General features: G+C 70.7%; 104 protein-coding genes, 2 tRNA genes and 1 riboswitch (2 of these 107 only partly in view). Of the genes, 61 read left to right on the top strand and 45 right to left on the bottom strand.

Features of this window, described 5'->3' with window-relative positions; all coding sequences use genetic code 11:
* From pelF to moeZ, 5 genes are all read left to right on the top strand, one after another.
* Positions 1-732 carry the end of a GT4 family glycosyltransferase PelF gene (pelF, locus tag ACIBKX_RS19850; RefSeq protein WP_363271581.1) on the top strand. 1038 nt of this gene lie to the left of the window's left edge, so 732 of the gene's 1770 nt are visible here — the last part of the coding sequence; the start codon falls outside the window, past its left edge; its stop codon occupies positions 730-732.
* A complete protein-coding gene (locus ACIBKX_RS19845) occupies positions 729-2024 on the top strand; it encodes a hypothetical protein (protein WP_363271580.1) in 1296 nt (431 codons plus the stop codon). Before pelF ends, ACIBKX_RS19845 begins: the two co-directional genes overlap by 4 nt.
* 145 nt (positions 2025-2169) lie before the next feature.
* Positions 2170-3123, top strand: coding sequence for an NAD-dependent epimerase/dehydratase family protein (locus tag ACIBKX_RS19840; RefSeq protein ID WP_363271579.1), 954 nt, complete (start codon positions 2170-2172; stop codon positions 3121-3123).
* Positions 3111-3860, top strand: coding sequence for a spherulation-specific family 4 protein (locus ACIBKX_RS19835; protein ID WP_363271578.1), 750 nt, complete (start codon positions 3111-3113; stop codon positions 3858-3860). Before ACIBKX_RS19840 ends, ACIBKX_RS19835 begins: the two co-directional genes overlap by 13 nt.
* A 63-nt stretch (positions 3861-3923) precedes the next feature.
* Positions 3924-5102, top strand: a complete 1179-nt coding sequence (gene moeZ, locus ACIBKX_RS19830) for an adenylyltransferase/sulfurtransferase MoeZ (protein WP_363271577.1) — start codon at positions 3924-3926, stop codon at positions 5100-5102.
* A 114-nt stretch (positions 5103-5216) separates the two neighbouring features.
* Here moeZ and ACIBKX_RS19825 read toward each other — a convergent pair whose 3' ends face one another.
* The 3 genes from ACIBKX_RS19825 to ACIBKX_RS19815 form a co-directional block, all read right to left on the bottom strand.
* Entirely contained in the window at positions 5217-6788 is a 1572-nt protein-coding gene (locus ACIBKX_RS19825; RefSeq protein WP_363271576.1) for an alpha/beta hydrolase, read from the bottom strand.
* Between the two features lie 111 nt (positions 6789-6899).
* Positions 6900-8444, bottom strand: coding sequence for an alpha/beta hydrolase (locus ACIBKX_RS19820; protein WP_363271575.1), 1545 nt, complete (start codon positions 8442-8444; stop codon positions 6900-6902).
* Between the two features lie 90 nt (positions 8445-8534).
* Positions 8535-11372 (bottom strand): lysylphosphatidylglycerol synthase transmembrane domain-containing protein, encoded by a 2838-nt coding sequence (locus tag ACIBKX_RS19815; RefSeq protein ID WP_363271574.1) that lies wholly within the window; start codon positions 11370-11372, stop codon positions 8535-8537.
* Between the two features lie 161 nt (positions 11373-11533).
* Between ACIBKX_RS19815 and ACIBKX_RS19810 the strand changes: the two genes are divergently transcribed.
* From ACIBKX_RS19810 to nudC, 6 genes are all read left to right on the top strand, one after another.
* Positions 11534-11917 (top strand): MGMT family protein, encoded by a 384-nt coding sequence (locus tag ACIBKX_RS19810; protein WP_363271573.1) that lies wholly within the window; start codon positions 11534-11536, stop codon positions 11915-11917.
* Positions 11918-12168: 251 nt separating this feature from the next.
* Complete coding sequence (locus tag ACIBKX_RS19805; RefSeq protein WP_399375854.1) at positions 12169-15426, top strand: ATP-dependent helicase; 3258 nt, start codon at positions 12169-12171, stop codon at positions 15424-15426.
* 218 nt (positions 15427-15644) lie between these two features.
* Complete coding sequence (locus ACIBKX_RS19800) at positions 15645-16355, top strand: hypothetical protein (protein ID WP_363271571.1); 711 nt, start codon at positions 15645-15647, stop codon at positions 16353-16355.
* A gap of 116 nt (positions 16356-16471) precedes the next feature.
* Positions 16472-20101: an ATP-dependent DNA helicase gene (locus ACIBKX_RS19795; RefSeq protein ID WP_363271570.1), complete on the top strand. Its 3630-nt coding sequence runs from the start codon at positions 16472-16474 to the stop codon at positions 20099-20101.
* A gap of 10 nt (positions 20102-20111) precedes the next feature.
* Complete coding sequence (locus tag ACIBKX_RS19790) at positions 20112-21536, top strand: dipeptidase (RefSeq protein WP_363271569.1); 1425 nt, start codon at positions 20112-20114, stop codon at positions 21534-21536.
* 51 nt (positions 21537-21587) lie between these two features.
* Positions 21588-22538, top strand: a complete 951-nt coding sequence (gene nudC / locus ACIBKX_RS19785; protein WP_363271568.1) for an NAD(+) diphosphatase — start codon at positions 21588-21590, stop codon at positions 22536-22538.
* Between the two features lie 75 nt (positions 22539-22613).
* Here nudC and ACIBKX_RS19780 read toward each other — a convergent pair whose 3' ends face one another.
* Positions 22614-22856 carry a mycoredoxin gene (locus tag ACIBKX_RS19780; RefSeq protein ID WP_363271567.1) on the bottom strand — a complete coding sequence of 81 codons (243 nt, stop codon included), beginning with the start codon at positions 22854-22856 and terminating at the stop codon, positions 22614-22616.
* 69 nt (positions 22857-22925) lie between these two features.
* On the opposite strand from ACIBKX_RS19780, the gene ACIBKX_RS19775 reads away from it, so the two are divergent.
* The 5 genes from ACIBKX_RS19775 (at position 22926) to ACIBKX_RS19755 (ending at position 26949) form a co-directional block, all read left to right on the top strand.
* A complete protein-coding gene (locus tag ACIBKX_RS19775) occupies positions 22926-25214 on the top strand; it encodes an ATP-dependent DNA helicase UvrD2 (RefSeq protein ID WP_363271766.1) in 2289 nt (762 codons plus the stop codon).
* Positions 25215-25377: 163 nt separating this feature from the next.
* Positions 25378-25770: a hypothetical protein gene (locus tag ACIBKX_RS19770; protein WP_363271566.1), complete on the top strand. Its 393-nt coding sequence runs from the start codon at positions 25378-25380 to the stop codon at positions 25768-25770.
* A gap of 169 nt (positions 25771-25939) precedes the next feature.
* A complete protein-coding gene (locus ACIBKX_RS19765; protein ID WP_363271565.1) occupies positions 25940-26308 on the top strand; it encodes a WhiB family transcriptional regulator in 369 nt (122 codons plus the stop codon).
* Positions 26305-26631 (top strand): hypothetical protein, encoded by a 327-nt coding sequence (locus ACIBKX_RS19760; protein WP_363271564.1) that lies wholly within the window; start codon positions 26305-26307, stop codon positions 26629-26631. Before ACIBKX_RS19765 ends, ACIBKX_RS19760 begins: the two co-directional genes overlap by 4 nt.
* A 126-nt stretch (positions 26632-26757) precedes the next feature.
* Positions 26758-26949, top strand: a complete 192-nt coding sequence (locus ACIBKX_RS19755; RefSeq protein WP_363271563.1) for a hypothetical protein — start codon at positions 26758-26760, stop codon at positions 26947-26949.
* Positions 26950-26973: 24 nt separating this feature from the next.
* On the opposite strand, the gene ACIBKX_RS19750 is transcribed toward ACIBKX_RS19755, so the two are convergent.
* Both ACIBKX_RS19750 and ACIBKX_RS19745 read right to left on the bottom strand, forming a co-directional pair.
* A complete protein-coding gene (locus tag ACIBKX_RS19750) occupies positions 26974-28353 on the bottom strand; it encodes an AarF/ABC1/UbiB kinase family protein (protein WP_363271562.1) in 1380 nt (459 codons plus the stop codon).
* Positions 28354-28394: 41 nt separating this feature from the next.
* Entirely contained in the window at positions 28395-29528 is a 1134-nt protein-coding gene (locus tag ACIBKX_RS19745) for a ThiF family adenylyltransferase (protein WP_363271561.1), read from the bottom strand.
* Between the two features lie 251 nt (positions 29529-29779).
* Here ACIBKX_RS19745 and ACIBKX_RS19740 point away from each other — a divergent pair, with 251 nt between their 5' ends.
* The 4 genes from ACIBKX_RS19740 (at position 29780) to ACIBKX_RS19725 (ending at position 33685) form a co-directional block, all read left to right on the top strand.
* Complete coding sequence (locus tag ACIBKX_RS19740) at positions 29780-30376, top strand: M48 family metallopeptidase (RefSeq protein WP_363271560.1); 597 nt, start codon at positions 29780-29782, stop codon at positions 30374-30376.
* A gap of 117 nt (positions 30377-30493) precedes the next feature.
* Positions 30494-32221, top strand: coding sequence for a TerD family protein (locus tag ACIBKX_RS19735; protein WP_363271559.1), 1728 nt, complete (start codon positions 30494-30496; stop codon positions 32219-32221).
* 11 nt (positions 32222-32232) lie between these two features.
* Positions 32233-32913, top strand: a complete 681-nt coding sequence (locus ACIBKX_RS19730) for an AIM24 family protein (protein ID WP_363271558.1) — start codon at positions 32233-32235, stop codon at positions 32911-32913.
* A gap of 16 nt (positions 32914-32929) precedes the next feature.
* Entirely contained in the window at positions 32930-33685 is a 756-nt protein-coding gene (locus ACIBKX_RS19725; RefSeq protein WP_363271557.1) for an AIM24 family protein, read from the top strand.
* A 48-nt stretch (positions 33686-33733) separates the two neighbouring features.
* Here the strand turns inward: ACIBKX_RS19725 and ACIBKX_RS19720 are convergent, their stop codons facing one another.
* Positions 33734-34258, bottom strand: a complete 525-nt coding sequence (locus ACIBKX_RS19720) for an NUDIX hydrolase (RefSeq protein WP_363271556.1) — start codon at positions 34256-34258, stop codon at positions 33734-33736.
* Positions 34255-35673, bottom strand: coding sequence for a zinc-dependent metalloprotease (locus tag ACIBKX_RS19715; protein ID WP_363271555.1), 1419 nt, complete (start codon positions 35671-35673; stop codon positions 34255-34257). The genes ACIBKX_RS19720 and ACIBKX_RS19715 overlap by 4 nt, the downstream gene beginning before the upstream one ends.
* Before the next feature lie 191 nt (positions 35674-35864).
* Between ACIBKX_RS19715 and ACIBKX_RS19710 the strand changes: the two genes are divergently transcribed.
* From ACIBKX_RS19710 to ACIBKX_RS19695, 4 genes are all read left to right on the top strand, one after another.
* Positions 35865-36977, top strand: a complete 1113-nt coding sequence (locus tag ACIBKX_RS19710; protein WP_363271554.1) for an SDR family oxidoreductase — start codon at positions 35865-35867, stop codon at positions 36975-36977.
* A 731-nt stretch (positions 36978-37708) separates the two neighbouring features.
* Positions 37709-38173 carry a molybdenum cofactor biosynthesis protein MoaE gene (locus ACIBKX_RS19705; RefSeq protein ID WP_363271553.1) on the top strand — a complete coding sequence of 155 codons (465 nt, stop codon included), beginning with the start codon at positions 37709-37711 and terminating at the stop codon, positions 38171-38173.
* A 280-nt stretch (positions 38174-38453) separates the two neighbouring features.
* Complete coding sequence (locus ACIBKX_RS19700) at positions 38454-38624, top strand: hypothetical protein (RefSeq protein WP_363271552.1); 171 nt, start codon at positions 38454-38456, stop codon at positions 38622-38624.
* A gap of 80 nt (positions 38625-38704) precedes the next feature.
* A complete protein-coding gene (locus tag ACIBKX_RS19695; protein ID WP_363271551.1) occupies positions 38705-39793 on the top strand; it encodes a PDZ domain-containing protein in 1089 nt (362 codons plus the stop codon).
* A 52-nt stretch (positions 39794-39845) separates the two neighbouring features.
* Here the strand turns inward: ACIBKX_RS19695 and ACIBKX_RS19690 are convergent, their stop codons facing one another.
* On the bottom strand, positions 39846-40388 hold the full coding sequence (locus tag ACIBKX_RS19690; RefSeq protein WP_363271550.1) for a PPA1309 family protein: 543 nt from the start codon (positions 40386-40388) through the stop codon (positions 39846-39848).
* Between the two features lie 180 nt (positions 40389-40568).
* Between ACIBKX_RS19690 and ACIBKX_RS19685 the strand changes: the two genes are divergently transcribed.
* The 4 genes from ACIBKX_RS19685 to ACIBKX_RS19670 all read left to right on the top strand — a co-directional run bounded on the left by ACIBKX_RS19685 (position 40569) and on the right by ACIBKX_RS19670 (position 46007).
* Positions 40569-43520 (top strand): UPF0182 family protein, encoded by a 2952-nt coding sequence (locus ACIBKX_RS19685; RefSeq protein ID WP_363271765.1) that lies wholly within the window; start codon positions 40569-40571, stop codon positions 43518-43520.
* Positions 43521-43570: 50 nt separating this feature from the next.
* Positions 43571-43644, top strand: a tRNA-Met gene (locus ACIBKX_RS19680).
* A 220-nt stretch (positions 43645-43864) separates the two neighbouring features.
* A complete protein-coding gene (locus tag ACIBKX_RS19675) occupies positions 43865-45670 on the top strand; it encodes a sel1 repeat family protein (RefSeq protein ID WP_363271549.1) in 1806 nt (601 codons plus the stop codon).
* Positions 45671-45933: 263 nt separating this feature from the next.
* Positions 45934-46007: transfer RNA gene (locus tag ACIBKX_RS19670), tRNA-Met, on the top strand.
* A 61-nt stretch (positions 46008-46068) separates the two neighbouring features.
* Here ACIBKX_RS19670 and ACIBKX_RS19665 read toward each other — a convergent pair.
* The 4 genes from ACIBKX_RS19665 to ACIBKX_RS19650 form a co-directional block, all read right to left on the bottom strand.
* Entirely contained in the window at positions 46069-47217 is a 1149-nt protein-coding gene (locus ACIBKX_RS19665; RefSeq protein ID WP_363271764.1) for an ABC transporter substrate-binding protein, read from the bottom strand.
* A gap of 29 nt (positions 47218-47246) precedes the next feature.
* Positions 47247-48122: an ABC transporter permease gene (locus ACIBKX_RS19660; RefSeq protein ID WP_363271548.1), complete on the bottom strand. Its 876-nt coding sequence runs from the start codon at positions 48120-48122 to the stop codon at positions 47247-47249.
* Entirely contained in the window at positions 48119-48907 is a 789-nt protein-coding gene (locus tag ACIBKX_RS19655; RefSeq protein WP_363271547.1) for an ABC transporter ATP-binding protein, read from the bottom strand. The genes ACIBKX_RS19660 and ACIBKX_RS19655 overlap by 4 nt, the downstream gene beginning before the upstream one ends.
* Positions 48908-49127: 220 nt before the next feature.
* Positions 49128-49547 (bottom strand): Fur family transcriptional regulator, encoded by a 420-nt coding sequence (locus ACIBKX_RS19650; protein WP_363271546.1) that lies wholly within the window; start codon positions 49545-49547, stop codon positions 49128-49130.
* A gap of 153 nt (positions 49548-49700) precedes the next feature.
* On the opposite strand from ACIBKX_RS19650, the gene ACIBKX_RS19645 reads away from it, so the two are divergent.
* Positions 49701-51152: a catalase gene (locus tag ACIBKX_RS19645; protein WP_363271545.1), complete on the top strand. Its 1452-nt coding sequence runs from the start codon at positions 49701-49703 to the stop codon at positions 51150-51152.
* A gap of 64 nt (positions 51153-51216) precedes the next feature.
* Here the strand turns inward: ACIBKX_RS19645 and ACIBKX_RS19640 are convergent, their stop codons facing one another.
* Positions 51217-51618, bottom strand: coding sequence for a CBS domain-containing protein (locus ACIBKX_RS19640; RefSeq protein ID WP_363271544.1), 402 nt, complete (start codon positions 51616-51618; stop codon positions 51217-51219).
* Between the two features lie 181 nt (positions 51619-51799).
* Positions 51800-52600, bottom strand: coding sequence for a histidinol-phosphatase (gene hisN / locus ACIBKX_RS19635; RefSeq protein ID WP_363271543.1), 801 nt, complete (start codon positions 52598-52600; stop codon positions 51800-51802).
* A gap of 189 nt (positions 52601-52789) precedes the next feature.
* Here hisN and ACIBKX_RS19630 point away from each other — a divergent pair, with 189 nt between their 5' ends.
* On the top strand, positions 52790-53404 hold the full coding sequence (locus ACIBKX_RS19630; RefSeq protein WP_363271542.1) for a TetR/AcrR family transcriptional regulator: 615 nt from the start codon (positions 52790-52792) through the stop codon (positions 53402-53404).
* A gap of 13 nt (positions 53405-53417) precedes the next feature.
* Here ACIBKX_RS19630 and ACIBKX_RS19625 read toward each other — a convergent pair whose 3' ends face one another.
* The 4 genes from ACIBKX_RS19625 to ACIBKX_RS19610 all read right to left on the bottom strand — a co-directional run bounded on the left by ACIBKX_RS19625 (position 53418) and on the right by ACIBKX_RS19610 (position 56978).
* Positions 53418-53741, bottom strand: a complete 324-nt coding sequence (locus ACIBKX_RS19625) for a multidrug efflux SMR transporter (protein ID WP_363271541.1) — start codon at positions 53739-53741, stop codon at positions 53418-53420.
* Between the two features lie 109 nt (positions 53742-53850).
* On the bottom strand, positions 53851-54861 hold the full coding sequence (gene rsgA, locus ACIBKX_RS19620; protein ID WP_363271540.1) for a ribosome small subunit-dependent GTPase A: 1011 nt from the start codon (positions 54859-54861) through the stop codon (positions 53851-53853).
* 15 nt (positions 54862-54876) lie between these two features.
* Positions 54877-56214: a 3-phosphoshikimate 1-carboxyvinyltransferase gene (gene aroA, locus ACIBKX_RS19615; RefSeq protein ID WP_363271539.1), complete on the bottom strand. Its 1338-nt coding sequence runs from the start codon at positions 56212-56214 to the stop codon at positions 54877-54879.
* 41 nt (positions 56215-56255) lie between these two features.
* Positions 56256-56978 carry a M50 family metallopeptidase gene (locus ACIBKX_RS19610; RefSeq protein WP_363271538.1) on the bottom strand — a complete coding sequence of 241 codons (723 nt, stop codon included), beginning with the start codon at positions 56976-56978 and terminating at the stop codon, positions 56256-56258.
* Positions 56979-57027: 49 nt separating this feature from the next.
* Between ACIBKX_RS19610 and ACIBKX_RS19605 the strand changes: the two genes are divergently transcribed.
* From ACIBKX_RS19605 to ACIBKX_RS19560, 10 genes are all read left to right on the top strand, one after another.
* A complete protein-coding gene (locus ACIBKX_RS19605) occupies positions 57028-57843 on the top strand; it encodes an SOS response-associated peptidase (RefSeq protein ID WP_363271537.1) in 816 nt (271 codons plus the stop codon).
* 1 nt (position 57844) lies between these two features.
* The gene (locus tag ACIBKX_RS19600) at positions 57845-58498 is read left to right on the top strand and encodes an alpha/beta family hydrolase (RefSeq protein ID WP_399375840.1); all 654 of its coding nucleotides are present in this window, start codon (positions 57845-57847) and stop codon (positions 58496-58498) included.
* Positions 58499-58719: 221 nt separating this feature from the next.
* Positions 58720-59382, top strand: coding sequence for a sigma-70 family RNA polymerase sigma factor (locus ACIBKX_RS19595; protein WP_363271536.1), 663 nt, complete (start codon positions 58720-58722; stop codon positions 59380-59382).
* Positions 59379-59669, top strand: a complete 291-nt coding sequence (gene rsrA, locus ACIBKX_RS19590) for a mycothiol system anti-sigma-R factor (protein WP_363271535.1) — start codon at positions 59379-59381, stop codon at positions 59667-59669. Before ACIBKX_RS19595 ends, rsrA begins: the two co-directional genes overlap by 4 nt.
* Before the next feature lie 217 nt (positions 59670-59886).
* Entirely contained in the window at positions 59887-61227 is a 1341-nt protein-coding gene (locus ACIBKX_RS19585; protein WP_363271534.1) for an HD-GYP domain-containing protein, read from the top strand.
* Positions 61224-62456: an HD-GYP domain-containing protein gene (locus ACIBKX_RS19580; RefSeq protein ID WP_399375839.1), complete on the top strand. Its 1233-nt coding sequence runs from the start codon at positions 61224-61226 to the stop codon at positions 62454-62456. Before ACIBKX_RS19585 ends, ACIBKX_RS19580 begins: the two co-directional genes overlap by 4 nt.
* 205 nt (positions 62457-62661) lie before the next feature.
* A complete protein-coding gene (locus tag ACIBKX_RS19575; RefSeq protein ID WP_135335416.1) occupies positions 62662-63642 on the top strand; it encodes a hypothetical protein in 981 nt (326 codons plus the stop codon).
* 97 nt (positions 63643-63739) lie between these two features.
* Positions 63740-64390: a peptide deformylase gene (gene def / locus ACIBKX_RS19570; protein WP_363271533.1), complete on the top strand. Its 651-nt coding sequence runs from the start codon at positions 63740-63742 to the stop codon at positions 64388-64390.
* Positions 64391-64767: 377 nt separating this feature from the next.
* Positions 64768-65865, top strand: coding sequence for a multidrug MFS transporter (locus tag ACIBKX_RS19565; protein WP_363271532.1), 1098 nt, complete (start codon positions 64768-64770; stop codon positions 65863-65865).
* Complete coding sequence (locus ACIBKX_RS19560; protein ID WP_363271531.1) at positions 65862-67235, top strand: cytochrome P450; 1374 nt, start codon at positions 65862-65864, stop codon at positions 67233-67235. Before ACIBKX_RS19565 ends, ACIBKX_RS19560 begins: the two co-directional genes overlap by 4 nt.
* On the opposite strand, the gene ACIBKX_RS19555 is transcribed toward ACIBKX_RS19560, so the two are convergent.
* From ACIBKX_RS19555 to ACIBKX_RS19545, 3 genes are all read right to left on the bottom strand, one after another.
* The gene (locus ACIBKX_RS19555) at positions 67189-68190 is read right to left on the bottom strand and encodes a helix-turn-helix domain-containing protein (protein WP_363271530.1); all 1002 of its coding nucleotides are present in this window, start codon (positions 68188-68190) and stop codon (positions 67189-67191) included. The two genes, ACIBKX_RS19560 and ACIBKX_RS19555, sit on opposite strands and share 47 nt — an antisense overlap.
* A 243-nt stretch (positions 68191-68433) precedes the next feature.
* Complete coding sequence (locus tag ACIBKX_RS19550) at positions 68434-69456, bottom strand: ribonucleotide-diphosphate reductase subunit beta (RefSeq protein WP_363271529.1); 1023 nt, start codon at positions 69454-69456, stop codon at positions 68434-68436.
* Positions 69456-71840, bottom strand: a complete 2385-nt coding sequence (locus tag ACIBKX_RS19545; RefSeq protein WP_363271528.1) for a ribonucleoside-diphosphate reductase subunit alpha — start codon at positions 71838-71840, stop codon at positions 69456-69458. The genes ACIBKX_RS19550 and ACIBKX_RS19545 overlap by 1 nt, the downstream gene beginning before the upstream one ends.
* 137 nt (positions 71841-71977) lie before the next feature.
* A riboswitch (cobalamin riboswitch) is annotated at positions 71978-72109 on the bottom strand.
* Between the two features lie 93 nt (positions 72110-72202).
* Here ACIBKX_RS19545 and ACIBKX_RS19540 point away from each other — a divergent pair.
* Complete coding sequence (locus tag ACIBKX_RS19540) at positions 72203-72931, top strand: hypothetical protein (protein WP_363271527.1); 729 nt, start codon at positions 72203-72205, stop codon at positions 72929-72931.
* A gap of 143 nt (positions 72932-73074) precedes the next feature.
* Here ACIBKX_RS19540 and mctP read toward each other — a convergent pair whose 3' ends face one another.
* The 5 genes from mctP to ACIBKX_RS19515 all read right to left on the bottom strand — a co-directional run bounded on the left by mctP (position 73075) and on the right by ACIBKX_RS19515 (position 78298).
* Complete coding sequence (gene mctP / locus ACIBKX_RS19535) at positions 73075-74694, bottom strand: monocarboxylate uptake permease MctP (RefSeq protein WP_363271761.1); 1620 nt, start codon at positions 74692-74694, stop codon at positions 73075-73077.
* A gap of 26 nt (positions 74695-74720) precedes the next feature.
* On the bottom strand, positions 74721-74990 hold the full coding sequence (locus tag ACIBKX_RS19530) for a DUF3311 domain-containing protein (RefSeq protein WP_363271526.1): 270 nt from the start codon (positions 74988-74990) through the stop codon (positions 74721-74723).
* Positions 74991-75110: 120 nt separating this feature from the next.
* Entirely contained in the window at positions 75111-75308 is a 198-nt protein-coding gene (locus tag ACIBKX_RS19525; protein ID WP_363271525.1) for a YbdD/YjiX family protein, read from the bottom strand.
* Positions 75305-77443, bottom strand: a complete 2139-nt coding sequence (locus ACIBKX_RS19520; protein WP_363271524.1) for a carbon starvation CstA family protein — start codon at positions 77441-77443, stop codon at positions 75305-75307. Before ACIBKX_RS19520 ends, ACIBKX_RS19525 begins: the two co-directional genes overlap by 4 nt.
* An 81-nt stretch (positions 77444-77524) precedes the next feature.
* Entirely contained in the window at positions 77525-78298 is a 774-nt protein-coding gene (locus tag ACIBKX_RS19515; protein WP_363271760.1) for a GntR family transcriptional regulator, read from the bottom strand.
* A 286-nt stretch (positions 78299-78584) separates the two neighbouring features.
* Between ACIBKX_RS19515 and ACIBKX_RS19510 the strand changes: the two genes are divergently transcribed.
* From ACIBKX_RS19510 to ACIBKX_RS19495, 4 genes are all read left to right on the top strand, one after another.
* Positions 78585-79859: an extracellular solute-binding protein gene (locus ACIBKX_RS19510; RefSeq protein ID WP_363271523.1), complete on the top strand. Its 1275-nt coding sequence runs from the start codon at positions 78585-78587 to the stop codon at positions 79857-79859.
* Positions 79860-79966: 107 nt separating this feature from the next.
* Positions 79967-80947 carry a sugar ABC transporter permease gene (locus ACIBKX_RS19505; RefSeq protein ID WP_363271522.1) on the top strand — a complete coding sequence of 327 codons (981 nt, stop codon included), beginning with the start codon at positions 79967-79969 and terminating at the stop codon, positions 80945-80947.
* Positions 80948-80979: 32 nt separating this feature from the next.
* Entirely contained in the window at positions 80980-81786 is an 807-nt protein-coding gene (locus tag ACIBKX_RS19500) for a carbohydrate ABC transporter permease (protein WP_363271759.1), read from the top strand.
* A gap of 8 nt (positions 81787-81794) precedes the next feature.
* Positions 81795-83288 carry a glycoside hydrolase family 3 protein gene (locus tag ACIBKX_RS19495; RefSeq protein ID WP_363271521.1) on the top strand — a complete coding sequence of 498 codons (1494 nt, stop codon included), beginning with the start codon at positions 81795-81797 and terminating at the stop codon, positions 83286-83288.
* Between the two features lie 33 nt (positions 83289-83321).
* On the opposite strand, the gene ACIBKX_RS19490 is transcribed toward ACIBKX_RS19495, so the two are convergent.
* The 3 genes from ACIBKX_RS19490 to ACIBKX_RS19480 form a co-directional block, all read right to left on the bottom strand.
* The gene (locus ACIBKX_RS19490; protein ID WP_363271520.1) at positions 83322-83885 is read right to left on the bottom strand and encodes a GNAT family N-acetyltransferase; all 564 of its coding nucleotides are present in this window, start codon (positions 83883-83885) and stop codon (positions 83322-83324) included.
* A 66-nt stretch (positions 83886-83951) separates the two neighbouring features.
* Positions 83952-84737, bottom strand: coding sequence for a glucosamine-6-phosphate deaminase (nagB, locus tag ACIBKX_RS19485; RefSeq protein ID WP_363271519.1), 786 nt, complete (start codon positions 84735-84737; stop codon positions 83952-83954).
* Between the two features lie 428 nt (positions 84738-85165).
* The gene (locus tag ACIBKX_RS19480) at positions 85166-85912 is read right to left on the bottom strand and encodes an SDR family oxidoreductase (RefSeq protein ID WP_363271518.1); all 747 of its coding nucleotides are present in this window, start codon (positions 85910-85912) and stop codon (positions 85166-85168) included.
* Between the two features lie 105 nt (positions 85913-86017).
* On the opposite strand from ACIBKX_RS19480, the gene ACIBKX_RS19475 reads away from it, so the two are divergent.
* Both ACIBKX_RS19475 and ACIBKX_RS19470 read left to right on the top strand, forming a co-directional pair.
* On the top strand, positions 86018-86641 hold the full coding sequence (locus ACIBKX_RS19475) for a TetR/AcrR family transcriptional regulator (RefSeq protein WP_363271517.1): 624 nt from the start codon (positions 86018-86020) through the stop codon (positions 86639-86641).
* A 385-nt stretch (positions 86642-87026) separates the two neighbouring features.
* Positions 87027-88493 (top strand): PAS domain-containing sensor histidine kinase, encoded by a 1467-nt coding sequence (locus ACIBKX_RS19470; protein ID WP_363271758.1) that lies wholly within the window; start codon positions 87027-87029, stop codon positions 88491-88493.
* A 190-nt stretch (positions 88494-88683) separates the two neighbouring features.
* Here the strand turns inward: ACIBKX_RS19470 and ACIBKX_RS19465 are convergent, their stop codons facing one another.
* Positions 88684-88941 carry a WhiB family transcriptional regulator gene (locus ACIBKX_RS19465; RefSeq protein WP_016639615.1) on the bottom strand — a complete coding sequence of 86 codons (258 nt, stop codon included), beginning with the start codon at positions 88939-88941 and terminating at the stop codon, positions 88684-88686.
* 320 nt (positions 88942-89261) lie between these two features.
* Positions 89262-90230 carry a diacylglycerol kinase family protein gene (locus ACIBKX_RS19460; protein WP_363271516.1) on the bottom strand — a complete coding sequence of 323 codons (969 nt, stop codon included), beginning with the start codon at positions 90228-90230 and terminating at the stop codon, positions 89262-89264.
* A gap of 92 nt (positions 90231-90322) precedes the next feature.
* On the opposite strand from ACIBKX_RS19460, the gene ACIBKX_RS19455 reads away from it, so the two are divergent.
* The gene (locus tag ACIBKX_RS19455) at positions 90323-90775 is read left to right on the top strand and encodes a hypothetical protein (RefSeq protein WP_363271515.1); all 453 of its coding nucleotides are present in this window, start codon (positions 90323-90325) and stop codon (positions 90773-90775) included.
* A gap of 39 nt (positions 90776-90814) precedes the next feature.
* On the opposite strand, the gene ACIBKX_RS19450 is transcribed toward ACIBKX_RS19455, so the two are convergent.
* The 3 genes from ACIBKX_RS19450 to ACIBKX_RS19440 form a co-directional block, all read right to left on the bottom strand.
* Positions 90815-91855, bottom strand: a complete 1041-nt coding sequence (locus ACIBKX_RS19450; protein ID WP_363271514.1) for an RNA polymerase sigma factor SigF — start codon at positions 91853-91855, stop codon at positions 90815-90817.
* Positions 91852-92265: an anti-sigma regulatory factor gene (locus ACIBKX_RS19445; protein WP_135332116.1), complete on the bottom strand. Its 414-nt coding sequence runs from the start codon at positions 92263-92265 to the stop codon at positions 91852-91854. Before ACIBKX_RS19445 ends, ACIBKX_RS19450 begins: the two co-directional genes overlap by 4 nt.
* 249 nt (positions 92266-92514) lie before the next feature.
* Positions 92515-92775 carry a UBP-type zinc finger domain-containing protein gene (locus ACIBKX_RS19440; RefSeq protein WP_363271513.1) on the bottom strand — a complete coding sequence of 87 codons (261 nt, stop codon included), beginning with the start codon at positions 92773-92775 and terminating at the stop codon, positions 92515-92517.
* Positions 92776-92821: 46 nt separating this feature from the next.
* Here ACIBKX_RS19440 and ACIBKX_RS19435 point away from each other — a divergent pair, with 46 nt between their 5' ends.
* Complete coding sequence (locus ACIBKX_RS19435; RefSeq protein WP_363271512.1) at positions 92822-94417, top strand: Na+/H+ antiporter; 1596 nt, start codon at positions 92822-92824, stop codon at positions 94415-94417.
* Here the strand turns inward: ACIBKX_RS19435 and ACIBKX_RS19430 are convergent.
* The 3 genes from ACIBKX_RS19430 to ACIBKX_RS19420 form a co-directional block, all read right to left on the bottom strand.
* Positions 94396-95307 carry a pyridoxal-phosphate dependent enzyme gene (locus ACIBKX_RS19430; protein WP_363271511.1) on the bottom strand — a complete coding sequence of 304 codons (912 nt, stop codon included), beginning with the start codon at positions 95305-95307 and terminating at the stop codon, positions 94396-94398. The genes ACIBKX_RS19435 and ACIBKX_RS19430 overlap by 22 nt on opposite strands.
* A gap of 34 nt (positions 95308-95341) precedes the next feature.
* Complete coding sequence (locus ACIBKX_RS19425; RefSeq protein WP_363271510.1) at positions 95342-95932, bottom strand: N-acetylmuramoyl-L-alanine amidase; 591 nt, start codon at positions 95930-95932, stop codon at positions 95342-95344.
* A gap of 137 nt (positions 95933-96069) precedes the next feature.
* Positions 96070-96318 carry a hypothetical protein gene (locus ACIBKX_RS19420; RefSeq protein ID WP_363271509.1) on the bottom strand — a complete coding sequence of 83 codons (249 nt, stop codon included), beginning with the start codon at positions 96316-96318 and terminating at the stop codon, positions 96070-96072.
* Positions 96319-96550: 232 nt separating this feature from the next.
* Between ACIBKX_RS19420 and ACIBKX_RS19415 the strand changes: the two genes are divergently transcribed.
* The 6 genes from ACIBKX_RS19415 (at position 96551) to ACIBKX_RS19390 (ending at position 102270) form a co-directional block, all read left to right on the top strand.
* The gene (locus ACIBKX_RS19415; RefSeq protein ID WP_363271508.1) at positions 96551-97957 is read left to right on the top strand and encodes a family 2B encapsulin nanocompartment shell protein; all 1407 of its coding nucleotides are present in this window, start codon (positions 96551-96553) and stop codon (positions 97955-97957) included.
* A gap of 96 nt (positions 97958-98053) precedes the next feature.
* Positions 98054-99145, top strand: coding sequence for a family 2 encapsulin nanocompartment cargo protein polyprenyl transferase (locus tag ACIBKX_RS19410; RefSeq protein WP_399375838.1), 1092 nt, complete (start codon positions 98054-98056; stop codon positions 99143-99145).
* Between the two features lie 278 nt (positions 99146-99423).
* Positions 99424-100050, top strand: a complete 627-nt coding sequence (locus tag ACIBKX_RS19405; RefSeq protein ID WP_363271507.1) for a GNAT family N-acetyltransferase — start codon at positions 99424-99426, stop codon at positions 100048-100050.
* Between the two features lie 52 nt (positions 100051-100102).
* Positions 100103-100945, top strand: coding sequence for a GAF and ANTAR domain-containing protein (locus ACIBKX_RS19400; RefSeq protein ID WP_363271506.1), 843 nt, complete (start codon positions 100103-100105; stop codon positions 100943-100945).
* 61 nt (positions 100946-101006) lie between these two features.
* A complete protein-coding gene (locus tag ACIBKX_RS19395) occupies positions 101007-101240 on the top strand; it encodes a hypothetical protein (RefSeq protein WP_363271505.1) in 234 nt (77 codons plus the stop codon).
* A gap of 58 nt (positions 101241-101298) precedes the next feature.
* The gene (locus tag ACIBKX_RS19390) at positions 101299-102270 is read left to right on the top strand and encodes a hypothetical protein (protein ID WP_363271504.1); all 972 of its coding nucleotides are present in this window, start codon (positions 101299-101301) and stop codon (positions 102268-102270) included.
* Between the two features lie 15 nt (positions 102271-102285).
* Here the strand turns inward: ACIBKX_RS19390 and ACIBKX_RS19385 are convergent, their stop codons facing one another.
* Positions 102286-102756 carry a pyridoxamine 5'-phosphate oxidase family protein gene (locus ACIBKX_RS19385; protein WP_363271503.1) on the bottom strand — a complete coding sequence of 157 codons (471 nt, stop codon included), beginning with the start codon at positions 102754-102756 and terminating at the stop codon, positions 102286-102288.
* Between the two features lie 97 nt (positions 102757-102853).
* Between ACIBKX_RS19385 and ACIBKX_RS19380 the strand changes: the two genes are divergently transcribed.
* Both ACIBKX_RS19380 and ACIBKX_RS19375 read left to right on the top strand, forming a co-directional pair.
* Positions 102854-103750 carry a sigma-70 family RNA polymerase sigma factor gene (locus ACIBKX_RS19380; protein ID WP_363271502.1) on the top strand — a complete coding sequence of 299 codons (897 nt, stop codon included), beginning with the start codon at positions 102854-102856 and terminating at the stop codon, positions 103748-103750.
* 101 nt (positions 103751-103851) lie between these two features.
* A complete protein-coding gene (locus tag ACIBKX_RS19375; protein ID WP_363271501.1) occupies positions 103852-104835 on the top strand; it encodes an NADP-dependent oxidoreductase in 984 nt (327 codons plus the stop codon).
* Between the two features lie 35 nt (positions 104836-104870).
* Here ACIBKX_RS19375 and ACIBKX_RS19370 read toward each other — a convergent pair whose 3' ends face one another.
* On the bottom strand, positions 104871-105875 hold the full coding sequence (locus tag ACIBKX_RS19370; protein ID WP_363271500.1) for an alpha/beta fold hydrolase: 1005 nt from the start codon (positions 105873-105875) through the stop codon (positions 104871-104873).
* Between the two features lie 279 nt (positions 105876-106154).
* Between ACIBKX_RS19370 and ACIBKX_RS19365 the strand changes: the two genes are divergently transcribed.
* Together ACIBKX_RS19365 and ACIBKX_RS19360 are read left to right on the top strand one after the other, a co-directional pair.
* Positions 106155-107420, top strand: a complete 1266-nt coding sequence (locus ACIBKX_RS19365) for a helix-turn-helix domain-containing protein (protein ID WP_363271499.1) — start codon at positions 106155-106157, stop codon at positions 107418-107420.
* 5 nt (positions 107421-107425) lie between these two features.
* Positions 107426-107716 (top strand): hypothetical protein, encoded by a 291-nt coding sequence (locus tag ACIBKX_RS19360; protein WP_363271498.1) that lies wholly within the window; start codon positions 107426-107428, stop codon positions 107714-107716.
* 77 nt (positions 107717-107793) lie between these two features.
* On the opposite strand, the gene sodN is transcribed toward ACIBKX_RS19360, so the two are convergent.
* Complete coding sequence (gene sodN / locus ACIBKX_RS19355) at positions 107794-108189, bottom strand: superoxide dismutase, Ni (RefSeq protein ID WP_363271497.1); 396 nt, start codon at positions 108187-108189, stop codon at positions 107794-107796.
* Positions 108190-108333: 144 nt separating this feature from the next.
* Here sodN and sodX point away from each other — a divergent pair, with 144 nt between their 5' ends.
* Positions 108334-108774 (top strand): nickel-type superoxide dismutase maturation protease, encoded by a 441-nt coding sequence (sodX, locus tag ACIBKX_RS19350; RefSeq protein ID WP_363271496.1) that lies wholly within the window; start codon positions 108334-108336, stop codon positions 108772-108774.
* Here sodX and ACIBKX_RS19345 read toward each other — a convergent pair.
* Positions 108678-109307 (bottom strand): CGNR zinc finger domain-containing protein, encoded by a 630-nt coding sequence (locus ACIBKX_RS19345; RefSeq protein ID WP_363271495.1) that lies wholly within the window; start codon positions 109305-109307, stop codon positions 108678-108680. The genes sodX and ACIBKX_RS19345 overlap by 97 nt on opposite strands.
* A 129-nt stretch (positions 109308-109436) precedes the next feature.
* Between ACIBKX_RS19345 and ACIBKX_RS19340 the strand changes: the two genes are divergently transcribed.
* Positions 109437-110198 carry a class I SAM-dependent methyltransferase gene (locus ACIBKX_RS19340; protein WP_363271494.1) on the top strand — a complete coding sequence of 254 codons (762 nt, stop codon included), beginning with the start codon at positions 109437-109439 and terminating at the stop codon, positions 110196-110198.
* A gap of 89 nt (positions 110199-110287) precedes the next feature.
* Here ACIBKX_RS19340 and ACIBKX_RS19335 read toward each other — a convergent pair whose 3' ends face one another.
* The 3 genes from ACIBKX_RS19335 to ACIBKX_RS19325 all read right to left on the bottom strand — a co-directional run.
* Positions 110288-111046: an AfsR/SARP family transcriptional regulator gene (locus tag ACIBKX_RS19335; protein WP_363271493.1), complete on the bottom strand. Its 759-nt coding sequence runs from the start codon at positions 111044-111046 to the stop codon at positions 110288-110290.
* Between the two features lie 196 nt (positions 111047-111242).
* Complete coding sequence (locus ACIBKX_RS19330) at positions 111243-111911, bottom strand: hypothetical protein (protein WP_363271492.1); 669 nt, start codon at positions 111909-111911, stop codon at positions 111243-111245.
* 163 nt (positions 111912-112074) lie between these two features.
* Positions 112075-112658: the 3' portion of an amino acid ABC transporter ATP-binding protein gene (locus ACIBKX_RS19325; protein WP_363271491.1), read on the bottom strand. Its footprint extends 181 nt past the window's final position; the window shows 584 of its 765 coding nt (coding positions 182-765); its start codon lies beyond the right edge, outside the window — the gene reads right to left on this strand; its stop codon occupies positions 112075-112077.

Here is a 112658-nt window from a genome sequence, read left to right as displayed (position 1 = left end):
GTCGGGGCGCCCGCGGAGGGGCCGGAGGCGGCCGCCTATCTCGCGCACTGCAGGGCGCTGGCCGCGCAGCTCTTCCCCGACGAGGCGGAGGGCGCGCACGAGGTGGGCGACAACCCCGTCTCCTTCGAGGAGATCGGCACGCCGGCCGCCCCCGAACTCCAGGACGCGTATGCCGCAGGGAGCGTCGTCGTCCTCTCCAGCACCGTCGAGGGCTTTCCGATCAGCCTGGTCGAGGCGATGTTCTGCGGCCGGGCGACCGTCTCGACGGACGTCGGCGCGGTGGTCGAGGTCATCGGCGGTACGGGACTCGTGGTGCCGCCGCGCAACCCGCGGGCGCTCGCCGAGGCGTGCGTGGCGCTGCTCAGGGATCCGGGGCGGCGCGAGCGGCTCGGCGCCGCGGCGCGTGCGCGGGCGCTCGAACTCTTCACCGTGGAGCAGAACGTCGAGGCATTTCGCGGCATTTACCTGGATATCGTCTCGCACTGCCCAGTGCGCAGGGACGCGGTCGACGAGGCGGGCGAACCGGTGCCGTTCGGCAATCCGGCGGAGGCGTATGTGCCGGGGCGGTGGGCCGTCGCGGCGGGGGTCGCGGGTGGTGCTGGTCGTGCCGGTGGTGCCGGTGGTGCCGGTCGTGCGGGTGGTGCCGGTCGTGCGGGCAGTGCGGGTGGGGCGCCCAGCTGGGTGGCGCAAGAGGTCGGGGACCAGGGGCAGTTGAGAGGGGCGGGCGTATGACACGGCAGCAGAAGGTGGACGCACCGAGAGCGCCGGAGAGCGCCGTCGGCTGGGACACCCGCTCCGAGGAACTGGTGGCGGAGGCCTTCGGGGAGTCGGAGGCGATCGTGGCGGAGCCCACGGCCTGGCGGGCGGCGGGCGCGCCGCCACGGACCGGCACCGCGGGAAACAGCGGCAGGCCCCAGCGCCGCGGTGCCGTCGACCCCGTGAAGGCGCTCATGCACCGGCACCGGGAGCTGTGCGAGCGCGCCGTCGACCCGCTGGAGATCGCCGCCGGTCTCGAGGCGCACGGAGTGACCGACCGGACCGCGGCGCGGTTCCGGCACCGGGACGTGTTCGCCCTCGCCGAGGAGATGTACGCGCGCGTGCCCCGCGACCCCCGCGACAACGAAGAGCACCCCTTCCCGCAGCCGCCGCCCGCGCGGAGCGCCTCCAAGGCGCGCACGGGCCCGCTGCTGCTCGCGCTGCTGCCGGGATCGGCGTGCGGCGCGGCACTCGTCGGCGCCGAGCTGACGGCGGGCCGGGCGCGGCTCGCGGTGGCCGTCGGCGGCGTGCTCGCCGTGGCGCTCGCGCTGCGGGTGGCCCTCCGGTACGGCACACCCCGGCACGCCCCGCCGCAGCTCGCGCACCACGCCCCGTCGGCCACGCGCGCGTGGGTGTGCTGGCTCGCGGGGTACGCGGTCCTGGGCGACGGGCTCCTGGCGGCCGCCGTCTCCGGTGGGCCCGACGGCCCCTGGGCGGCCTCCACGGCCACCGCCCTGGCGCTCTCGCTCGCCGTCGCGCCCGCCCTGTGGTGCGCCCGACTGTTCGCGGTACGCGCGCGTGGCCGGCTCTCCGCGAGCCGGGGCCTGGCCGATTTCGCCGCGTCCGCACGCCCGTTGCTGCTCGGCGTTGTCGCCCTCTACCTGGGTGCGCTGTGGCTGCTGCTCGCGCTCTGCGTGGCCCTCGTCCCCGCGTCGGGCGCGGCCGTCGACACCGTCGCCTGCTACGGGGCGGGCGCGCTCGGCGTACTGCTGCTGCTCGCCTGGCTGCTCTCCTCGTACGGATTCACGCGTGGGCCCGTGCTGATGCTGGGCGCCGCCGGGGCCGCCGAGGCGGCAGCCGTCGCCTCCGTCTTCGCGGGGCGGCTGCCGGGCGTCTCATGGCTCGGCGAGCCGGTGCGGCGGGCCGTCGACGCCTGGGGGCCCGGCGTGGTCCCCGCACTCGCCTGCGGCACCGCCGCGCTGGTCCTGCTGCTGCACTCCGTACGGACCCTGACCCGCGCCTCCGCGCACTCCGACGGGGCGCCGTGAACGGCTCCGTGCCACTCCCTCCGAAATCTTCCTCTCCCGCGGGGCCGACACCGCGGGCCTTACCCCGTGAACCACGGCAATCCCCCGAAGGAGAACCCCAGATGAGCACCCTCAGCATCCGAGAATCCGACCCGGGAGCCGCCCGATGAGGGTGCTGCTGATCGGAGCCAATGGATATCTCGGCCGTTTCGTCGCCGACCGGCTGCTCGCCGACCCGGCCGTGCAGCTCACCGCGCTCGGGCGGGGCGACGACTCGGACGTACGGTTCGACCTCGCGAGCGGCAGCCCCGGCGCGCTCACCCGTTTCCTGGACGCCGTGCACCCGGGCGTCGTCATCAACTGCGCGGGCGCCACGCGGGGCGGCGCCCGCGAGCTGACCCGGCACAACACGGTCGCCGTCGCCACCATCTGCGAGGCCCTGCGCCGCAGCGGCTGCGGGGCCCGGCTCGTGCAGCTGGGCTGCGGCGCCGAGTACGGGCCGAGCCAGCCGGGCTCCTCGACCGCCGAGGACGCCGTGCCGCGCCCCGGCGGGCCGTACGGGGTGAGCAAGCTCGCCGCCACGGAGCTGGTCCTCGGGTCGGGGCTCGACGCCGTCGTCCTGAGGGTGTTCTCGCCCGCGGGGCCCGGCACCCCCGCCGGATCGCCGCTCGGACGGCTCGCCGAGGCCATGCGGCGCGCCATGCAGTCCGGCGACGGCGAGCTGAAGCTGGGGGGCCTCGGCGTGCAGCGGGACTTCATCGACGTACGCGATGTGGCGCGTGCCGTGCACGCCGCCTCGCTCTCCGCCGCGCAGGGGATCGTGAACATCGGCTCGGGGCGCGCGGTGCGGCTGCGGGACGCGGCCGCCGTGCTTGCGCGGGTCGCCGGGTACGGCGGAGCGCTGCACGAGCTGGACCAGGGGCCCCTGCGGCAATCCATCGGGCACCCCCGGACCGAATCCGACCACGGGAGCCCGGCCGCCTACCCCTACCCGGACGGCTGCGGCAGCTGGCAGCAGGCCGATGTGCGCACCGCGCGCGACCGGCTCGGCTGGCGCCCCCGGATCAACCTCGAAGAATCACTCGCCGACATCTGGATGGAGGCGGCATGCCGCATCTGACCAGCACCGCCGCAGGTACCGCGCACACCGACGTACGACTCGGTTTCGGCATCCCGGGTTTCGCCCACCCGCTGGTCGCCCCCGCCGAATGGTCCGAGCTGACCCGGCCCGGAACGCCCCTGCACTGGGTGGTCCTGAACGTGTCCGACGGGCCGGGCGCCCGGCCCGACCCGCACTGCCTGGAGGCGGCGGGGCGGCTGCGGAACGCGGGCATCCGTGTGCTGGGTCACCTCGACGTGACGTACGGCGCACGCTCCTTCGGAGAGATCGTCTCGGACGCGCACCGCTACCTCGACTGGTACCAGGTCGACGGCTTCTCGCTCGACCGCTGCCCCACCGAGCGGGCCGCGCTCCCGGAGATCCGCCGGACGGTCACGACGCTGCGCGCGCTCTGCGACGACGCCCACATCGTCTTCGGGCACGGCACCCATCCCTATCCCGGATACGCCGAATCCGCCGACCAGTTGGTGACCTTCTCCGGCCCCTGGAGCGACTACCGCTGGTCCCAGGTCGCCGAGTGGACCGCCGACTACCCGCCCGAGCGCTTCTGCCACTTCGTGCACGGGATGCCGGGCGGCCATCTCGACGAGGCCCTGCGCATCGCGCGCTGGCAGGGCGCCGCGACGATCTACTTCACCGACCGCATAGAGCGCGGTGGCCCGAACGACCCGTGGGAGGCCATGCCCGCGTACTGGGACGAAATCGTCTCGCGTATCGGAACGGGTGTCTCGGAATGAAGAAGGCCATGGCAGTGTTACACGCAGAACAACCGTTCCGAAATACCGACCAACGGAGTCCCCGTGTCGCTGCCACCCCTGGTCGAGCCAGCATCTGAGCTCACCGTCGACGAGGTTCGCAGGTACTCCCGCCACCTGATCATCCCCGACGTGGGAATGGACGGGCAGAAGCGGCTGAAGAACGCCAAGGTGCTGTGTGTCGGCGCCGGCGGCCTCGGGTCACCGGCGCTGATGTACCTCGCCGCGGCGGGCGTCGGCACGCTCGGCATCGTGGAGTTCGACGAGGTCGACGAGTCGAACCTGCAGCGCCAGATCATCCACAGCCAGTCGGACATCGGCCGCTCCAAGGCCGCTTCGGCGAAGGACTCGGTCCTCGGCATCAACCCGTACGTGAACGTGATCCTGCACGAAGAGCGGCTTGAGGCCGACAACGTGATGGACATCTTCAGCCAGTACGACCTGATCGTCGACGGCACGGACAACTTCGCGACCCGTTACCTGGTCAACGACGCTTGCGTGCTGCTCAACAAGCCGTATGTATGGGGTTCGATCTACCGCTTCGACGGCCAGGCGTCCGTCTTCTGGAGCGAGCACGGTCCCTGCTACCGCTGCCTCTACCCGGAGCCCCCGCCGCCCGGCATGGTCCCGTCCTGCGCCGAGGGCGGCGTGCTCGGCGTGCTGTGCGCGTCGATCGGCTCCATCCAGGTCACCGAGGCGATCAAGGTCCTGGCCGGCGTGGGCGACCCGCTGGTCGGCCGCCTGATGATCTACGACGCCCTGGAGATGCAGTACCGCCAGGTCAAGGTCCGCAAGGACCCCGACTGCGCGGTCTGCGGCGAGAACCCCACCGTCACGGAGCTCATCGACTACGAGGCCTTCTGCGGCGTCGTGTCGGACGAGGCCCAGGAGGCGGCGCTCGGCTCGACGATCACTCCCAAGCAGCTCAAGGAGTGGATCGACGCGGACGAGAAGATCGAGATCATCGACGTGCGAGAGCAGAACGAGTACGAGATCGTCTCGATCCCCGGCGCCAAGCTGATCCCGAAGAACGAGTTCCTCATGGGCACCGCCCTGGAGAGTCTGCCGCAGGACAAGAAGATCGTCTTGCACTGCAAGACGGGTGTCCGGTCCGCGGAAGTCCTCGCCGTCCTGAAGTCCGCGGGCTTCGCGGACGCGGTGCACGTGGGTGGCGGCGTGATCGGCTGGGTCAACCAGATCGAGCCCGAGAAGCCGGTCTACTAGGCGTAGGGCCTGAACGGAGATGGGGCCGCACCTCTTTTGAGGTGCGGCCCCATCTTTGTGGCCGTTTGATCGCCTTAAGGGCTCGTCCTCAAACGCCGGACGGGCTGGATTGCCTCAGGACTCGCAGACCTTGCCGTCCTTGGGGACCTCGCCGTCCAGGAGATACGCGTTCACCGCGTCGTCGACGCAGTCGCTCCCGCTGCCGTACGCCCCGTGGCCCTCGCCCTTCCAGGTCAGCATCGTGCCGACGCCCTTGCCGAGCTCGTCGGCCATCTTCCGCGCACCCTCGTACGGCGTCGCCGGATCCCCCGTGTTGCCGACCACCAGGATCGGGTCCGCGTCGGGGGCGCTGACCTCGGGGGAGTCGTGCAGGCCCGGCACCGGCCAGTCATGGCACCAGCCGGCCGTGTCCCAGCCCATGAACTCCCCGAAGACCGGCGATATCTCGCGGAACTCGGCGAGCTGCCCCTTCGCCTCGGCGGGTGTCCTGCGCTGCTTGTCGTCGCGGCAGGAGATCGAACGCTGGGAGTGGGCCTGCGTGCTGTAACTGCCCGACGGATCCCGCTCGTTGTAGGCGTCGGCCAGCTGGAGCAGCGCCGAGCCGTCGCCCTTCTCGGCCTGTTCGAGGCCGCGGGTCAGGGCGGGCCAGCTCTGCTGGCTGTAGAGCGTGACCGTGATGCCGGTCATCGCCAGGGACTGGTTGAGCTTCCGGTCGCCCGATGCGGGCAGCGGCTTCTCGTCGAGCCGCTTCAGGAGCCGCACTATCTTCTGCGAGCCCGCCTTCGGGTCCTGGCCCGAGGACTTCAGATAGTTCTCCAGGGCCCGCTGGAAGCCCCGCGCCTGGTTCTTGGCGTGGCCCACCGAGTCCGCGCCCGGGTCGACCACCGCGTCGAGGGTGAGGCGGCCCACCTTCTTCGGGAACAAGTGGGCGTAGGCGCCGCCCAGTTCGGTGCCGTACGAGATGCCCATGTAGTGCAGCTTCTTGTCGCCGAGCACCTGACGCAGCACGTCCATGTCCTTGGCCGCCTCGACCGTCGAGACATGGGCGAGGAGCTTGCCCGCGTTCCGCTCGCAGCCCGCGCCGAAGTCGGCCGCGTCCTTGAAGTACGCCGCCTCCTCGGCCGGGGTGTCCGGAGTGAGGTCGACGGACTCCGCGGCCTGCGTCTCCTTGTCGCTGCGGCACCGCACGCCCGCGCTGCCCGCGACGCCGCGCGGGTCGAAGCTCACCAGGTCGTACCGCTCGCGCAGCGTGTCGTACGAGTCGGCGAACGACGGCAGCATGGAGACGCCGGAGCCGCCGGGGCCGCCGAAGTTGAACAGCAGCGAGCCGATGCGCTCGCCCTTGCCGGTGGACCGGGCGCGGATCAGCGCCACGTCGATCGTCTCGCCGTCCGGCTTCTCGTAGTCGAGGGGGACCTTGAGGGTCGCGCACTGCCACTCGGAGCCCGGCGCGGGGTCCTGGCCGGTCGCCTTGCAGCCGCCCCAGTCGAGCCTCTGCGCGTTGATCGAGGCGGGCAGGGTGGAGGAGGGGTCCGGCGCGGGCCGCTGCTCGGGGCCCTTCGGCGCCGGCTTGGCGTCGTCATCGCCGCCGTCCGACGATCCGCCGCAGCCGACGGCCAGCCCCGCCACCAGGACTCCCGCGGCAGCCAGGGCTGCTGACCGTACTGACCGTGCGAAACGCGGCATGGAGCGCTTCCCCCCTCGGAAGACAGTCAAGCCATAGTAGGCGGGGCCACCGACAGCGGCCTTGGCGGGCTTGGTCCGTTATGCGTGCACCGTGCCCGCCCTGCGCCTCCGTCAGCCGCAGACCGTGCCCTCCTTCGGCACGGTGCCGTCCAGCAGATAGCCGTTCACCGCGTTCCGTACGCACTTGTTCTTGCTGTCGTACGCCCCGTGCCCCTGGCCCTTGTACGTCAGCTCGACGCCGACGCCCTTGCCCAGCGCGTCCGCCATCTTCCGTGCGCCCTCGTACGGTGTGGCCGGGTCGCCGGTGTTGCCGATGACGACGATCGGCGGCGCGTCCGGCGCGCTGACGTCCGGGTGGTCGGCGGCGCCCGGCACCGCCCAGTCGGTGCAGCCGACCATGCCCCAGGCCAGGTAGTCGCCGAACAGGGGCGACGCCTCGCGGAACTCGGGGAGCTTCTCCTCCACGTAGTCGGCCGTGTAACGCGCCTTGTCGTCCGCGCAGTTGATGGAGATGTTCGCGGCCTGGATGTTGCTGTACGAGCCGTCCTCGTTGCGGCCGTTCATCGAGTCGGAGAGCGTCATGAGGATCTTGCCGTCGCCGTCGTAGGCCTGGTCGAGGCCTTCGGTGAGGTACGGCCAGAAGTCCTTGGAGTACAGCGACTGGGCGATGCCGTTCGTGGCGGCGGTCTGGGTCAGCTCGCGCGGGAAGAGCGCGGGCAGCGGCTTGGAGTCGAGGTCCTTCAGGAGCTTCGCGATCCGGTCCTTCACGTCCTGCTCGGTGTCGCCGACCGGGCAGTCGTCGGCCTGCGAGGTGCAGTCCTTCGCGAAGTTGTCGAGCGCGAGCTGGAAGCCCTTCGCCTGGCCCAGCGAGCCCTGTTCCGCCGTCTCGGTGGGGTCGACCACCGCGTCGAAGACGGCACGGCCCACCTTCTTCGGGAACAGATGGGCGTAGACGCCGCCGAGTTCGGTGCCGTACGAGATGCCGAAGTAGTGCAGCTTGTCGTCGCCGAGCACCTGGCGCATCAGGTCCATGTCGCGGGCGGCGTCGGTGGTGCGGACGTGGGGGAGCACCTCGCCGGAGTTCTTCTCGCAGGCGCCGTTGAAGCCCTTCACGTTGGCGACGAGCTCCCTGCGCTCGGCGTCGTCGTCGGGGGTCGCGTCCTGCTGGAAGTACGTGTCGAGTTCGTCGTCGTCCTCGCACTTGACGCCCGCGCTGCGGCCGACCCCGCGCGGGTCGAAGCTGACCAGGTCGTAGCGGGTGCGGAGCTTGGCATACTCCTCCCCGAAGGCGGGCAGCGTGGTGATGCCGGAGCCGCCGGGGCCGCCGAAGTTGAAGACCAGCGAGCCGATCCGCTTGTCCTTCGCGCCGCTCGCCGCGGCGCGGATCAGGGCGATGTCGAGGGTGTCCCCCTTGGGCTTCTCCCAGTCGAGGGGGGCCTTCATGGTGGCGCACTGCCACTCGGTGCCGCCGGGCAGCGGGGACGGGGCCTCACCGCCTCCTTCGGAGGCGGAGGGCTCGGGGCAGTCCTCCCACTGGAGCTTCTGGGCCGACAGGTCCTCGTCCTTGGCGTCGTCGCCGCCGCAGGCCGTGGCGGTCGCTGACAGCAGGACGACGGTGGCGGCCAGGGCAGTGGCGCGCGCCTTGTGGTTGGGCATGCTTCCCATCCTGCGGGGGGCGCAGACGGGGCGCACGGCTGGCTCGGCCTTCCGTGATCGGGCTTCTCTTGGCGGCGGGCCACCCTCTTCTTAAAGAAGGCCCTTCCGCGTCAGATAGTTGAAGCACAGCCACCCCGGCAGCACCGGCAGCCACAGCGTGAGCAGTCGGAACAGGAGTACCGCGGGCGCCGCGACGTCCTTGGGCACGCCCACGGCGATCAGACCGAAGGTGAGCGTCGCCTCGACCGCGCCGACACCGCCCGGCGTGGGCGCCGCCGAGCCGAGCGCGTTTCCGGCGAGGAACACCACGGCGACGCTGGCCAGGGTCAGATTGCTCATCTCCGAGCTGCTGAAGGCGCGTACGGAGGCGTCCAGGCAGAGCACGAACATCAGGGTGAGCAGCAGCATGCCGCCGATGCCGGTGAGCAGCTTCTGGGGCCGCTGCAGCACGTCGAGCATGCGCGGCACGACGCCCGCGAACAGCGAACGTACGCGCGTGACGACGAACTTCCGCAGGAACGGGATGGCGGTCACCACGAGCACGAGGACCGCGACCGAGAGCAGACCGGCGATGACGGTGCGGGACGGCGTCAGGGACGGCGTCTTCTCCGTACCGGTCAGATAGCCGAAGATCATCAGCAGCATGATGTGCGAGCCGAGCCCGAACAGCTGCGAGGCCCCGACACTGGCCACCGCGAGTCCGGACCGCACTCCGGAGCGCTGCAGGAACCGCGTGTTGAGCGCGACGCCGCCGACCGCGGCGGGCGCCACGATCTTCACGAACGACCCGGCGACCTGCGCCTGCACGGTCCGCAGGAACGGCACCCGCTCCGGCACGAAGCCGAGCAGGCTCATCGCCGCCGCGAAGTAGCTCAGCGCCGAGCACGCCACGGCGACGGCGACCCAGCCCCACTCGGCCTCGCCCACGATCGTGCCGAAGTCGACCTGGGTCAGCTGGGAGAGCAGGAAGTACGCGCCGATGGCACCGGCGATGAAACTGATCAGGGTGCGCGGCCTGATCCGTTCGAGCTGGGCGGGCTCGACGGGCGCCTGCGGCCTGATGAGCAGCACCTGGTGGCGGATCTGGGTGAGCAGGTCCTCCTCGCGGGCCTGCTCCAGGGCCACGTCTATGGCCTGCTTCTCGGCCTGCTTCTCCGCGCGCACGGCCTTGCGGTCGGGGCCTTCGGCGGCCTCGGCGGCCGCCTCCTCCGTGCGGGCCTGCTTGGCCTTGCGGGAGGCCTCCAGGACGGCGTCGCGCTCGCGCTGGGAGCGTTCCCTGGCGAGCTTGCGCAGGGTGGCGCGGGTGGAGCGGGTCAGCGCGATGGGCTGGAGCAGCGGCAGGCAGTCGGCGACGGTGTCCGGGCCGAGTACGTCGAGGGCGGTCGCGACCGCGCGCTCGGCGCCCACCCGGAGCCCGAAGGCGGTCAGGAGCTGGGCGACGTCCATCCGCAGGACCAGGTCGCCGGCGGCGATCTCACCGCCGCGCAGATCGGTCAGGATCACCTTGCCGGAACGATCCACCAGAATCGCGTCGCCCGCGAGCCTGCGGTGCGCGATCCGCCGCGACTGCAGCGCCTGCACCTGCCGCCAGGTGTCGCACAGCAGCTCGTCGGTGATGGCCTCGTCCGGCAGGGAGTCCAGGGAGCGGCCGCCGATGTGCTCGTAGACGAGCATCACGGCGTCGGGGCCGAGCTCGGAGGTGGCGATTAGCTTGGGCGCGTTGGCCCCGGCCGCGATCGCCGCGTACGCGAGGAGCGCCTCCTGCTCCAGCGCCTGGCGCAGCGACTGCAGGCTGCGGCGCTGGGTGATGCCGCGCAGCGTCAGCCTGCGCCACACGCGGTAGAAGAAGCCCTGCGCCTGCTGCTCGCGGTCGATGACCGTGACGTCCAGCGGGGCGCCGTCCTCCAGGGTGACGAAGTAGCGGCGGCCGCGGTCGCCGTGCTCCGCGCTGTCGGGGGACTCCTCGCGGGCCGCGCTGACGGGGTGGAAGCCGACGTGCCGCAGTCCGGCGAGGAGTGTCTGCCCGGTGGGCCGTACGTTCGGCGAGCCGACCGCGTACAGCGTTCCGTAGGCGACGCTCCAGCCGAGCAGCACCGTGAGGATGATCGAGAACGGCGTGGTGTAGCCGGTGACCAGCATGGTGAAGGCGTCGAGCAGCAGCACCACCCACAGCACGACGCGCCAGCGTGGTCGGCGGGACATCCCGACTGCTGTCATGTACGCGATCACGGGTGCGAGATAGCCGTGCACCGGATCGGTGAGCGCGTGCAGATCGGCGGGGGAGGGCCGGGTCAGCGCCTCCTGGATGGAGTCCGGGGCGGCCTTGGCGACCCAGAGGTCGGTGGCGAGCGTCACGCCGTGCGCGAGGACCGCCGCGAGCACGCCGTCGGCGATGCGCAGCCCGTCCCGCTTGACCAGACGCTCGATCGCGAAGGCGACGGGGACGAGCAGGACGCCGATGCTCGCGGTCAGGCCCGCGAACTTGATCAGCAGGTCCGGTGCCTGGTCGGTGCCCTTGTCGATGTCCTGGGCGAGCCCCGAGGTCGTGCCGTGCGCGAACGCCGCGATGGCGAGGACCACGGCGATGCCGAGGATGCCGACGAGCAGCCGCATCAGGTCCGAGGGGCGGTGCACACGCGCGGCGAGCAGCGGTTCGTCGCCCGCGACACGGTCCGTGTGCGCGTCCGCGCCTTCGTCGGCGCAGTCGTCGGGGCCGAACACGTCCGCCGCCCCGTCGTCGGGGGCGAACGCGCCGTGCGCGCCCTCTTCCCCGCCGTTCGACGGTTCTTCGGAGTGCTTCTCGTGCTTCTCGTGCTTCTTCAGGGAGTGCCCACCGGTGTCCGGGTGCGCCTCGGCCGCAGGGGTGCCCGCCGTCTCATCGGGGTGCACATCCTGCTGCTCCGTCGCCTCTTCTTGATCTCGTATCACCAGTCACCGCCCGCATGATGGTGGCATGTCCGGCGGACAGAGGGGGGCATCAGGGTGCGATCCGGGGGCGCGAAGTGCTCAAGGGGCGCCAGTTTGTCGCGTAGCGCACGCTCTGTCGCCGGGTCGTCACGGTGTCGGTGGGGTACGGCAAGATGGTCCGGATGAGCGAGGAGAGCCGATCGGAGCAGGGGCCTTCGGAGTACCCCGAGTACGCGGAGCGGGTCCTCGAGGTCGCGGAGCTGATCCCGCCGGGACGGGTGATGACGTACGGAGACGTGGCGGAGTGGCTCGAAGAGGGCGGCCCCCGGCAGGTCGGCCGGGTGATGGCCCTCTACGGAGGCGCGGTTCCCTGGTGGCGCGTGGTGCGCGCGGACGGTCATCTGCTGCCGGGCCACGAGCTGCGGGCCCTCGGCCACTACCGCGCGGAGGGCACACCGCTGCGCGGGGCGAGCCGTGCGGCCGAGGGTCATCTGCCCCGCATCGACATGCGCAGGGCGCGCTGGGACGGCGGCGAGGTGGCCGTGGCTCCGGAGGCTCACACCTGACAGCTTCCGCCATCCTGCGGCCACATGGGGGACCGGTGGCCCGTACGGGGGAAGCCACGCGTCCCGCACGCCCGCTGGCGTAGCGTCGACAGCACGCATTTCCCTCACCCCGCAGCCACCACGCCACCGTTTCTCGACCAGCAGACCCACCAGGACCGGCGACCCACGTGAGTTCCCCTTCATCCGCCCGGCACACCCGGCACCCGTCGCACCACCAGGTACGACAGGGGACCCCAGGCGCCTATCGACTGGTGCGCACCCCGCCGGTCCGCGTGGATCCCCCTCGTCTTGACGCACCTCAGCGCGCGGTGGTTGACCACTCCGGAGGACCGCTTCTCGTCCTGGCGGGACCCGGTACGGGGAAGACGACGACCCTGGTGGAGGCCGTCGCCGCGCGGATCGCGAAGGGCACGGAACCGGAGCGGGTCCTGGTCCTCACCTTCAGCCGCAAGGCCGCGGTCGAGCTGCGCGACCGGATGGCGTTGCGCATAGGGGCGGCGAAGGCCCCGCAGGCGACGACCTTCCACTCCTTCTGCTACGCCCTGATCCGCGCCCACCAGGACGCCGATCTGTTCGTCGAGCCGCTGCGCCTCCTCTCGGGCCCCGAGCAGGACGTGGCGGTGCGCGAGCTGCTCGCGGGCCAGATCGACCTGGAGTCCGAGGGGATCGACCACGTCCGCTGGCCGGACGAGCTGCGCGCCTGCCTGACGACCCGGGGCTTCGCCGACGAGGTGCGCGCGGTGCTCGCCCGGAGCCGCGAGCTGGGCCTCGGCCCCGACGCCCTCGGCGCGTTCGCCCGCCGCGCGGGACGTCCCGACTGGGGCGCGGCAGCGGCGTTCCTCGCCGAGTATCTCGACGTACTCGACATGCAAGGAGTGCTCGACTACGCGGAACTGGTGCACCGCGCGGTGCTGCTCGCGCGCCGCCCGGAGGTCGCGCGGGCGCTGGCCGCGCAGTACGACGCGGTGTTCGTGGACGAGTACCAGGACACCGATCCGGCGCAGGTACGACTGCTCGACGCGCTGGCCGGCGGCGGGCGCTCCCTGGTCGCCTTCGGAGACCCCGACCAGTCGATCTACACCTTCCGGGGCGCCGACGTGAACGGCATCCTGGAGTTCCCCACCGAGTTCCCGCGCGCGGACGGCACCCCGGCACCGGTCGAGGTCCTGACCACGTCCCGCAGATCGGGCGCGGGGCTCCTCGCCGCCACCCGGCTGCTCACCCGCCGCATGCCGCTGACCCGGCTGCCCGCGGAGAAGGTGCGGGCCCACCGCGAGCTTGCCGCGGTCCGGGACGGCGGCCGGGTCGAGGCGTACACATATCCGACGTCCGGCGCGGAACTCGACAACATCGCCGACATCCTGCGCCGCGCGCACTTGGAGGACGGCGTCCCCTGGGGCGAGATGGCGGTCCTGGTCCGCGCGGGCGCCCACACGATCCCCACGGTCCGCCGCAGCCTCACCGCGGCGGGCGTCCCGCTGGACATAGACGGCGACGACATCGCGCTGCGCCACGAGCCGGCGGTGACGCCGCTGCTGACGGCGCTGCGGGCGGTGGCGGTGGCGGAGTCCGGGGCCGTGCCCGAAGCGGCGGAGGGGGCCGAGGACGCGTCCAGCAGCTCCGGGGACACGTCCGCCTGGCTCGACACCGAGACCGCCCTCACGCTCCTCACCTCCCCCCTCGCCGGCATGGACGCCGCCGACCTGCGCCGCCTCGGCCGGGCGCTGCGCGAGGAGGAGCGCGCCGCGGGGAACCATCTGCCGCCGCCGTCGGACGAACTGCTCGCCCGTGCCCTCGCCGAGCCGGAGCGGCTCGTCGCGCACGACCCCGCGTACGCCCGCGGCGCCCAGCGGCTCGGCGCGCTGCTCCGCAAGGCCCGTGAGCGCCTCGCGGGCGGCGGCACCGCCGAGGAGGCCCTCTGGGAGCTGTGGGACGGCACTCCGTGGCCGCGCCGCCTGGAGCGCACCGCACGCCGTGGCGGGGCCGCCGGGCGCAACGCGGACCGCGATCTCGACGCCGTCTGCGCCCTGTTCGCGTACGCCTCGCGCGCGGAGGAACGCACCGGGGGGCGCGGCGCCCTGAACTTCCTGGAGGAGACCGAGGCGCAGGACATCGCCGCGGACACCCTCAACCGCAGGGCCGTGCGCCCCGACGCCGTACGCCTGATGACGGCGCACCGCTCCAAGGGCCTGGAGTGGCGGCTCGTGGTGGTCGCGGGCGTCCAGGAGGGACTCTGGCCCGATCTGCGCCGCCGCGGCTCCCTCCTGGAGGCCGACCGCATCGGCGGCGACGGCCTCGCCGAGCCACTCACCCCCGGAGCGCTCCTCTCCGAAGAGCGCCGGTTGTTCTACGTGGCCGCCACGCGCGCGCGAGAACGCCTCGTCGTCACCGCCGTCAAGGCACCCGCCGACGACGGCGACCAGCCCTCCCGCTTCCTGACCGAACTCGGCGTCGAGCCCAAGGACGTGACAGGACGCCCGCGCCGCCCGCTGTCCGTCGCCGCGCTCGTCGCGGAGCTGCGTGCCACGACCGTCGACCCGCGCGTCTCGGACGCCCTGCGGGAGGCCGCCGCCCAGCGCTTGGCACGGCTCGCCGCGCTCGGCGACGCCGACGGGCGGCCCCTCGTGCCGTCCGCGCACCCCTACCGCTGGTGGGGCATGGAGGAGCAGACGGCGAGCGAGATCCCGCTGCGCGACCGCGACAAGCCCGTCGTGCTCTCCGGGAGCGCCCTCGACCAGCTCGCCAACACCTGTTCCCTGCAGTGGTTCCTGGGCCGCGAGGTCAAGGCGGACGCCCCGGCGACCGCCGCCCAGGGCTTCGGCAACGTGGTGCACGTCCTGGCCGACGAGGTCGCCTCCGGCAGGACCCCCGCCGACCTCGCCGTCCTCATGGAGCGCCTCGACTCGGTCTGGGACTCCCTCGCCTTCGACGCCCCCTGGAAGTCGGCGCAGGAGAAGGAGCACGCGCGCGTGGCGCTCGAACGCTTCCTCCAGTGGCATGTGATGGACCGCGCGAGCCGCACACCCGTCGCCAGCGAGCACGACTTCGACGTGACCCTGGAAGCGGGCCCCTACGAAGTGCGCGTCCGCGGTTCCATGGACCGCGTCGAGCAGGACAGGGAAGGACGCGCCTACGTAGTCGACTTCAAGACCGGAAAGCAGGCCCCCAGCGCCGCCGACGTGGCCCGCCATCCGCAGCTCGCCGTCTATCAACTCGCCCTGCGCGAGGGCGCGGTGGACGACGCCTTCGACGGCGTACGCCCCGAACCGGGCGGCGCGGAACTGGTGCAGCTGCGCCAGGGGGCCGCCAAGAAGGACGGCGGCGAGACACTCCCCAAGGTGCAGGCCCAGGAGCCGCTCTCCGGAGAGTGGGTGGGCGATCTGCTCGCCACGGCGGCCGGCAAGGTCCTGGACGAACGCTTCTCGCCCACGACGGGCCAGCACTGCACCCACTGCGCCTTCCGAGCCTCGTGCAGCGCCCGCCCGGAGGGCCGGCAGGTCGTGGAGTGACATCAGCGGCCGTCGTGGAGTGACATAAGCGGCCGTCGTGGAGTGACATAAGCGGCCGTCATGGAGTGACATAAGCGGCAACCACGCCTTAAGTGGCCAAGCTCACGTATCGGGAGCCGTGTTCATAGCAGCCTCACAGGCCATCTAAAGTCTCGGTAAAGCTGATCTGTGCACTCGGCGGATCCTCCGATCGTGCACCTTTCCGAGGAGATACATACATGGCAGCCAACCGGAAGCTCCTGGCCGCGGCCGTCGCCAGTGCCGCCGCGATCGTCGGCCTCACGGGCTGCTTCGGCGGGGAAGAGGACAAGGACCCCTTCGAGGGCATGAGCGCCGACAAGATCGCCGACAAGGCGGCCGACGCCTCCAAGGGCGCGGGCTCCTTCAAGGTGTCCGGCGAAGGCCAGCAGGAAGGCAAGCCGCTCAAGGTCGACTTCTCGGTCGCCAAGTCCGGTGACTGCAAGGGCAAGATGGACGGCGGCGCCCAGGGCGTCGCCGAGCTGCTGGTGTCCGGCACGACCCAGTACATGAAGGGCGACGAGGCGTTCTGGAAGGACGCCATGGGCAGCAGCGGGGGCGGCGTCGACACCTCGAAGATGGCCGACAAGTGGGTGAAGTCGCCGAACCAGGAGAAGGGCGGCGCCTGCGACTCGGACGAGATGTTCCAGTCCGACGAGCTCAAGGACCTCAAGCGCGAGAAGGACTCCGAGGTCGACGGCGTCAAGGCGGCCGTCCTGACGAAGAACAAGGCCGGCAAGAAGTCCACGTACTACGTGGCCGCCGAGGGCAAGCCGTACTTCCTGAAGGTCGTCACGTCGGGCAAGGACGACCCGGGCACCATGTACTTCAGCGACTACGGCAAGCCCGTCGTCGTGAAGGCTCCGGCCCCGGACGAGGTCATGGACATGGAAGAGCTCATGAAGTCCTGACCCCCGGGTCCCGTGAAGTTCTGACGCAAGGCTCCCCGTGAAGTCACGCGGGTGACGGTGGCCACTGGCGTCCGGGCCCGCCCCGGTTGTCAGTGGCCACCGCTAGCCTCTCTGACGTGCCACCTCGTATCACCGACCCCGAGCAGCTCAAAGAGCTCCTCGGCATCCCGTTCACCCCGGAGCAGACGGCCTGCATCACCGCGCCGCCCGCCCCGCAGGTGATCGTGGCCGGAGCCGGTTCCGGCAAGACGACGGTGATGGCGGCGCGCGTGGTCTGGCTGGTCGGCACCGGCCAGGTCGCCCCCCAGCAGGTCCTCGGCCTGACGTTCACGAACAAGGCGGCCGGTGAACTCGCCGAGCGGGTCCGCCAGGCGCTGGTCAAGGCCGGCGTGACCGACCCCGAGGCGCTGGACGCCCCGGGCCCCGGAGACCCGCCGGGCGAGCCGGTCATCTCCACGTACCACGCCTTCGCGGGCCGCCTCCTGACCGACCACGGCCTGCGCATCGGCCTGGAGCCCACCGCGCGGCTGCTCGCCGACGCCACCCGCTTCCAGCTCGCCGCGCGGGTGCTGCGCGAGGCGCCGGGACCGTATCCCGCGCTGACCCGCTCCTTCCCCGACCTCGTCAGCGACCTCCTGGCCCTGGACAGCGAGCTGTCCGAGCACCTCGTCCGCCCCGACCGGCTCCGGGCGTACGACACCGAACTGCTGCGCACCCTGGAGACCGCCAAGCTCTCCAACGCGGACCTGCGCAAGGTGCCCGAGACGGCGGCGGCCCGGCTCGACCTCGCCGAGCTGGTCGGCCGCTACCGGGAAGCGAAGCGCTCCCGCGACCTCCTCGACTTCGGCGACCAGATCGCCCTCTCCGCGACGCTGGCCCGCACCCGCGCGGAGGTCGGCGAGATCCTGCGCGACGAGTTCCGCGTCGTCCTGCTCGACGAGTACCAGGACACGTCCGTGGCCCAGCGCATCCTCCTGGCAGGCCTCTTCGGAGGCGGCACCGGCCACCCGGTCACCGCCGTCGGCGACCCCTGCCAGGCGATCTACGGCTGGCGCGGCGCCTCCGTGGCGAACCTGGACGACTTCCCCGAGCACTTCGCGTACGCCGACGGACGCCCCGCCACCCGCCAGGCGCTCAGCGAGAACCGCCGCAGCGGCGGCCGCCTCCTCGACCTCGCCAACGGCCTGGCGGGGCCGCTGCGCGCGATGCACGCGGGCGTGGAGGCCCTGCGGCCCGCACCCGGCGCGGAGCACGACGGCGTGGTGCGCTGCGCCCTGCTGCGCACCCACACCGAGGAGATCGACTGGATCGCCGACTCCATCGCCCACCTCGTCGGCACCGGCAAGGCCCCAGGCGAGATCGCCGTCCTGTGCCGCACCGCGACGGACTTCGCGCAGATCCAGGGCGCCCTTGTCGCCCGCGACATCCCCGTGGAGGTCGTCGGTCTCTCCGGACTGCTCCATCTCCCCGAGGTCGCCGACCTCGTGGCCGTCTGCGAGGTGCTCCAGGACCCGGGGGCCAACGCGTCGCTGGTCCGCCTGCTCACCGGCCCGCGCTGGCGCATCGGCCCGCGTGACCTCGCCCTCCTGGGCCGCCGCGCACGCCTTCTCGTACGCCATGGGCACCTCGCCCCCGACGACCCCGACAGCCGCCTCGCGGCGGCCGTGGAGGGGGTCGACCCGGCCGAGGTGATATCGCTCGCGGACGCGCTCGACACGTTCCTGGAGGCGCCGCAGGGCGACGACACCGAGGACGACGGGCTGCCCTTCTCGCCGGAGGCGAGGGTCCGCTTCGCCCGCCTCGCCGCCGAACTGCGCGATCTGCGGCGCTCGTTGTCGGACCCCCTGATGGACGTCCTGCACCGGGTGCTCGCCGTCACGGGCCTGGAGGTCGAGCTGTCCGCGTCGCCGCACGCCCTCGCGGCCCGCCGCAGGGAGACGCTCTCGAACTTCCTGGACGTCGCCGCGTCCTTCGCCGCGAACGACACCGGGGCGAGCCTGCTCGCCTTCCTGGCCTTCCTGCGTACGGCGGCGCAGTACGAGAAGGGCCTCGACAACGCGCTGCCCGGCGGCGAGAACACGGTCAAGGTGCTCACCGCCCACAAGTCCAAGGGCCTGGAGTGGGACGTCGTGGCCGTCCCCGGCCTGGTCACCGGGACGTTCCCCAGCGCGCAGGGCCGGGAGAAGTGGACCGCCCAGGGCAAGGTCGTGCCGCACGCGCTGCGCGGCGACGCGGCGACCCTGCCGGACGTCGGGGCGTGGGACTCCCGGTCCATGAAGGCCTTCCACGAGGAGATGAAGGAGCACCAGCGCACCGAGGAGCTCCGCCTCGGCTATGTCACGTTCACCCGCCCCCGCTCGCTGCTCCTGGGCTCCGGCCACTGGTGGGGCCCCTCCCAGAAGAAGCCGCGCGGCCCCTCGGACTTCCTCCTCGCGCTGTACGACCACTGCGCGGCGGGGCACGGCGAGATCGAGGCCTGGGCTGACGAACCGGAGGAGGGCGAGGAGAACCCCGCACTGACGGAGGCGTCCGCCGAGCAGGCGTGGCCGCTGCCGCTGGACGACGTATCCCTGGAGCGCCGCAGGGCCGCCGCGCGGACCGTCCTCGCCCACCTGGACCGCCTGACGGGCGACGAGACGCCGGACGCCGCACGCTCCCACGAGCCGGCCCCTCCGGAGGACCCGGACTGGCCGCCGCCGCCCGAGGACGACGAATCTCCCTACGGCGAACCTCCTTATGAAGAGGCCGACTTCCCGGACGCCCCGGAGGACTGGGAGGCGCTGTCCCACGAACGCCCGACGGTGCCGCACCCCGCGCCCGCCCCCGACGACGTCCGCGTCCGCCCGCACCCGACCGAGGCCGCCCCGGAGACCCCAGAGGCCCCTCCAGAGGAGCCGCCCCGCCTCACCCCGGAGCAGCCCGGCCTCACCCCGGAGGAAGCCCGCACGCTCGCCTCCTGGGACCGGGACCTGGACGCACTCACCGGCGAGCTGCTGCGCGCCCGCGAGGCCATCAGGGACATCCCCGTGCCCGCCTCCCTCACCGCCTCCGAGGTGCTGCGCCTCGCCGCCGACCCGGAGGGCTTCGCCGAGGAACTGGCACGGCCCATGCCCCGGCCTCCGCAGCCGGCCGCCCGTCGGGGCACGCGCTTCCACGCCTGGATGGAGACCCGCTTCGAAGAGCTCCGGCTCCCGCTGCTCGGCCCGGACGAGCTGCCGGGCGGCGCCCCCGGAGAGGCCGAGATCGCCGACGAGCGCGACCTGGAGTCGTTGAAGGAGGCCTTCGAGCGCACCGAGTACGCCCACCGTGCGCCCCACCGCGTCGAGGTGCCCTTCCAGCTGGCGATCGCGGGCCGGGTCGTCCGCGGCCGGATCGACGCGGTCTACAAGGAGGTCGACGGCGACGACGTGACGTACGAGATCGTCGACTGGAAGACCAGCAGGACCCGCACCGCCGACCCCCTGCAGCTCGCCGTCTACCGCCTCGCCTGGGCCGAGCAGCACGACGTACCCCCGGAGTCGGTGAAGGCGACGTTCCTCTACGTCCGCAGCGGGGAGACGGCCCGCCCCGCCCGCCTGCCCGGCCGGGCGGAACTGGAGCGGATCCTCCTGGAGGAGCCGGGCACCGAGCCGGGCACCGAGCCGGGCAGCGAGCCGGGCGCCGATCCCGACGGCGATCCGGCCGCCGGACAGGGCGGCCGTCCGTATGACGAACCACCGGACGAGCCGGTCACGGTGGGCGGCTAGGCTCGTGACCATGAGCAAGCCCGTTGACAGCGTCGTTGACAGTGGCGTCAGCGCTGTCCGTACGTACATCGAGAACCACCGCGCCGCCTTCCTCGACGACCTCGCCGAGTGGCTGCGCATCCCGTCGGTGTCGGCCCAGCCCGACCACGCCGCGGACGTGCGCACCAGCGCCGACTGGCTCGCCGCCAAGCTCAAGGAGACCGGCTTCCCGACCGCCGAGGTCTGGGAGACGCCGGGCGCCCCCGCCGTCTTCGCCGAGTGGCCCTCCGGCGACCCGCAGGCGCCCACGGTTCTCGTCTACGGGCACCACGACGTACAGCCCGCCGCCCGTGAGGACGGCTGGCACACCGACCCGTTCGAGCCCGTCGTCCAGGGAAACCGCCTCTACGCGCGCGGTGCCGCCGACGACAAGGGCCAGGTGTTCTTCCACACACTCGGTGTCCGCGCCCACCTCGCCGCCACCGGCCGCACCGCCCCCGCAGTGAACCTGAAGCTCCTGATCGAGGGCGAGGAGGAGTCGGGCTCCCCGAACTTCCGCGCGCTGATCGAGGAGCACAAGGACCGCATCGCCGCCGACGCCGTGATCGTCTCGGACACCGGCATGTGGGCGGAGGACACCCCCACCGTCTGCACCGGCATGCGCGGCCTCGCCGACTGCGAGATCGAGCTGCGCGGCCCCGACCAGGACATCCACTCCGGGTCCTTCGGCGGCGCCGTACCGAACCCGGCGACCGCCGCCGCCCGTCTCGTCGCCGCCCTGCACGACGAGCACGCACGCGTGGCCGTCCCCGGCTTCTACGAAGGCATCGTCGAACTCACCGACCGCGAGCGCGAACTCTTCGCCGAGCTGCCCTTCGACGAAGAGCGCTGGCTGCGTACGGCCAAGTCGCACGCCACCCACGGAGAAGCGGGCCACACCACCCTGGAGCGCATCTGGGCCCGCCCCACGGCCGAGGTCAACGGCATCGGCGGCGGCTATCAGGGACCGGGCGGCAAGACGATCGTCCCGGCGTCCGCGTTCCTGAAGCTCTCCTTCCGACTGGTCGCGGGCCAGGACCCGGACCGCGTCGAGGAGGCCGTGCGCACCTGGGTCGCCGACCAGCTGCCGGCCGGAATCAGCCACACGATCACGTTCGGCGCCGCCACGCGCCCGTGCCTCACGCCGCTCGACCACCCGGCCCTGCAGTCCGTCGTACGGGCGATGGGACAGGCCTTCGAGCAGCCGATCCGCTTCACCCGGGAGGGCGGTTCGGGACCGGCGGCCGACCTCCAGGACGTACTCGCCGCACCCGTGCTCTTCCTGGGCATCTCCGTCCCGTCCGACGGCTGGCACGCACCGAACGAGAAGGTGGAGCTCGACCTGCTCCTCAAGGGCGTCGAGACGACGGCCTACCTGTGGGGCGATCTCGCCGGGCACTGGCGCGATGCACACTGAGACCACCGTCCTGCCGAATCAACCGTTCCATCGGGGGAGTTGGAAGCACCTGTGACCACCTGGACCGACCGCACCGCTGATCGTCCGCTCTCGCTCACCTCGCCGAGCGGCATCGATCGCGCGGCCCACCACCGCCTCGACGAGGCCTGGCTGGCCGCCGCCTGGAGCCACCCGACGACGCGGGTCTTCGTGGTCTGCGGCGGTCAGGTGCTCATCGACGAGACCGCGGACGGCAGCACCGAACTGGTGATGACGCCGTCCTTCGAGGCGCCCCTCACCGAGGCCCATCGCTACTTCCTGGGCACGGACGACGACGGCGTCAGCTACTTCGCGCTCCAGAAGGACTCGCTGCCGGGCCGCATGGACCAGTCGGCGCGCGCCGCGGGCCTGCGCGAGGCGGGCCTGCTCCTGTCGCCCCGCGACGCGGGCCTGATGGTGCACGCGGTGGCCCTGGAGAACTGGCAGCGCCTGCACCGCTTCTGCTCGCGCTGCGGCGAGCGCACCGTCATCGCCGCGGCCGGCCACATCCGCCGCTGCCAGGCCTGCGGCGCCGAGCACTATCCGCGCACCGACCCGGCAGTGATCATGCTGGTGACGGACGACGAGGACCGCGCGCTCCTCGGCCGCCAGGTGCACTGGCCCGAGGGCCGCTTCTCGACCCTCGCCGGCTTCGTCGAGCCCGGTGAGTCCATCGAGCACTCGGTGCGCCGCGAGGTCTTCGAGGAGGCGGGCGTCACGGTCGGCGACGTCGAGTACGTCGCGAGCCAGCCCTGGCCCTTCCCCTCCAGCCTGATGCTCGGCTTCATGGCGAGCGCCACGTCCTCGGAGATCAACGTGGACGGCGAGGAGATCTCCGAGGCCCGCTGGTTCTCCCGCGAAGACCTGCGGGCCGCATTCGAGTCCGGCGAGGTCCTGCCTCCGTACGGAATCTCGATCGCGGCCCGGCTGATCGAGCTCTGGTACGGAAAGCCCCTGCCGAAGCCGGGCACCGTGGGCCAGTAGGCGCCTCAGGCGGGAGACAGCACGAAACCCCCGGCAGGCGCGAAGGCCGGTCGGAGGTTTCGTGGGGCGCGGGTGTCACGCGCCGAGCGCCTGCTTCACCTGGGCAAGCGACGGGTTCGTCAGGGTCGAGCCGTCCGGGAAGAGGACGGTGGGAACCGTCTGGTTTCCGCCGTTCGCCTTCTCGACGAAGGCCGCGGAATCCGGGTCCTGCTCAATGTTGATCTCGTTGTACGTGATGCCCTCGCGGTCCATCTGGCCCTTGAGCCGGCGGCAGTAGCCGCACCACGTGGTGCTGTACATCGTCACAGTGCCCGGCATGTCGTCTCGCGCTCCTTGTTGGCTCGGGTGCGTCGTCGCACTGACTCGAACGTACGCGACCCGGCCACCATTCCCGCATTAGTACGACTGCACCGGCCTCCCTGTGGACAACCGGCTCACGCGTCTCCGCCGACCTGGCAGCATGGCGGGGTGACATCAGCAACGCACTCCACCCTCTTCCCGCAGGTCCCGGACTCTGCCGACGCGGTGCTCGCCGGGCTCGACCCGGAGCAGCGCGAGGTGGCCACCGCCCTGCACGGGCCGGTGTGTGTCCTCGCGGGTGCCGGGACGGGCAAGACCCGGGCCATCACCCACCGGATCGCCTATGGGGTGCGCGCGGGCATCCTCCAGCCCGCCAGTGTGCTGGCCGTCACGTTCACCAACCGGGCCGCGGGGGAGATGCGCGGGCGGCTCCGGCAGCTCGGCGCCTCCGGGGTCCAGGCGCGCACGTTCCACTCCGCCGCCCTGCGCCAGCTCCAGTTCTTCTGGCCGAAAGCGGTCGGTGGCCAGCTGCCCCGGATCGTCGACCGCAAGATCAAGCTCGTCGCCGACGCGGCCGCCGCCTGCCGCGTCCGCCTGGACCGCAACGAACTGCGGGACGTGACGAGCGAGATCGAATGGTCCAAGGTCACCCAGACCGTGCCCGCCGACTATGTGGCCGCCGCCACGAAGTCCGGCCGCCTCATCCCCCGGGACGCCGCGGAGATCGCCCAGCTCTACGCCGCGTACGAGGACCTGAAGCGGGACCGCGCGGTCATCGACTTCGAGGACGTGCTGCTCCTCGCCGTCGGCATCCTCCAGGACCGGCACGACATCGCCGACCAGATCCGCGCCCAGTACCAGCACTTCGTGGTCGACGAGTACCAGGACGTCAGCCCGCTCCAGCAGCGCCTCCTGGAGCTGTGGCTCGGCGACCGCGACAGCCTCTGCGTCGTCGGTGACGCCAGCCAGACCATCTACTCCTTCACCGGCGCGACCCCCGACCATCTCCTCAACTTCCGCACCCGCCATCCGGGGGCGACGGTCGTCAAGCTCGTCCGTGACTACCGCTCCACGCCCCAGGTCGTCCACCTCGCCAACGGCCTGCTCTCCCAGGCCCGCGGCCGCGCCGCCGACCACCGCCTCGAGCTGATCTCGCAGCGCGACGCGGGGGCCGAGCCGGTCTACACGGAGTACGCGGACGAGCCCGCCGAGGCTGAGGGTGCCGCCCGCCGCATCCGCGCCCTGCTGGCCGACGGAGTCCCGGCCAGCGAGATCGCCATCCTGTTCCGTACGAACTCCCAGTCCGAGATCTATGAACAGGCGCTCGCCGACGCGGGCGTGCCCTACCAGCTGCGCGGCGCCGAGCGGTTCTTCGAGCGCACCGAGGTCCGGGAGGCGGGCGCGGCCCTGCGCGGAGCGGCCCGCTTCGGGGGGAACGACTCCCTCCTGGACGACGTCGTGGACCTGCCCTCACAGGTGCGGGCCGTCCTTTCCACGAAGGGCTGGACGACACAGCCCCCGGCAGGCTCGGGCGCGGCCCGTGACCGCTGGGAGTCCCTGGCGGCCCTCGTGCGCCTCGCCGAGGACTTCGCACGGGCCAAGCCGGACGCGACCCTCGCCGACCTCGTGGCGGAGCTGGACGAGCGCGCCAACGCCCAGCACGCGCCGACGGTGGAGGGCGTCACGCTCGCCTCGCTGCACGCCGCCAAGGGCCTGGAGTGGGATGCCGTCTTTCTGGTCGGCCTCGCCGAGGGCATGATGCCGATCACGTACGCGAAGACGGACGAGCAGGTCGAGGAGGAGCGCCGACTCCTCTACGTGGGCGTCACCCGGGCCCGGCTCCACCTCTCCCTGTCCTGGGCACTGTCCCGCTCGCCGGGCGGGCGACCGGGCCGCCGGCCCAGCCGCTTCCTCGACGGGCTGCGCCCCGGCTCCGGGGCGGGCGCGGGAGCCCGCGCCGTCGGCGGCGGTCCCGGAGGCGTGGAGCGCGGCAGCGCGGGCGAGCCGATCGGCGGTGCCCGCAGCCGTCGGCGGACGAGCAGGACACCGGCCCGGTGCCGGGTCTGCGGGCGCTCCCTGACCGACGCGGGTGAGATGAAGCTCATGCGCTGCGAGGACTGCCCGTCCGACATGGACGAAGGGCTCTACGAGCGGTTGCGGGAGTGGCGCGCGGGCCAGGCGCGGCAGCTGGGACAGCCGCCGTACTGCGTCTTCACGGACAAGACCTTGATCGCCATCGCGGAGGCCGCGCCGGACGACGAGGGCGAGCTGGCCCGGATCCCGGGCGTCGGCGTGCGCAAGCTCAACCGCTTCGGATCCGATGTCCTCGCGCTTTGCGCAGGTCAGGAGCTTGGGGGAAGCGACGAGGGCAACTGATTCAAACTCGTCGAAAAAATAGTTTGCGCATGCGCCAACAATCCCCATAGGTTCTTAAGCACGGAAACAGCGGCTTCTCCGAAGCCCTGGCTCCGTGCTGTACTTAATAGCCCGCAGGACCAGCTTCGGCCGGTCCCATAGACGCCGAGAGGAGGCGATTCCAGTGATCAGCAACAACAAGAGCTTCATCAGCACCGCGAAAATGACCGATCGCTCGGTCGTCGCTTCCTGCCTGCTCGGCTTCTCGAACCTGGGCACCGGTCTGTCCGGTGGCGTCTCTGCCGCCGCCGTCCGTCCGGAGTCCGCTGCCCTGCCGCTGTCCCTGCCGCGCACCGCTCTCAACGTTCTTCCCGTGAGCGAGGTCATTGAAGGCAGCGAGCGAGCGACCAAGGCACCGGGAGCAGTAGCGACGGCTCAGGCGCAGGCCTATGCCTTTGCCGCAGGCGCCGGTGCCGGAGCCGCCGCCAATAACCGCAAGCCGCAGCACCAGACGACGACGCAGCACCACACGATGTGGGCCTTCCGTGGGCTCGAACCCTGGAGTGATCCAGTCTGATCCTCGATCAGACCGGCGCCTTCAGGGCCGCGGAACCCCACCCGGGATCCGCGGCCCTTCTGTTTTCCCCGAAAACGGGGTGACAGGGCGAAGGGGCCAGAGAAAGACCCGGTACCAGCCGCCAACCGGCCGACCCAGGCCGGCACGACCAGACGAGGAAAACACCACCGTGCAACTCGAAGCGCACGCCCCGTCCGTACCGCCTTCAGAGACTCTCCCCCCGCCCGCTTCCACGGAGGACTCCACCTTGACTCCCCTCACCGCGCTCACCGCGCTCGACGACGCCATCGAGAACCTCGGCGTACCCGTCCCCTGCCGCGCCTACGACCCGGAGGTCTTCTTCGCCGAGTCGCCCGCGGACGTCGAGTACGCCAAGTCCCTCTGCCGTACCTGCCCGCTGATGGAGGCCTGCCTGGCCGGCGCCAAGGAGCGGCGTGAGCCGTGGGGCGTCTGGGGTGGCGAGCTCTTCGTCCAGGGTGTGGTCGTCGCCCGCAAGCGGCCCCGTGGCCGCCCGCGCAAGAACCCGGTCGCGGCATGAGCACCGCCGGAACGATTGACCGCCCCCTGACGCACGACCCCAAGAAGCAGGCCCCGATGAAGGCAGCAACCACGACCGAGCCCGCAGGCTCCGTCACCCCGGACTTCACCACCACCGGCGCGAACGAGTCGCGCCAGAACAGGACCCGCGAGATGCAACTCATTCCAGAAGCCCTGGCCCGTGCGCATATGCACGAACGCATGCGTGAGGCCGAGGCCCAGCGCCCGGCCGCGCGGCTGATGGCGGCCCGCCGGATGCAGCGCCGCGCGGAGCGCGCGTCGCTGCGTGCCCGGCGCGCGCTGGCCATCGCCGTCATGCAGTGACACGCGGGAGCGGCCGAAGCATCGGCTGAACACCGCACCATCGCCCGCGGGGGCCGGTCCGAACGGACCGGCCCCCGCAGTGCGTTGTGCCGGGCGAACCTCCGTGAGCGGCGATATGGTCGCCAGGTGGACCAGCAGCCCTCTCAACCCGCGGGCGCCGAGAATCTCGTGTGCTCCCGCTGCGGAACGGTCGCCGAAGGCGCGCCGCCCACCTGGACCTGCTCGGTGGAGAACGGCACCCGCCACTACTTCTGCGACAACTGCGCGCGCGAGAACATCAGAGCCATCGAGGGACGACTCGACTCCGCCTGGTGGTGAGCCACCGTTCGGGCGGCTCCGGCCTCAGGCCCCGGCGGCCGGATCCTCCTCCGGCTCCTCCAGGTCCGCCGACTTCTCCGGCGCGTCGACGAATCCCGGCAGCCACGACTCGAGCTCGTCCCGCATCCGCACCGTCGCCCCCAGCTGACAGAGCACCCCGATCGTGCTCAACGTCACACGGTGGATCAGCAGATACGAGGGCGGCAGATTCAGCTGCTTGCCCAACTGGTAGGCGGGGGAACGGGGATCGGCGATCCGCGCGGCCTGACTGCGCATCCAGCCGCGCGTGAAGGTGTACTCCTCCACCAGCATCGGCTCGATGATCGGCAGCAGATAGTCGAGCACCGCGTCCGGTTCGAGGTCGACCGACTCCTTGACGAAGCCCTCCTCGCACAACATCTCGTACACGGCGTCGGCCTCGCCGTCGAGCGTCATCCGCAGCGACGCGCCGATCGTGCTCGGCAGCCCGCCGGGCAGCCGGTCCACCGTGCCGAAGTCGAGGACGCCGAGCCGCCAGCCGTCCTTCTCGTCGGGCAGCAGCCGGAAGTTGCCCGGATGCGGATCGGCGTGCAGCAGGCCCGTGCGCGCCGGACCCGAGAAGAGGAAGCGGGCGAGCAGCTGTCCTGCCCGGTCGCGCTGCTCCTGTGTGCCGTCCGCGATCACCTCCGACAGGGGTACGCCCTCGATCCACTCGGTCACGAGCACCTGCTCGGACTGGTGCACCACGGCGGGGACCACCACATCCGGATCGTCCGCGAACTCCTCGGCGTGTGCCTGCTGGGCCTGCGCCTCCAGGCCGTAGTCGAGCTCCTCGGAGACCCGGTCGCGCAGCTCCGCGATGAGTGGCTTGATGTCCATTCCCGGAATCAGCGGCCCGAGCAGCCGGGCGAACCGGCTGAGCTGATTCAGGTCGGAGAGCAGCGCCTCGCCCGCCCCCGGATACTGCACCTTGACCGCGACCTCGCGCCCGTCCTCCCACACCGCCCGGTGGACCTGGCCTATCGAAGCGGCCGCCGCCGGCTTGTCCTCGAACTCCAGGAACAGCTCGCGCCAGCCCTCGCCGAGCCGCTCCTCGAGCACCGAGTGCACCGTGCTCGTCGGCATCGGCGGAGCGGCTTCCTGCAGCTTCGTCAGCGCGGCACGGTAGGGCCCCGCGACCTCCTCGGGCAGCGCCGACTCGAAGACCGAGAGCGCCTGGCCGAACTTCATCGCCCCGCCCTTGAGCTCGCCGAGCACCTTGAACAGCTGCTCCGCCGTGCGCTGTTGCAGCTCGCGGCCGACGATCTCCGCCGACTTGCCCCCGATCCGCTTGCCGAGCCCCCAGGTCGCGCGCCCTGCGAAGCCGAGCGGCAGCGCGGCCAGTTTGGCGGTACGGGTGACCGCCTTCCGGGGAAGATCAGACATGCGCCCCTCCAAGTCCCAGACAGCCGCGCCGTGTCAGGCGCTTACCCGGCCATTGTGTCGTGCGGCTCTCGGACCCCGTCGGGGTGTTCCCCCTTATCCGCCACATCTGCCCCGCAAGGGCACGCGCGGTGCGCGGACACCGGCTGCGCATGCCAGTCGAGACCGGGCACGGACGCCTCCCAGCGGACCCCCGCGACGGCCGGATCCGCCCCGTCCAGAAAGGCGAGCGCATGCGCCGCGGCCAGTCCGGCGACCGTGGTCGACAGGGCGAGATCGCAGGCCGCCACATGCCGCGCCCGCCCCGACCGCCACTGTGCGAGCATCCGCGGCCAGGTGGGATCCCGGTCCGCGCGCTCCAGTGCCAGACAGCCCGCGCAGGCCGTCGCACCGGGCAGGACGAGCGGTCCCACCACTCCGGTTCCCTCGATCACCCCCGCATAGAGATGCGGGGTCCCCGCGGAGATCAGCGGCTCGGCGGCGGCCGGATCGGGGGCATGCGCGTCGAGCCCGTCCCGCGGCGCGACGACCACCAGGGAGAAGCCCGCCTCTCCCTCGTCGGACCGGACCGGCCGGGGCGGCCGGTCCGGGGCCGAGCGCCGCACGGCGCGCCGCGCCGCCGCGTCCCTGCGGTCGCCCACCGCGTCGGCGGGCAGGCCGCCCGGCGCCACGTCCCACGGCTCGACGAGCCCTCCGTCCCGCACGTCGACCTGCCCCACCCCGGCCCCCGCCAGGACCGAGGCGATGACGGCGCCCACCCGGCCCGCGCCCCTGACCTGAACCCGCATGGCGCGGCGCGCCGCCAACAACCGCATCCCGTCGCCCGGTTCACCGGTGACCACCGACAGGGACGCCAGGTCCGGACGCAGCCGGTCCATCGCTCCCGCCCGCTCGCGCAGGGCATCGGCCGCGGGGCCGCCGCCTCGCGCGTCGTCGACGAGCCCCGCCCTCGACAGCCGCCGCACCAGGCGGTCCACATGACCGTCCGGCAGCCCCATCCGCCGGCCCTCCTCGCGCAGGAGCGGCAGCCCGCGCGTCCCGTCCAGGAGGGAGAGGAAGCTGCCCGTCGCCGTGTCCACCGGGCCGAGCACCAGGGCGTGCGCGGGCGCCACGCCGAACTGCACGGTGTTCAGGTCGCGCCAGCCGCGCCGCAGCGCCGGCTTCAAGATCGGATGCATGCTCGTCCCCCGTGTCTTCGTGTCTTCGTGTCCCCGTGCCCCGGTCGTCCCCGTGACCCCGTCCTCCCCCGACGCGGTCCCCGTCCGCATCGCCGGTCGACTGCCAGAATGCCCGCCCCCGCGAACCGCCGCGGAAAGTTGTCCACAGGCGGCAGGTATTCGTCGTACTAATCGATCGCACGGGGAGCGGAACCCCGCCGAACCGTCCCGGAGGCGGGACTTCCCCCACGCCCAGCGGGTAACGTCGGGGCGTGCCCGCCGACCCACTGCACCGTGCCGGAAAACCACAGCGCAGCACGACCAGCCCGCCGTCACCCGGCTCGGGAGCGAGTGCGGTCGAGGTCAGACGGAGCGCCCGCCGCCGCAGAACGGTCTCGGCCTACCGAGAGGGCGATCGCACCGTCGTGCTCATCCCCGCCCGGATGTCCGAGGCGGAGGAACAGCGCTGGGTCAACGTCATGCTCGACAAGCTCGCGGCGCAGGAGAGCAAGCGGGTCCTCGGCGACACGGAACTCGCCGAGCGCGCCGGGCTGCTCTCCGAGCAGTACTTCGAGGGCCGCGCAAGGCCCACATCCGTTCGCTGGGTCACGAACCAGAACACTCGATGGGGCTCCTGCACCCCGTCGGAGGGCAGCATCCGTCTTTCGCACCGGCTGCAGGGCATGCCCGAGTACGTCGTCGACTACGTCCTCGTCCACGAGCTCGCGCACCTTCTCGTCCCCGGACACGGCCCCCGCTTCTGGCGCCTCCTGGAGGCCTATCCCCGTACGGAACGGGCCCGCGGGTACCTCGAAGGGGTGGTAGCGGCCGACCGGTTGCCGCATCTGCCCGCCGCCCGCGAGGAGTGAACTTCCGCAGGACGCGGGGGTTGTGTAGCGGGTCTGTACCGGCTTGGCTCGATGTCGTGCTTTGCGGTTAGCCTGACGCGACGCATTTACATTCGGGATGGGGGACGGTCGTTACGTATGGCCAGGGAATTCCAACGCGGCCACAAGGCCAAGATCAGTGACCTCACCGCGGGGACCGATCTGTACGTAGGTGTGCAGATCGGGGCCCCCGGACTGAGCTTCGACATCAGTTGCTTCGGCCTGGACGCGGACGAGCGCCTCTCGGACGACAGTTACTTCATCTTCTTCAACCAGCCGAAGTCGCCCGAGGAGTCCATCCAGCTCCTCGGCGCGCAGGCCGGCGACACGGAGTCCTTCCGGGTCACCCTCGACCGGATCCCGGCGAAGATCCAGAAGTTGTCGTTCACCGCGACGATCGACGGCGCTGGGCAGATGTCGCAGGTCGCCCCCGGTTACATCCGGATCGTGGCCGGCGGCGAGGAAGTGGCCCGCTACTCCTTCAACGGCAGCGAGTTCTCCACGGAACGTGCCGTGATGCTGGGCGACTTCTACCTGAAGGACGTCTGGCGGTTCGCCGCGATCGGTCAGGGCTTCGACGGCGGACTCGACGCGCTCCTGAAGAACTTCGGCGGCGAGGTCGCCGAGGAGGAGCCCGCCACGCCGCAGCCGCAGGCCGGTGCCCCGTCCTTCGCGCCGCCCGCCCAGGCCGCCGCGCCGCCCGCGTTCGGCGCCCCCGCGGGCGCCCCGGCCCCGCAGGCTCCCGCCCCGGCCCCGGCCCCGGCCCCGGCTCCCGCGCAGAACTTCGCGCCGCCGCAGGGCGCGACGCCGCCCCCGGCGCCCGCTCCCGCCGACCCGTCGGTGCACGCCGCGCAGACCATCGTGGCGCCCATGAACCAGCCGCCGGGCGGGGCCACGCCGCCCCCGGCGCCGGCCCCCGCGCCGTACGGCCAGCCGGGCCAGCAGCCGCCGCAGCAGCAGCCCCAGTTCGGGCAGGTCCCCGGCCAGCAGCAGGCTCCGGGCCAGACCGCGCCGCTGCCGCCCGGCTACGGCCAGCAGCCCCAGGCGCCGACGCCTCCCGGCTACGGCCAGCAGCCCGCAGCCCCCATGCCGCCGGGCTACGGCCAGCAGCCGCAGGGCCAGTTCCCAGGCCAGCCCGCCGCCCCGCAGGGCGCGGCTCCCCAGGGCGCCGGTGTGGCCTCCGCCCTCCAGAAGTACCGCGAGGCGCCCACCGGGCAGCGCTGGACGCAGCAGAACGAGAAGCTGATCCGCGTCGACCTCGGCGTCGCCGACCAGGCGGTGCTCGCCCGGCAGGGCAGCATGGTGCTCTATCAGGGCAAGGTCGAGTTCAGCTACAAGGGCGCGGGCTTCGCGGGCCGCGTCGTGGGCAACGCCACCGGCCAGGAGATGCAGCTGATGCGCTGCTCCGGCCGCGGCCAGGTCTTCCTCGCGGAGGAAGCGACCCACCTGCACCCCATCGAGCTCCAGGGCGACGCGATCTGCGTCTCCGCGGAGAACGTCCTCGCCTTCGACGAGACGCTCCAGCACGAGGTGCGCAGGATCGAGGGCCACGGGATTCCCGGTGGCGCGCTGTTCGTCATGCAGTTCCAGGGCACCGGCACGGTCATCGTCAAGACGCACGGCGTGCCCGTCGTCCTGCCCGTGACGCCGACGACGTTCGCCGACTGCCACGCCGTGGTCGCCTGGTCGGCGGCCGCCCAGGCGATCGTCTCCAGCCAGGTGCGGCTGCGCAGCAACGCGTACGCCGGCTCCACGGGGGAGAGCGTGAACCTCCAGTTCCGGGGTGCGCCCGGCAACTTCATCATCGTCCAGCCGTACGAGGTCTGAGGGAGCCCGTCATGAACCAGCAACTCTCGGGCTTCGCCCCGGCGCCGATCGCCGCCCGCATGGAGAACCATGGCAACCACATGCTCAAGGTGGCCATGCAGACCGGAAACGACCTCCTCGCGCGCGTGGGCTCGATGGTGTCCTACGAAGGGTTCGTGCAGTACGAGCCGAATCCGCCCGCCGTGCGACAGGTCGCGCGCGAGTGGATGACCGGCGAGGGCGCGCCCCTGATGAAGTGCTCCGGAGACGGCCTGCTCTATCTCGCCGACTACGGAGCCGATGTCGTCGTCATCAACCTGGCGGGCGACGCGCTCTCCGTGAACGGCACGAACCTGCTCGCCTTCGACGCGTCCCTGCAGTGGGGCGTAGAGCGGGTCAAGGGCCTGGCCAAGTTCGCCGGACAGGGCCTGTGGAACGTCAAGATCTCGGGCCAGGGATGGGTCGCGCTGACCTCCCGCGGCACCCCGATCGTCGTCGACTGCGGTCGCGGCGAGGACGAGACGTACGTCGACCCGGACGCGCTGATCGCCTGGTCCCCGAACCTCAAGGTGAAGGGCAAGCGCAGCTTCAAGGCCGGTTCGCTCATCGGGCGCGGCAGCGGCGAGGCCTACCAGATGGGCTTCTCCGGAGAGGGCATCGTCGTCGTACAGCCCAGCGAGGACAGCACCGACCGTCTCCGGGCACGGGGCTGAGGGGGAACAACACACCATGCAGAGCCCACTTTTCGCGCACACCGAGCAGCAGACTCAGGAGCGCTACACCGTCCAGAACCCGCAGCTCCTGCGGGTCGCCCTGGAGGGCCACGACGACATCCTGGCCCGCAAGGGCGCGATGGTCGCCTACCAGGGTCTGATCGAGTTCGACGCCGAGTACCAGAGCCAGGGCAACCAGCGGGCCCGCGCGCGCACCGGCGAGGGTCTCGACCTGATGCGCTGCCACGGCCAGGGCACGGTCTATCTCGCCAACCTCGCCCAGTACATCCACGTAGTGGATGTGGACCAGGACGGTCTGACCGTGGACAGCAGCTATGTCCTCGCGCTCGACTCGTCGCTGACCCACCAGGTCATCGCTGTCGACAGCCAGTACGGCATCTCCGGCTCGGGCAAGTACCAGCTCAACATCACCGGACGCGGCAAGGTCGCATTGATGACCTCTGGCCAGCCGCTGATGATGCAGGTCACGCCCGACAAGTACGTGAACGCCGACGCGGACGCGATCGTCGCCTGGTCCAACGGGCTGCGGGTGCAGATGCAGGCCCAGACGCACTCCTCCGGAGTGTGGCGGCGCCGCGGCAACACGGGTGAGGGCTGGGAGCTCAGCTTCATGGGCCAGGGCTACGCGCTGGTCCAGCCGAGCGAGATGCTGCCGCCGCAGAATGCCGTCATCGGGCAGGGCGCGAGGGCCCAGTACGGGATGGGGCAGCAGGGCGCCCGGGGGCAGAACCAGGGCAACGTCTGGAATTAGCGGCGCGAAGTGCTGATGAAGAGGCGCCCCGAAGGGGCGCCTCTTCTGTTACAACCGCGTCCTCGTGGCCTCCACGAGCCGCACCACCGACTCGTCCGCCACGCCCGCCACCTCGTCGTACGCGAACCAGCGCAGGTCCAGCGACTCGTCGCTGATCGCCTCGACCGCGTCGGCCGGGGCGAGCGCGGCGTACTGCACGTCCAAGTGCTGGGTGCACGGACCCGGGATCGGGTGCCGGTCCAGGCGGACCGGGCCGCCCGGGAGAAGCGTCAGGCCCGGTACGCCGGACTCCTCGGTGGCCTCACGCAGCGCCGCCGCTGCCAGCGTCGTGTCGCCCGGCTCGCAGTGGCCGCCCATCTGCAGCCACATCCGCAGCTTCTTGTGCAGCGTCAGCAGTACGCGCCCGCGTGAGGGGTCGATGACCAGCGCGCTTGCCGTCACATGTCCGGCGGTGCAGGGCTTCCACATGCCCGCATCGCCGTGCTCGGACAGATGGTCCAGATAGGCCTGGCGCAGCTCGGCCTGAGCGCCGTACTCCTTCAGGACGAGTACGGCGTCGTCGTGCAGGCTCACTTACCGTCCTCGGTGTCCTCGTCGCCGCCCTTGGCCGCATCGCCCAGCATCTTGTCGAGCTCGGAGAAGTCCAGCTGCTCGTGGTGCACGAAGCCGTCCGGGTCGTCCAGGTCGGAGGCCGTCGGCAGCATGTCCGGGTGCGCCCACAGGCCGTCACGGCCGTCCACACCGCGCGCGTCCGTGAGCGAGGCCCACAGGCGCGAGGCGTCCCGCAGTCGGCGCGGGCGCAGCTCCAGGCCGATGAGCGTGGCGAAGGTCTGCTCGGCGGGGCCGCCCGTCGCGCGGCGGCGGCGCAGCGTCTCCCGGAGGGCGTCGGCGGACGACAGACGGGGCTTGGCCGCCGCGTGCACCACCGCGTCCACCCAGCCCTCGACGAGCGCGAGAGCGGTCTCCAGGCGGGCCAGGGCCGCCTTCTGCGCGGGAGTGTCCTCCGGCTGGAACATGCCCTGCTGAAGCGCCTCCTGCAGCTGCTCCGGGTTCTGCGGGTCGAGCTGGCCGACGACGTCCTCCAGCTTGGCCGTGTCGACCTTGATCCCGCGCGCGTACCCCTCGACCGCGCCGAACAGATGCGAGCGCAGCCACGGCACGTGGGCGAAGAGGCGCTGGTGGGCGGCCTCGCGCAGCGCCAGGTAGAGCCGCACCTCGTCCTTGTCGACGCCCAGGTCCTTGCCGAACGACTCGATGTTCACCGGAAGCAGGGCCGCCTTGCCGGCCGGGCCGAGCGGCAGGCCGATGTCGGTGGAGCCGACGACCTCGCCCGCGAGCACGCCCACGGCCTGGCCGATCTGCTGGCCGAACATGGCGCCGCCCATGGAGCGCATCATGCCGATCAGCGGGCCCGCCATGGCCTGCATTTCCTCGGGCAGTACGTCGCCCATGGCCAGGCCCACGCGCTCGGCGACCGGGTCGACCAGCTCCTTCCACACCGGGAGGGTCGCCTCGACCCACTCGGCGCGGCTCCAGGCCACGGCCGTGCCCGAGCCGGACGGCAGCGACGTCGCGTCGTCCAGCCACAGGTCGGCCAGGCGGACGGCCTCCTCGACGGCGGAGCGCTCGGCGGGGCCGACGCTGGCGTCCTTGACGCCGTCGGACGTGCCCTGCGAGACGGTCTGGCGGGCGATGTCCTTGGCCATGTCCCAGTTCACCGGGCCGCCCTCGTACGAGAGCATCTGGCCGAGCTGCTGGAACGCAGCCCCCAGGTCGTTCGGATTCATCGAACCGAACATCGCGGCGAACGGATTGTCACCGCCGCCGGGGCCGCCGGCTCCGGGGAACCCGAAACCGAACGGGTTGGCAGGGCCACCGGCACCCTGTCCCCCGCTCTGCCCCTGTCCGGGGGACTCCTTCTTCTTGCCCTCGTCGCCGTTCTCCGGCTCCTCCGGCGGAAGGCCGAATCCGAATGGGGTGTCACTCACGGGATTCCTCGGCTCGTCAGGCCGCCGGTACGGTTCCGGCGGCGGCTGCCCTACAACACCACCCAGCGTAGACACCGTGACCGGTTCGGGCCTCAGTGCTTCGCCTTCTCATGGCCTGCGGCAGGATGGATGCCACCTGGTACGTACGCGTCATTCGCGTATCTACTGAAGACAACCGCTGGAGACGCCCGGTGAGTTCCCCAGATCCTCAGGTTCGCGCAGCGCGAAACCTTTCAACTCCGGCCCCAGTCCGCGGGCCCGTGGTCGCCGTCACGGGGGCCGCGTCCGGCGTGGGCGCGCTGCTGACCGAGCGCCTCGCGGCATCGGAAGAGATCAAGCAGGTCATCGCCATCGACGAGCGGCGGGGCGAGTGCGCGCAGGCCCAGTGGCACATCCTGGACGTCCGGGATCCCGCGATCGCCGAGAAGCTGCGGGGCGCGGACGTCGTGGTGCACCTCGCGCTCGACCTCGACCTGGAGACGGATGCGGCGGCCCGCACGGCGTACAACGTGCGGGGTACGCAGACCGTGCTGACGGCGGCCGCGGCGGCGGGCGTCCACCGGGTCGTGCTGTGTACGTCGGCGATGGTCTACGGAGCGCTGGCCGACAATGAACTGCCTCTCTCCGAAGACGCCGAGTTGCGGGCGACGGCGGAGGCGACCGGGGTCGGTGACCTGCTGGAGGTCGAGCGGCTCGCCCGGCGTGCGCCGCGGGCGCATCCCGGTCTGAACGTCACCGTCGTGCGGCCCGCGATTCTTGTGGGCGGCACGGACACCGCGCTCACCCGGTACTTCGAGTCGCCGCGGCTGCTTGTGGTGGCGGGGTCGCGGCCGGCCTGGCAGTTCTGCCACGTCGAGGATCTGTGCAGTGCTCTGGAGTACGCCGTACTGGAGAAGGTCGACGGGGAGCTTGCCGTCGGCTGCGACGGGTGGCTTGAGCAGGAGGAAGTCGAGGAGCTCAGCGAGATCCGTCGTATGGAGCTGCCTTCGACGGTCGCTCTCGGGGCGGCGGCGCGGCTGCACCGGATCGGTCTCACTCCGTCTCCGGCGGGTGACCTGGCGTACACGATGTATCCGTGGGTGGTGAGTGTCTCTCGGCTGCATGACGCCGGGTGGCGGCCGCAGTGGACCAACGAGGAGGTTCTCGCGGAGCTGCTGGAGGAGGTTTCGGGGCGGCGGACGGTTGCCGGGCGGCGGCTGGGTCGTAAGGACGCGACTGCTGCGGGGGCTGCGGGTGCGACGGTCGCGCTGCTGGGCGCGGCCGCGGTCGTCCGCCGGGCGCGGAAGGCCCGCCGCCGGATCTGATTCCTCCCGGCGATTCCCCCGGCGATGCCTTACGGGTGGGCGCCCCACTGCGTCGGTGCCCGGCGCCTTCGGCGTTGTGCCCACCCGTTCCGCCGTGCGGAACGCCTGCCCACAACGGGGGCGGTCAGGGTGGGGTGCGTCGTGCGGGGTGTCTGTCCGCAACGGGGGCGGTCAGGGTGGGGTGTGCCGTGCGGGGTGTCTGTCCGCAACGGGGATGGTCAGGGTGGGGTGTGCCGTGCGGGGTGTCTGTCCGCAACGGGGACGGTCAGGGTGGGGTGTGCCGTGCGGGACGCCTGTCCGCAACGGTGACGGTCAGGGTGGGGTGTGCCGTGCGGGGTGTCTGTCCGCAACGGGGACGGTCAGGGTGGGGTGTGCCGTGCGGGGTGTCTGTCCGCAACGGTGACGGTCAGGGTGGGGTGTGCCGTGCGGGACGCCTGCCCGCAACGGTGACGGTCAGGGTGGGGTGTGCCGTGCGGGGTGTCTGTCCGCAACGGGGACGGTCAGGGTGGGTGTGCCGTGCTGGGCGTCTGCCCACAACGGGGACGGTCAAGGTGGGGTGCGTCGTGCGGGACGCCTGCCCGCAATGAGGACGGGCTGCCGGACTGGGGGGGGATCTGTGCCGAACTCCCGCCCATGACCAGGGCCCCTCGTGTGGAACGTCCGGCTGGTCCAGGGCCCGCTGTAGGGAAGTCCTATTCCTGGATGTCAGTGGTGTGCGGCACGATGGGTGTATGGCACGTACCACGCATGAGCACCCCGGCGAGCAGGCCGCGCAGGATCCGATTCGGCTGCTGGAGATCCGTGACAGCCCGCTCTCCCTGGACGAGGTCTTCCGGGCGGTCGGTGACGACGCCGCCGGCGGGACGGCGCTCTTCGTGGGGACCGTGCGCAATCACGACGGCGGTGCCGACGTCGACGAGCTGGGCTACTCGACCCACCCCACCGCCGAGGCCGAGATGCGCCGGGTGGCCGAGAAGGTCGTCGCCGAATTCCCGGTACGCGCGCTTGCCGCCGTCCACCGCGTCGGCGATCTGGCCGTGGGTGACCTGGCGGTCGTCGTGGCCGTCTCCTGCCCGCACCGCCAGGAGGCCTTCGCCGCCTGCCGCAAGCTGATCGACGACCTCAAGCACGAGGTCCCCATCTGGAAGCACCAGAAGTTCTCCGACGGCCAGGAGGAGTGGGTCGGGGCCTGCTGAAGCGGGCGCGGTCGCGGGGCCGGACACGGTCGGCGGACGGAGTCCGACGCGGTCGGTCGAAGCCTGGGAGGCCCGCCAGGGCCGAGCAGTGCGAGAGCGGCCATCAGGAATTGGGTCGGCCAGGAGGAGTGGGCCGGGGCCTGCTGAGTGCCCCGGGTCCGCGGCGCTTGGCCCGGCGCCTCCGGTTGCGTAACCCGACCCCTGGCGTGAGCGTTGACTGTGCGGATGGTTAATCTGCTGATCAGTCAGTTGCGGTCGCTCATGGGGTCGGGAGGTCGACATGGCATCACTTGCCTGGTTGCTGATTCCGCTTGCGGCGGCTGTCGGTGCGGGACTGTGGGGCGGCTGGGCCACCCGTAACCGCAAGTCGGGCAAGACCGGTGACGTGACCGAGCTGAACGGCTACGCGGCCTTCCGCGAGGCGATGGAGAAGTCCCACTCCGGGACGTGATCGGTGGGTGTACGGGCCCCGGCGCCCGTACGGACCGGCCCCAGGGGTGCACTGACAGGCAGGTCCCGTACTGTCGTTCCATGCCACGCCGCACCGCGACGATGCTCGCCTCCACCCTGATGCTGATCGCGCTGCTCTGCGCGGGAGTCCTCATCAAAGTGCCGTACTCGGAGATGTCCCCGGGCCCCACGGTGAACACCCTCGGCGACCACGGCGGCGAGCCGGTGCTGCAGATCTCCGGCCACAAGACCTATCCGACGACCGGTCACCTCAACATGACGACGGTCCGGGTCACCAGCGCCGACTACAACATGAACATCGCCGAGGCCGTCTACGGATGGCTGGCCCACGACAACATCGTCGTACCGCACGACACCCTCTACCCGGACGGCAAGACCGAGCAGGAGTCGACCCAGGAGAACGCCGAGGAGTTCAGCCAGTCCCAGGAGAGCGCCAAGGTCGCGGCGCTGCGGGAGCTGGACATCCCGGTGAAGTCCCAGGTCGTCGTCTCCACCGTCTTCAAGAACAGCCCGGCCGAGGGCAAGCTGCACGCCGGTGACGTCATCAAGAAGGTCGACGGCACGCCCGTGAAGGAGATGACGGACGTCGCCAAGCTGGTCACGAAGCACAAGCCGGGCCAGGACGTCGTCTTCAGCGTCGTCCCCGTCAAGGAGGCCGCCGCCGCCGAGAAGGCCGGCAAGGAGGCGACGCGGACGGACGACATCAGGATGACCACGGAGAAGGCGAAGGACGGCCGCGCGATCGTCGGCATCCAGGCGGGCACCGACCACACCTTCCCGTTCACCATCGACATCAAGCTCGCCGACGTCGGCGGCCCCAGCGCCGGTCTGATGTTCGCGCTCGGCATCGTCGACAAGCTCACGCCGAACGACCTCACCGGCGGCAAGTTCGTGGCCGGCACCGGCACCATCGACGACAACGGCAAGGTCGGCCCGATCGGCGGCATCGGGATGAAGACCGTCGGCGCACGCGACAAGGGCGCCGAGTACTTCCTCACCCCGAAGGACAACTGCGCCACCGCCGCCAAGGACATCCCGGACGGGCTCACCCTGGTCAAGGTGAACACCATCGACGACGCGGTGGACGCACTCAAGGACATCCGCAAGGGCGACACCGCGGACCTCCCGAAGTGCACCGCCAAGAGCTGACGGACGGGTACGCCGCCGGAGCACCCGGCGGCGTACCCGCATGACCGCCGCGTTACTCGGCGAACGTCGCCGCCAGCGCGTCCGCGAGCCCCGGGACCAGGTCCGAGCCCGTGAGGACCTCCGTGGGCGAGTCCTTCTCGCGCAGCCGGATCGCCGCCTCGCGCGCACCGTCACGGAGCACCGCGACCGTCATCCGGACCTCCTGGCGCTCCGGGTGCTGCGCCACCCACTTCGCGAGCTTGCCCTCGCTGAGCCCCTCGGGGACCGAGGCCTCGGCGGACGGCGGCAGCATCAGGCGCTCCACCGTGAGGGCGCAGCCCGCCACCGCGTCCGGCCAGGCGATGGTGCCGAGGAACTCGTCGAGCGGCTTCCCCTCGGGAAGCTCCTCCTGCTCGATGGGGGTCAGACCGGAGTCCTCCGGGGAGTCTTCGAGGCCGAGCTGGGCGGCGAGGCCGGGTTCTTGGGTGCGCAGTCGCGCCGTGTCGACGAGCGCGAAGAGGCGGGCGGGACGGTCCCAGCCCAGGCCGGACGCGTACTCGTCGATCTCGAGAACGGCACGGGTGAGGGGGCTCGCTGCCATGGGAGTGTTGGACATGGTCACAATCCTGCCTCGTTAGTCCCGAGAAACGGGAACCGAGTAAAGCGTGAGTAAGTTGCATAGGTGTGGGTCCGAGATCACGGGGCCCTGACGGACCAACAGCCAGCCATGGCTGGACAACACCGAATCAACACCGAATCAACAGCGAACTTCGAGGTGCGCACCTTGGCTTTCCAGATGCCGGACCGCGGCGGAGGCCCGACGGGGCCACGGATCAGAGTGGGCCGACCGTCCCGGCGTGTCCGGACCCTGCTCATGACACTGGGCATCCTGGCCGTCCTGGCCATGGTGTTCGTCATGTTCGCGGGGTTCTGGACGGACTGGCTGTGGTACCGCTCGGTCAATTATTCGTCGGTCTTCACGACGACCCTGTGGACCAAGATCGGCCTGTTCTCCGTCTTCGGCCTGCTCATGGCGGCCGCGGTCGGCGTGAACATCTGGCTGGCGCACAGGCTGCGCCCGCCGCTCAGCGCCATGTCGATGGAGCAGCAGAGCCTCGACCGGTACCGCATGAGCATCGCCCCGTACAAGAAGTGGCTGCTGCTCGGCATCGCCACGCTGGTCGGCCTGATCGCGGGCGCGTCCGCCGCGGGCCAGTGGCGCACGTGGCTGATGTGGGTGAACGGCGTCTCCTTCGGACAGAAGGACCCGCAGTTCCACATGGACGTGTCGTTCTTCGCGTTCGACCTGCCCTGGTACCGCTTCCTGCTCGGCTTCGGCTTCGCGGCCACCGTGCTCTCCCTGATCGCCGCCGCCCTCACGCACTATCTGTACGGCGGTCTGCGCATCACCAGCCCCGGGGCGCGGGCGACCGCGGCCTCCACCGGGCACCTCTCGGTGCTGCTCGGCATCTTCGTGACGCTGAAGGCGGTGGCGTACTGGCTCGACCGGTACGGACTCGCGGTGAAGTCCAGCGACTTCAAGGCGACGGGCAACTGGACGGGTCTGCGCTATGTGGACGCGAACGCGTACCTGCCGGCGAAGACGATCCTGTTCTGCATCGCCGTCATCTGCGCGCTGCTGTTCTTCGCGACGCTGTGGCGCCGCACCTGGCAGCTGCCGGTCATCGGCTTCGGCCTGATGGTGCTCTCCGCCATCCTGATCGGCGGGCTCTACCCGGCCATCGTCCAGAAGTTCCAGGTCCAGCCGAACGAGCAGGCCAAGGAAGCGCCGTACATCGAGAAGAACATCAAGGCGACGCGCGACGCGTACGGCATCAGCGGTGTGAAGCCCGAGGACTACAAGGGCGCGGGCAAGGCCGACGAGGACCCGAAGGGCAAGCGCGCGGACGCGGACTCGGCGGCGAACTACCGGCTGAACGACCCGAACATCGTCTCGCCGACGTTCCAGCAGCTGGAGCAGGAGCGCGAGTACTACCGCTTCCCCAAGACCCTGGACGTGGACCGCTACAACGGCCAGGACACCATCGTCGGTCTGCGTGAGCTCAGCCTCGACCGGCTGGACAAGCGCAACTGGATCAACGACCACTTCGCCTACACCCATGGCTACGGAGCGATCACGGCCAAGGGCACGGAGACGAAGAAGGGCTCCAAGGGCGCCCCGGACTTCACCTCGTCCGGCCTCCCGACCACCGGCAGCCTCGGTGAGTACGAGCAGCGGATCTATTACGGCGAGAAGACGACCCAGTACTCGATCGTGGGCGGGCCCCAGAAGGAGCTCGACTACGAAGAGGACGGCGGCGGCCAGAAGACCTACAGCTACAAGGGCGACAGCGGGGTCAATCTCTCCAACCCGTTCAACCGCGCCGCGTACGCCGTGTCGTTCGGCGAGCCGCAGATGCTCTACTCCGGAGCGATCGGCGAGGGCTCGCGGATCCTCTACAACCGCACGCCCAAGGAGCGCGTCGAATCGGTGGCCCCCTGGCTGACGATCGACGGCGACGCCTACCCGACGGTGGTCAACGGCAAGATCCAGTGGGTCGTCGACGCCTACACGACCACCAACGGCTATCCGTACGCCTCGCGCACCACGCTCGGCGACACGACGGCCGACTCGCTCTCCGAGGCCGACAACCAGCGTGCGGTGGTGGCCCAGCAGAACCAGGTCAACTACATCCGCAACTCGGTGAAGGCGACGGTCGACGCGTACACCGGTGAGGTCAAGCTCTACACCTGGGACGAGAAGGACCCGGTCCTGAAGACCTGGAAGAACGCCTTCCCGGGCACGGTCAAGGACAAGAGCGAGATCCCCCAGGCGCTGATGGACCACCTGCGCTACCCGCAGGACATGTTCAAGGTCCAGCGCGAGCTCCTGACGCTCTACCACGTCACGGACGCCGGTCAGTTCTACAACGCGTCCGACGCCTGGCAGGTGCCGAACGACCCGACGAAGAAGGACAACAGCGCGGTCCCGCCGTACTACCTGTCCATGAAGACACCGGGTGCGGCCGAGAAGCAGTTCTCGCTGACGACGACGTTCACACCGAGCGGACGCCCCAACCTACGGGCGTTCATGACGGTCGACGCCGACGCGACGAGCAAGAACTACGGCTCGATGCAGCTCCTGAGAGTCACCGGCGACGTCGACGGACCCGAACAGGTCCAGAACAAGCTGAACTCGATGACGGAGGTCGGCAACTTCGTCCGGGACATGAAGGGCGCCGACTCCGACGTCCTCTACGGCAATCTGCTGACCGTGCCACTGGACGACGGTTTCTTGTACGTCGAACCCGTCTACGTCCAGGGACGCAAGTCGGCCTATCCGCTCCTCAAGAAGGTGGCCGTGTCGTACGGCACGGAGACCGTCTTCGCCGACTCCTTGAGCGAGGCGCTCAACCAGGTCTTCGGAGTCGACGGTGGCACCAAGCCGCCACCGGACGAAGGCGACGAGGAGAAGCCCGACCAGCCGCCGAAGACCGGCGATCCCACGGTCCAGGCAGCCCTCGACGACGCGCAGACGGCGTTCGAGGACGGCCAGCAGGCCATGAAGGACGGCGACTGGAAGGCCTACGGCGAAGCGCAGGAGAAGCTCGAGGACGCCCTGCAGCGAGCCGAGGACGCCCAGGCGGAGGCCGACAAGAAGGGCGACAAGAACGCCGAGGGCGCCGACAAGAACGGGGAGAGCGCAGACAAGAACCCCGACAAGAACGGGGACAAGAACGGCGGCTGACCAGCCGCGCAGCACCCATCCCGCGCCGTGGTACGGTTGCAGCACAACGGCGCGGGGTGGAGCAGCTCGGTAGCTCGCTGGGCTCATAACCCAGAGGTCGCAGGTTCAAATCCTGTCCCCGCTACTAGAAGGCGAAGGCCCGGATCCTTATCGGATCCGGGCCTTCGTCGTGTGTGCGTGGGGTCCGTGGCGGCGTGCGCTGTTCTGTGCGAAGCGTGCTCCGGCCGGGGGGAGTTGGGGAATCTGTGTTTCACTTATCTCTCTGTGGGCATGTCGACAAAACGCTGAAGTGACCTCACTGGCTGCGGTATACCAGGTGTACCCAGGTTGCAGGTGGTGCGACGATGGACGTTATGGGGGACAAGGCAACTCTGTTGGAGACAGGGCGGTTTGTGCAGCCGGCCGACCGGGAGGATCCCGGGGCGGCCGCCGAAGAAATGCGTCATCGGCTGGCCGCCGAGGCCGGAGACGTCGACGCGATGAGTGTTCTCGGGAGCCTGCTGCTGCGCCGCGGCGATCTCGACGGGGCCGAATCCCTGCTGCGCGCGGCGACCGCGGAGGGCGACCGCGCCGCGGCCAACAACCTCGGTGTCCTGCTCCACCAGCGGGGGTACGCCGATGAGGCGGCCGGCTGGTGGCGCGTTGCCGCCGTCGCCGGTTCCGCCGCGGCCGCGCACGCGCTCGGGCGCCACCACCGCGAGCGCGGTGACGAGCCGGCGGCCGAGTACTGGCTGCGGCAGTCCGCCGAGCAGGGCCACGCCCTCGGTGCGTACGCCCTCGCCGATCTCCTGGAGCACCGGGGCGACGTCGGTGCCGAGCGCTGGATGCGGGCCTCGGCCGAGCGCGGGCACCGCGAGGCGGCGTACCGCATCGCGCGCGCCCTCGACCGGCGTGCGGCGGCCGAGCGCGCCGACCGCGCGGACGACGACGGGGTGCGCAAGGCGGCCGACGAGGCCGAGCAGTGGTACCGCCAGGCGGCGGCGCGCGGCCACCGGCGTGCCGCGCTGCACCTCGGCGCGATCCTGGAGCAGCGCGGCGACCTGAAGGAGGCCGGCCGCTGGTACCTGAACTCCGCGAAGGACGGCGAGGCCCGCGCCGCCTGCGCCCTCGGCTTCCTGCTGCGGGACGCGGGCGACGAGGAGAGCGCGGCCGTCTGGTGGCTGAAAGCAGCCCAGGACGGCGACGGCAACGCCGCGAACGCGCTCGGCGCGCTGCATGCCGAGCGGGGCGAGACGCAGACCGCCGAGCGGTGGTACCGGGCCGCCATGGACGCGGGCGATGTGAACGGGGCGTACAACCTCGGCCTGCTCTGCGCCGAGCAGGGGCGGACGGCCCAGGCCGACCAGTGGTACCGCCGTGCCGCGTACGCCGGTCACCGCGAGGCGGCCAACGCGCTGGCCGTGCTGCTGCTTCAGGGCGGTGACGCGGCGGGCGCCGAGCCGTGGTTCTCCAAGGCGGCCGAGGCGGGCAGCGTCGACGCGGCCTTCAACCTCGGGATCCTGTACGCGTCCCGTGACGACGAGGACGCGGCGCTGCCCTGGTACGAGCGGGCGGCGGCGGCCGGGCACACGGAGGCGGCGCTCCAGGTCGGTACGGCGCGGCTGCGCGAGGGCGACGAGCAGGACGCCGAGCGGCATCTGCGCTGTGCGGCGGGTGGTGGCAGTGCGGAGGCGGCGTACCGGCTCGGCACCGTGCTGGACGCGCGGCGGGCCGCTGCGGGGCCCCCGGCGCTGGGTGAGCCGGCTGCGGAGAAGACCGAGTGTGAGGAGTGGTACGAGCGGGCCGCCTCGCAGGGGCATCGGCGGGCTCAGGTGCGGGTCGGGATGCTGGCGGCCGGGCGCGGGGATGTCGTGGAGGCGGCGCGTTGGTACCGCCTCGCGGCGGAGGCGGGGAGTCGGAACGGGGCGTTCAACTTGGGGCTGCTGCTGGCCCGTGAGGGGAGCGAGCCCGAGGCGGCGCTGTGGTGGACCCGTGCGGCTGATGCGGGGCATGGGCGTGCGGCGCTGCGGTTGGCGTTGCTTTACGCTCGCCGAGGGCAGCTGGTCGAGGGGCAGCGGTGGGCTTCCAGGGCTGTCGACCTTGGCCCCGCTGAGGTTTCCGAGCGGGCGGCGCGGTTGCGCGAGGCGCTTCAGCAGGAGCTGACGGCGTAGCGCCGCCTTCGCTGGTTCCGTCTGGCGGCTGTCGGGCGGGTGCAGGCCGGTGGGTGGGCTGTGCCCACCCGTTCCGCCCTGCGGAACGCCTGCCCACAGCCGGGGCAGCGAAGAGGGCGAGCGTCTGCGGCTGTGCCCACCCGTTCCGCCCTGCGGAACGCCTGCCCACAGCCGGGGCGGCGAAGAGGGTGAGCGTCTGCCCGCAGCGTGCGCAGAGTGGATTTGCGCTGGTCGTGGGGGTGACGTAAGGTTGGGTTCACCGACGCGGGGTGGAGCAGCTCGGTAGCTCGCTGGGCTCATAACCCAGAGGTCGCAGGTTCAAATCCTGTCCCCGCTACTGAAGGCCAAGGGCCGGAAGCTTTTCGAGGCTTCCGGCCCTTGGTGTATCCCGAGTGGGGCTATGACGTGTGGCCCACCGCCTCCTCGTACAACCTGCGTTCCACCGCCTTGGACTCCGGCACCTTCTCGCCCTTCGCGACGCCCGCCGCCTCGTACGCGTCCTGCAGCCGGTCCGTCGTCCCCGCGCGGATCTCCCAGTCCATGCGGAGTGACGGAGTCGACTTCAGGACCGCCTCGTCGGTCTTCAGGAGCTTGGCCAGTTCGGAGACGAAGGCCTTGTCCGCCTTGTAGTCGGCGGGGAAGTACGTGTTCACCGTCCTGATGTAGGCGCGGAGCAGCGCTACGCCCGCGTCCGGGTCCTCCGTCAGGAGATTGGGGCCGAAGAGCAGGCCGCCGAGGGGTTCGGCCTGGGGCTGGCCGCCCAGGAAGGCGTACCGTTTGTCGCCGTCGACCTTGCGCCAGACCGGGTCGAGCAGCCAGGCGGAGTCGGTGCCGCCGTTCTGCAGGGCGGTCAGCACGTCCGCCGAGCCGAGCTGCTGGAACTGGATCTTGTCGAGGCCGCCGCCGTGCTTCTTCAGGGCCTTGCCCATGGGGTACGAGATGACAGAGCCCTTGCCGATCATGGTGCCGAGTTTGCGGCCGGCCATCGGGACGTGGTCCGCGCTCTCGCCCTCCTTCAGCTTCACCCAGAGCCCGCTCTTGGACTTCGGGTCGGGGGAGAAGTTCCCCGCCGCCCATTTGATGGTGAAGCCGCCGGTGATGCCGTTCATGACGGCGGCCTCCGGGGCGGCCCACTGGGCGTCGATGTCGCCCTTGGCGAGGAGCGGGAGCGCTTCGGGGGTCGGCAGGACCTTGAGGTGGACGTCCAGGCCCTCCTTCTTGAACTCGCCCTTCTGGACGGCCATTTGGAGGGGCGCGACATACTCCGCGCTCAGCGTGCCGGTCGCGATGGTCAGGCTGCGTTCCTTCTTGAGGGGCTGCGGTGCGGGCGCGCCCTTGGCGCAGCGGGCCGGCTTCCGGGTCGCGGCCAGGTCCGCCGGATCCGTCCAACTGCCCTTGCCGCAGCCGGGAACAGCCTTGATCGTGCGGGGCTTGGTGGCCGGCGAGGAGTCCGTGGTGTCGTCCTCCTTCGCGCAGCCCGCGGCGGCGAGCAGCGAGCCCGCGAGGAGGAGTGTGGTCAGGGCGGTGGTGCGGGTGCGGCTGCGCATGGGGCCTCCGAGCACATTCGTACGTACGGTCATGACTGGCTTCTGCCGCGGTCGCGCGGGGCCCACGGCGTGAGCAACCGGCCCGCGATCCGCACCAGTTCGGAGAAGACGACGCCGAGGACGGCGACGCAGACGATGCCGACGAACATCACGTCGTTCTGGAACAGCGCCCGTGAGTCGAAGATGAGGTGGCCGAGGCCGTCCGCCGCCGCGATCTGCTCGGAGGCGACGATCACCAGGACCGCGACACCGGCCGCGATCCGCGCGCCGACCAGGACCGCGGGGAGCGAGGCCGGCAGCAGGACATGGCGGAACATCTGCCACGGCGACGCGCCGAAGACCTGGCCCGCGTCGCGGTGGCCCGACGGCACGGCGAGCACCGCCGCCATGGTCGAGATCCAGATGAAGAAGAAGACCGTGGTCGCGACGAGCGCGATCTGCGGGCCCTCTCCGAGGCCGAACATGTTCAGGAAGACGGGGAGGAGCGCCAGCTTCGGTACGACGTACAGGGCGTCCAGGAGCGGTTCGAGCGCGGCGCGTACGACGGAGAGCGAGCCCATGAGGAGGCCGAGGGCGTAGCCCGTGACCGTGCCGATCGCGTATCCGGCGAGGACGCGTTTGAGCGTGGCCCAGACGTCGGGCCACAGCTCGCCGTCCGCCGCGCGCTGCCAGCCGTCCTCGATGATCGTCTGGGGTGCGGGGTAGACGCGGTCGTCGATCCAGCCTTGCGTGGCGGCGAGTTGCCAGAGCAGGACCAGGGCGAGCGGGACCGCTGTCGCGAGGCCGATCTCCAGGGTGCGGCGTCTGCGGTGGGTGCGGGCGGGGTGCAGTTCCTGCGGGCCCGGTCTGCGGACGAGTACGCCGTCCTCGGGGGCCGGCGCCTTGCGCGGGGTGGCCGTCGTCATGCCGGGACCGCCTCGTCCTCGCGGACCACCTCGCCGCGCAGCAGGTCCCACAACTCGCCCTTGAGGGCGGTGAATTCGGGGGTGGTGCGGACGTCTCCGGTGCGGGGCCTCGGGAACGGCGGGCGGCGTTCGGCGATGATGCGGCCGGGGCGGGCCGACATCACCAGGACCCGGTCGCCGAGGACGATCGCCTCTTCGAGGCTGTGGGTGATGAAGAGGGTGGTGGTGCGGGTGGTCTGGGTGAGGTCGAGGAGTTCGTCCTGGAGGATGGTGCGGAGCTGGGCGTCCAGGGCCGCGAAGGGCTCGTCCATCAGGAGGATCTCGGGCTCCACGGCGAGGGCTCGGGCGATGGCCACGCGCTGGCGCATGCCGCCGGAGAGGGTGGCGGGGTAGGCGTCGGCGAAGTCCGCGAGGCCCAGGCGGGTGAGCAAGGCCGTGGCTCGGGCGTTCGCCTCGCGGCGGGGGACCTTCTGGATGTCCAGGCCGAATCTGACGTTGGCCTGGACGGTCTTCCAGTCGTAGATGCCGTAGTCCTGGAAGATCATTGCGGCGGGGCGCTGCGTGGCTGTGCGGATCTTCAGCTCGCCCCTGCTGGGGCGCAGGAGGCCTGCGGCTATGCGGAGGAGTGTTGATTTTCCGCAGCCGGAAGGGCCGACTATGCAGGTGAATTCGCCGGGGGCGATGTTCAGGTCTACCGGGCCTAGGGCCTCTACGGCTTTGGCGCCGCGGCCGAAGGTTCTTGTCACTGCGTGGGCTTCTAGTTTCGGAGGGTGCGGATCTCCCACGGGCATCTCCTTGCGGAGGGCAGGCGGATGTTGGGCGCCGCCGAGAATATGACGCACCGTCAGTTCTTGGAAGGGGTCTGTCCTGGCCGGGATTCGCTGTTGTCTGCGGACCGTGGTCGTTCTGTGCCCACCCGTTCCGCCCTGCGGAACGCCTGCCCACAAACCACGGCGGCCCCGGCATCAGGAGATGCCGGGGCCGCCGTGAACGTACGAAGAAGTGTTACGCCGCCGCCGCGCAGCTGGGGCAAGTCCCCCGGTACGTGACCTCTACTCCCTCGACCGTGAAGCCGAAGCGTTCCGAGTCGGGGAGGGTCGTCAGGGGGTTGCCCGTGGGGTGGACGTCTCGGATCGCGCCGCACTTGGCGCAGACGAGGTGCTGGTGGGGCGTGTGCGCGTTCGGGTCGTACCGCTTCGCCCTGCGGTCCGTCGAGACCTCGAGGACCTCGCCGAGGGTCACCAGCTCGCCCAGCGTGTTGTACACCGTCGCCCGGGAGATCTCGGGCAGCTTGTCCACCGCGCGGGCGTGCACCTCGTCGGCCGTCAGGTGGACGTGCTCGCCGTCGAGGACCTCGGCCACGACGCGCCGCTGTGCGGTCATGCGCCAGCCGCGTCCGCGCAGTCGCTCCAAGAGGTCACTCATAAGGATCAGCCTAACAGAGAGGGGGACCAGGTCCCGAACGAGTGTGACTTTGGATGCCTGCTTGACTTAGACAATGTCTATCGTAGGATCGAGTACGGCGAAAGCCAAGGGACAGGTCTGCAGGACAAACGCAGCAATACGCAGGAGGCGCACGTGACGCAGGGACCGCTCACTACGGAGGCCGGCGCGCCGGTCGCGGACAACCAGAACAGCGAGACCGCGGGCGTCGGCGGGCCGGTGCTCGTCCAGGACCAGCTGCTGCTCGAGAAGCTCGCGCACTTCAACCGCGAGCGCATCCCGGAGCGCATCGTGCACGCCCGCGGCGCCGGTGCGTACGGCACCTTCACGCTCACCCGTGACGTCTCGCAGTGGACCCGCGCGAAGTTCCTCTCCGAGGTGGGGAAGCAGACCGAGACGTTCCTGCGGTTCTCCACCGTCGCGGGCAACCTCGGCGCGGCCGACGCCGTGCGCGACCCGCGCGGCTGGGCGCTGAAGTTCTACACCGAGGAGGGCAACTACGACCTCGTCGGGAACAACACCCCGGTCTTCTTCATCAAGGACGCCATCAAGTTCCCGGACTTCATCCACACGCAGAAGCGCGACCCGTACACGGGCTCGCAGGAAGCGGACAACGTGTGGGACTTCTGGGGGCTCAGCCCGGAGAGCACCCACCAGGTGACCTGGCTCTTCGGCGACCGCGGCATCCCCGCCACGTACCGCCACATGAACGGGTACGGCTCGCACACGTTCCAGTGGAACAACGAGGCCGGCGAGGTCTTCTGGGTCAAGTACCACTTCAAGACGGACCAGGGGATCAAGAACCTCACCGCCGAGGAGGCCGAGGTCCTCGCGGGCAAGGACCCCGACTCGCACCAGCGCGACCTGCGCGAGGCCATCGAGCGCGGCGACTTCCCGAGCTGGACCGTGCAGGTGCAGATCATGCCGGCGGCCGACGCGGCGGAGTACCGCTTCAACCCGTTCGACCTCACCAAGGTGTGGCCGCACGAGGACTACCCGCCGATCGAGATCGGCAAGCTGGAGCTCAACCGCAACCCGGAGAACATCTTCGCCGAGGTCGAGCAGGCGATCTTCTCGCCCGCGCACTTCGTGCCGGGCATCGGTCCCTCGCCCGACAAGATGCTTCAGGGCCGGCTCTTCGCCTACGGCGACGCGCACCGCTACCGCGTCGGCATCAACGCCGACCACCTGCCGGTGAACCGCCCGCACGCCACCGAGGCGCGCACCAACTCGCGTGACGGCTTCCTGTACGACGGCCGCCACAAGGGCGCGAAGAACTACGAGCCGAACTCCTTCGGCGGCCCGCACCAGACGGACCGGCCGCTGTGGGTGTCCAGCGCCGTCACCGGCGGCACCGGCAACCACGCCGCCCCCTCGCACGCCGAGGACAGCGACTTCGTACAGGCGGGCAATCTCTACCGTCTGATGTCCGAGGACGAGAAGGCGCGCCTGATCGACAACCTCGCGGGCAATATCGCGGGGGTCTCGCGCGACGACATCGCCGAGCGCGCGATCAACAACTTCCGTCAGGCGGACGGTGACTTCGGCAAGCGTCTGGAGGCCGCGGTCCAGGCCCTGCGCGGCTGACCAGGTCTTGTCGTAGGGAGAAAGGGCGGGCCGGATCCCCTCGGGGGTCCGGCCCGCCTTCCGTTCATCCCGCCGTGGCCGGCGTGCCCCTGCGGCTCGGTGCCCAGCAGCGGGTGATGTCGCGCACGGAGACGATGCCGACCGGTTCGTTGCCGTCCAGCACGATCAGGTGCCGGAAGCCGCCGTGCGTCATGGCGTCCGCGGCCTCCTCCAGGGTCCACGCCGGGGTGGCGAAGACGACGTCGGTCGTGGTGTGCGTGCCCGCCGTCTCGAAGTCGGGGTTCTGACCCCGGCCCACCGAGTTGAGGACGTCGCGCTCGGTCAGGATTCCCAGGCCGTAGGTGTCGGGGTCGAGGACCACGGCCGCGCCGACGTGGCGTGCCGACATCAGCCGGGCGGCCTGGCGCAGGGTGTGGGCGGGGCCGATGGTCAGGACCATCGTGCTCATGGCGTCGCGGACGAGCATGGGCTTGAGCCACCTCCTGGGTGGAACTGGGTGGATCGCCACGAGAAGCGATTCACAAGTTCACAAGTGGGGGGACTCTCAGAGTCGCAGCCTTGCGCGGAGGCAACAAGAGGGCGCGCGCCGCTGCTTCAGGGCGCGCGCCGCTGTGGCGTACGCCGTCAGTGGCGTCGCTTGAGGTGTGTCAGTACCGCTGGTTGAGGTAGCCGAGCAGCTCGTCGTGGAGCAGGCCGTTCGACGCCGCCGCGTTGCCGCTGTGCGGGCCCGGCGTGCCGTCGAGGCCGGTGAAGCTGCCGCCCGCCTCCGTCACGACGATCGCGGTCGCCGCCATGTCCCACAGCGACAGCTCCGGCTCCGCGCAGATGTCCACCGAGCCCTCGGCGACCATCATGTACGGCCAGAAGTCGCCGTAGGCACGGGTGCGCCAGACCGCGCGCTGCAGGTCCATGAACCCGTCGAGGCGGCCCTGCTCCTCCCAGCCCGTGAGCGAGGAGTACGCGAACGAGGCGTCCTGCAGCCGCGACACCTTCGAGACCTGCAGCCGGGTCGCCGAGGTCAGGCTGCGCCCGGTGTAGGCGCCGCCGCCCTTCGCCGCCCACCAGCGACGGCCGAGGGCGGGCGCCGACACGACCCCCACCACCGGCTGATAGCCGCCCTCGCCCGCCTCCATCAGCGAGATCAGCGTCGCCCAGACCGGCACTCCGCGTACGTAGTTCTTGGTGCCGTCGATCGGGTCGATCACCCAGCGGCGCGGGCCCGTGCCCTCGATGCCGTACTCCTCGCCGAGGATCGCGTCCCGCGGCCTCGCGCGCTGCAGCGAGGTGCGGATCAGCTCCTCGGCCGCCTTGTCGGCCTCGCTGACCGGCGTCATGTCCGGCTTGGTCTCGACTTTCAGGTCGAGGGCCTTGAACCGGTCCATCGTCGCGGCGTCGGCGGCGTCCGCGAGGACATGGGCGAGACGCAGATCATCGTGGTAGTCGGGCATGGGTGAACAGTATCGATCTCGTTCTGGCTGAGCCACAGCGCCGTATGTCCGGGCCGGTGCGCACGCTGACGTATCCGGTGCGGGGTCGCGCCGGAGCTATTGACAGTGCCCCCGAGCGCGTCAACTCTGGCCGCAGAGCCGCTACGGCTGCTTGCGCGGCCTCGGCTGCTCCGGCCCATGGAGGCGACCATGCCCGCAGCACGGGAATCCTTACTGGACGCGGCCTACACGGCGCTCGCCCGCCGCCCCTGGCCGGGAGTGCGCATGGTGGACGTCGCGGCCGTGGCCGGGGTGTCCCGGCAGACCCTCTACAACGAGTTCGGCAGCAAGGACGGTCTCGCCCGCGCCCTGCTCCGGCGCGAGACCGACGTCTATCTGCACGGCGTGGAGCGTGCCCTCGCCACCGAGGGCGGCCCCGTGGAACGGCTCGCCGCCGTGAGCGCCTGGACGATCGGCGCCGCACGCGGAAACGCCCTGGTGCGCGCCATGCTCACCGGCTGCTGGAGCGAACGGCTGCCCGCGCCGAGCCGCCCCGGAATCTCCTCCTCGCCCGTACCGGCCCAGCGTCGCGCGGACGCCGGCGTGCCGACCCCGGTCGAACTGCTCGCCCTCGTACGCGACAAGGCGGTCCACGCGCTGAACGGCAGGGCCCGGCCCAAGGAACCCATCAAAGACGACGCGCTGGCCACCGCCTGCGAGAGCGCCGTGCGCATGGCGCTGTCGTACGTCATCGCGCCCGCACCCGGCGGCGAGGATCCGGTGGAGCTGGTGCGCGGCGTCCTCGGCCCCTGGAGCGCGGCCTGAGCACCGCGCGGTGTCAGTGCGCGCCGCCCGACAGCTGCAGTCCGATGACGCCGACGATGACCAGCGAGATGGAGACGAGCTTGAGGGTGGAGACCACGTCCCCCAGGAAGATCATTCCGTAGATCGCGGTGCCCGCGGCGCCGATGCCCGTCCACACCGCGTACGCCGGACCCACGTCGAGCTTGCGCAGGGCCAGCGTGAGGAGGCCGAAGCTGCCGAGCGCGAAGGCGGCGAAGGTGATGGTCGGCCAGAGCCGGGTGAAGCCGTGCGACAGTTTCAGACAGACCGCGAAACCGGTCTCCAGGAACCCTGCGACGATGACCAGCAGCCACGCCATGTATCTGCCTCCCGCAACTGTACGTTCCGTGACCGCTTCGTCTGGCTTGGATCGGGCTTGGTGCGATTATGCACTTGCCACTGGGCGCGGACCGCAAACAACGGGGAGGTCAGTCGCCGTCGCGTCGCTCCCGCGTTGCGAGCAGCCTTCGCAGTGAGTAGAGACGCGCGGGGTCCGCGTTTCCCTGAGCCACCCATTCGTCGAGCGCGCAGTCCGGCTCGTCGTGGCTGCACGCGCGCGGGCAGCCCTCCGTGCCCTCCTCCAGGTCGGGGAAGGCGTGGATGACGCGGGACGGGTCGACGTGGTGCAGTCCGAAGGAGCGGACGCCCGGAGTGTCGATCACCCAGCTGTCCGAGCCCTCCAGGGGCAGCGCGAGGGCGGACGTGGTGGTGTGGCGGCCGCGGCCCGTGACCGCGTTGACATGGCCCGTCGTGCGCCGCCGGTCCTCCGGCACGAGCGCGTTCACCAGCGTCGTCTTGCCCACTCCGGAGTGGCCGACGAACGCGGTGACCTTCCCTTCGAGCAGCTCCCGCACCTGCGCCAGCTCCGCGCCGTCGGTGAACTCCTCGCGGCTGGTGACGACATAGGGCACGTCGAGCGTCGCGTACGTCTCCAGGATCTTGTCCGCCGACGCCAGGTCCGACTTGGTCAGGACGAGGATCGGCTCCAGACCGCCGTCGTACGCCGCCACGATGCACCGGTCGATGAGGCGCGGGCGCGGCTCGGGGTCGGCGAGCGCGGTGACGATGGCGAGCTGGTCGGCGTTGGCGACGACCACCCGCTCGTAGGGGTCGTCGTCGTCCGCCGTGCGCCGCAGCACCGACGTACGCGGCTCGATGCGCACGATCCGCGCGAGGGTGTCCTTCTTGCCGGACAGATCCCCGACGACCGCGACCCGGTCCCCGACCACGGCGGCCTTGCGGCCCAGCTCGCGGGCCTTCATCGCCATCACGATCCGGTCGTCGACCAGGACGGTGAGCCGGCCCCGGTCGACGGTGAGGACCATGCCCTCGGCCGCGTCCTCGTGCTTGGGCCTGATGTGGGTGCGGGGGCGGTTGCCCTTGCGGTTGGGGCGGACGCGGATGTCGTCCTCGTCGGGGTTCTTGCCGTAGCGACGCATGTCTGGATCAGCCCGTCAGTTCCCGAGCATTCCGGTCCAGAGCTCGGGGAAGTCCGGGAGCGTCTTCGCCGTCGTCGCGACGTTCTCGATCTGCACGCCCTCCACCGCGAGGCCGATGATCGCGCCCGCGGTCGCCATGCGGTGGTCGTCGTACGTGTGGAAGATCCCGCCGTGCAGCCGGCGCGGGCGGATGTGCAGTCCGTCGGCCGTCTCCGTGACGTCACCGCCCAGTTCGTTGATCTCCTTGGTGAGCGCTGCCAGGCGGTCCGTCTCGTGGAGGCGCAGATGGGCGACGCCGCGCAGGGTGGAGGGGGAGTCGGCCAGGGCCGCGACGGCCGCGATGCCCGGGGTGAGCTCGCCGACCTCGCTCAGGTCCACGTCGATGCCGTGGATCGAGCCGGAGCCGGTGAACACCAGGCCCTGCTCGGTCAGCTCACAGGAACCGCCCATCTCGGTGAAGATCTGCCGCAGCGCGTCACCGGGCTGAGTGGTGTGCGCGGGCCAGTCCGGGATCGTGACCGTGCCGCCGGTGACCAGGGCCGCCGCCAGGAACGGCTGGGCGTTGGAGAGGTCGGGCTCGACGACCAGGTCACGGCCGAGCAGCGCGCCCGGCGTCACCCGCCAGACGTTCGGCTCGCCGCCCGCCTCCGGGGTGTCCACCTGGGCGCCGACCGCGCGGAGCATGTCGACGGTCATCCGGATGTGCGGCATCGAGGGCAGCGCGGAGCCGGTGTGCCGGACCTCGACGCCCTGGTTGAAGCGCGGGCCCGAGAGCAGCAGGGCGCTCACGAACTGGGAGGACGAGGAGGCGTCGATCTCGACCGGGCCGCCGTCGATGCCACCGCCGCCGTGCACGGTCAGCGGGAGCGCGCCGCGGCTGTCGTCGTCGATCCGGGCGCCGAGGGCGCGCAGGCCGTCGATCACGCCGTGCAGCGGCCGCTCGTAGGAACGGGGGTCGCCGTCGAAGCGGATCGGGCCGTCGGCCAGGGTCGCGACCGGCGGCAGGAAGCGCATGACCGTGCCCGCGTTGCCGACGTCGACCGTGGCCGGGCCGTGCAGACCGGAGGGGATGATCCGCCAGGCCTCGCCGGAGCCGTCCGGACCGCCCGCGGCGGAGCTGGAGGAGACGGTCTCCTCGATGCCGACGCCCATGGCGCGCAGGGCGCCCGCCATCAGGAGCGTGTCGCGGGAGCGCAGCGGGCGGCGCAGCCAGCCGGGCTCGGCGGCGAGCGCGGCGAGGACCAGGGCACGGTTGGTGACCGATTTGGATCCGGGCACATGGACCGTCGCGGCGACGGCTCCGCTCGCGTGCGGGGCTGGCCAGAGGGTGCTGTGCGCTGGGTTCACGGTCATGCCCCCACTTTAGTGGCAGACAGCGGAGCGGTCGTTGCTGCTCAGAGGCCGAGCAGCCAGCGTCCGCCGCCTATCAGCGAGCACAGCGAGACGGCGTGGAAGAGGAAGAGCCACATCCCCGCGGGGACGTTCGTGAGCCGCGACAGCTGGTCCGCGTCCGAGTCGCCGGCGCCCCCGCGCCTGCGCTTGGACTGCAGCTCGAAGGCGGGACGTACGCCGCCGAGCAGCAGGAACCACACCACCAGGTACGCGAACGCCGCCTGCACGTCCGTGTCCGCCAGCCACGAGACCAGCAGGAAGGTGCCGCCGGTGACGACCACGGTGAGCGCGCCGTACGCGTTGCGGATCATCACCAGCATCGCGACAAGCAGCGCGGTGGCGATCCACAGCAGGGCCGTGATGCGGTCGGCGGCGAGCAGCGCGGCGCCGCCGAGGCCGAGCAGCGGCGGCGCGGTGTAGCCCGCGGCGGCGGTGAGGATCATGCCGATGCCGGTCGGCTTGCCCCGGCTGACGGTGAGGCCGCTGGTGTCGGAGTGCAGCCGGATGCCGTCGAGGCGACGCCCCGTCAGCAGCGCGACCAGGCCGTGGCCGCCCTCGTGCGCGATGGTGATCGCGTTGCGGGCGACGCGCCAGACGCCGTGCGGGACGACGACGGCGAGGGCGGCGACACCGGCCGCGATCACCAGCCACTGCTCGGGCGCCGACTGCGTACCGAAGACCCGGTCCCAGAGATCGGCCAGGCTGGCGGATGCGGTGCTTTCCATTGCTGGGACGGCTCCCTCGGGTTGTACGCGGTCTGGCAGTCTGGCACGTATGTGCGGACGGTATGCATCGAGTCGTAGGCCCGAGGATCTCGCAGGAATCTTTGAGATCGAGAAGTGGGAGCCCGAAGAGGCACTGGCCCCCGATTTCAACGTGGCCCCCACCAAGGAGGTCTACGCGGTCCTGGACCGCCCTCTGAAAGACGCCGACGACCGCCGCCCGGTTCGCCAGCTGCGCACCCTCAAGTGGGGTCTCGTGCCCTCCTGGGCCAAGACGCCCGAGGGCGGCGCCCGGATGATCAACGCGCGCGCCGAGACCGTCTACGAGAAGCCCTCCTACCGCAGGGCCTTCGCCGCCCGCCGCTGCGTCATCCCCGCCGACGGCTACTACGAGTGGGTCACCGCCGCCGGGGAGCGCGAGCTGGAGGTCGAGGGCAAGAAGAAGCGCCCCCGCAAGCAGCCGTACTTCGTGACCCCGGCGGACGGCTCGGTCTTCGCCATGGCGGGCCTGTACGAGTTCTGGCGGGACAAGACGCTGCCGGACGAGCACCCCCTCGCCTGGTGGGTGACCTGCACGGTGATCACCACGGAGGCGGAGACCACACCCCTGGCCGTCGCGCCGGAGGAAGGGCCGCGCTCCCTCGCCGACATCCACCCCCGGATGCCGCTGATGCTGACCCCGGACCGCTGGGACGCCTGGCTCGATCCGTCGCGCACGGACGTCGACGACCTGCGCCCGCTCCTGGAGCCGCCGCCGCACGGCCTGATGCGGGCCTACCCGGTGTCGACGGCGGTCAGCAACGTACGCAACAACGGGCCGGAGCTGCTGAAGGAGCTGGAGGGACCGGAAGAGGGCACACTCTTCTGACGTGACCAAGCAAGCGATCAAGAGCGAGATCGTCCCGACCGACGCCGGCGACGCGAGGATCACGTGGCACCCGGCTCCCAAGAAGAGCGCGCGCCTCGTGCTCGCCGTCAGCCATGGCGCCGGCGGCGGCATCGAGGCCCGTGACCTGCGGGCCATCGCCGCCGCCCTGCCCGCGCACGGCGTGACCGTCGCCCTCGTCGAGCAGCCCTGGCGGGTGGCCGGCAAGAAGCTGGCGCCCGCGCCGAAGACGCTGGACGTCGGCTGGCGCGGCCTGTGGCCCGCGCTCGCCAAGCCCGGCCTCCCGGTGATCGCGGGCGGCCGCAGCGCCGGTGCCCGCGTCGCCTGCCGCACCGCGACCGAGCTGGGCGCCGTCGCCGTACTGGCCCTGAGCTTCCCGCTGCACCCGCCGGGCAAGCCGGAGAAGTCACGGGCGGACGAACTGCTCGGGGCCGGGGTGCCCACACTCGTCGTCCAGGGCGGCAACGACCCCTTCGGAAAGCCCGCCGAGTTCCCGGAAGGGACGTACGAGATGGTCGAGGTGCCCTTCGGCGATCACGGGTTCGCGATCCCGAAGCGGGCGGAGAGCACCGAGGCCGAGGCCATGAGGATCATCACGGACGGCGTCACACGGTGGACGGGAATGTTGGCCGGGTGACCTCTGTTGTGCGGAACAGACGTCAAACGCTGTTCGTACGAGAGGGAGTCCGCCGCATGGGTTCGACCATCTGCCCGAGCCGCACCAGTGCCTCTGACCTGGAGTGGACGGTGCTGAGCGCGCCCAAGACCGCTCCTATTCGAGCGGCGGCGGGACCGGATCGTCGTCTATCCTCCGATTCGAGTGGGGCTGCTTTCGGTCTCACCACGTCTTTGGAGGAGGTGGGTCCGGTCACTGGGACCGACGCAGGGACCGAGAACGGCCAGGCGCAGCCCGAGGAGACGTCGGCGGAACGGACGGCTCGCTTCGAGCGGGACGCCCTGGGCTTCCTCGACCAGATGTACTCGGCGGCGCTGCGCATGACGCGCAACCCGGCGGACGCGGAGGACCTGGTGCAGGAGACCTACGCGAAGGCGTACGCGTCGTTCCACCAGTTCCGCGAGGGCACCAACCTCAAGGCCTGGCTGTACCGCATCCTCACCAACACGTTCATCAACTCCTACCGCAAGAAGCAGCGCGAGCCCCAGCGCAGCGCCGCCGAGGAGATCGAGGACTGGCAGCTCGCACGCGCCGAGTCGCACATGTCCACCGGTCTGCGCTCGGCCGAGTCGCAGGCGCTCGATCACCTGCCGGACTCGGACGTGAAGTCCGCGCTGCAGGCGATCCCCGAGGAATTCCGCATCGCCGTCTATCTGGCCGACGTAGAGGGCTTTGCGTACAAGGAGATCGCGGACATTATGGGGACACCCATCGGTACGGTGATGTCCCGACTGCACCGGGGCCGTCGCCAACTGCGCGGCATGCTCGAGGACTACGCCCGCGAGCGAGGGCTGGTCCCGGCGGGTGCCGGGGAGTCGAACGGAACGAAAGGCTCAGGCTCATGAGCTGCGGAGAGCCGCACGAGACTGACTGCAGTGAAGTCCTGGACCATCTCTATGAGTTCCTGGACCACGAGATGCCGGACAGCGACTGCACCAAGTTCGAGACGCACTTCGAGGAGTGCTCTCCGTGCCTGGAGAAGTACGGCCTCGAGCAGGCCGTGAAGAAGCTGGTGAAGCGCTGCTGCGGCCAGGACGACGTGCCCGTCGACCTGCGGGCCAAGGTCATGGGACGGATCGACCTGATCCGCTCGGGCGAGACCGTCCCGGAGCATGACGTGACGGAGGCGTGAGCTTCCGGTAGCCGAACCGGACGAGTTTCCGACAGGCCGCGACGGTGATCCGTCGCGGCCTGTCCGCGTCTGTGCCGCCTGCCGTCCGCTGTCTGTCCACCGTCACTCGTACGTGCCAATTTCCGCACGGGGGGCTCGGATCGGCGGGTCCGCGTTCTAGTCTCCGGACCTTGGAACGTCGTCCGGGGGGACGGTCACGGGGGAGGGAGACAGCGCCATGCGGACCATCGCTCCGTGGGCCCGTGCCTACATCCTGTGCGCCGCTCTGGGCGCCGCCGCCTGTGCCGCGCCGGCGCTGACGGCGCGCACGCCGTGGGCCGCGCTCGGGCTGCTCGCCGCGCTGTACGCCGGGTGCGAGCAGATCACGCGGTGCCGGGTCATCGGCCGCAGGGCGCCGAACGGCCTCGGCACGTTCTTTCCGGTGCTGCTCGCCGCCGTGTTCCTGCTGCCGCCCGCCGCGGCGGCGCTGGTCGCGGTGCCGGGGGCGCTGCTCGCGCGCGTGGAGCGCAATCCCCGGTGGGTGCGCCGGGTCTGGCGGGCCGCACAACTCGCCCTCGCCGCCTGTGCGTCGGCGTGGGCGTACGGGGTGTGCGGGGGGCACGCGGCGGTGGCGGCGGCGGACTTTCCGTACGCCCTCGTGCCGGCCGGAGCGGCCGTCCTCGCCTTCTCCGTCGTACTGACCGTCCTGGACGGCGGCATCCTGGCGGCGGCGGAACGGGTGCCGGTGCGGGCCGCGTGGCGAGGGCTCTTCCCGCGGTCGTTCGCGCCGGTCGCGGTGCACGGCCTCGCCGGGCTGATGATGGCGGTCCTGTGGCGCAGCCCCTACGGGCCGCTGGCCGCGCTGCTCGTGCTGCTGCCGATGGGCGTCTCCTGCTGGGTGTTCGCGCAGTACCACCGCGAGCGGGCCGCCCATCAGGCCACGATCAGGGCGCTCGTGCAGGCCGTCGACATCAAGGACCGGTACACCCGCGGGCACAGCGAGCGGGTGGGGCGGGCCTCCGTGATGATCGCCCGCGAGCTGGGGATGGCGGACGAGCGGATCGAGAGCCTGCGGTTCGCCGGGATCCTGCACGACGTCGGCAAGCTGGGGGTGCCGACGCGGCTGCTGCGCAAGGACGGGCCGCTGACGCCCCAGGAGCGGCGGGTCATCGAACTGCATCCCGAGTACGGGCACGAGATGGTGCGGGGGATCGGGTTTCTCGGGGAGGCGCGGGCGGCGATCCTGCATCACCACGAGCGGATCGACGGGAGCGGGTATCCGTACGGGCTCGTGGGGCGGCAGATTCCTGAGTTTGCGCGGGTGGTGGCCGTGGCGGACGCGTTCGACGCGATGACGTCCACGCGGTCGTACCGGCGGGGGCGGCCGGTCGCTGCCGCTATGGCCGAGCTTTCCCGGTGCGCGGGGGCGCAGTTCGATCCCGTCATGGTTGCCGCCTTGCAGCGGGCGCTGGAGCGGTACGGGTGGAACCCGGAGGTCACCGCTGACGTCGCCGGGGTGCCGGCGCCCCGGCGGGGGGCTTCGGACGTACCTGCGGCGCCGGGGGCGGGAGCGCGGTGAGGGCCGCTCCCGCCCGGGTGACGGCGTTGGTATACGGCGCTGCCGGGCTGCTCACGCTCCTCTCCCTCGGCTGGACCCTCTGGCACGGCGTCGTCGAAGGAGGCATCGCGCTGGCCTTCGGGGGGCTTGTCGCTGTGGGGGAGCTGGTTCGGTGGGGGACCGGGGGGAGTGACCGGGAGCCCGCGCCGCTCGGGGCCGCGGGGGCGCTCGCGTACGCGCTGCTGGGGGAGATCGGGGGGCGGGCCACGCACCACGGGGTGCTGCAGGTGATCGCCGTCGTGGTCGCCGCCGCGCTCGTCGGCGCCGTACCGCATGTGGCGCTCGGCAAGGGGCCCGCCCTGGACCATGTGGCGCGGCGGGTGCTGACCGTCGGGTTCGCCGCGGCCTGCTTCCAACCGCTGTACAACGCGGGCAAGTTGGAGGAGTGGGTGGGCAAGGGCCCCGCCTTCGCGGCCGTCATCGTCGCGCTGCTCGTGCTGACCGCGCTCTGCGACGCGGTGCTCGCCGCGGCCATGGCGCACGCCCGCACCGGCTGGCCCTTCGGCCCGATCCTGCGGGACGAGCTGCGGGGCATGCTCGGCATCGGGTCCGCCGTGTGCGCGACCGGCGCGGTGATGGCGCTCGCGGTGGCCGTGGCGGGGCTCTGGGCGCTGCCCGTGTTCAGCCTCCCGCTGCTGCTCACCCAGCTCTCCTTCCGCCGGTACGCCGCCGTACGGACCACCTATCGGCAGACCATCGCCTCACTCGCGCGGGCCACCGAGATCGCCGGATACACCCCGCAGGGCCACGCCCGCCGGGTCGCGGCGCTCAGCCGGGCCGTGGGGCGCGAGCTGGGGCTCTCCGAGCCGGACCTCGCCGTCCTGGAGCACGCGGCGCTGATGCACGACATCGGGCAGCTCTCCCTGGTCGACCCCGTCCCCGCGGGGGCCACCGCGGTCCTCCCGGAGGCCGAGCAGCGGCGCATCGCGCTGCTCGGGGGCGCGGTGGTGCGGCAGACGGGGGTGGACGGGGACGTCGCCCTCGTCGTGGAGCGGCAGGCCGATCCGTATCGCGATCAGCCGCTCACGGCCCGTATCGTGCGTACGGCGAACGCGTACGACGAGATGGCGCGGGGAGAAGGGCCTGGAGGCCCGCTCAACGCTCTGGAGAGACTCAGGCTGGCCACAGGTCACGACTATCAGCCTGAGGTCGTGGAAGCCCTGGCCAGGGTGCTCGCGAGGGGGAAATAGCGGTGTCCCCGCAGGGCCGTGGGCGGGTGGGCGTGACCGCGTGCCCGCTGGGTAACCCATGGGTAATGAGCGGCCGTCCGACCGTACGTGGTTGGATGCGAAGAGGCCCTCGAACACAGCAGGAACTACAGCAGGAACGACAGCAGGCACTCCAGCAGGAACTCCAGCAGGAACTCTGGACCTCGGTAACTGGCAGGCGGGAATCGTGAGGATCTTCGGCAAGGGACGGCACCGGCCCTCCGCCTCATGGCGGCAGGCCACCGACCGCGCCTTCACGCTGATCGGCGACGGGCGGTACGAGGACGCGGGCGCGCTCCTCACGCGCGCGGCGGATCTGGAGCCCTGGCTCTCCGAGTCCTGGTTCAATCTCGCGCTGCTGCACAAGTTCCGGCACGACTGGGAGCAGGCGCGCGCCGCGGGCCTGCGCGCCGTCGCACTGCTCGACCGGTCCACCGGCGCCCCCGACTGGTGGAACGTGGGCATCGCCGCCACCGCATTGCAGGACTGGCCGCTGGCCCGGCGCGCCTGGCAGGCGTACGGGCTGCGCGTTCCCGGCGGAGTCGCCGCCTCCGGAGAGCCCACGGGCATGGACCTGGGCAGCGCCGCCGTGCGCCTGTCGCCGGAGGGCGAGGCCGAGGTGGTCTGGGGGCGCAGGCTCGACCCGGCGCGGATAGAGGTGCTGTCCATCCCGCTGCCGTCGTCCGGGCGCCGCTGGGGCGAGGTCGTGCTGCACGACGGCGTACCGCACGGCGAGCGCTCGACGGCCGCCGGGCACTCGTACCCGGTCTTCGACGAGATCGAGCTGTGGGCGCCCTCACCGGTCCCCACCTGGGTGGTCCTCCTGGAGGCCGCCACCGAGGACGACCGGGACGCCCTGGAGAAGCTCGCCGCCGACGCGGGCTTCGCCGCCGAGGACTGGTCGTCGTCCGTGCGGCTGCTCTGCCGGATGTGCTCCGAGAGCCGGATGCCGAGCGACGAGGGCGACGGGGAGCACCTGGACCCGCACGACCACAGCGAGCCCGGTCACCCCGGACCGCTCGGCCACCGCAGCCCCGGCGCCCTGTGGGTGCCCGAGCGTGAATGCGGCATCGCGGCGCCCGCCGCCCTGGTGCGCGGACTGCTCGACGGCTGGGTCGCGGACAGCCCGGACTCCCGCGACTGGCGGGACCTGGAAGAGGTCTGCTGAGCCCGGCTGCCGAGATCCGGCGGAGGCGGGACGGGACTTCCCCGTAGGCTGTACCGGCACATCTCTTGTGGGTTCTTAGGAAGGCGTACGTCGGACCATGGCGCAGGACACTGAGCAGCAGGCCTCGGGCGGGGTGCTCCCCGTCGACGACGAGGGCTTCGTCATCGACACGGAGGACTGCGAGGAGCGGGAGACCGCCCACCGCGAGCGCGGCACGTCCCGGCCCATCACGGTCGTCGGCAACCCGGTCCTGCACAAGGAGTGCAAGGACGTCACCGTCTTCGACGACGAGCTGGCGCAGCTCGTCGACGACATGTTCGCCAGCCAGCGGACCGCCGAGGGCGTGGGCCTGGCCGCGAACCAGATCGGCGTCGACCTGAAGGTCTTCGTCTACGACTGCATGGACGACGAGGGCGTCCGGCACGTCGGGGCGGTCTGCAACCCGGTCCTGACGGAGCTCCCCGCCGAGCGCCGCCGCCTGGACGACTCGAACGAGGGCTGCCTCTCCGTGCCCACCGCGTACGCCGAGCTGGCACGGCCGGACTACGCCGAGGTGACCGGGCAGGACGAGAAGGGCAACCCGATCAAGGTGCGCGGCACCGGGTACTTCTCGCGCTGCCTGCAGCACGAGACGGACCACCTGTACGGCTACCTCTACATCGACCGCCTCTCCAAGCGCGACCGCAAGGACGCGCTGCGGCAGATGGCGGAGGGCACCCCGCGCTACCCCGTCGTCGCCAACGACTGACGTACGACGGACGTTTGACCGAGTGTGACCGACGCCTGCGGCGCCTGAGCGGCGTGCGCACCGCGTGACAGCTGCGGCCCCTGGCCGGGAACTCCCTCCCGACCAGGGGCCGTTGGCATCGGCCCGCTCTGGTGTGCGAGCAGATCCGGCTGCCGGTGATCCATATTCAGTCACGTAAGGGGATTTTCTCGGCGCCGGGGGGTAGTGAATGGCGCAAATCTGTTCCCTGAACGGTCAGTTGTGGTGCTGAATGGAAAGCGCGGGGATACGCAACGGCGCGCGCCCGGTACGGCGGGAGGGGCGCGAGCCTTCGGGCGGTGGAGAGGGGTTTGTTCGTGCGTGCATATTCCGGAAGCACATCACACAAACAGCCGTGCATGAGGCCACACACACCGGCGGTATCGGTTCCACCGGCGCTGGCCGTTCCGGTGATCGAAGCAGCGTTTCCTCGCCGTCTGCACCCGTATTGGCCAAAGCTTCAGGAGAAGTCCAGGGCCTGGCTGCTCGAAATGCGGCTGATGCCCCCGGACAAGGTTGAACGGTACGCGGACAGCCTCTGCTACACCGATCTGGTGGCGGGCTACTACATTGGCGCGCCGGACGAGTTGCTCTCCGCGATAGCGGACCTCAGCAGTTGGTTCTTCGCGTGGGACGACCGGCACGACCGGGACTCCGTGCACGGCAGGGCGGCCCAGTGGCGGCGGCTCTGCCGGGGCCTGCACGGCACGCTCAACGACCCGGAGCAGTACACGCACCACAGGGACCCGCTGGTCGCCGGCTTCGCGGACTGTGTGCTGCGTCTGTACTCCTTCCTGGGTCCCAGCTGGAACGCCAGGTTCGCCCGGCACTTCCACCCCGTGATCGAGGCGTACGACCAGGAGTTCAGGAACCGGCGGTGCGGTGCGGTGCCGTCGGTCGAGGCGTACATCGAACTGCGCCGGCTCACGTTCGCGCACTGGGCGTGGATCGATCTCCTGGAGCCCACCGCGCGGTACGAACTGCCGCGTGCGATACGGAAGCATCCCGCATATCGGCGGGCGGCACTCGCGACCCAGGATTTCTCGGCCTGGTACAACGACCTGTGCTCGCTCCCGAAGGAACTCGCGGGAGACGAACTCCACAATCTCGGGATCAGTCTCATCCACTACGAGGGACTAACCCTCGAAGAGGCCATCCGTGAAGTGCACAGGCGGGTCAGCCAGTGCGTCACGGATTTCCTGGCGGCCGAGGAGGAAGCCCTGTTGCTCGCCGCCTCATTGGCGGACGGCAGCGAACAGGGGCAGGTGCTCTCGGACGCGGTGGAATCATGCGTCTTCAATATGCGGAACTGGTTCTCCTCCGTGTATTGGTTCCACCATGAATCCGGCCGCTATCGGGTGGACAGCTGGGACGACAGGTCCATGCCTCCGTATGTCACGGAAAACCACCTGACGGAAATCCCCATGGCCGAAAACGAACTGGTAGGTGAGGAATGAGCGTCGAATCCGCGATACCTGCGCCCGCCGCGCCAGGACCGCACCCGCTGCGCACGCCACCGCTCGTCAGCGGCGGCGCACCACTCATCGGACACGCCTGGCACCTGATGCGCGATCCGCTGGGATTCCTGGCCGATCTGCGGGACCACGGTGATCTCGTACGGATCAGGCTAGGACCCAAGACGGCGTACGCGGTCTGCGACCCGGAGCTCGTCGGGCACATGCTCAAGAGCCCCGAGTACGTCGTCGGGGGGCCGCTCTGGGACACCCTGGAGGTGCTCCTCGGCAAGGGCGTGGCGACCAGCAACGGCAAGCTGCACCGGCGTCAACGGCGCATGATGCAGCCCTCGTTCAGGCCCGAGCGGATCGCCGGCTACGCCGCGGTGATGGAGGAGGAGGCGCGCGCCACGGCGGCGCGCTGGACGCCGGGATCCACGGTCGACGTGAGCGCGGAGATGTTCCGCACCGCCGTGCGGATCGTGTCCCGCTCGCTCCTGGAGGTCGACTCGATCGGCGAGAAGGCGGACCGCATCAGCGACTCGCTGCACACCGTCTTCGAGGGGCTCTACCGCCGGATGGTGCTCTCGGTCGGGCCGCTGTACCGGGTGCCGACGCAGGGCAACCGGCGCTTCCAGAACGCGCTCGACGATCTGCACGCGCTGGTCGACGAGATCATCGCCGAGCGCCGGGCGGCGGATTCGAGCCATGAGGATCTGCTGGCCGAAATGCTGCGGGCGCGCGATGAATCCGGGCAGCCGCTCAGCGACCAGGAGATCCATGATCACGTGGTCTCGCTTGTCGTCGCGGGGGCCGAGAATGTCGCGTCGACCCTGGCGTGGACGTTCCATCTGCTGACCGAACACCCCGAGCAGGAAAGGCGGTTGGTTGAAGAGGTAAATTCCGTCGCGCAGGGCCGGGAGATCACATTCGCGGACCTCAAGAACCTGCCGCACACCCGCAATGTCGTCACCGAGGCGATGCGTATACGCCCGGCCGCTTGGATATTCACGCGCCGGTCCGTCGCCGAAACGGACCTGGGCGGCTACCGCATTCCGGCCGACGCCGACATCGTCTACAGCGTGTACGCGATGCAGCGCGATCCGCGTTCCTTCGAGCGTCATCTGGAGTTCGACCCGGACCGCTGGAATCCGGAACGCGCCGGTGACGTACCGGAGTTCGCGATGATGCCGTTCAGCGTCGGTAACCGAAAGTGCCCGGGCGACCACTTCTCGTTGGCCGAACTCGCCATCATCCTGGCGACGGTGGCCCCGAAGTGGCACCTCGCACCCGTCCCGGAGACCGACACCGGGACCAAGATCGGCATCACGCTGCATCCGAAGCGTCTGGTGCTCCGGGCCGAGCCGCGCTGACGGCCGGCCCGCGGAAGGTCCTGCGATAGGCGTTCGGTGTCGTGCCGAGCGCCCGCAGGAACTGGTGGCGCATCGCCGCGGCGTTGCCGAAACCGGCCCGCCCGGCGATCGCGTCCACCGTCTCGTCCGAGCCCTCGAGCAACTCCTGCGCCAGGAGCACACGTTGGCGCAGGAGCCAGCGGTACGGCGTGGTGCCGGTCTCCTGCTGGAAGCGGCGCGCGAAGGTGCGCGGCGACATATGGGCGCGCTCGGCGAGCTTCTCGACGGTGATCTCCTGGTCGAGATGGCGCTCCATCCAGGCGAGCACCCCGCCGACGGTGTCGCACGCCGTGCGCGGCAGCGGGCGCGCCACGAACTGGGCCTGGCCGCCGTCCCGGTGGGGCGGTACGACCATGCGCCGGGCGATCGCGTTGGCGACCTCCGTGCCGTGCTCCTGGCGCACGATGTGCAGACAGGCGTCGATTCCGGCGGCGGTCCCCGCCGATGTGACGACGGCGCCCTCGTCGACGTACAGCACATCCGGCTCGACCATCGCCCGCGGATGGCGCACCGCGAGTTCCGTGGAGTGCTGCCAGTGCACGGCGCAGCGCCGCCCGTCGAGCAGTCCGGCGGCGCCGAGCACGAAGACGCCGGAGCAGACGGAGAGCACACGGGCGCCACGGTCCACCGCGCGGCGCAGCGCGGCGAGCAGCTCCTCCGGGTATTCACGGTGCACGAACGACTGGCCGGCGGGCACGGCGATCAGATCGGCCTCCTCCAGTCGGTCGAGCCCGTACGGAGTGGTGATCGAGAACCCCGCGTGGTTGCCCAGCGGCCCGTCCTCCGCGGCGACCACCGCGAAGTCGTAGACAGGAAGCCCCTCGTCGCTCCGGTCGAGGCCGAACACCTCGCAGACGACGCCGAGTTCAAAGGGATTGACGCCGTCGAGCAGCACAGTGGCAACGTTCTTCAGCATGTACGCCAGTGTGCCGCGCCCTTGGCAGTAAGTCGACGGTGTGTGGCAGTACTGCCACTGACGCGATGGTCCGGCGCGGACGACAGTGAGGACATGAACACATTCCTCGGATACGTGACCGCCCTGGCCGTCTTCCTCCTCCTGGCCGCCCCGTCCCTCGTCGGGCACGTCCACGACCGCCGCATCGACCGTGAGCTGCGCGAGGCCCCCCGCGCCCCACGCAGCCCACGGAAGCCGGACGGTCTAGAACTCGTCGTCGAAGGAGACCGAACCCTCGACCGCGACCTGGTAGGCCGACGGGCGCCGCTCGAAGAAGTTGGTCAGCTCCTGGACACCCTGGAGCTCCATGAACGAGAACGGGTTTGACGAGCCGTAGACCGGCGCGAAGCCGAGCCGCTGAAGCCGCTGGTCGGCGACGCACTGGAGGTACTCGCGCATCGAGTCGGTGTTCATGCCGGGCAGGCCGTCACCGCACAGGTCGCGCGCGAACTGCAGCTCGGCCTCGACGGCCTCCTTGAGCATGTCCGTGACCTGCGTCTGGAGCGCGTCGTCGAAGAGCTCCGGCTCCTCCTTGCGGACGGTGTCGACCACGTCGAAGGCGAAGCTCATGTGCATCGTCTCGTCGCGGAACACCCAGTTGGTGCCGGTCGCGAGTCCGTGCAGCAGACCCCGCGAGCGGAACCAGTAGACGTACGCGAAGGCACCGTAGAAGAAGAGGCCCTCGATGCACGCGGCGAAGCAGATCAGGTTGAGCAGGAAGCGGCGCCGGTCGGCCTGCGTCTCCAGGCGCTCCAGCTTCTCCACCGAGTCCATCCACTTGAAGCAGAACTCGGCCTTCTCGCGGATGGAGGGGATCTCCTCGACCGCGTCGAACGCGGCGGCGCGGTCCTCCGGGTCGGGCAGATAGGTGTCGAGCAGCGTCAGATAGAACTGGACGTGCACGGCCTCCTCGAAGAGCTGACGGCTCAAGTAGAGCCGCGCCTCGGGGGAGTTGATGTGCTTGTAGAGCGTGAGCACCAGGTTGTTGGAGACGATCGAGTCACCCGTCGCGAAGAACGCGACCAGACGGCCGATCATGTGCTGCTCGCCGGGCGAGAGCTTGGCGAGGTCGGCGACGTCCGAGTGGAGGTCGACCTCCTCGACGGTCCAGGTGTTCTTGATCGCGTCCCGGTAGCGCTCGTAGAAGTCGGGGTAGCGCATGGGGCGGAGAGTCAGCTCGAAGCCCGGGTCGAGAAGGTTCTTCTCGCTGTTGGTCGTGTTGCTCATTACTGGCAGGCCTCGCAGGACTCGGGGTTTTCCAGGGAGCAGGCGACGGCGTCGGGGTCGGTCACCTGCTGGGGGACGGGGGCGGTGGTGGCGTTCGAGCCGCCGGCCGCGCGGGCGATGCGGGTGGCGGGGCGCGAGCGCAGGTAGTACGTCGTCTTCAGGCCCTGCTGCCAGGCGTACGCGTACATCGAGGAGAGCTTGCCGATGGTCGGCGTCTCCAGGAACAGGTTCAGGGACTGCGCCTGGTCCAGGAACGGGGTGCGCGCGGCGGCCATGTCGATCAGGCCGCGCTGCGGGATCTCCCACGCCGTGCGGTACAGCGCACGGACGTCGGCCGGGATCCAACCGAAGCCCTGCACCGAGCCGTTGGACTCGCGCAGCGCCTCACGGGTCTGCGCGTCCCATACGCCGAGCCGCTTCAGCTCCTCCACCAGGTAGGCGTTGACCTGGAGGAACTCACCACTCAGCGTCTCGCGCTTGAAGAGGTTGGAGACCTGCGGCTCGATGCACTCGTAGACGCCCGCGATGGAGGCGATGGTGGCGGTCGGCGCGATGGCGAGGAGCAGCGAGTTGCGCATGCCGGTCGCGGCGATACGTTCCCGCAGCGCGGCCCAGCGCTCCGGCCAGTTGAGCTCGACGCCGTAGTGATCTGGGTGCAGAACGCCGCGCGCCGTGCGGGTCTTCTCCCAGGCGGGCAGCGGGCCGTTGCGCTCGGCGAGGTCCGCGGACGCCTCGTACGAAGCGAGCATGATCCGCTCGGCGATACGGGTGGAGAGCGCACGCGCCTCGGGGGAGTCGAACGGCAGCTTCAGCTGGAAGAAGACGTCCTGGAGGCCCATCGCGCCCAGGCCCACCGGCCGCCACTTGGCATTCGACCGTCCGGCCTGCTCGGTCGGGTAGAAGTTGATGTCGACGACACGGTCGAGGAACGTGACGGCGGTGCGGACGGTCGCGTCGAGCCGCTCCCAGTCGATGCCCTCGCCGGAAGGCAGGACGAACGCGCCGAGGTTCACCGAACCCAGGTTGCAGACCGCCGTCTCGCCGTCGTCCGTGACCTCCAGGATCTCCGTGCAGAGGTTGGAGGAGTGGACGGTGTGGCCGGGCTCCGCCGTCTGGTTGGCGGTGCGGTTGGCGGCGTCCTTGAAGGTCATCCAGCCGTTGCCGGTCTGCGCGAGGGTGCGCATCATGCGGCCGTACAGATCGCGGGCCGGGATGGTCTTCTTCGCGAGCCCGGCGGCCTCGGCCGCGCGGTACGCGGCGTCGAACTCGTCGCCCCACAGGTCGACGAGTTCGGGCACGTCGGCCGGCGAGAACAGCGACCAGTCCTGGTCGGCGGCGACCCGGCGCATGAACTCGTCCGGGATCCAGTGCGCGAGGTTGAGGTTGTGCGTGCGGCGCGCGTCCTCACCGGTGTTGTCGCGCAGCTCCAGGAACTCCTCGATGTCGGAGTGCCAGGTCTCCAGGTAGACCGCGGCGGCGCCCTTGCGGCGACCGCCCTGGTTCACGGCGGCGACCGAGGCGTCCAGCGTCTTCAGGAACGGCACGATGCCGTTGGAGTGGCCGTTCGTGCCGCGGATCAGCGAACCCCGGCTGCGGATACGGGAGTACGAGAGGCCGATGCCGCCCGCGTGCTTGGAGAGGCGCGCGACCTGGTGATAGCGGTCGTAGATCGAGTCGAGCTCGTCCAGCGGCGAGTCCAGGAGGTAGCAGCTGGACATCTGGGGGTGGCGGGTGCCGGAGTTGAAGAGGGTGGGCGAGGACGGGAGGTAGTCCAGTCGGCTCATCAGGCGGTACAGGGCGGCGACTTCGTCCACGGCGCGGTCGCTGCCGTCCTCCGCGAGACCGCTGGCCACGCGGAGCATGAAGTGCTGCGGGGTCTCGATGACCTGCCGGGTGATCGGGTGGCGCAGGAGGTAGCGGCTGTGCAGGGTGCGCAGGCCGAAGTAGCCGAAGCGGTCGTCGCCGTCGAGGTCGATCAGCGCGTCCAGGCGGGCCGTGTGCGCGGCCACGAACTCCTGGGTGCGGTCGGCGATCAGGCCCTCGCGGTGGCCGACCGCGATCGAGCCGGAGAAGGACGTCACGCCCTGCGAGGCCGCTTCCTCGCGGATGCCGATGGTGAGCAGCCGGGCCGCGAGCCTGGAGTACGCCGGGTCCTCGGAGATGAGCCCCGCGGCCGCCTCGGTGGCCAGCGTACGCAGCTCCGCCTCGTCGGCCCGGGCGGACCGGCCGCGCAGCGCGGCGGCGGCGACCCTGCCGGGGTCGGCGTCGGGGAGGTCGGCGGTGAGGTCGGTCAGGGTACGCAGCAGCGCGGTTCCCGGTCCGTCGGCGGTCTGCTGACCGCCGGTGGTCTGCGCTGACGCAGGTTCGGCTGGCGCGATGGTCACGTGGAGCACTCCCTCGCTCGGCTCAGAGCCTGGGGGAGGGGTGAGGGGCACACGGGCGACCGGCCCCGGACAGGGCTGTGTTCCGCGTCCACCAGCCCATTCCACGAGGCCCGGACGTCGTCGGCACCCGGACCGGACGGAACGGGTGCGCTGTCGGCAGGTCCTCGGACTCATGAGTACGGCAAATGCGTACTCATACACCGTTGCGGGACAGTTCCGGACTTGCACCGGATTCCCCTGCGGCGGCAGCGAGCACGAGCATACATCTTGTGCTGGCTCTGAGCGGCAGCCCCACATCTTGTGTCGGCGCGGCTATCCCCTAGGGTGGCGCCCGAACTGATCGCCGAACAGGGGGAGGCGCGGTGCGAGGGCGGGGTGCGGGCTGTGCGGCGGTGCTGCTGTTGGCGCTCGCCGGGTGCGGGGACGGCGGGCAGGAGGCGCAGGAGGCACCGAAGCGGGCGCCCACGGCAGCGGCAGGTGTCGACGGCGACGTCGATCCCGGCAAGGTGTTCACGGACGCCGAGTTGAAGGCGGCGCTGCTTCCGGCGCGGGCGGTCGGCCCGAAGGCGGAGGCGATCGAGGCCGGCGTGGGGCGCTTCAACCAGCACTACGGGGGCGGAGACTGGGGCGCGTGCGATCGGGGCGCCAAGGCGCGCGCGGAGCTGTTCGCGATGCGGGGGAGCAGCGCCGGACACATGATCCGCGGCTTCCCCGGGGCGGTCGCCGACGACGGGGACCCCTTCGTCACCCAGAGCCTGGTCTCGATGCCGACCGGGCGGGCCGAGCGGTACGTGGAACTGCGCAGGCAGCTCCACACGGCGTGCCCCGGCGTCACCGTCGACACCGAGGCGGCTCCGGTCGAGGAGCATCGCGAGGCCCGCGAGCTGCCGGACCTGGGCGACGAGGCGATCCTGGAGACCACGCGGACCACGGGCGGCGACGAGTACGACGGGACCCCGCACTACGAGGTCGAGGCGCGGGTCGGCGGCGTCCTCGTGATCGTCGGCGCGGGCACCGACAAGGACCTGACGGTCTCTTCGGCGGCCAAGGCGGTGCAGCGGGTGCGCGCGGAGCTGTACAAGGCCTCGTGAGGCGCACACGGCTGCGGGCCGCCGGATGGCTCCGGCGGCCCGCATGACGTACGTACGAAGCGATCACGTACGTACGAAGCGATCACGTACGTACGAAGCGATCACGTACGTACGAAGCGATCACGTACGTACGAAGAAGAGGCTCAGTGCCCGCCCGCTCCCGCCGTCGCCTTCGGCAGTTCCTGGACGACGCCCGGGTCGCCCGCGTCCGCCGTGTAGTCCTCGGGAGAGGTCTCGTCGACGCCGTCGGGGGCCTTCACAGCGCGCAGGACGAAGGTCATGACCACCGTCACGATGACGTTCAGGACGAACGCCGTCAGGCCGATGTAGCCGATCTCGCCGATGCCGGGGATCTCGTCGGACGAGCCGCCGAAGTGCTTCTGCGTGGGCGAGGCGACCCCGTACGCGGCGAGCGTGCCGTAGGCCATGCCGACCGCCCAGCCCGCGAGCAGCGCCCAGCGGTGGAACCACCGCGTGAACAGGCCGCCGACCAGCGCGGGCATGGTCTGCAGGATCCAGATGCCGCCCAGGAGCTGGAAGTTGATCGCGACCGTCTTGTCCATGGTGAGGACGAAGGCGAGCGCGCCGACCTTCACCAGGAGCGAGACGAGCTTGGAGACCTTGGTCTCCTGCGCGGGTGTCGCGTCCGGCCTGATGAAGTCCTTGTAGATGTTCCTGGTGAAGAGGTTCGCGGCGGCGATCGACATGATCGCGGCGGGCACGAGGGCGCCGATGCCGATGGCGGCGAACGCGACGCCGGTGAACCAGTCGGGGAACATGTTCTCGAACAGCTGCGGGATCGCCAGCTGGCCGTTCTCCACCTTCACCCCGGCCGCGATGGCCATGAAGCCGAGCAGCGCGAGCAGGCCCAGCATCAGGGAGTACAGCGGCAGGATCGTGGTGTTCTTGCGGATCACGTTGCGGCTCTTCGAGGAGAGCGTCGCCGTGATCGAGTGCGGGTACATGAAGAGCGCGAGCGCGGAGCCGAGGGCCAGGGTCGCGTATGTCCACTGCCCGGCCTCGCCCGGCGCGAGGCCCGCGACGGGCTTGCCCGCCGCCTCGTTGGCCGCCGAGAACTTGTCGCCCGCCGCCTGGAAGATCTCGTCGAACCCGCCCAGCTTGATCGGGATGTAGATGATCGCGACGGCGATGACGAGGTAGATCAGACCGTCCTTGACGAACGCGATCAGGGCCGGGGCCCGCAGACCCGACGAGTACGTGTACGCGGCGAGCACCGCGAACGCGATGAGCAGCGGCAGGTCCTTGATGAACCAGTTGGTGTCCGGCCCGCCGCCGACGCCCATGACGTCGAGCACGGCCTGGATGCCGACCAGTTGGAGCGCGATGTACGGCATCGTGGCGAGGATGCCGGTGACCGCGACGGCCAGCGAGAGCCCCTTGGAGCCGAAGCGCCCGCGCACGAAGTCCGAGGTCGTCACATAGCCGTGCTTGTGCGAGACCGACCACAGGCGCGGCAGGAAGGTGAAGATCAGCGGGTAGACGAGGATCGTGTACGGCACCGCGAAGAAGCCGGCCGCACCCGCCGCGTAGATCGCCGCGGGGACGGCGACGAACGTGTACGCCGTGTAGAGGTCGCCGCCGAGCAGGAACCAGGTGACCCAGGTGCCGAACGACCGTCCGCCCAGGCCCCATTCGTCCAGGCTCTGCTCGTTCTCGGCCTTGCGCCAGCGCGCGGCCATGAAGCCCATGACCGTCACGGCGACGAAGAAGAAGATGAAGACGGCGAGTGCGACGCCGTTCACGCCACCTGTGCCCGAAGCAAGCGTCGTCACTGGTCAGCACCTCCCTGGGCCTGCTCGGCCTTGCGGGCGCGCTGGTCACGCTGCCACAGCTGGTACGCGATCATCGTGAGCGCCGTGGATATGAGCACCCACAGCATCTGGTACCAGTAGAAGAACGGGATGCCGATGAAGGTCGGGTCGACCTTCGCGTAGGAGCTCACCCAGAGCATCGCCACGAACGGCGCGACGAGACAGAGGGCAATGACCACGCGGACCGGCGTGATCACCGGTCTGCTCACTTCAGGCGCATCTGACACTTCGCGGCTCCGCTCCCTCGCTTATCCCACCTTTAACGTGCGGGAAATCTAAGCGAGAGTCTTGATCTATGGAACCCCTGTCCGGATAACGGACAGGTCAATGTGTCGGCTCAACGGCGGTCAGCAGCAGCGGAACCCCTGGCGTGGGTCCGACTCCTGGCGGTCCGTCCGCATTCGCTCGAACTGCCGCCGCGAGGGCACGGCAGCCCCCGGATGCTCCTTCCGCGCGTGCGCCACATACCGGTCGTACGCCGATTCGTCGGTCAACTCCCTTGCGTACCAACGCATCCAGCGCAACCCCCGCAGCAGCCAGGTCATGGGGTGAGCTCCCGTTCCGCCTCACGCCGCGCCTCGTCCTTCTCCTCGGGCGTGGCGATCAGGCCCGCCGGTGCCGTCAGCTTCGACTCGACGTACGGCGCCTCGCTCAGCTTCGAGGACGCCGGATTGCGGACGTGCCGGACGCAGACGCGCGCCGCGTCGAGGATCACGATGACGATCAGCAGGGCGAGGGCCGCCGAAAGGACGCCGTCCACCGTGGAGTTGGTGACGACGGTGTGCATGTCGTCCATGGACTTGGCGGGCGGCAGGACCTTCCCGTCGTCGATGGCGTCCTGGTAGATCGAGCGCTGCTTGAAGAAGCCCACGCGCGGATCGTCGGAGAACACCTTCTGCCAGCTCGCGGTGAGCGTCACCGTCGCGTCCCAGGCGAGCGGAATGCCGGTGATCCAGGCCCACTTGAGGCGGCCGGACTTCACAAGAAGTGTCGTGCAGACGGCGAGCGCGACCGCCGCGAGGAGCTGGTTGGCGATGCCGAAGATCGGGAAGAGCTGGTTGATCCCGCCGAGGGGCTCATGCACGCCCACCCACAGGAAGTAGCCCCACAGGCCGGTGACGACCGCGCTCGTGATGACGAGTCCGGGCTTCCAGCTGACCTTCTTGAAGGGCTTGTAGACGTTCCCCAGCATGTCCTGGAGCATGAACCGGCCCACGCGGGTGCCCGCGTCGAGCGCGGTCAGGATGAACAGCGCCTCGAACATGATCGCGAAGTGATACCAGAAGGCCCGCATCGAGCCGCCGGTGACCTGCGAGAAGATCTCCGAGACACCGACCGCGAGGGTCGGCGCGCCGCCCGTGCGCGAGAGCAGCGAGGACTCCTCCACGTTCTTCGCGGCCTGTGCCAGGTCCTCGGGCGAGATGGTGTACCCGAGGTTCGCGACGGCCTGCGACGCGGCCTGGACGTTGTCCCCGATGACGCCCGCCGGCGCGTTCATCGCGAAGTACAGACCGGGGTCGATGATGCTCGCCGCGACGAGCGCCATGACCGCCACGGACGACTCCATCAGCATGGAGCCGTAGCCGATCATCCGGACCTGCGTCTCCTTCTGGATCATCTTCGGCGTCGTACCCGAGGAGATCAGCGCGTGGAATCCGGAGAGCGCCCCGCAGGCGATGGTGATGAAGACGAAGGGGAAGAGCGAGCCCGCGAAGACCGGTCCGTCGCCGCGCGAGGCGAAGTCGGTGACCGGGTCCATCTTCAGCGTCGGCAGCGTGACGATGACACCGACCGCGAGCAGCAGGATCGTACCGATCTTCATGAAGGTGGAGAGATAGTCGCGGGGCGCGAGCAGCATCCACACCGGCAGGATCGATGCGATGAATCCGTACGCCACCAGCCAGATGACCAGCGTGGACGGGGCCAGTGTGAAGGTGTCGGCGAGCGAGGACTCGGCGACCCAGCGCCCGGCGACCAGCGCGATCAGGAGCAGGCCGATCCCGATGAGGGAGACCTCGCTGACCCGTCCCGGCCGCAGGACCCGCAGATAGAAGCCCATCAGCAGCGCGATCGGGATCGTCATCGCGATGGAGAAGGTGCCCCACGGCGATTCGGCCAGGGCGTTCACGATGACCAGGGCGAGCACCCCGAGCAGGATGATCATGATGGCGAACGCGGCGAGCAGCGCCGCGGCCCCGCCGAACGGGCCGATCTCCTCGCGCGCCATCTGCCCGAGCGACTTGCCGTCGCGCCGGGTGGAGAAGAACAGTACGACCATGTCCTGCACGGCGCCCGCGAAGATGACGCCGACGATGATCCAGATGGTGCCCGGCAGATAGCCCATCTGCGCCGCGAGCACCGGTCCCACCAGGGGCCCCGCGCCCGCGATCGCCGCGAAGTGGTGGCCGAGCAGCACCCGGCGGTCGGTCGGATGGAAGTCGATGCCGTTGTCGAGCCGCTCGGCGGGTGTCGCCCGCTTCTTGTCGACCTTCAGGACCTTGTACGCGATGAACTTGGAGTAGAAGCGGTACGCGATGGCGTACGAGCCGAGGGCCGCCGCCACCATCCAGGCGGCCGACACCTCCTCGTCGCGCGAGAGCGCGAGTACGGTCCAGCCCGCGGCGCCGACCAGCGCGACGGCGGTCCAGATGACAAGGGATCGGGGGTTTGCTGTGCGCACCGGGTCGTCCTCCCGTTCATCATGCGATGACGGGAGGAACGTAGAGCAGTGCGGTGATCCGCGCCAGACCTCGGAAGGGTGTCAGTCCGTGGGGCGCTTGAGGCGGGCCACGAATTTGTAGCGGTCGCCGCGGTACACGGAACGGACCCACTCCACCGGCTGGCCGCCGCCGTCGAGGGAGTGCCGGGAGAGCAGCAGCATCGGCAGGCCCACGTCCGTGCCGAGCAGCCCCGCCTCGCGCGGCGTCGCGAGCGAGGTCTCGATGGTCTCCTCGGCCTCCGCCAGATGCACGTCGTACACCTCGGCGAGCGCGGTGTAGAGCGAGGTGTACTTGACCAGCGAGCGGCGCAGCGCGGGGAAGCGCTTGGCGGACAAATGGGTCGTCTCGATGGCCATCGCCTCGCCGTTGGCCAGGCGCAGCCGCTCGATGCGGAGCACCCGGCCGCCGGTGCTGATGTCGAGCAGGCCCGCGAGGGTGTCGTCGGCCGTGATGTACCCGATGTCCAGGAGCTGCGAGGTGGGTTCGAGGCCCTGGGCCCGCATGTCCTCGGTGTACGAGGTGAGTTGGAGCGCCTGGGAGACCTTGGGCTTGGCCACGAAGGTGCCCTTGCCCTGGATCCGCTCCAGGCGGCCCTCGACGACCAGCTCCTGCAGGGCCTGGCGCACCGTCGTACGGGACGTGTCGAACTCGGCGGCGAGGGTGCGCTCGGGCGGGACGGGGGTGCCGGGCGGCAGGGTCTCCGTCATGTCGAGCAAGTGCCGCTTCAGGCGGTAGTACTTGGGCACGCGTGCGGTGCGGCCGACGCTCTGGGCCCCGTCCACGTCGGTTCCTGCGCTCCCCGCCTCGGTGCCCATGGTCCGCCTTCCTGCTGCCGTCACCGGCTCCTCCGTCTGTCGCGGCTCACATCGTGGCACGTGCCGGCCCGGGCGAGCTGTGCCCGCTCAGGTGTCGGTCCGATAACGGACGTGACAGCCCTTCTTATACACCCTTGACACCCCTAAAGGTCTAGGCCAAGCTCCCCGTACTGGTCTACACCATTAAAGACCAGGTTCCAGTCCCACGGGCAGTTCTCGTCCTTTTGGTTCGTCCTCTTGGTCGCTGCGGGTGGGGGGTTGACTGGCATCCCTTGAGGAGGGTGACGTGAAGCGCAAGCTCATAGCGGCCATCGGTGTCGCGGGCATGTTGGTCTCGATCGCGGCCTGCGGGAGCGACGACGAAGACAAGAAGTCCGGCGGGGCGGACGGCTTCAAGGGCGAGACGCTGACGCTCTGGGCGATGGACGGCTCCACGCCCGACGGTTGGTCGAAGGACGTGAAGGCCGCCTTCGAGAAGAAGACCGGCGCCAAGCTGAAGGTCGAAGTCCAGCAGTGGAACGGCATCCAGCAGAAGCTGACGACCGCCCTCTCCGAGGAGAACCCGCCGGACGTCTTCGAGATCGGCAACACCCAGACCGCCGCGTACGCCAAGACCGGCGGCCTCGCCGACCTGAGCGACCTCAAGGAGACGGTCGGCGCCGACTGGACCGAGTCGATCAACAAGTCCTCGGTCGTCGACGGCAAGCAGTACGCCGCCCCGTGGTTCGTCCTCAACCGCGTCGTCATCTACAACAAGAAGGTCTGGGCCGACGCCGGCATCAAGGACACCCCCAAGACCCGCGCCGAGTTCCTCAAGGACCTCAAGGCAATCGAGTCCAAGACGGACGCCGAGCCGATCTACATGCCGGGCCAGAACTGGTACCACTTCGTCGGCCTGACGATCGGTGAGGGCGCCGAACTGGTCAAGAAGGACGGCGACAAGTACGTCTCCAACCTCGCCGACCCCAAGGTCGCCAAGGCCATGAAGACGTACAAGGAGTTCGCGGACCTCTCCAAGGCCCCCAAGAACAAGGACGAGGCCACCCCGCAGCAGGCCGAGGTCTTCGCCAAGGGCAAGACCGGCGCCTTCGTCGGCATGAGCTGGGAGGCCGCCACCGCCATCAAGGCCAACCCGAAGATCGAGAAGGACATCGGCTACTTCACGATCCCCGGCGCCACCGCCGACAAGCCCGAGGGCGTCTTCCTCGGCGGCTCCAACCTCGCCGTCGCCGCCACCAGCGAGAAGCAGGAACTCGCCAAGGAGTTCCTGAAGATCGCGCTGAACGACAAGCACGAGGGCGCGCTCGCCAAGGAAGGCGGCGTCATCCCGAACAAGCAGTCGCTGGAGGCGCAGCTCAAGGGCAACCCGGCCGCCGAGGCGATGGCCCCCGCGACCGCCGGCGGCGGCACCACCCCGCTGATCCCGGAGTGGGCCGCGGTGGAGAACCCGCCGAACCCGATCAAGAACTACATGACCGCCGTGCTGAACGGTAAGTCCAACGACGCGGCCGCCAAGCAGGTCGAGGGCGAGCTCAACAAGCGCCTGGCGCAGAAGCAGTAAGGACGCGCTTTCGCCGGGGACTCCGGGACCGGGGTGTCATCAGCCCCGGGCCCGGAGTCCCCGGCGCAGCGCCGCGTTCCGCGATGCCCACGAAAGAGATGGCGAGCATGACCGTGCAGACCGAACGGCCGCCCTCCGGCCCGACGGACGTTGTGAAATCGGACGGCCGGCCGGGCGAACCGGGCAAGTCCCGCGAGCGGGCCCGGTCGCTCGCGCCCTACCTGCTGCTGCTTCCCGCGCTCGCGGCCACCCTGGTGTTCCTCGGCTGGCCGCTGGTCAACAACGGGATCCTGTCGTTCCAGAACCTCAACATGAGGCAGTTCATCCTCCACCTCACCGAGTGGAACGGGATCGACAACTTCAAGGAGGTCCTCAGCGGCGAGGACTTCTGGCGGGTCACCGGCCGCTCGATCGCGTTCACCGCGATCAACGTCGCACTGATCATGCTGCTCGGCACGCTGATCGGTCTGCTGCTCGCGCGGCTCGGCAGGCGGATGCGGACGCTGCTCCTGGTCGGACTCATCCTCACCTGGGCGATGCCGATCATCGCGGCGACGACCGTCTACCAGTGGCTGTTCGCGACCCGCTTCGGTGTCGTCAACTGGGTACTGGACAAGGCCGGCTGGCACTCGATGGCCGACTACGACTGGATGGGCAGCCAGTTCTCCACGTTCTTCGTGGCCATCACCCTGATCGTCTGGATGTCGATCCCCTTCGTGGCGATCAATCTGTACGCCGCGACGACGACGATCCCCAAGGAGCTCTACGAGGCCGCGTCGCTCGACGGCGCCGGCGCCTGGAAGCGCTTCACCAACGTCACGCTGCCCTATCTGCGGCCCTTCCTCTACGCGACGACGTTCCTGGAGATCATCTGGGTCTTCAAGGCGTTCGCACAGGTCATGGCGCTCAACGAGGGCGGCCCCGACCGGCTCACCGAGATCCTGCCCGTCTACGCCTACATCGAGGGCATGGGCAACCAGCACTTCGGCATGGGTGCGGCGATCGCGCTGCTCACCATCGTCATCCTGCTGGCCCTGACCTCCTTCTACCTGCGGATCGTGCTCAAGCAAGAGGAGGACGAGCTGTGACGAACAAAGCCCCGGCTCGGCGGCTGCGCCGCATCTGGCCCAACGCGGTGGCCGTCGTGCTCTTCGTCGGCTTCGTCTTCCCGGTCTACTGGATGTTCGCCACGGCCTTCAAGCCGACCGGCGACATCATCAGCGAGGACCCGGTGTGGTTCCCGACCGACGCGACGTTCGAGCACTTCAAGACGGCCGTCGAGGCCGACCACTTCTGGACGATGGTCGGCAACTCCCTCACCGTCACCGTGCTCGCCGTGCTCTTCTCGCTGATCATCGGCCTCGCCTCGGCGTTCGCCCTCGCCCGGATGCGGTTCAAGGGCCGCAAGGGCTTCATCATCGGCTTCATGCTGGCCCAGATGGCGCCCTGGGAAGTCATGGTCATCGCGATCTACATGATCGTGCGCGACGCGGACATGCTGAACAGCCTCGTCCCGCTCACCCTCTTCTACATGGTGATGATCCTGCCCTTCACGCTCCTGACGCTGCGCGGCTTCGTCGCCGCGGTGCCGCGCGAGCTGGAGGAGTCCGCGATGGTCGACGGCTGTTCACGGATGCAGGCGTTCCGACGGGTGATCCTGCCGCTGCTCGCACCCGGCCTGATGTCGACCTCGCTCTTCGGCTTCATCACCGCCTGGAACGAGTTCCCGCTGGTCCTGGTCCTCAACAAGGAGGCCGAGGCCAAGACCCTGCCGGTGTGGCTGTCCGGTTTCCAGACCGCCTTCGGCGACGACTGGGGTGCCACCATGGCCGCGGCCTCGCTCTTCGCCATCCCGATCCTGGTCCTCTTCGTCTTCCTGCAGCGCAGGGCCGTCAGCGGTCTGACCGACGGCGCCGTGAAGGGATAACACGCCATATGTCGACACTCATTCACCCCACCGACACCCTCACCCGGGACGCCCTGACCGTCCTGCAGCCGGGCTTCGTCGGCACCAGCGCGCCGGACTGGCTGCTCCGCCGCATCGGCGAGGGCCTCGCCTCGGTCGGCCTGTTCGGCCGCAACATCGCATCGCCCGCCCAACTGGCCGCGCTCACCGCCCAGTTGCGGGCCGAGCGGGACGACGTCCTGGTCGCCATCGACGAGGAGGGCGGCGACGTCACGCGCCTGGAGGTCCGCTCCGGTTCCTCCTTCCCCGGCAACCACGCCCTCGGCGCGGTCGACGACACCGCGCTGACCCGCGACGTCGCCGCCGAGCTCGGCCGCCGCCTGGCCGCCTGCGGGGTCAACCTCAACTGGGCGCCCTCGGCGGACGTCAACTCCAACCCCGACAACCCGGTCATCGGCGTACGTTCCTTCGGCGCCGACCCGCTCCTGGTGGCCCGGCACACCGCCGCCTACGTCGAGGGCCTGCAGTCCTCGGGCGTCGCCGCCTGCACCAAGCACTTCCCCGGACACGGCGACACGGCGGTCGACTCGCACCACGACGTGCCGCGCATCGGCGTCGACCCGGAGATCCTGCGCGCCCGCGACCTCGCCCCGTTCCGCGCCGCCATCGCCGCCGGCTCCCGCGCGGTGATGAGCGCCCACATCCTCGTCCCGTCCCTGGACCCCGAGTACCCGGCGACGCTCTCGCGCCGCATCCTGACGGGCGTACTGCGCGAGGAACTCGGATACGACGGCCTGATCGTCACGGACGGCATGGAGATGCAGGCCATCTCCGCCACGTACGGCATCGAGCGCGGCAGCGTGCTCGCCATCGCCGCCGGCGCCGACGCGATCTGCGTGGGCGGCGGCCTCGCGGACGATGAGACGGTCATGCGCCTGCGCGATGCGCTGGTCTCGGCCGTCCACACCGGCGAACTCTCCGAAGAACGCCTCGCCGACGCGGCGGCCCGCGTCCGTGCGCTGGCCCATTGGACCTCGGTGTCGGGCGCGGCCGACCGTTCGGGGGGCGCGCCCGACACCGAGATCGGCCTGGTCGCGGCCCGCCGCGCCCTGACGGTCACTCACGGAGAGTCCTACACGACCCCGCTCACCGAGCCTCCGTACGTCGCCGCCTTCACGCCGATGGCCAACATCGCGGTGGGCGACGAGACCCCGTGGGGTGTCGCGGCCGAGCTGGAGCGGCTGCTTCCGGGTACGGAGACGGGCAGCTTCACCGGCGCGGACGCGGGCGCGCTTGCGCTGGCGGCGGCGGGGGAGCGGCGGATCATAGCGGTGGTCCGTGACGCGCACCGTCACGCGTGGATGGCGGCGGCCCTGGACACGCTCCTCGCGGCCCGCCCCGACACCATCGTGGTCGAAATGGGCGTCCCGCAGTCGCCGCCGAGGGGCTCCCTCCACGTGGCGACGCATGGCGCGGCGCGGGTGTGCGGGATCGCGGCGGCGGAGGTCATCGCCGGGGGCTAGGCGGTCACCGGGGGTCAGGCGGTCACCGCGGGGCTAGGTCATCGCCGGCGGGGACCACACGCCGAACCACTGCTCGGCGCCGAACTCCTCGAAGCGCTCCACCTCGGTGAACCCCAGCTTCTGGGCGAGGCGCACCGAGCGGTCGTTGGCGCTCTGGGTGCAGAGCACCACCGGTTCGCCGGGCAGCGCGGCGGCGCACCAGCCGAGTGCCGCCGCGCATGCCTCGACGGCGTACCCGCACCCCCACGCCTCCGGCAGGAACAGGTAACCGAGTTCGGCCTCCCCGGCATCCGGGCGGAGATGCCCCGGCCGCTCCGGGTCGCGCCGTTCGAGGGTGACCGAGCCGATCATCGCGCCGTCGCGTTCGACCACGAAGACGCCGGGACGCCGTCCTGGCACTTCCGGGACGGCGCGCTCCAACTCGTCGCGCGGCCGGGGGCCCCCGAGGTGGGCGCGCACCTGCGGCGACGCGAACAGCTCGATGAACGCCGCGCGGTCGCGGGCCTCGGACTCGCGCAGCACGAGCCGCTCGGTCCGTATCGGGGCGGGCGGCCAGGCGACGGGCCCGATTCCGTTCTTGGTCGTGCCTCCGGTCATGGCGGGCAACCTAGCGCACACCGGGGCGTGCGCCAGGTCGGCCCAGAACCACGATCCCTGCCGGGACTACAGCCCCTGCCAGGCCGGCTTCGCCGCGTACGTGGCGCGGAAATAGTCGCCGAGCTTCAGCTTGGAGGCGGCGGCCTCGTCCACCACGACCGTCGCGTGCGGGTGGAGTTGGAGGGCCGACGCCGGGACGATCGCGGCCACCGGGCCCTCCACCGTCGCAGCCACCGCGTCCGCCTTGCCCTCACCGGTGGCGAGCAGCACCAGGTGGCGGGCCTCCAGGATCGTGCCGATGCCCTGCGTGATCACGTGGTGCGGGACCTGCTCGATGTCGCCGTCGAAGAACCGCGCGTTGTCCACCCGCGTCTGCTCCGTCAGCGTCTTGATCCGCGTACGTGAGGCGAGCGAGGAGCACGGCTCGTTGAACCCGATGTGCCCGTCGGTGCCGATGCCGAGCAGCTGGAGATCGACGCCCCCGGCCGCCGCGAGCGCCTCGTCGTACGCCTCGCACGCCGCCTGGACGTCCTCCGCGCTGCCGTCGGGCCCCATGAAGGACTCCTCGCCGAGCCCCAGCGGCTCGACGACCTCGCGCAGCACCACGGACCGGTAGGACTCGGGATGCCCGACGGGCAGCCCCACGTACTCGTCGAGCTGGCAGATCCGCGCCCGCGAGGCGTCCACGGCACCGGAGCCGACCTTGGCGGCGAGGGCTTCGTAGATGGGCAGCGGGGTGGATCCGGTGGCGACACCGAGCAGGGCGTCAGGCTTGCGGCGCACCAGGGCGGCCATGGCCTCCGCGATCAGCTCGCCGCCTGCCTGGGCGTCCGGGACGATGACAACTTCCACGCTGGGCCTGCCGTTCTGGAGAGGGGACTCACAGGGACTGTGTAGGTGGTATAGACCAATCTAGCAGAGCTGGCCCACCGGGACCCCCGGTTCTCGGCCCCGGTTCCGACCCGGTTCTCCACCCGGCTTTCCACTCGCCTTTCCACCCGGCTCTCGGCCCCGGTTCTCGGCCCCGGTTCTCGACCCTGGACCTCGCCCTGGCTCCGATCACCGCGTCCCGCATCCCATGCTCGGCTCTCCGCCCCGGAGCCGCCCGTCGAGCGCCGCCTCCACCAAGCGGGCCAAGCCCCGAGCAAGCACAGTGGAAGGCATGACCGCCTCGACAACGGCCCCGCAGAGCGAGCAGCCGGGCCGGATCATGTCCCGGGAGATGGCCGAGCCCCTCGCGAAGGTGACGGAGACCCGCTGACTGTGGGCATCGCCGACCATCACACCCCCAGCGCCGACCCTCCCGTCGCGTCGATGTACTGACCGGTGACCCAGCGCGCGTCGTCCGAGGCGACGAAGGCGACCACGTCCGCCACGTCCGCCGGCTGGCCTATCCGGCCGAAGGTCGAGTACGACGCCATCTCGGCCTGCTGGGTCTCGGGGATGCCGGTCATCATCTCCGTCTCGATGATGCCGGGCGCCACCGCGTTGACCGTGATCCCGCGCGGGCCCAGCTCCTGCGCCAGCGTGTGGGTCAGCACGTTGAGCGCGCCCTTCGTCATCGAGTAACCGACCGTGATCGGGAAGGCGATGCGGGTGACCCCGGAGGAGATGTTGATGATCCGGCCGCCGTCGCGCAGTCGGTCGAGGCCTTTCTGGATGATGAAGAACGGCGCCTTCGCGTTGATCGCGAACACCCGGTCGAGATCCTCTTCCCCGACCTCGCCCACGTGGCCGTAGAGCCCGATGCCCGCGTTGTTCACCAGGATGTCCAGGCCGTCCGCGTGCCGGTCGAACTCGCTCCACAGCGCCTCGGCGTCGCCGGGCACGCCCAGCTCCGCACGGAGGGCGAAGGCGGAGCCGCCCGCCTCCTCGATCGCCGCGACCGTCTCCTTCGCGGCCGTCTCATTGCTGCCGTAGTGCACGGCCACCCGTGCGCCGTCCCGGCCCAGGCGCTCGGCGATGCCCCGCCCGATGCCCCGACTGCCGCCCGTGACCAGTGCCGTCTTCCCCGCAAGCGTGCCCATGGGACGCCCCCTCCTCATGCCGTCGATTTCTCTAGCGGTCGCTACAGAAAGAAACCGTAGCCGACTCCGCGACGTTTTTCTAGCGCCCGCTATAGAATTCACCCCATGGCGACGAAACAGCGTGGACGCCCCCGCTCCTTCGACCGCGAGACCGCGCTGGAGCAGGCCATCCGCGCCTTCTGGGAGCACGGGTACGAGGCGACCTCGGTCACGGACCTCACCCGGGCCATGGGGATCGGCGCGCCGAGCATGTACGCGGCCTTCGGCGACAAGCAGTCCCTGTTCGAGGAGGCGGTGCGGGTCTACAACGAGACGCACGGCGACTTCGGCAACCGCGCCTTCAGCGAGGAACCGACCGTCCGGGGCGGCGTGGCCCGCATGCTGCGCGAGGCCGCGGTGAAGTACACGGAGGAGGGGCACCCCCGCGGCTGCCTGGTCATCTACGCGGCGACGAACTGCACGACGCCGGAGGTCGAAAAGGCCCTGCGTGACCGACGCAACGCGAACGTCGCGTCCATCGAGGCGCGGATCGGCGCCGCGATCGCCGCCGGCGAGCTACCCTCGACCACCGACGCCCCCGCGCTCGCGCGCTACACCGGAGCGGTCCTGCAGGGCATGTCCCAGCAGTCCCGCGACGGAGCGAGCAGGCAGGAGCTGGAAGCCGTCGCCGAACTGGCCATGCACGCCTGGCCGGCGCCCGCCTCCGCGCCCGAACCGGCGTCGGCATGACCCTCGGGGCACCCCGGGGTGAAGTGAGAGAATTCCACGACAACTAACATCGTCCCGCGCATAGACACAGGTGAATGGTCTAGTCCACAATGCGTGGGTAAAGCATCCGTCCTTCCCGCACAGGAGGGCGGACCGAGGAACCGGCACTCTCTGCCCTGACCGTGTCGGATCCTCCGATCGGCCGTCGGTACCGCACATTCCGGTGGTCGATGTTCCTGAAGGGCTGCGGTGCCGAGGGTGGGTTGAGGGTCCCGCCCTGGCGCCGCGGCTCGTCGGGAGACGCGGGCGAGCGGACGCCGCCCGCGGGGAATCGCCCGACCCTCGTCGCGAATCGCCCCGCACCGACCCGCCCGAAGTGCCAGGTACGCTCGCACACGTGCCCTCCATGAACGACCTCGTCCGCCAGCACACCGCTCTCGGTGACTCCGATCTCGAGTGGTTGCATCTGCTGGTCTCGGAGTGGCAACTGCTCTCCGACCTCTCCTTCGCCGACCTCGTGCTGTGGGTCCCCACCCGCGACGGCACCCGCTATGTCTCCGTGGCGCAGATGCGGCCCAACACCGGCCCCACCTCCTACCAGGACGACATGGTCGGCCACCTCGTCCCGCGCGGCCGCCGCCCCCTGCTCGACGCCGCCCTGGACGAGGGCCGCATCGTGCGCGAGGGCGACCCCGAGTGGCGCGAAGAGGTCCCGGTGCGGGTCGAGTCCATTCCCGTACGCAGGGAAGGGCGCGTCCTGGGGGTCATCGCGCGCAACACCAACCTGCTCACGGTGCGTACGCCGTCGCGCCTGGAGCTGACCTATCTCCAGTCGGCGTCCGACCTGGCCCAGATGATCGCGGCCGGCTCCTTCCCGTTCCCAGGCCAGCAGGTCGACATGGACGCGTCCCCGCGGGTGGGCGACGGACTGCTCCGGCTCGACGCCGACGGCATCGTCCAGTACGCCTCGCCGAACGCGCTCTCCGCGTACCACCGCCTGGGCCTCGCCGCCGACCTGGTCGGCCACCACCTCGGCACGGCCACCGCCGAACTCGCCCCGTCCCGCGGCCCGGTGGACGAGGCGCTGGCCAAGGTCGCCAGCGGCTGGGCGCCCCGCGAGTTCGAGATCGAGGGCGGCGACGGAGTGATTCAGCTCCGCGCGATCCCGCTCAAGCCCAAGGGCCCGCGCATCGGTTCCCTCGTACTCCTGCGCGACGTCACCGAACTGCGCCGCCGCGAGCGGGAGTTGATCACCAAGGACGCGACCATCCGGGAGATCCACCACCGGGTGAAGAACAACCTCCAGACGGTCGCCGCGCTCCTTCGCCTCCAGGCCCGCCGCATCGACTCCGCGCCCGGCCGCGAGGCGCTCGAGGAGGCCGTGCGCCGGGTCGGCTCGATCGCCATCGTGCACGAGACGCTCTCGCAGAACCTGGACGAGCGCGTGGAGTTCGACGAGATCGCCGACCGGGTCCTCGCGATGGTCGCCGAGATCTCACCCGGCAAGGTCACCGGCCGGCGCACCGGACGCTTCGGCATCCTGGACGCCGAGGTCGCGACCCCGCTCTCGATGGTCCTCACCGAAATCCTGCAGAACGCGCTGGAGCACGGCTTCCGCGAGGGCGACATGGGGACGGTCGAGGTCTCCGCGGTGCGCGGCGGCACCAGCAAGGACACCCGCCTGCTGATCACCGTTCAGGACGACGGCGTCGGCCTGCCCGCCGACTTCGACCCGCACCGCTCGGGCAACCTCGGCCTGCAGATCGTGCGGACCCTGGTCGAGGGCGAGCTGGGCGGCACTTTCGACATGGTGCGGGCCCCGGAGCGCGGCACACGGGTCATCCTCGACATTCCGGTACGCGCCGACAAATAGCGCCTGCGAACGGTCTGTCCCCGCGGCGCGGCGCACACGCGCAAAGCAGTGAGCCCCGGACCAAGTGGTCCGGGGCTCACTGCTCACGTTGCGATGCGCATCGGGGGTACTGCGCGGCTGCGGCTCGGGGGCGGGAGTTGCGTACTCGCTGTACGCGCCGCCGGGCTCAGGCTCGTTGGGGGCGTGAGCGTCAGGCGCTGGCCTGGCGTGCACGGTTGCGAGCGGCGCGGCGCTTCATCGCGCGGCGCTCGTCCTCGCTGAGGCCACCCCAGACGCCGGAGTCCTGGCCGGACTCGAGCGCCCACTGCAGGCACTGCTCCATGACGGGGCAGCGGCGGCAGACGGCCTTGGCTTCCTCGATCTGCAGCAGCGCAGGACCGGTGTTGCCGATGGGGAAGAAGAGCTCGGGGTCTTCCTCGCGGCAAACGGCGTTGTGACGCCAGTCCATGGCTGCTACCTCTCCTTGGTATTACATGCAGGTTGCTTGTGAATGTGAACGCTTTCACGAATCCCCCGACAGCGGAAGGGACTTTCGTCACATGTGCGTGACGATGTCCTGTTCGTTGAGGAGGGGGTTCTGGCTCTCTGTGGGGCCGATGTTGCGGGCCGTCCCGATCGCCATGTAGAGATTCGCAAACCTCGGCGGCGGATACAACCCCTTCCGGCAAGTTTTTTTTGATTCCTCAGTGTCGGCTGGGTCACAGCCGTACTTCCATGGGGTGGACCCTGGCCTAAACGTTCGAGTGAAAGGACTTTGGCCCCTTCTACTCACACAATCACACGCAGTGCACGGCGTACGCCTGTGAACGTCACGCTCGTCCGCAGCCCCAGGTGGTCACCGTCCATCTGGAGGGGGAGCGGCACCTTCGAATGCAAGGTGAAGTCGGTGAGGTCATGCAGCGTGACCGCGTGCTTGCCCTGGGGTCCGCGGTCCGGCGTCGAGGCCAGCAGCTGCGTCCCGTACCGGGCCGCCGCGACGGTCGAGAACCTGCTCAGACCGAGCACGTCGAGACCCGTCTCGAAGGACGCCTGCGGGGAGGCGTACATCGGGCGATTGCCCAGGTAGGTGTAGGGAGAGGTGTTGCAGACTATGGAGAGGACCAGGTCCGTCACGGGGTCCTCGCCGGGCCGCTCCAGCGTGATCATTCCGTGCCTGCGGTGCGGCTCGTCGAGGAACTGACGGAACACCTGGCGCAGATAAAGCGCATGAGTGGACCGCTTTCCGCGTTCCCTTTGCTGTTCGACCCGGCCGACCACTCCCGCGTCGAATCCGAATCCCGCGGCGAACGTGAACCAGCGCCCCGGGACCGCCTCGTCCTCCGTGCCCGGAGTGCCCGAGATACGGCCCAGACTCACTGTCCGTTCGCTTCCCTCACGCAATGCGTCGAGCAGCGCGCCGGTCGCCTCCACGGCGTCGTTCGGAAGCCCCAGGGCCCGCGCGAAGACATTCGTGGAGCCACCGGGTACGACGGCGAGGCGGGGCAGCCGCTCCGGGTCGGGACCCTGGTGCAGCAGACCGTTCACGACTTCGTTGACCGTGCCGTCGCCGCCGAGGGCGACGACCAGCTCGATGTCCTTGCTCTCCGCGGCCTGCCGGCCGAGGTCCCGGGCATGGCCGCGGTACTCCGTGGTGACCGCCTCGAGCTTCATCTCGCTGGCGAGTGCGTGGATCAGTACGTCACGCGTACGCGCACTGGTGGTGGTTGCCGCTGGATTGACCACAAGGAGTGCACGCATGCGAAGCAGAGTACCTAGCGCTCTTTACCTGGCCTAGACCGAGGGTCCGGACCACCGACAAGATCGTGGCTACGCACGGCTACCCTGCAAGGGTGAGTGCTGAGCCGAAACCCACCCCCGAGGCCCCGGAGCCGGGCCCGCGCCCCGCCCGTCTGACGGCTGCCGCGGCCCTGGCCGCGCTGGAGGGCCTCGCGCTCCTCGTCGGGGGTCTGTACATGCTCGTGATGGGCCTCGCGGGCGATCCCGACAACCCCGAGCAGGCCATCACCGGCGGCGGCACCCTCGTCGTCCTCGCGCTCCTGCCGCTGCTCGCCGCGCGCGGTCTGCTGCTGCGGCGCAGTTGGAGCAGGGGGCCCGCGATCATCACGCAGATCATGGCGCTGCCGGTGGCCTGGCAGCTGCTGCAGGCCGACAGCGTGGCCATCCCGGGCGGCATCGCGCTCGCCGTCGTCGCCGTCACCGCGCTCGTCCTGCTGGTCAACCCCGCCACGACCGAGGCCCTCGGCATCCGGGGCCCCGGCAACGTACCGGACGACGTGAAGTAGCCCTCTCCGTGGCGAACGCCCCCTCTCCGGAGAGGGGGCCTACTCCTCGACCAGGAGCTTCTCGCGCAGCTGCGCGAGCGTGCGGGCCAGCAGCCGGGAGACATGCATCTGGGAGATGCCGACCTCCTGCGCGATCTGCGACTGCGTCATGTTCCCGAAGAACCGCAGCAGCAGGATGCGCTTCTCGCGCGGCGGCAGGTCCTCCAGGAGCGGCTTGAGGGACTCCCGGTACTCGACGCCCTCCAGGGCCTCGTCCTCCGCGCCCAGGGTGTCCGCGACCGCCGGGGACTCGTCGTCCGTGTCCGGGACGTCCAGGGACAGCGTGGAGTACGCGTTGGCCGACTCCAGGCCCTCCAGGACCTCCTCCTCGGAGATCGCCAGCTTCTGCGCCAGCTCGTGCACTGTGGGGGAGCGGCCGTGCTGCTGGGAGAGCTCCGCCGTCGCCGTGGTCAGGGCGAGCCGCAGCTCCTGGAGGCGCCGCGGCACCCGGACCGCCCAGCCCTTGTCGCGGAAGTGCCGCTTGATCTCGCCGACGACCGTCGGTGTCGCGTACGTGGAGAACTCCACGCCGCGCTCCGGGTCGAACCGGTCGACGGACTTGATCAGGCCGATCGTGGCGACCTGCGTCAGGTCGTCAAGGGGCTCGCCGCGATTGCGGAACCGGCGGGCCAGGTGCTCGACGAGCGGCAGGTGCATGCGGACCAGCTGGTTGCGCAGCTCCGCGTACTCGGGGCTGCCGTCCTTCAGCGCGCGCAGCTCGACGAACATCGCGCGTGCACCGCTGCGGTCCTGCGGATCGTGCCGGGTGTGCTGCTGCTCACCGTGTTCGCTCATGTATCCCGCCCGTTGCGCGCCGCCCCGGACGGAAGCGCGCTCGCGCTCCTCCTGGGCGGTCGGCTCTGCCTGCTCCGACGCGTCGGCCGCCTTCGGGGAACCCGGCTCCGGGTCCTCCGGGTGCGGCCTGGCCTGCTGGTCGGGAATGCCCGCGAGGGCCGGCTCCGCGGGTGTCCCGCCCCTGCCGACCGGCAGACCTCGTGTCCCGCGCTCTTCGTCCCGCACCGGCCCGTCCCCGTCCCTCACGCCGGCCCGGGTCCCGCGCCGCGCTTCTTGTAGAGGCTGATCGAGACGGTGTTGTCCTCGGCCACCGAGGAGTCGACCTGACCCGCGAGGGCGGACAGCACAGTCCAGGCGAAGGTGTCCCGCTCCGGGGCCCGGCCGTCGGTGGTCGGCGCCGAGACGGTCACCTCCAGCGAGTCGTCGACGAGGCGGAAGACGCAGCTGAGCACCGATCCCGGCACCGCCTGCTGGAGCAGGATCGCGCACGCCTCGTCGACCGCGATCCGGAGGTCCTCGATCTCGTCGAGAGTGAAGTCCAAACGCGCCGCGAGACCGGCCGTGGCCGTACGCAGCACCGACAGGTAGGCACCCGCAGCCGGAAGGCGGACCTCGACGAAGTCCTGATTCCCGGGCTCGCCTGCGATCTGGGACACCCTCACCTCCAAGGTGGTACAAGCACTTTCGGGGCTCCAGGTCCACCGCACAGGCGGCAGTCCGGTACAGCGTCACACGGGTAACGCGCCACGTAGTTCAGCGGTGACGCTACCGCGCTCCCCTGATCCGTGTCCCGGGGACCCCGCTCCGTTCCTGTCACTCATAGTAAGCCTACGGGTACGGACAGTGGCTAGGGGTCTCGCGGGCCCAATTGGAGAGTACGGGCGTCGGGTTGACGTACCCAGGCCTCAGACGATCGAACCGTCCACGAAGCACCAACGCCAGCTCTCGCCTGGTTCGAACGTCCTCATCACCGGATGTCCGGTGTCCTTGAAGTGCTCCGTCGCGTGCCGGAACGGCGACGAGTCGCAGCAGCCCACATGGCCACAGGTCAGGCAGAGCCGCAGTTGCACGGGGTGACTGCCGACCGCCAGGCACTCCGGGCAGGTGTCGCCGAGCGGTGTCACTTCGGGGTGCGGCAGCTCTGTGACGTGCGGGCACTCGTTCATGATGGCCAGGTTACGACGGGAACGCGTGTCGCGGAGGGCCTGGCCAATGGACGTACTGCCCCTGGTGGCGCTGATCGCGGCGAGCGCGGCGGTGGCCGGTGCCGCCCGCTGGACGCCGGTGCCGGCGCCGCTGCTCGTCGTCGCGGCCGGACTGGTCGCCTCGTACGTTCCCGGGGTCCCGGACTACCACCTGGACCCGCACATCGTGCTGCCGCTGATCCTGCCGCCCCTGCTGCACACGGCGGCCCTGGAGAGCTCCTACCTGGACCTGCGGGCCAACATCAGACCCGTGGCGCTGCTCTCCGTGGGGTACACGCTGTTCGCCACGCTCGCCGTCGGCTATCTCGCGTATCTGCTCATCCCCGACCTGCCGCTGACCGCCGCGCTGGTCCTCGGCGCGGTGATCGCGCCGCCGGACGCGGTGGCGGCCACGGCCATCGCGCGGCGGGTGGGCCTGCCGTCCCGGATCACCACGATCCTCCAGGGCGAGTCGCTGGTGAACGACGCGACCGCGATCACCGCCTTCAAGGTCGCCCTCGCGGCGGCGGTCGGCGAGGGCGCGAGCTGGTCGGGCGGGATCAGGGAGTTCCTGGTGGCCGCGGTCGGCGGGGTGGGCGTGGGACTCGTCCTCATGGTGCCGATCCACTGGCTGCGCAGGTGCATGAAGGAGGCGATGCTGCAGAACACCCTCTCCTTGCTGATCCCGTTCGTCGCGTACGCCGCCGCCGAGCAGGTCGGGGCCTCCGGAGTGCTCGCCGTGGTCGTCGTCGCCCTGTACCTGGGGCACCGCTCCTGGGAGGTCGACTTCGAGACGCGGCTCCAGGAGGCCGCCGTCTGGAAGGTCGTCGCGTTCATCCTGGAGTCGGCGGTCTTCGCGCTCATCGGGCTCCAACTGCCGCTCGTGCTCAAGGGGCTCGGCGAGTACAGCGGGGCGCAGGCCGCCTGGTACGCCGTGGGCGTCTTCGTCTTCGTCGTCGCCATGCGCTTCGTGTGGTCCTACCCGGCGACCTATCTGCCGCGCCTGTCGCCGCGGATCAGGGAGCGGGAGAGCGACATGGACTGGCGGCGGCCGCTGATCGTCAGCTGGGCCGGGATGCGCGGCGTCGTGTCGCTCGCCATCGCCTTCTCCGTCCCGATGGTCATGGACGACGGGGAGCCGTTCCCCGCGCGCAACCTGGTCCTCTTCCTGACCTTCACCACCGTGATCGGCACGCTGGTGGTGCAGGGCCTCTCGCTGCCGTGGCTGATCCGCGTCCTGAAACTGCCGGGCCGCGACACCCAGGCCGAGACGCTCGCGGAGGCGCAGGCGCAGAACGCCGCCTCGCAGGCCGCGGAGGAGCGGGTGGAGGAACTGATGCGGGACGAGCGCAACTGCCTTCCACAGCCCCTTCAGGACCGTCTGCGCACCGTCCTCGAACGCCGCCGCAACTCCGTGTGGGAGCGGCTCGGCCAACCCAACCCCGTCACGGGGGAGTCGGCGGACGACACCTACCGCAGGCTCGCCAGGGAGGCGATCGCCGCGGAGCGCGAGGTGTTCGTGCGGATGCGGGACGAGCGGCGCATCGACGACGAGATGATGCGGACGCTGCTGCGGAAGCTGGACCTGGAGGAGGCGGCCGCCTACCGGGAGGTCGAGGACTGAGTGATCACGGCCGCGACGGTGCTGCCCGGAGGGAAGGCGCCCTCTTCGGAGAGGGCGGTCAGCGCGTACAGGAGCTTGGCCACGTAGACGCGCTCTACGGAGAGGCCGTGCCGGTCCTCGAAGTCGTCGGCGAACGCGGTGAGTTCGGGGGTGGAGCGGGCGTAGCCGCCGCAGTGGAAGCGGTCGTCGAGACGCCAGTTGGGGGTGGGGGCGCCGAAGGTCCGCTGCTGCAGTACGCGTATCTCGGGGCCCAGGAAGCCGCCCTTGAGCACCGGTATGCCGAGGGCTCGCTGGTCCGGGGCGAGGCCGGCGGCCAGGCCCGCCAGGGTGCCGCCGGTGCCGCAGGCGACCGCCGCGATGTCCGCGTGGCCGCGCAGTTCCTCGCCGAGGGCCGTGCAGCCCTGTACGGCGAGGGAGTTGCTGCCGCCTTCGGGGATGACGTAGGGGTTGCGCGCGCCCGTGTCGCGGAGGACGGCCGCCAGGACTTCGGGGTCCTTCTTGCGGCGGTACGTCGATCTGTCGACGAAGTGCAGGCGCATGCCGTCCGCCGTGCAGCGGGCCAGGGACGGGTTCAGGGGGCGGTCGGCGAGTTCGTCGCCGCGGACTATGCCGATGGTGTCCATGCCGAGGAGGCGGCCGGCGGCGGCGGTCGCCCTGAGGTGGTTGGAGTAGGCCCCGCCGAAGGTCAGCAGGGCGCAGTGGTCCGCCGCGCGGGCGGCTTCCAGGTTCAGGACCAGCTTGCGGTACTTGTTGCCCGGAAGATCGGGGTGGATGAGGTCGTCCCGCTTGAGTACGAGGGTGACTCCGCGCCGCGTGAACCTGTCGTCCCGGAGTCGTTGCAGCGGGGACGGGAGGCGGGGGTGCAGGTCGGTCGGCGGGGTGGTGCTCACCCCGCCATTGTGCCTGGGCCTCTCCGGCCGGGCCTTACTTGAGGCGTTCCGCGATGCGCTCCCGCATCTCGTCCATCGTGAAGCCCTTGGGGTCGATCTTTCCCGGTTGCCATTCCAGGTGGCCGATCACCGAGCGTTCCGTCCAGCCGTGGTGGCGGCAGATCGCCGCCGAGACGAGCTCGATGGCCTGAAGCTGTTCGTCCGGCCACGGATCCTTGCCGTCGCCGAGGTTCTCGCACTCGAAGCCGTAGAAGTGACGGTTGCCGTCCGTGTTCGCCTCGTTGTCCGGAGGCAGCCGCTTCTCGGCGATCACGGCGCGCAGCACGTCGTCGTCGCCCAGGCCCGCGTGGTTCGCCCGGCCGTAGCCGACGAGGTGGACGCGGCCGTCCTTGGTGATGACGCCGTGACAGAGCGGACCGGGCAGTGAGGCGTACCCGTCGCGGCAGATCTCCACCGTCCGCCGGCTGCCCGAGGTGACGGTGTGGTGGATCATCACGCCGTGCACCGGACCCCAGGGGCCCTTGTGGTTGCGGTTGTGGTGTTCCCAGTCGCCGACTTCGACGACCGTCACACCTTCGTCCTGGAGCACGTCGAGGAACCTGCCCGCGGACATGGGTGGGGCCATGGCCGACTCCTTTGCGGAGCGCGACGGCCGCCGGTCGCGGACCGTCTCGTATGTCCGCTTTTACCGGAACCACGGTGCCCGGACCAGCCGTTCGGAGCTATTCCGTCGCTGTTCGGGCACCGTGCGAGCCGATTTGGTCAGCCGCGGTGGTCCCCGCCGTGCATGAAGCCGTCGCCGTTCGTCGCGATGTACGACTCCAGGGCCTGCAAGGCCTGCTGGGTGGCCTGGGGGGAGCCCGTGCCGCGCTGCTGCGCGTAGTACGCCGCGCCCAGCTTCTTCAAGAGATCGTTGCCCGCGCGCTGCGCCTGGACCTCGTCGAGCTTCTGCTTGCCCTGGGTGAGTCCCCGCTGCGCCTGTTCCTTGGCGCGATCCAGGAAGCCTGCCATTGCCGTCTCCTGCCGATTGGTGCGGATGTACGCCGATGCATCTCGTTCAACGGGTGCGCGGATCTTGGAGTTCCCCGGACCGAGTGGATCTCAAATTTCACGAACATCCCATACGCGGGGGCTGCCCCGTCGGCAGTGATCCATTCCCGCTCGTTTGTGTAATGGCGCGCGCACTGATCGTGCTGGAAGTGTGGTCGGCGCAGATCAGCGCTTGATCGGGAGGGTATTGCCAATGTCGGTAGGCGAAGAGATCCGTACGGAACAGACCAAGCCGCAGCAGAGTCTTGGTACTTCGGCCGCACGGAATCTGGCCACCACCACCAAGTCCGCGCCGCAGATGCAGGAGATCAGCTCCCGATGGCTGCTCCGGACGCTGCCATGGGTGCAGGTGCAGGGCGGTACGTATCGGGTGAACCGGAGGCTGAGTTACGCGGTCGGCGACGGCCGGGTGACGTTCGTGAAGACCGGGGACCGGGTGCAGGTCATCCCCGCGGAGCTCGGCGAACTGCCGGTCCTGCGGGACTACGAGGACCTGGACGTGCTCGGCGAGCTCGCCCAGCGCTGCCAGCAGCGGGAGTTCGCCGCCGGTGAGGTCATCGCCTCCTTCGGCAGCCAGGCCGACGAGGTCTTCCTCCTCGCGCACGGCAAGGTGGAGAAGATCGGCACGGGTCCCTACGGGGACGACGCGGTGCTCGGCTCGCTCGCCGACGGCGCCTATTTCGGGGACCAGGCGCTGCTCGACCCGGAGTCCATCTGGGAGCACACGATCCGCGCGGTGACCGCGTGCACCGTGCTCACGCTGCCCCGCCAGGACCTCGACCAGGTCGCCGAGCGTGCGGACAGCCTCCGCGACCACCTGCAGCGGCTGCGGTCCGTCCCGGCCCAGCGGACCAACAAGTTCGGCGAGGCGGAGATCGACCTCTCCGCGGGCCATGTCGGCGAGGCCGTGCTGCCCGGCACGTACGTCGACTACGAGGCGGCGCCCCGTGAGTACGAGCTGAGCGTCGCCCAGACCGTGCTGCGCGTCCACTCACGCGTGGCCGACCTCTACAACCAGCCGATGAACCAGACCGAGCAGCAGTTGCGGCTCACGGTCGAGGCGCTCAAGGAGCGCCAGGAGCACGAGCTGATCAACAACCGCGAGTTCGGCCTGCTCCACAACTGCGAGTACGAGCAGCGGCTGCAGCCGCACGACGGCGTGCCGAGCCCGGACGACATGGACGAACTGCTCAGCCGCAGGCGGGGATCGAAGCTCTTCCTCGCCCACCCGCGCGCGATCTCCGCGTTCGGCCGCGAGCTGAACAAGCGGGGACTCGTCCCGGAGACCATCGACATGGGGGGCAACCGCATCCCGACCTGGCGCGGGGTGCCGATCTTCCCGTGCAACAAGATCCCGGTCTCCGAGGCCCGCACCACCTCGATCATCTGTATGCGTACGGGCGAGGAGGAGCAGGGCGTCATCGGGCTGCACCAGGCGGGCATCCCGGACGAGATCGAGCCGAGCCTCTCGGTGCGCTTCATGGGCATCAGCGAGCAGGCGATCATCTCGTACCTGGTCTCGACCTACTACTCGGCGGCGGTCCTCGTGCCGGACGCGCTCGGCGTACTGGAGAACGTCGAGATCGGCCGCTGGTCGTGAGTCCGTGTCTGTGGGGGCGCCGCGGGGTACAACCCACTCCGTACGCGCCCACAGGCCAGGAAAAGCCACCGTCCGCCTCCTCCCCGGGGTGAGTCCATGACGGACACGACGACGGAAATGACGGAGATGGCGCAGGGCACTGCCGAAGGGCACGGCGGCCTCGACGACCACGAAGGGCAGGAGGCGGCGGAGATCCTGGCGGCGGCGCGGGTGTGCGTCGACCCGGAGCTGCGCCGGGCGATCGACTCGCTGCCCGGGTCCATGCGCCGCGTCGCGCTCTACCACTTCGGCTGGGAGCACGCGGACGGCACACCGGCGGCGGGGCACGCGGGCAAGGCGATCAGGCCCGCGCTCGTGCTCACCGCGGTGCGGGCGCTCGGCGGTGACCCGGCGACGGCCGTCCGGGCGGCGGCGGCCGTGGAGTTGACCCACAACTTCACGCTGCTGCACGACGACGTCATGGACCGCGACACCACCCGCAGGCACCGCCCCACCGCCTGGACCGTGTTCGGCGACGCCGACGCGATCCTGGCCGGCGATGCGATGCAGGCGCTGGCGCAGCAGCTGCTCGCCGAGGACCCGCACCCCGGTGCCTCGGCGGCGGCCACCCGGCTCGCCTCCTGCGTGGTGGAGCTCTGCGCGGGCCAGCACGCGGACTGCGCGCTGGAGCGCCGGGGCCCCGACGAGGTCACGCTCGACGAGTGCCTCGCCATGGCGGAGGCCAAGACGGGGGCGCTGCTCGGGTGCGCCTGTGCGCTGGGCGCGGTGTACTCGGGTGCGGGACGCGGCGCGGCGGACGCGCTGGACGGGTTCGGCCGCGAGGCGGGACTAGCCTTCCAGCTGATCGACGACGTGATCGGCATCTGGGGCGACCCGGCCCGCACCGGCAAGCCGGCAGGCGCGGACCTCGCCGCCCGCAAGAAGTCCCTGCCGGTGGTCGCCGCGCTGGCCTCCGGCACCCCGGCCGCCGCCGAACTGGCGGAGCTGTACGGCCAGAAGCCCGCCGAGGGCAATCTGGACCGGATGGCCCGCGCGGTCGAGGAGGCGGGCGGCAGGGACTGGGCGCTGCTGCACGCGGCGGACCGGATGTCCCGCGCGATCAACCAACTGGCGGGCGCGGTACCGGTACCGGAGGCGGCGGGCGGCCTCCTCGCCCTCGCGGAGTTCGTGACGCGGCGTACGCACTGAAGGTCGTACGCAAGGACGTACGCACTCAACGGCGTACGCACTCGACGGCGCACACGCCGAACGACGTACACGACGTACACCCGGAACCGAAGGAGAGCGCTCCGGGGAATTCATGTCGCAGCCGGGCCCCGCACTCCGCCGAATTCCGGTCAGGGTGCGGGGCCCGGCCGTATGGCGGTGCACGATCACTTAGGCTGCAACCCGAGGCGCCTGAAACGCAGTTCAGCTCGGCGGGGGCAAGGGCGGTCTAGGGGCAGTCGAGGGTTTGAGGGGCGGCAGTGGGAGTAGCGATCCGGAGAGCCGGGGAGAGCGACAGGCCGGAAGTGGTCGCGCTGCTCGACGCGGCGTTCCAGGACGATCCGGTGAGCGGCTGGGTCTTTCCCGGTGAGGAATACCGGCGGGAGCGGCACGGCGGCCTGATGTCCGCCTTTCTCGACATGGCGCTCGGCGAGGGATACGTCGACATCACGGAGGACGGCGCGGCCGTCGCCCTGTGGTGGTCCGTTCCGGCAGGCGCCCAGGAGGCGGACGAGGACGGGCCCGCGCAGCTCCGTGAGGCCGTCGACGCGGGGAACGAGCGGATCGAGGTGATCGGCCGCCTGACGAGTGAGGCACACCCGTCGGACCGCGCCCACCAGTACCTCCACATGATCGGCGTGCACCCCGAGCGGCAGGGTGAAGGGCTCGGCTCCACGCTGATGGACGGCGTACTCGACCGTTGTGACCGGGAGGGGCTGCACGCCTATCTGGAGGCGAGCAGCAGCCGCAGCCTCGCGCTGTACACACGGCTGGGATTCGCCTTTACGGGACATGCCATCGAGTTGCCGGACGGCCCTCGGCTGTGGCCCATGTGGCGGGAGCCGCGGCCGTTTGATTCCGCCCTTGACGTCCGTCCCCTTACATAAAGTTGATGCGATACTGCTGTGTTGCCCGCAGGCGACGAAGGGTGTGAACCTTATGTCCTGCGAACTGCTGCACGGGATGCTCGCCGACGCGATCCGCGAGGCGTCGCACGAAGCGTCCCACGAGACGTCGGGCAACGCGTCCCGTGAGCGACTCCTGGCGGAGGCCTTCGTGGAAATGGCCGAGTACCTGACCGATGAATTCGACGCCGCCGAATTCCTGCGGAATCTCGCCTTGCGCTGTGTGGAGTTGCTCGGCGTGGCGGCGGCGGGCGTGATGCTGGGCACGCCCGAGGGCGAGTTGCGGCTCGGCGCCGCGTCCAACGGGCACCCCTGGGTGCTCGATCTGTTCACGATGCAGCGGGACCAGGGCCCGAGCCTGGACTGCTACCGCTCCGGCGAGGCGCACACCAACATCGCCCTCGGCGGTCGGCAGGCGCACGCCATCTGGCCGGATTTCGCCGTCGGTTCACGGGCGGCCGGGTTCGCCATGGCGCAGGTCCTTCCGCTGCGGCTGCGGGGCGAGACCCTCGGCGTACTGAACCTGTTCCAGGCCAAGGCGGACGTGCTGGGCCCCGACGAGATCGCGCTGGCACAGGCGCTCGCGGACGTCGCCGCCATCGCGATCGTGCAGCGGCGCTCCCTGGAGCGGACCGAGGCCGAGCGCGACCAGCTGCAGGCGGCGCTCAACAGCCGGATCAGCATCGAACAGGCGAAGGGCGTGCTCGCCGAGCGCTGGCAGTGCACGGTCGACGAGGCGTTCACGGCGCTGCGGCGGCATGCGCGGGCGAACCAGCTGCGGCTCGCGGAATTCGCGCGGCAGGTGGTGGCGGGGGAGGTCGACACGGCGCAGATCCGCCGGCCCCGGGAGGCAGCGGGCCGCGAGAGCGGGACCTGACGGCGAGAGGCGGCGGGCGCCTGGGCTGTCCCCTTCGCGGTGCCCGCCATATCCTGGCCGTATGGGCAGCGATGGGAGCCGGTCCGGCCCCCGCCCGCAGGACGAGCCGGTGTGCAAGGTCTGCGGACGGCCTGTCGGTACGGCCATCAAACGGCGCAAGGTGCTCGGGGTGTGGGTCCCTGTCTGGGGACCGGGCCCCTGCCACAACCCGCGATGCGAGGCGTGCGTCGACGAACCCATGGAGCGGCCGGTCGCCGAGACCGAGGCCGAGCCCGCACCGCCCGACGATGCCTGAGGCGACCACGGATCTCCGCCCTGCCCCGCGGCGGAGGTAGGGTCCGACGGTTCGATCGGTGAAGGCTCCCGGGGAGGGGACGGAACGGATGGGGTTGCGGGGCGTTGCCCGTTGGGCCGGTGCGGGGCTGCTGGTGGCGGGGCTCGCGGGATGCGGGACCGGCGGAACGGGGGACGGGGCGGCGGCGGACTCCGGTGTGCCGACGGTGCGTACCGAAGAAGATCTTCCCGAACTGCCCCTGGACCGCTATGAGTTCAGCACGAAGGACGCCCGGCGTCACACGAAGGCGCAGGCCCTTCTCGCGCAGCAGTGCATGAAGAAGCTCGGCTACGACGACTTCCCGCTCTACCCGCAGCGGGTGAAGGACACGCTGTCGGTGACGATGGTCGCCGTGGCCATGTCCTCGTACCCGTACGGACCGCTCGACCTCGATGCGGCCCGCGACTGGGGATACGGCTACGACCCGCGGAAGAAGACCGGTGCGCAGCGCCCCGAGGGCCGCTTGATCACGCAGGAGGAGAACGAGGCGCTGTACGGAGCGCGCCGTGGGGCCGACGGGGGCGGCGGCTGCTCGGGCGCCGGGACCGAGCGGCTCGTCGAGGGCGTGTCGGACAAGACGCGCATGTGGACGTACACCGCCCGGCGGACGCAGCACCTGGACAAGGCGGCGGTCAAGGACGCGCGTGTGCGCGAGGCCCTCGGGACGTGGTCGCGGTGCATGGCGGACAAGGGCGTCAAGCGCTACAAGGACCCCAAGGCCGCCTTCGGCGACAAGGCGTGGGGCCGCTCGGGCCGCTCGGGCCGCCAGGACGGCAACACCACGCGTACACGCCGGGAGTTGGCCACGGCGGTCGCCGACGTCGAGTGCAAGCGGGAGCACAACACCGCCGGAGTGTGGTGGGCCGTGCGGCAGGAGAAGCAGCGCGCCGACGTCGCCCGTCACAAGGACGCGTACGACGCTGTCCGCGCCGACCAGGACCGGGTGCGGGCCCATGTGCGGCGGGCGCTGGGGGAGGAGCGCGGACAGTAGCGGACGCGGGGCCGCTCAGTCCCGTACGATCCACCGTCCGCCCACCATCAGGTCCCGCCCCGCGAGTTCGTCCGCCTCGCGCCAGGCCTGCAGCCGCTGGGGCGTGATCCGGAAGTAGGCGTACGCGGTGCTGAGCCGCCGCGGGTCGAAGCCGGTCTTCGCGGCGAAGGCGTCACCCGCCGCGGCGGTCAACTCGCCCTTGCCCAGGGCGCGTACGGCCCCGTCGATGAGGACCAGGTCACGGGTCGGACCGACCCCGACCCGCGCCGTCCCGGTCGCCCACAGATTGCGGGCGGTGGCGCTCGCCGCCGGAGTGGCCACGAGGAGCGCCTCGCCGTCCCAGAGGAACGACAGCGGGATCAGACAGGGGGCGCCGCTCGCCTCGTCGGCGGTGGCCACCCAGGCGTCGATGTCGTGGTCGAGCCGGTGCAGCGCGTCCCTCTTGCGCTGCCCGGCAGCCCTCGGCGGTGCGGTACCGGCGCTCATTAGTGTTCTCCTTCGAGTCGGGCGCGGGCCGCTGGGTCACGCCCGTTGGGGTTCGTCCGTCATCTCTATGACGGATCGAGACGAGGGAATGTGACGGATGGACCAGAACGAAGCCCTGGCGGCCCGCTTCGAGGAGCACCGGCCGCATCTGAAGGCCGTCGCCTACCGGATGCTCGGCTCGCTCAGCGAGTCCGAAGACGCCGTCCAGGAGTCCTGGATCCGGCTCAGCCGCTCGGACAGCGACGCCGTCCGCAACCTCGGGGGCTGGCTGACGACCGTCGTCGGCCGGATCTGCCTCGACATGCTGCGCACGCGCCAGTCGCGGCGTGAGGAGTCCCTCTCGGTCACCCAGGACACCCATGTGCCGGACCCGGTGGTGAGCCGGGGCGAGGTCGTCGACCCCGAGCAGGAGGTGCTGCTCGCCGACTCGGTGGGCCTCGCCCTGCTCGTCGTACTGGAGACGCTCGCACCGGCCGAGCGGCTCGCCTTCGTGCTGCACGACATGTTCGCCGTGCCCTTCGACGAGATCGCCCCCGTCGTCGAGCGCTCCACCGCCGCGACCCGCCAGCTGGCCAGCCGGGCCCGGCGCCGGGTGCAGGACTCGGCGCCCACGCCCGACAACGATCCGGTCCGGCAGCGAGAGGTCGTCGGCGCGTTCTTCGCGGCGGCGCGCGGCGGCGACTTCGACGCGCTGCTCGAACTGCTCGACCCGGACGTGGTGTTGCGCGCCGACACCGGCGAACTGGCCTCCGGCCTCTCGAAGTTGGTGCGGGGCGCGACGGTGGTCGCCGGTCAGGCGAGGATGTTCTCGAAGGGTGCCCCGCCGGTCGCGCTCGTGCTCGTCAACGGCAGGCTCGGCGCGGTCGGTGTGCCGGACGGGCAGATCGTCTCGGTCATGGAGTTCACCGTCACGAACGGGAAGATCGTCGAGCTCAACATCATCGCCGACACCGAGCGGCTGCGCGCCCTCGATCTGCCGACGGTCACCGCCTGACGCGGTTGTGCCGCGGAGCGCTTCTCCGTTTACTGAACGGAGCGGTGCTCCGCATCGGTGCCGGAGCGCCGCCGACCGGGTGTCGACTTCAGGGGGCAGCCATGGGGACAGAGACGATGCGGGCCGTCCGTGTGCACGAGCACGGCGGTCCTGAGCGCTTGGTGTACGAAGAGGTGCCGCGCCCCTCCGCGGGGGCGGGCGAGGTCCTGGTCCGTGTGCACGCGGCGGGCGTCAATCCGGCGGACTGGTACGCGCGCGGCGGCTTCACGAACATCGCGCGGGAGCTGCGCCCGGTGTGGCCGCTGCCGTTCACGCCGGGCTACGACGTCTCGGGGGTGGTCGTGGCCGTGGGGGCCGGGGTCGCCCAATGGGCGCCGGGCGACGAGGTGTTCGGCCTGGTCGCCTTCCCCGGCACGGGGTCGGCGTACGCCGAGTACGTCAGCGCGCCCGCCGGGGACCTGGCCCGCAAGCCGGCCTCGCTCGACCATGTGGCGGCCGCCGCCGCGCCGCTGGCGGGGCTCACCGCGTACCAGTTCCTCTTCGAGCACATCCCTTCGGCGTACGGCGATCTGGTGCGCGGCTCCACCGTCCTGGTCAACGGCGCGGCGGGCGGCGTGGGCCACTTCGCGGTGCAACTGGCCAGGGTCGCGGGCGCGGTGCGGGTGACCGGCGTGGCGTCGGGCCGTCACGAGGCGTTCCTCAAGGACCTCGGCGTCGACTCCTTCGTCGACTACACGAAGACGCCCGTCGAGGACGTCGTACGCGAAGTGGATCTGCTCGTCGACGCGGTCGGGGGCCCGGACGGCCACCGTCTGCTGCCGGTGCTGCGGCGCGGCGGGCACATCGCCCCGGTCTTCCTGGGCGAGTACGACCCCGAGCGCGCGGCGTCCCTCGGTATCACGGTGCAGGGGTGGCAGGTGCGGTCGTCCGGGCCCCAACTGGCCGAGCTGGGGGGCCTCCTGGAGTCGGGGCGGGTCAGGGTGGGGGTGGACAGCGTGTTCCCGCTGAGCGCGGCTTCGGAGGCGCACGTTCGGGCCGAACGCGGCCATATCCAGGGGAAGATCGTGCTGCGGGTCGTGGAATGACGCAGCGTCAGCAGGAGGGCCTCAGCGGATGAGCATCAGCAGGTGAGCTTCTGCGCGCGGGCCGGGTCGAGGGCGTTCAGGACGAACTGCGTCGCGGTCTTCTGGTAGCTGAGGCCCAGGTGTTCGGTCAGCTCCAGGGGGCAGTGGTCCTGGAGCTTGCTCTGGGTGACGTTGTCGGCCTCGGCCAGATACGACGAGGTGTACGGGGTGACCACCCAGTCCGTCCTGGTCGCGAGGACCGAGTAGGTGACGGCCGGATCGGTCTGGCCGCCCTCGTTGAGCGCGGTGATGAAGTCAGAGCCCTTCGTCTGCTGCATACAGGCGGGGCAGGCCTCGCCGGTCGTCTCCTCGGAGCCGGGTATCGCCTTGGCGAGGGTGGCGATGCCGGAGAGCGTGGTGCCGTGGTTGTTGGGCGCCAGGGCGACCAGCTTGTCGACCTTGGCGGCGCCGCCGAGGTGCTTGATGTAGTGGCGCGGCATCATGCCGCCCTGGGAGTGGCCGACCAGATCCACCTCGGCGGCGCCGGACCGCTCCCGTACCCGGTCCACGAACGCGGAGAGCTCGGCCGCCGACTCGGCGATGTCGCCGGTGCCCTGGAGGAGTTCGCCCTCCTTGCCGCCGTAGTTGAGGGCGTAGACGCAGTAGCCCGCGTCCTTGAGCCTCGGGGCGAGGCCCGCCCAGTTCATGTAGCGGTTCTCGAAGGTGCCGTGCACCAGGACGACCGGGCGCGGGTGCGCGGCGCTGGGGGTGCAGTCCCAGTCGTTGGCGCCGGTGGGCACGGCCGCCGGGTGGGCGAGGGCGTAGGCGGTGGCGTCGGCGAAGGTCCGCTGCGGGGGGCCGGTCCGCTCGGCGGTGTCCTGTCCGCCGGACGGGGTCGCCGTGGCGTGGTTCGACACGACGCCGAACGCGCCGAGGCTGACGGCGGCGGTGACGCCGGCCGCGAGGGCGGCGAGGCGGGCGCGCTTCGGGCGTGACCTGTGGCGGGGGGACGTGGGGCGCGTGGGGGACTCGGGGGCGCTGGAGTTGCGGCTGCGGGACATGCGGCTCTCACCCTTCACTTCCGTACGGGTCGGGCTCGGGGTTACCGGCGCGTATCGCCGGGCGGCACACGCTGGTCCAGCCGCCGGGCCGCGCACCACGGGCACGGCCGCCGGGCGCCGAAACCGTGAACCCCCGTGACACTTCCGTGCCTTCGCCACTCACGCCCGTGAGCCCTCGGCACGGCCGCACGGCACAGGGGTGGACCGGGGCACCCGCACCCCCGCAGACTTACTGCTCGGTAACCGATCGGGCGGGGAGGCAGGACTGTGCGGAGCGCCATGGGGACGTTCTCCCGTACGCCGTGGCACGAGATCCCCGAGGCCTTCGCCGACGTACTGCGGCCCCGGATCGAGGAGATCGCCGCCCAGATGCTCACGGCGATCCGCCAGGACGTGCGCGCCTACCAGCGGCCGACCGGGTCCGCCGTGGGGCGCGACGTGACGGCGGCGGTGCACCGCGCCATGCACCAGTTCGTGGAGCTCGTCGACGACCCGGAGAGCCCGCAGGGCCACCACGAGCTGTTCTTTCAGCGCCTGGGCCGCCTGGAGTTCCTCAACGGCCGCGGCACGGACGGCATCCAGGCCGCCTACCGCACCGGCGCGCGCGTCGCCTGCCGGCACTACGTCCGGCTCGCGCAGGAGGCCGCGCTGCCGCCGGAGACGGGCCTCGCCGTCACCGAGGCCGTCCTCGTGCACACCGCCGCGATGTCCGATCTCGCGGTACGCGGTCACGCCGCCGCCCAGGCCCGCGCCACCGGACGGACCCAGCGCAGCCGCAGGGCGCTGGCCTCGCGGCTCCTGGAGCAGTCGGCGGGGCCGGGGGAGTCGGGGAGCCCGGGCAGCCCGGGGAGTGACTCGCTCGCCGCCCTGGCCGAACAGGCCCGCTGGCGGCTGCCGGAGACGGTGGCCTGTCTGGTGATGCGGCAGGCGGGCGGCGGCGGTCAGGTACTCGCCGCCGGTCTCGACGAGGACGTACTGATCCTGCCCAGGGGCGGCGAACTGCTGCTCGTCGTCCCGGATCCGGCGGACGGCGGCCGCCTCGACCGGCTGCGGGCGGCCGTGCGCGAGCACGCGGCGGCGATCGGCCCCACGGTCGCCCTCGGCGAGGCCTGGCTCTCCTCGCACTGCGCCCGGCTCGCCCTCAAGCACCGGCGCAGGCTCGACGCCCCCAGGGGCGAACTGCTCACGGCCGCCGACCATCTGCTCGACGTACACCTCCTGTCGGGCGCGCCCATCGGGCGGCTGATGGCGGACCGGGTCACCGACGCGCTGCGGCAGCTGCCGCCGGGCAAGGCGGTGCGCCTCGCGGAGACCCTGGAGGCGCTCCTCATGTCCTGGGGCCGCACCGCGCCCGAGGTCGCCGACGCCCTCGGCATCCACCCGCAGACCGTGCGCGGCAGGCTCCGCCAGCTGGACGACCTGTTCGGCGCGCGGCTATCGGACGCCACGTTCCGCACCGGCGCGCTGCTTGCCCTGCGGACCCGCGCGCTGACGAGCACGGATGCGGGGCGGGGCGTGCGGCGGGATCCTGGAAGAGAGGAGTGAGTGCGATGAGGGTCATGCTGAGAGCGCGTCTTGACACCCAGATCGGGAACGAGGCGATCAAGAACGGTACTTTGCCGAAGCTCGTGCAGGAGATGACGGAGCGGATCAAGCCCGAGGCCGCGTACTTCGGCCCCAGCAACGGAGGCCGGTCCTGCACGTTCGTCTTCGACCTGAAGGACAGCTCGGACATGCCGGCGATCGCCGAGCCGCTCTTCGAGCTCGGCGCGGAGATCGAGATCCACCCGGTGATGAACGCCGATGACCTGCGCAAGGGTCTCGCGGCGCTCCAGGGGTGACGGAAATGCCGAAAGCACCCGGCTCCGCGCGGATGCCGGGTGCTTTCGTCCGTACCGGAAAGGTCGACCGGTGAGGGTCAGGCCTTCTTGGTCTCCCAGAAGATCTTGTCGATCTGGGCGATGTAGTCCAGCGCCTTCTGGCCCGTGGCCGGGTCAGCCGAGGCCTTCGCGGCCGAGAGGGCCTTGAGGGTGTCGTTGACCAGCTGGTGCAGCTCCGGGTACTTCTCGAAGTGCGGGGGCTTGAAGTAGTCGCTCCAGAGCACCGAGACGTGGTGCTTGGCGAGCTCGGCGCGCTGCTCCTTGATGAGCACGGCGCGCGTCTGGAACTGCGCGTCGTCGTTGGCGGCCATCTTCTCCTGCGTGGCCTTGACCGACTCCGCCTCGATGCGGGCCTGGGCCGGGTCGTACACGCCGCAGGGCAGGTCGCAGTGGGCGCTGACCTTCACCTTGGGGGCAAACAGGCGGGAAAGCATGTAGCTGTCCTTCCTCGTGATCGTCTTCTCAGGTGGGACATTACTCCGTGAGAGACGGGTTTTCGCGAGTGCCCCCATGGGCTTAGGACAAAAGTCCAGGGCCAGACTGGGACTCGTGGAGGATAGGACCGGGGAGGTGCGGTGATGCCGGAGCTGTCGCAGGAGAGCGAACGGAGAAGGGCCATCCTGCCGTTGGGTGGAGCCGAGGTGACGGGGCCCTCGATGGTGCCCACGCTCTACCACGGGGACCGCCTGGTGGTGCAGTGGGGCGCGCGGGTCCGGGCGGGTGATGTCGTCGTGCTCCGCCATCCGTTCCAGCAGGACCTGTTGGTCGTCAAGCGGGCCGCCGAGCGGCGCGAGGGCGGCTGGTGGGTGCTCGGCGACAACGCGTACGCGGGAGGGGACAGCACGGACTACGGCACCGTCCCCGAGGAACTCGTCCTGGGGAAGGTGTGGTTCCGCTACCGCCCGCCCCAGTTCAGGTCGGGTCAGCGCTCCCCATTCGCGCTGCTGCGCTGGGCCGTGTCGGCGGCGCGGCCGGTGCTCTCCGACCGTTCCGTCTCCAGGCGCTTGCGGGCCCGGTAGGCGGCGACGTTGGCGCGGGTCGCGCAGCGGTCCGAGCAGTAGCGGCGGGAGCGGTTGGTCGAGGTGTCCAGATAGGCGTTGCGGCAGGGCGCCGCCTCGCACAGGCCGAGCCGGTCCACGCCGTGCTCGGTGAGGTGGAAGGCGAGGCCCATCGCGGCGATCGCGGCGTATCCGGCGGTCGCGTTGGACGGGTGGTCCGCGAGGTGCATGTGCCACAGCGGCCGCCCGTCGTCGTCCTGGTGGTCGTGCCCGGAGATCTGCGGGCTCACCGGGAACTCCAGGAGCAGCGAGTTCAGCAGGTCGACGGCGAGCGTCTCGTCGCCGCCGTCGGCCGCCTCGAAGACCGCGCGGAGCCTGGCCCGCACCGAGCGGAAGCGGGTGACGTCGGAGTCCGTGGCGCGGCGGGCCGCCTGCGACTGGCCCCCGAAGAGTTCGCGGACCGCCTCGACCGACGTCAGCGCGTCCTTGTTGCGACCCGGCTCCTCGCTGTTGACCAGGCGTACGGCGTAGTCCGAGTAATAGGCCAGTTCCACTTGTAGTCCTTACCGGGGCGGGCTATCTTCGTGAGTGCATTAGTAACGGCTGCGCGTAGTTAGAGGGTATTACGTGGGTCGTGTCGAGCGCGTATGGCGTACTGGTTATTGCGTACTGGAGGGCTTCTGATGACGGAAACCGCACCCGCGACCGACTGGCGTGCCTGGCAGGACAGCTGGGACCGGCAGCAGGAGTGGTACCTGCCCGACCGCGAGGAGCGGTTCCGGGTCATGCTCGACATGGTCGAGGCCACCGTCGGAGCCGAACCGCGCGTGCTCGACCTCGCGTGCGGTACGGGGAGTATTACGGACCGGCTCCTCAAGAGGTTCCCGAACGCCGTCAGTACCGGCGTCGACCTCGACCCCGCGCTGCTCGCCATCGCCGAGGGCACCTTCGCCGGGGACGACCGGGTCACCTTCGTCACCGCGGACCTCAAGGACCCCGAGTGGACGGCCCAGCTGCCCTATGACTCCTACGACGCGGTGCTGACCGCCACGGCCCTGCACTGGCTGCACAGCGAGCCGCTCACCACCCTGTACGGGCAGCTCGCGGGTGTCGTCCGCGACGGCGGCGTCTTCCTGAACGCCGACCACATGCCCGACCCGGCTACGCCCCGCCTGAACGCCGCGGACCGCGCCCAGCGGCACGCCCGGATGGACGCGGCCAAGGCCGCGGGCGCCCTGGACTGGAAGGAGTGGTGGGAGCTGGCCGCCAAGGACCCGGTCCTCGCCGAGCCCACCGCCAAGCGGTTCGAGATCTACGGCGAGCACGCCGACGGCGACACCCCGCCGCCGGAGTGGCACGCACGCACCCTGCGCGAGGCGGGCTTCGGCGAGGCCCGGACGGTGTGGGCCTCGCCGTCGGACGCGATGGTGCTGGGGCTCAAGTAGCCCCAGCCGGCCGCGCGGGTTTGAAGCGGCCTCAGGCGGCAGCGGGGGTTTGAAGCCGGCTCAGCCGGCCGCGCGGGTTTGAAGCCGCCTCAGCCGGCCGCTATCGCCGGGTCTCTGGAGAGCACGGCCTGGTGCAGCCGGCGAAGCTCGGCGGCCGGCGGCATGCCGAGCTCGGTGTCGAGCAGCGTGTGCAGCGCACGGTAGGCGTCCAGGGCCTCCTTCGTGCGGCCCGACCGGTGCAGGGCCAACATCAGCCTGCCCCAGCGGTGTTCACGGAAGGGCTGCTCCCGTACCAGCTCCCGGAACTCGCCGACGACCCGCGTGTGCGCCCCGTCGGCGAGCCGGGCGTCCATGCATTCGTCCTGCACGGTGAGCCGCAGCTCCTCCAGGCGGTCCGCCTCGGCCCGCAGCAGCCGGGTCGACTCCATGCTGGCGAACGCGTCGCCGCGCCACAGGTCGAGGGCCGCGGCGAACAGCTCCGCGGCCCGGTCGGGGCGGCCCTCGCGGGCGGCCGTCCTGGCCCGCTCGGTGAGCCGCTCGAACTCCGCCACGTCGAGTTCGTCCCCGCGCAGGTCGATGCTGTAGCCGCCGGGCCCCGAGCTGAGCCGTGCTCTGCCTGGGCCCGCGAGCAGGGTGCGGAGGCTGGACAGATACGAGTGCAGATTGGCCCGCGCGGACGGCGGCGGGGCGTCTCCCCAGAGCTCCTGGATGAGTTCGCGGGTGGGAACGGCGCGTTCGCGGCGCATCAACAGGACGGCGAGCAGCAACTGCGGTTTGCGGCGCCGGAATTCCGCCGGCCTGTCCGACTCGACCTCTATGCGAGCCGGACCCAGGTACAAGAACCTCACTTAAATGTCCCCCATGATCAGCGTTCGGTTCACGCTGAAGATGGGGGACAGGGCCGAACGGTTGCCCGAGCCGGACCTCATTACGCGTCAGTGACAGAACTTCCGCAGTCGGTGACGGAACTTCAGAAGTCGGTGACAGAGATCCACTTGTCAGGTCCTCGCCCGCATGACGGGTGAGGGGGGCCGAGCGGCGGGCCTACTTCTCCGACTTGCCGAACCCCGACACGCAGATCTTGTTGTGCCTGGCGAACGAGTCCGACTCGTTCTTCTTGTACACGGTGACGATCGCGTCGGCCCGCACGCAGACGCTCCGGTGCCCCTTGTACGGCTTGACGCCAAGACCGTCCGGCTTGAAGGTGACCGGCCGGCCGCTGTTGTTCTGCCAGTAGTGGTAGTTGTTGTTGCTGTACGAGGACGAGCGCTTCGCGACCCGGAACTTGCCGCACTTCTTCGTGGTCGAGAGGCCCACGGCGAAGGGGACGGTGGCCGAGACGGAGGTGGTCCGCTCGCACTTCGAGTCATAGAACCGCTGCGACAGCGACGCCTTGGTCACCTTCGCCGGCCTGCCGTTGCGGTGGCAGTTGGTGCGGGTGACGATGCCCATGCGCGGCTTCTTCAGGCGCACGGCATCGATCCACTTGTCCTTGCGGTTGGAGTGCGGAACCTTCCGCCACCAGCGGTACTCCATCTTGCCGGTGAGGTGGATGGTGACGCACCGCTTCAGGGCGCTGGAGTAGCCCGAGGTGGTGGAGTAGTAGTTCTTGCTCGTCCAGTGCTTGGTCACCGCCCCGGCATGGCTCATCGAGCCGAACTGGATGGCCAGCGCGAGTGGCAGGACCACCAGCACCTTCCGCATGTTTCTCATACGTAGTCCTCCGTGGGGGGAGATCCGTGGGGGGAAAACAGAGCGGCCCGGTCACCGCCGTAGCGATGATCGGGCCGTTCCGCATACACGGCGCCATACACCGGCCATACAAGGCCGGCGTGTCGGCGTCAGAGGACCTGGAGGAGCCGGAGGGGCCAGAGGCCTAGAGCACCTTGGAGAGGAACCCCTTGGTGCGCTCGTGCTGAGGGTTCGTCAGTACGTCCCTGGGGTGGCCGGACTCGACGACCACGCCGCCGTCCATGAAGACGAGGTTGTCGCCCACCTCCCGCGCGAAGCCCATCTCGTGCGTGACGACGATCATCGTCATGCCGGACTCCGCGAGGTCGCCCATCACGTCCAGGACCTCGCCGACCAGCTCAGGGTCGAGCGCCGACGTCGGCTCGTCGAAGAGCATCAGCTTCGGCTCCATGGCCAGGGCACGGGCGATCGCCACCCGCTGCTGCTGGCCGCCGGAGAGCTGCGACGGGTAGTTCTTCGCCTTGTCGCTGAGGCCCACCCGGTCCAGGAGCCGCTCGGCACGCTCCCGCGCGACCGCCTTGGTCTCCTTCTTGACCTGGATCGGCGCCTCCATGACGTTCTCCAGCGCCGTCATGTGCGGGAACAGGTTGAAGCGCTGGAAGACCATGCCGATGTCCCGGCGCTGCAGCGCGACCTCGCTGTCCTTGAGCTCGTAGAGCTTGTCGCCCTTCTGCCGGTAGCCGACCAGCTGGCCGTCGACGTAGAGCC

Source organism: Streptomyces sp. NPDC050658, assembly GCF_044457025.1.
Classification (GTDB): domain Bacteria; phylum Actinomycetota; class Actinomycetes; order Streptomycetales; family Streptomycetaceae; genus Streptomyces.
The sequence above is the reverse complement of the archived record's forward strand: the minus strand, read 5'-3'. Positions and strand labels throughout refer to the sequence as shown.

Bases quoted from the DNA above. Each gene is read 5' to 3' on its own strand.
- ACIBKX_RS19845 (WP_363271580.1), top strand. From the start codon at position 729: ATGACACGGCAGCAGAAGGTGGACGCACCGAGAGCGCCGGAGAGCGCC.
- ACIBKX_RS19840 (WP_363271579.1), top strand. From the start codon at position 2,170: ATGAGGGTGCTGCTGATCGGAGCCAATGGATATCTCGGCCGTTTCGTC.
- ACIBKX_RS19835 (WP_363271578.1), top strand. From the start codon at position 3,111: ATGCCGCATCTGACCAGCACCGCCGCAGGTACCGCGCACACCGACGTA.
- ACIBKX_RS19825 (WP_363271576.1), bottom strand. From the start codon at position 6,788: ATGCCGCGTTTCGCACGGTCAGTACGGTCAGCAGCCCTGGCTGCCGCG.
- ACIBKX_RS19820 (WP_363271575.1), bottom strand. From the start codon at position 8,444: ATGCCCAACCACAAGGCGCGCGCCACTGCCCTGGCCGCCACCGTCGTC.
- ACIBKX_RS19810 (WP_363271573.1), top strand. From the start codon at position 11,534: ATGAGCGAGGAGAGCCGATCGGAGCAGGGGCCTTCGGAGTACCCCGAG.
- ACIBKX_RS19800 (WP_363271571.1), top strand. From the start codon at position 15,645: ATGGCAGCCAACCGGAAGCTCCTGGCCGCGGCCGTCGCCAGTGCCGCC.
- ACIBKX_RS19790 (WP_363271569.1), top strand. From the start codon at position 20,112: ATGAGCAAGCCCGTTGACAGCGTCGTTGACAGTGGCGTCAGCGCTGTC.
- ACIBKX_RS19780 (WP_363271567.1), bottom strand. From the start codon at position 22,856: ATGCCGGGCACTGTGACGATGTACAGCACCACGTGGTGCGGCTACTGC.
- ACIBKX_RS19760 (WP_363271564.1), top strand. From the start codon at position 26,305: ATGAGCACCGCCGGAACGATTGACCGCCCCCTGACGCACGACCCCAAG.
- ACIBKX_RS19750 (WP_363271562.1), bottom strand. From the start codon at position 28,353: ATGTCTGATCTTCCCCGGAAGGCGGTCACCCGTACCGCCAAACTGGCC.
- ACIBKX_RS19745 (WP_363271561.1), bottom strand. From the start codon at position 29,528: ATGCATCCGATCTTGAAGCCGGCGCTGCGGCGCGGCTGGCGCGACCTG.
- ACIBKX_RS19735 (WP_363271559.1), top strand. From the start codon at position 30,494: ATGGCCAGGGAATTCCAACGCGGCCACAAGGCCAAGATCAGTGACCTC.
- ACIBKX_RS19730 (WP_363271558.1), top strand. From the start codon at position 32,233: ATGAACCAGCAACTCTCGGGCTTCGCCCCGGCGCCGATCGCCGCCCGC.
- ACIBKX_RS19725 (WP_363271557.1), top strand. From the start codon at position 32,930: ATGCAGAGCCCACTTTTCGCGCACACCGAGCAGCAGACTCAGGAGCGC.
- ACIBKX_RS19705 (WP_363271553.1), top strand. From the start codon at position 37,709: ATGGCACGTACCACGCATGAGCACCCCGGCGAGCAGGCCGCGCAGGAT.
- ACIBKX_RS19700 (WP_363271552.1), top strand. From the start codon at position 38,454: ATGGCATCACTTGCCTGGTTGCTGATTCCGCTTGCGGCGGCTGTCGGT.
- ACIBKX_RS19695 (WP_363271551.1), top strand. From the start codon at position 38,705: ATGCCACGCCGCACCGCGACGATGCTCGCCTCCACCCTGATGCTGATC.
- ACIBKX_RS19690 (WP_363271550.1), bottom strand. From the start codon at position 40,388: ATGTCCAACACTCCCATGGCAGCGAGCCCCCTCACCCGTGCCGTTCTC.
- ACIBKX_RS19685 (WP_363271765.1), top strand. From the start codon at position 40,569: ATGCCGGACCGCGGCGGAGGCCCGACGGGGCCACGGATCAGAGTGGGC.
- ACIBKX_RS19675 (WP_363271549.1), top strand. From the start codon at position 43,865: ATGGACGTTATGGGGGACAAGGCAACTCTGTTGGAGACAGGGCGGTTT.
- ACIBKX_RS19665 (WP_363271764.1), bottom strand. From the start codon at position 47,217: ATGCGCAGCCGCACCCGCACCACCGCCCTGACCACACTCCTCCTCGCG.
- ACIBKX_RS19660 (WP_363271548.1), bottom strand. From the start codon at position 48,122: ATGACGACGGCCACCCCGCGCAAGGCGCCGGCCCCCGAGGACGGCGTA.
- ACIBKX_RS19650 (WP_363271546.1), bottom strand. From the start codon at position 49,547: ATGAGTGACCTCTTGGAGCGACTGCGCGGACGCGGCTGGCGCATGACC.
- ACIBKX_RS19640 (WP_363271544.1), bottom strand. From the start codon at position 51,618: ATGCTCGTCCGCGACGCCATGAGCACGATGGTCCTGACCATCGGCCCC.
- hisN (WP_363271543.1), bottom strand. From the start codon at position 52,600: ATGCCCGACTACCACGATGATCTGCGTCTCGCCCATGTCCTCGCGGAC.
- ACIBKX_RS19630 (WP_363271542.1), top strand. From the start codon at position 52,790: ATGCCCGCAGCACGGGAATCCTTACTGGACGCGGCCTACACGGCGCTC.
- ACIBKX_RS19625 (WP_363271541.1), bottom strand. From the start codon at position 53,741: ATGGCGTGGCTGCTGGTCATCGTCGCAGGGTTCCTGGAGACCGGTTTC.
- rsgA (WP_363271540.1), bottom strand. From the start codon at position 54,861: ATGCGTCGCTACGGCAAGAACCCCGACGAGGACGACATCCGCGTCCGC.
- aroA (WP_363271539.1), bottom strand. From the start codon at position 56,214: ATGACCGTGAACCCAGCGCACAGCACCCTCTGGCCAGCCCCGCACGCG.
- ACIBKX_RS19610 (WP_363271538.1), bottom strand. From the start codon at position 56,978: ATGGAAAGCACCGCATCCGCCAGCCTGGCCGATCTCTGGGACCGGGTC.
- ACIBKX_RS19605 (WP_363271537.1), top strand. From the start codon at position 57,028: ATGTGCGGACGGTATGCATCGAGTCGTAGGCCCGAGGATCTCGCAGGA.
- rsrA (WP_363271535.1), top strand. From the start codon at position 59,379: ATGAGCTGCGGAGAGCCGCACGAGACTGACTGCAGTGAAGTCCTGGAC.
- ACIBKX_RS19585 (WP_363271534.1), top strand. From the start codon at position 59,887: ATGCGGACCATCGCTCCGTGGGCCCGTGCCTACATCCTGTGCGCCGCT.
- def (WP_363271533.1), top strand. From the start codon at position 63,740: ATGGCGCAGGACACTGAGCAGCAGGCCTCGGGCGGGGTGCTCCCCGTC.
- ACIBKX_RS19565 (WP_363271532.1), top strand. From the start codon at position 64,768: ATGAGGCCACACACACCGGCGGTATCGGTTCCACCGGCGCTGGCCGTT.
- ACIBKX_RS19560 (WP_363271531.1), top strand. From the start codon at position 65,862: ATGAGCGTCGAATCCGCGATACCTGCGCCCGCCGCGCCAGGACCGCAC.
- ACIBKX_RS19555 (WP_363271530.1), bottom strand. From the start codon at position 68,190: ATGCTGAAGAACGTTGCCACTGTGCTGCTCGACGGCGTCAATCCCTTT.
- ACIBKX_RS19550 (WP_363271529.1), bottom strand. From the start codon at position 69,456: ATGAGCAACACGACCAACAGCGAGAAGAACCTTCTCGACCCGGGCTTC.
- ACIBKX_RS19525 (WP_363271525.1), bottom strand. From the start codon at position 75,308: ATGACCTGGCTGCTGCGGGGGTTGCGCTGGATGCGTTGGTACGCAAGG.
- ACIBKX_RS19515 (WP_363271760.1), bottom strand. From the start codon at position 78,298: ATGGGCACCGAGGCGGGGAGCGCAGGAACCGACGTGGACGGGGCCCAG.
- ACIBKX_RS19505 (WP_363271522.1), top strand. From the start codon at position 79,967: ATGACCGTGCAGACCGAACGGCCGCCCTCCGGCCCGACGGACGTTGTG.
- ACIBKX_RS19495 (WP_363271521.1), top strand. From the start codon at position 81,795: ATGTCGACACTCATTCACCCCACCGACACCCTCACCCGGGACGCCCTG.
- ACIBKX_RS19490 (WP_363271520.1), bottom strand. From the start codon at position 83,885: ATGACCGGAGGCACGACCAAGAACGGAATCGGGCCCGTCGCCTGGCCG.
- ACIBKX_RS19480 (WP_363271518.1), bottom strand. From the start codon at position 85,912: ATGGGCACGCTTGCGGGGAAGACGGCACTGGTCACGGGCGGCAGTCGG.
- ACIBKX_RS19475 (WP_363271517.1), top strand. From the start codon at position 86,018: ATGGCGACGAAACAGCGTGGACGCCCCCGCTCCTTCGACCGCGAGACC.
- ACIBKX_RS19470 (WP_363271758.1), top strand. From the start codon at position 87,027: ATGAACGACCTCGTCCGCCAGCACACCGCTCTCGGTGACTCCGATCTC.
- ACIBKX_RS19465 (WP_016639615.1), bottom strand. From the start codon at position 88,941: ATGGACTGGCGTCACAACGCCGTTTGCCGCGAGGAAGACCCCGAGCTC.
- ACIBKX_RS19460 (WP_363271516.1), bottom strand. From the start codon at position 90,230: ATGCGTGCACTCCTTGTGGTCAATCCAGCGGCAACCACCACCAGTGCG.
- ACIBKX_RS19440 (WP_363271513.1), bottom strand. From the start codon at position 92,775: ATGAACGAGTGCCCGCACGTCACAGAGCTGCCGCACCCCGAAGTGACA.
- ACIBKX_RS19435 (WP_363271512.1), top strand. From the start codon at position 92,822: ATGGACGTACTGCCCCTGGTGGCGCTGATCGCGGCGAGCGCGGCGGTG.
- ACIBKX_RS19425 (WP_363271510.1), bottom strand. From the start codon at position 95,932: ATGGCCCCACCCATGTCCGCGGGCAGGTTCCTCGACGTGCTCCAGGAC.
- ACIBKX_RS19420 (WP_363271509.1), bottom strand. From the start codon at position 96,318: ATGGCAGGCTTCCTGGATCGCGCCAAGGAACAGGCGCAGCGGGGACTC.
- ACIBKX_RS19415 (WP_363271508.1), top strand. From the start codon at position 96,551: ATGTCGGTAGGCGAAGAGATCCGTACGGAACAGACCAAGCCGCAGCAG.
- ACIBKX_RS19410 (WP_399375838.1), top strand. From the start codon at position 98,054: ATGACGGACACGACGACGGAAATGACGGAGATGGCGCAGGGCACTGCC.
- ACIBKX_RS19400 (WP_363271506.1), top strand. From the start codon at position 100,103: ATGTCCTGCGAACTGCTGCACGGGATGCTCGCCGACGCGATCCGCGAG.
- ACIBKX_RS19395 (WP_363271505.1), top strand. From the start codon at position 101,007: ATGGGCAGCGATGGGAGCCGGTCCGGCCCCCGCCCGCAGGACGAGCCG.
- ACIBKX_RS19385 (WP_363271503.1), bottom strand. From the start codon at position 102,756: ATGAGCGCCGGTACCGCACCGCCGAGGGCTGCCGGGCAGCGCAAGAGG.
- ACIBKX_RS19380 (WP_363271502.1), top strand. From the start codon at position 102,854: ATGGACCAGAACGAAGCCCTGGCGGCCCGCTTCGAGGAGCACCGGCCG.
- ACIBKX_RS19375 (WP_363271501.1), top strand. From the start codon at position 103,852: ATGGGGACAGAGACGATGCGGGCCGTCCGTGTGCACGAGCACGGCGGT.
- ACIBKX_RS19370 (WP_363271500.1), bottom strand. From the start codon at position 105,875: ATGTCCCGCAGCCGCAACTCCAGCGCCCCCGAGTCCCCCACGCGCCCC.
- ACIBKX_RS19365 (WP_363271499.1), top strand. From the start codon at position 106,155: ATGGGGACGTTCTCCCGTACGCCGTGGCACGAGATCCCCGAGGCCTTC.
- ACIBKX_RS19360 (WP_363271498.1), top strand. From the start codon at position 107,426: ATGAGGGTCATGCTGAGAGCGCGTCTTGACACCCAGATCGGGAACGAG.
- sodN (WP_363271497.1), bottom strand. From the start codon at position 108,189: ATGCTTTCCCGCCTGTTTGCCCCCAAGGTGAAGGTCAGCGCCCACTGC.
- sodX (WP_363271496.1), top strand. From the start codon at position 108,334: ATGCCGGAGCTGTCGCAGGAGAGCGAACGGAGAAGGGCCATCCTGCCG.
- ACIBKX_RS19340 (WP_363271494.1), top strand. From the start codon at position 109,437: ATGACGGAAACCGCACCCGCGACCGACTGGCGTGCCTGGCAGGACAGC.
- ACIBKX_RS19330 (WP_363271492.1), bottom strand. From the start codon at position 111,911: ATGAGAAACATGCGGAAGGTGCTGGTGGTCCTGCCACTCGCGCTGGCC.